The following is a 113,386-nucleotide window of genomic DNA, read 5'->3' as shown; positions in this document are numbered from 1 at the left end:
GATCTCGGCCTGGCAGTTCCTGCAGCCGGGCTTCTTCGTCGCCCTGGCGCTCGGCGCCTTCACGGTCGGGGTCTACAACCCGGTCTCGGCGATGATGAAGCAGCGCTCGACCGAGATCGAGGCGAAGATCTTCGCCAAGTCGACCAAGGCGTCCTCGGGCAAGGACCTGTGGATCCGCCAGAAGAGCCTCGACGGCGGCGCGATCATCCGCGCCGAGACCGCGATCGAGGGCACGACGACGCTGGCCGGCGTGCAGGTCTTCACCTTCGACGATGCCTGCCTGTTCGTCTCGCAGATCGTCGCCGCGCGGGCGAGCCTGCACGACGGCTACTGGGAGCTGACCGACACCCGGGTGCTGACGCCGGGCAGCCCGCCGGAGGCCTTCGGCACCTACCTCATCGCCTCGACCCTCGATCCGAGCCAGGTGCGCCAGCGCTTCACCCCCCCGGAATCCGTGCCTTTCTGGCAACTACCCGACACCATCGCACGCACCGAGCGGGCCGGGTTGGATGCGACCCGCTACCGTCTCCAGTATGATGTGCTGTGGGCCCGGCCGATCCTCTTCCTGGCCATGGTCCTGGTGGCGGCAACCGTTTCCTTACGGTTCTTCCGCTTTGGTGGTGTGGGAAAGCTGGTGCTCGGAGGGGTCGCCGCGGGGTTCGCCCTGTACGTCGCCCGCCAGGTGATGGAAGGCCTCGGAGCCTCCGGGATCGTCGCGGCGCCGGTGGCGGCGTGGTTCCCGGCCGTGGTAGGAAGCCTTCTCGGTACGCTCACGCTTCTGTACCAGGAAGACGGCTGACGCCCGCTCTCCGGAGCGGGCACGGGAGACGGACGTGAACGGAAACGTGGCGGCGGGCGTCAGCGGAGTTGGGACAGGCGTTGCGTAAGGTCGCCGACATCGCGAAGGTCCTCGGGCTGCTGGCGCTGCTCTGCGCCGGCACGTCCGTCGGCGGTGCCGTGCCCGCGGGCGCCCAGGGCCTGCCGGGCGGCAAGCCGGTCGCCGGCAAGCCCGTGGCCGGCAAGCCCGGCGACAAGCTCCTCGTCGAGGCCGACGAGCTGATCTACGACAACGACAAGAACACCGTCACGGCGCGCGGCAACGCCGAGCTGCATTACGGCCCGCGCACGCTGCAGGCCGACCGCGTCCGCTACGACCGGGCCTCGAGCCGCGTCTTCGCCGAGGGCAACGTCCGCCTGACCGACCAGGACGGCGCCGTCGTCACCGGCGAGAAGATGGAGCTCACCGACGACTTCAAGAGCGGTTTCATCGACAGCCTGCGCATCCAGCAGACCGTGGAGCGCAAGGGCGAGACCATCCGCACGCGCTTCTCGTCGCCGCGCGGCGAGCGGCTGGAAGGCGAGCAGACCAGCTTCGATTCCGGCACCTACACCGCCTGCGAGCCGTGCCGCGACCACCCGGAGAAGCCGCCGCTGTGGCAGGTGCGCGCCGCCAAGATCATCCACAACAACGAGACCCACACGATCTACTTCGAGGACTCGACCGTCGAGATCGCCGGGATCCCGGTCGCCTACCTGCCGTATTTCGAGTCCGCCGACCCGACGGTGAAGCGCCAGAGCGGCTTCCTGACCCCGCGCTTCATCAACACGACGGCGCTCGGCACCGGCCTGACGGTGCCGTACTTCTTCAACCTCGCGCCGGATTACGACCTGACGCTGTCGCCGTCCTTCCTGAGCCGCCAGGGCGTGCTCGGGCAGGGCGAGTTCCGCCAGCGCCTCGACAACGGCAGCTACAACCTGCGAGTCTCGGGCATCTTCCAGACGACCCCCTCGGCCTTCCTGCCGGGACCGATCGGCGCGGGCGACCGCGACTTCCGCGGCTCGATCGAATCGAAGGGCCGGTTCTACATCAACGACCGCTGGCGCACCGGCTGGGACCTCGTCGGCGTGACCGACAAGTGGTTCCTCGACAACTACCGCATCCGCAACCAGTCGATCACGACGGACTACTTCCGCGAGGCGGTATCGACCGCGTACCTCACCGGCCAGGGCGATCGCTCGTACTTCGAGATGCGCGGCTACTACTTCAAGGGCCTGTCGAGCTTCGATTGGCAGAAGGAGCAGCCGCTGGTCCTGCCGGTGATCGACTACGACAAGCGCATCAACGGCCCGGGCGAGCTCGGCGGCGAGGTCCGCTTCCAGGCCAACATCACCAGCCTGACCCGCGAGGCGACGGACTTCCAGGGCCTGCCGCGCACCGGCACCTACCTGTTCAGCCCGAGCGTCAACGGCATCAGCTACCCGCTCTACGAGACCTGCACGACCTTCAACCGCAACACCTGCCTGGTGCGGGGCCTGGCCGGCACGGACACCCGCGCCTCGGCCCAGCTCTCCTGGCGCCGGACCTTCATCGACGACCTCGGCCAGGCGATCACGCCGTTTGCGTACCTGCGCACCGACGCGTTCTTCGTGAACCCGAGCCTGTCGGGTTACCAGAATGCCCTGGTGCCGCAGATCGCCTCCGTCGACGACGGCTTCTCCGGCCGGGTGATGCCGGCGGTCGGCATCGACTACCGCTATCCGTTCGTCAGCGATTTCGGGCCGCTCGGCGTCCACACCCTGGAGCCGATCGCCCAGGTCATCGCACGCCCCTCCGAGACCCGGATCGGCCACCTGCCGAACGAGGACGCGCAGAGCCTCGTCTTCGACGACACCTCGCTGTTCCAGTGGGACAAGTTCTCCGGCTACGACCGGGTCGAGGGCGGTGTGCGCACCAACCTCGGCGCGCAGTACTCGGTCGTCACCGCCTCGGGCTGGTACGCGAACGCGATGTTCGGCGAGTCGATCCAGCTCGCCGGCGTCAACTCGTTCCGCCGCGGCGACATCGCCAATGTCGGCCTCGATTCCGGCCTGGAGAGCACCGCCTCCGACTTCGTGGGCCGCTTCCAGGTCTCGCCGAACCAGAACATCAGCCTGATCACCCGCGCTCGCTTCGACCACGCGGACTTCAAGGTGAACCGCTTCGAGACCGGCGTCACCGCGCGCTTCGCGCCGTTCCTGCCGCTGTCGCTGTCGGCGTTCTACTCGTACTACGAGGCGCAGCCGCTGCTCGGCTTCAGCCATCGCCGCGAGGGCATCACCGCGACGGCGACCTACAACATCACCCCGAACTGGTTCGTCACCGGCTCGGCGCTCGTCGACCTGACGCACTACCTCGACACGCGGACGCTCTATTCCGAGGCGCTGGCGAGCTACATCGCCAACCCGGTCGGCACCCTGCCGACCTACCAGAACCCGGGCCGGTTCTACCTGTCGGGCATGAGCGTCGGCGCCGGCTACCAGGACGAGTGCACCACGGTGTCGCTGAACTACATCGTCTCGCCGATCGCCACCGTGACCGGCGTCGCCGAGCGCAACCAGACCGTGCTGCTGCGCGTCGAGCTCAAGACCCTCGGCGAGGCCGACCTGCGCCAGAACGTCGGCACCGCCACCACCGCGGACGGCATCGCCTCGGCGCACTGAGCGCGGGAGCGGGTCGCGGCGGCGCGGGCGGCCTGCTAAGGCAGGCCTCCCCGCCGCGAAACCCCGCCGACCCCGATGCTCCCCCTCGCCCTGACGCTCGGAGACCCCGCCGGGATCGGACCGGAACTGGCGCTGGCGGCCTGGCTCGCCAGCACGCCGCGCGATCCGCTCCCCGCCTTCTTCCTCGTGGCCGACCCGGCCTTCGTCGAGCGGACCGCCAACCGGCTCGGCCTGCCCGTGCCGGTGGCCGAGATCGACCCCGAGACGGCGGCCGAGGTGTTTCCCCGCGCGCTCCCAGTGGTGGCGCTGCCGAGCGGCAGCGAGACCGAAGCCGAGCCGGGCGTCCCAGATTCGGTCACGGCCGGGGCGACGATCGAGTCGATCACCGCCGCCGTCGGATTCGTCCGCGCGGGCCGGGCCAGCGCGGTGGTGACCAACCCGATCGCCAAGTTCGTGCTGACGCGGGCGGGCTTCGCCCATCCCGGCCACACCGAGTTCCTGGCGGCGCTCGCGGTCGCGCCCGGCCGCACCCCGCCGCGCCCGGTGATGATGATCTGGAGCGAGACGCTGGCGGTCGTGCCGGTGACGATCCACGTGCCGTTGCGCGACGTGCCGGGCCTGCTGACGCAGGATCTCGTGGTCGAGACCGCCCGCATCGTCGCCCGGGATCTCGCCGAGCGCTTCGGGCACGAAGCGCCGCGTCTGGTGCTGGCCGGCCTCAACCCGCATGCGGGCGAATCCGGCACGATCGGCCACGAGGACCGCGACGTGCTGGCACCGGCGGTGGCGCGGTTGCGTGCCGAGGGCATCGACATCCGCGGGCCGCTGCCGGCCGACACCCTGTTCCACGCGCGGGCGCGGCAGACCTACGACGTGGCGCTCTGCCCGACCCACGACCAGGCGCTGATCCCGGTGAAGACCATCGCCTTCGACGACGGCGTCAACGTCACCCTCGGGCTGCCCTTCGTGCGCACCTCGCCGGACCACGGCACCGCCTTCGACATCGCCGGCAAGGGCCTCGCCCGCCCCGACAGCCTGATCGCCGCGATCCGTCTGGCCGACCGCCTCGCCCGCACCGCCGCGGCGCGGGCCGGCGGCGCGGGCCGCACCGCCGACGTGATCCCGCTCAACGCCTATGCCGGCCGCCCCCGCTCCGCCCCGGCCGCGCATTTCGATGCGGAGGACGAGCTGTGAGCATCGTTTTTCGAAACGCCGAACGCCCCTTCCCTCCCCCCTCTGCGGGGGAGGGTGGCCCGCGAAGCGGGTCGGGAGAGGGGAACGCCGTATCCGGACAACGCGCTCCCCTCTCCCGACCCTCGCTAACGCGAGGCCCACCCCCCCCCGCAGAGGGGGGAGGGAGACGCGGGCACCTGAGCCGTGTCGGCGCACACCTGGACTCACGCTCCTCATGACCGCCCCCGACGGCCTGCCCCCCTTGCGCGAGGTGGTGGCGCGGCATGGGCTGGAGCCGAAGAAGGCGCTCGGCCAGAACTTCCTGTACGACCTCAACCTCACCGGGCGGATCGCCCGCGCGGCCGGCCCGCTCGCGGGCGTGACCGTGCTGGAGGTCGGGCCGGGGCCCGGCGGGCTGACGCGGGCGCTGCTCGCCGAGGGCGCCGCGCGGGTGATCGCGGTCGAGCGCGATCCCCGCGCCCTGCCGGCCCTGGCCGAGATCGCGGCGCACCATCCCGGGCGGCTGACGGTCGTCGACGCCGACGCCCTGGCCTTCGACCCGCGGCCGCTGATCGGCGACGGGCCGGCGCGGATCGTGGCGAACCTGCCCTACAACGTCGGCACCGCCCTGCTCACCGGCTGGCTCGACGGCGAGGCCTGGCCGCCGTGGTGGGATTCCGCCACGCTGATGTTCCAGCGCGAGGTCGCCGAGCGCATCGTCGCCGACGAGTCGGAGCGGGCCGATTACGGCCGCCTCGGCGTGCTGTGCGGCTGGCGCACGCAGAGCGACATCCTGTTCGACGTGGCGCCCTCCGCCTTCGTGCCGCCGCCGAAGGTGACCTCGAGCGTCGTGCGCATCGTCCCACGCGCCGACCCGCTGCCCTGCCGGGCGGGCGCGCTAGAGGCGGTGACGCGCGCGGCCTTCGGGCAGCGCCGCAAGATGCTGCGCCAGAGCCTGAAGGGGCTGACGCCGGAGCCCATCGCCCTGCTCGCGGAGGCCGGCATCGCCGAGACCGCGCGGGCCGAGGAGGTGCCGGTGGCCGGCTTCGTCCGGCTCGCCAACCTGTGGGACGCGCATAGAAAGGCCGGCGCCCCGTGAGGGACGCCGGCCGGTTTCGTCGAAGCGTGGCGTCTTAGCGGGTCTGCTGGATCGCCGAGAGGATCCACGGGCGCCCGGGCGTGCGCACGAAGGTCCAGAACTCGGTCGCCTCGCCCGGCTCGGTGGAGACGACGCGGTTGCTGTTCCGGTCGATCGTCACGTCCTTCAGGGTGTAGCGCATCGCCACCGTGGCGAAGTCCTGCGCGCCCTCGCCCCACGATTCCGACAGGTCGCCCTGCTGCAGCTTCACGTCCGAGATGCGGTTGACGACGCCGCGGGCGGCATTGCCGCGCAGCTCCTCCTCGAAGTAGCCGGCCATCTCCGGCGTCGCGAGGTTGCGCAGGCCGACCATGTCCTCGTGCGAATAGGCGTCCTGGACCTCGTTGAGCAGGCGCTCGAACGACTGGAAGTCGTTCGGGCCGATCTGCACCGGGCGCTGCTGCGGCGGACGCTGGGGGCCGCCCATCATGCCGCCGGCGCCGGCCGAACCGCCGAGGCCGGGATTGCCGCCCCCGGCCGCGTTCGGATCCATGCCCGAACGGGCGTAGGGCGCGCCCGCGGCGGCCGGCTCTCCGTTGCGGCGGCGGAACCAGCGCACCGCGAAGGAGACGAGCAGCACGACCAGGCCGACCTGCAGCAGCAGACCGAGCATGGAGGCGATGCCGCCGAGCCCGCCGAAGAAGCCGCCGCCGAGCAGCGCGCCGAGGAGGCCGGCGCCGAGCAGGCCGGCCATGAAGCCGCCGCCGAAGCGGGGGCGCGCGGCAGGGGCCTGCATGCCGGGGTTGGTCATGCCCGGCGAGGGCTGCGTCTGGGTCCGCTGCATCGGCGCGGCGCTCGGGGCGGTCGTGGTGGCCGACGGCGCGTTGAACGTGCGCGAGCCGCGCGAGCCCATGCTGGCGCCGCCGCCCGGCCGGGCCTCGACGGCGGGCGCCGCGACCGTCAGCGCGGCCGCCAGCGCCAGGATGGTCGCCGCACGCTTGCGGCGCGTGGTGGAGGTGAGCATCGATACGCCTCTAATCATCTCGAAACGTCGTGGACGTCGTCAAACGTCCTGGCGCGAGCGCCGACGATTAAGATGGTGACGCGGGGCGCGGGGTTTTAGTCCGTCGGTCCGCGATGTTTTCCGCAGCATCGCGAACGAATCGTCAGTGCGGGCCGGATGCGGCCCGCTCGGGCGCGGCCGGAAACACCAGCCGCACCTGCGTGCCCTCCCCCGCCCGGCTGTCCAGGGCGATGGTGCCGTTCTGCCGCTTCATCAGCCCGTGGACGATGGCGAGCCCCGCCCCGCGCCCGGCCTCGCGGCTGGTGGCGAAGGGCGCGAGCGCCCGGGCCAGCATCTCCGGCGACATGCCGGCGCCGGTGTCGGCGATGCGGATGCCGACCGCGCCGTCCTCCGGACGCTGGACCGACCGGTCGCCGGGTGCGATGCGGAAGCTCTCGATCCGGATCGTGCCGCCGTCCGGCATCGCCTCGCAGGCGTTGGTGACGACGTGGCCGAGCGCCAGCTCGACCTGGAGCGGGTTGCTGATCGCCCGCGGCAGGCCGGGCGTGCCGGCGACCTCCAGGCGCACGCCGGCGGGCAGGCCGGGGCGCAGGCGCTCCGCCGTCGCGGCGACGAGCGCGTCGAGGTCGATCGGGCGCACGTCGGGGGCGATCTTGCGCGAGTAGGCCAGCAGCTGGCGCGTGAGGATCGCGGCACGCTCGGTGGCGTCGGTCGAGCGGCTCATCGCCCGCTGGATGAACGGCTCCTGGCTGTCGCCGAGCCGGCGCTTCAACCCGTCGATGTAGCCGATCAGGATCTGGAGGAAGTTGTTGAACTCGTGCGCGACGCTGTTGGTGAGCAGCCCCAGCGCCTCGCGCTGTCGCGACAGCACCAGGGCGCTCTCGGCGTCGCGCCGGCGCGTCACGTCGAAGACCTGCCCGAGGCGGTACGGGCTCCCGGCGATGGGACCGAGGGTCAGGCGCGCCCAGAAGGTGGAGCCGTCGCCGCGCGCCGCCAGGAACTCGGCGCCGTCGTCGAGGGTGCGGCGGTCGGCCGCCAGCAGCCGGACGTTCCGCCCGACCAGGGCCGCGGCCTCCAGCCCGGCGAGGTGCAGCAGGGCCGGGTTGGCGTGGACGATCGGCGCGTCGGGCCGGCGCGGGTCGAACAGGAAGGCGGGCGCCGCGGCATCGAGCAGCGCGGTCCAACCGGCCTCGAGCGCCGGTTCGTCGAAGGCGTCCGCGTCGGGCTCTGCCATGCTCTCGTCCGGCCTCGCGGAGCGACGGCCCCGACGCGCTCAGCGATAGCCGCATCGCGCCGGACGGCCAAGCCTGAAGCGCGGCCGCGGGACGCGGCGGCGGTCGGGCGCCCAAGTGCAGAAGCGGGTCCACCGTCTCTCGCAGGCCCATCCGGGGCTGCGTCGGGCCTCAGGCCCTTCAACACAATCGCGTCATTCCGCGGCGCCGAAAGCGCACGCAGAATCCAGAACCGCAGGCCGTGCTCGGGAAAGCGCCGCCGACGGGTCTGGATCCCCGGCTCCGCTGCGCGGCCCCGGGACGACGGAGCGGAGGACCGACCGCCCCCCGACAGCCTCTACTGCCGGATCCACATCACCCGGGCGATCCAGGCGATCTCGCCGACGTTGAGGTTGCGGTCTTCGTGCTCGGGGTTGAGCGAGGCGAGCTCGACCGTGCGCGCGGTGCGCCGGCGGAGTTCCTTGGCCAGCACCTCGCCGGAATGCAGCCGCACCACCACGCGGTCGCCCTTGCGCACGCCGGCCGACGGCGAGACGATCAACACGTCGCCGTCGCGGAACAGCGGCAGCATCGAATCGCCTTGAACCTCCAGGGCGAAGGCGCGCTCCTCGCCGAGATCGGGAAACTCGATCTCCTCCCAGCCGGGGCCGCCGGTCGGCATGCCCTCGTCGGTGAACTGGCGTCCGGCGCCGGCCTGGGTCAGGCCGATCAGCGGAACGGTCGCGCGCGGCGGCCCCTCGCGCGCCTCGATCAGCCGCAGGAAGTCGTCGAGGCTGGCGCCGGTCGCGGCCAGCACCTTCGACACCGATTCGGTGGAGGGCCAGCGCTTGCGGCCGTCGACGCCGACGCGCTTGGATCGGTTGAAACTGGTGGCATCGAGGCCGGAACGTCGGGCGAGGCCGGATGGCGAAAAGCCGTGGCGCTCGGCCAGACGGTCGATGGCATTCCAAATCTGCTCGTGGGACAGCATGCGTGACCAAGGCGAAAACGACCGCTGAGACGCACGGCCTAGTTGTAGGAAAGTAGAACTACGGATTGAAAAAGGCAATCGGCCGAATGGGTGATCCATGCCGTTCCGCTGGCCCGATCGCACCCCGAAACGGTTGCCAGGAGGCGGCCCGGCACCCTATCGACGGCGCATCGGAGACCGGGTGCCGCGATGACGCTGATCTACAAGATCTGTCCCGAGACGCTTTGGCGGGACGCGGAGGGCCTCGGCCGGTTCACCGGCGCCGGGATCGACCGGGCCGACGGTTTCATCCACTTTTCCACAGCCGCGCAGCTCGCGGAGACCGCGCGGCGGCACTTTTCCGGACAGAACGACCTCGTGCTCGTCGCCGTCGAGGCGGAGGCGCTCGGCCCCGCGCTGCGGTTCGAGCCCTCCCGCGGCGGCGATCTGTTCCCGCACCTCTACGGCGACCTGCCCCTCGACGCGGTACGCAGCGTGAGCGCGCTGCCGCTCGGCCCCGACGGCGTGCCCGCGCTGCCCGCGGAGATTCCGGCATGATCGGCGCCCTGTTCCCGCTGCTTCGCCCGGCCCTCCACGGCCTCGACGCGGAGCACGCACACAACCTCACCGTTCGCGCGCTGACCCTGCTGCCGGCCCGCACGCCGCCGGCCGACGATGCTCGGCTCGCGGTCGAGGTGTTCGGCCGAAGGTTTCCGAATCCGGTCGGGCTCGCGGCGGGTTTCGACAAGGGCGCGCAGGCGGCCGACGCCCTGCTCGGCCTGGGTTTCGGCTTCGTCGAGGTCGGCGGCGTGGTGCCGAAGCCCCAGCCCGGCAACCCGCGCCCGCGGGTGTTCCGGCTTCCCGGCGACCGGGCGGTGATCAACCGTTTCGGGCTCAACAGCGCCGGCCTCGACGTCGTCGCCGAGCGCCTGCGGGCGCGGGCCGGGCGGCCGGGGATCGTCGGCGTCAACATCGGCGCCAACAAGGACGCGACCGACCGGCTCGCCGACTACGTCGCCTGCACCGGGCGGCTGGCGCCGCTGGTCGACTTCGTCACCGTCAACGTGTCGTCGCCCAACACCCCGGGCCTGCGCGACCTCCAGGGCGAGGCCTTCCTCGACGACCTGCTCGCCCGCGTGGTCGCGACCCGCGACGCGGCCGCGGCCCGGAACGGCACGAAGGCCGCGATCCTCCTGAAGATCGCCCCCGACATCACGCTGGACGCGCTCGACGCGATCTGCGCGACCGCGATCCGCCGCGGGGTTCAGGCGCTCGTGGTCTCGAACACCACGATCGCGCGGCCGGCCTCGCTCACCGAGACGAAGCTCTCGGGGGAGGCCGGCGGCCTGTCCGGCCGCCCGCTCTTCGCGCCCTCGACGCGGATGCTGGCCGAGACCTACCGGCGCGTCGGCGACAGGCTGCCCCTGGTCGGCGTCGGCGGCATCGACTCGGCCGAGGCCGCCTGGACCAAGATCCGCGCCGGCGCGAGCCTGCTGCAGCTCTACTCGGCGCTGGTCTACGAAGGCCCCGGCCTCGTCTCCACGATCAAGCGCGGCCTGCTTGAGCGGATGCGGGCGGAGGGGCTGGCGAGCCTGGCCGACATCGTCGGGCGCGACGCGACGGCGTTGTCCAAGGCGGCTTAGACCGGCGCCCTTCCCTCCCCCGCAGAGGGGGGAGGGAAGGCGCGGCTTCGTTTGCAGTCACGGGAGCGCTTGCCGCCCGCTCATGCACGCCGCCGGGTCCCGACCAGCACCGCGCCGGCGACGACGGCGCCGATCAGACCCCACTTCACCGGCAGCAGCGCGGCCCCCTCGCTCGGGAGCGGCTCCGCGACGAAGCGGCCGGGTGCGATCTCCACCCCCGGCTTGCCGTGCGCCCGCGCGTCGGCGATCTGGCTCGCCGTGACGGCCCAGGCGGCATCCCGGGCCCGGTCGTGCGCCATCATCGCGATCGCGACCGCGCAACCGGCCGCCAGCGCCGCGACGATCCGAACCCGTGCCTGCATCGACCGACCCTTCGCCGTGTCCGGAAACGAGAACCGTTAAAAATGCGCGCGTGCCGGACGCATGAGGGGGGTGCGCCGGGGCACGATTGAGAAGCACCCACGCGGTCTCTTATCTCGCAAGTGCGTGATCGCCACGCGCGAAACCCGATTCAGGCCCCGTCATGACCGACCCCGTCGCCACGCCCAAGCGCTCCTCGGCCGCAGGCGGCTGGGGCGCGCTGAAGAGCTGCGGCAAGCATCTCCTCGGCAGCCGCTCCCCGCTCTCGGGTGCCCGCGCCCTGCTCAAGGCGAACCAGCCCGACGGGTTCGACTGCCCCGGCTGCGCCTGGGGCGACCCGGAGCACGGCTCGTCGTTCGAGTTCTGCGAGAACGGCGTGAAGGCGGTGTCGTGGGAGGCCACCGACAAGCGCACGCCGCCGAAGTTCTTCGCGCGCCACACCGTGACCGAGCTGCGCGGCTGGAGCGACTACGCCCTCGAAGGCGAGGGCCGCCTCACCCATCCGATGCGCTACGATTCCGCGAGCGACCGCTACGTCGCGGTGACGTGGGATGCGGCCTTCGCCGAGATCGGCGCGACGCTGCGCGGCCTCGACCACCCGGACCAGGCCGAGTTCTACACTTCCGGCCGCGCCTCGAACGAGGCCGCCTACCTGTACCAGCTGTTCGCCCGCGCCTACGGCACCAACAACTTCCCCGACTGCTCGAACATGTGCCACGAGGCCAGCGGCATCGGGCTCGGCCAGGCCATCGGCATCGGCAAGGGCACGGTGCTCCTGGAGGATTTCGAGAAGGCCGACGCGATCTTCGTCGTCGGGCAGAACCCCGGCACCAACCACCCGCGCATGCTGGCCGACCTGCGCAAGGCCGCCGAGCGCGGCGCCAAGGTCGTCGTGTTCAACCCCGTGCGCGAGCGCGGCCTGGAGCGCTTCGCCGACCCGCAGAACACCGTCGAGATGCTGCGCGGCGCGAGCCGGCCGATCGCCAGCCACTACCTGCAGCCGCGGCTCGGCGGCGACATGGCCGCCTTCCGCGGCATCGCCAAGGCGGTGTTTTCCGCCGACGACGCGGCGCTCGCCGCCGGCCGCCCCTCGGTGCTCGACCGCGCCTTCCTCAACAGCCACACCGAAGGCCTCGCCGCCTACCGCGCCGCGGTCGACGCGACCACTTGGGACGCGATCGAGGACCAGTCGGGCCTCGCCCGCGCCGTGCTCGAGGAGGTGGCGGCGATCTACGTCGCCTCGTCGAAGTCGATCGCCACCTGGGCGATGGGCGTGACCCAGCACCGCCACTCGGTGGCGACGGTGCGCGAGATCGCCAACCTGATGTTCCTGCGCGGCAACATCGGGCGGCCCGGCGCGGGCCTGTGCCCGGTGCGCGGCCACTCGAACGTGCAGGGCGACCGCACGGTCGGCATCAACGAGAAGCCCCCGGCCGCCCTGCTCGACGCGCTCGAGCGCGAGTTCGGCTTCGCAGCGCCGCGCCGGCACGGCCACAACGTGCTGGCTGCCATCGGCGCGATGCTCGACGGCAGCGCCAAGGCCTTCATCGGCCTCGGCGGCAACTTCGCCCGCGCCACGCCGGACACGGCCCTGGTGGCCAAGGCGCTGGCCTCGTGCGAGCTGACCGTCCACATCGCGACGAAGCTGAACCACTCGCACCTGGTGCCGGGCCGGGTCGCCTACGTGCTGCCCTGCCTCGGGCGCACCGAGATCGACCGGAACGCCGCCGGCAAGACCCAGATCGTGACGGTCGAGGATTCGATGAGCATGGTCCACGGCTCGGGCGGCATCAACAAGCCGGCCTCGAAGGAGCTGCGCTCGGAGATCGCGATCATCGCCGGCATGGCCGCGGCCACCGTCGGCTCGGGCCGGATCGACTGGGCGGAAATGGCCGAGGATTACGACCGCATCCGCGACCGGATCGAGCGCACGATCCCGGGATTTACCGGCTACAATGTCCGGGTGCGGCGTCCGCGCGGCTTCATGCTGCGCAATCTCGCCGCCGAGCGGGTGTTCGAGACCGCCACCGGCCACGCCAACTTCTCCGCCGACGCGCTCCCCGAGGCGACCGAGCATCAGGTGGCCTCGGCGGCCGAGAACACCTTCGTGCTGCAGACCTTCCGCAGCCACGACCAGTACAACACCACGATCTACGGCCTCGACGACCGCTACCGCGGCGTCTACGGCGAGCGCCGGGTGATCTTCTGCCACCCGGACGACCTCGCGACCCTGCGTGAAAGCTTCGGCGAGCGGGTCGACGTGGTCGGCCTGCATGCGGACGGTACGTCGCGCATCGCCGAGGATTTCCGGCTGGTGCCGTTCGACATGCCGCGCGGGAGCCTGGCCGGCTACTATCCCGACCTCAACGTGCTGGTGCCGCTCTCGACCTTCGGCGCCGAGAGCGACACGCCGACCTCGAAGTCGGTGCTGGTCACGGTGCGCGGTCGCGCGGAAGCGGCCGCGGCGGCTTGAGCGAGGCCGACGACGCCGCGTTCCTGGCGCTGGTCGACGCGATCGCCCGCCGGCGGCCGGATCTCGGATCGATCGAGGCCGTGCTGCTGGCGGCGGCGAAGGGCGGCCTGGCCGCCGACAGCCGCAGCCTCGCCAAGGCCCTCGACGTCGCCCACGCCCACGCGCTGCGCGCCGTCACCGCCCTGGAGGAAGCCGGGCTCCTCGCAGTGGGCCGGCGCGACGCCCGGTCGGGCCGGGCGCACTACGCGTTGACCGGGGACGGCACGGCCCTGGTCGCCGCCGCGGCGGCCGACCCGGCATGACGCCTGCCTGCGGGGCGGCGAACCCGTGGGGCAGCGTTCGAGGGAAGCGAGGGCTCGGGATGGACACGATCCACCGGTCGGCCGCGGCCGGCTATGCCGCCCAGGCCGACACCTACGTCAGCGGCCGCCCGGACTATCCGCCCGCCCTCGACGGCTGGCTGCGCGACGACCTGCGGCTCGGCCCCGGCCGCACCGTGCTCGACCTCGGCGCGGGCACCGGAAAGTTCACCCCGCGCCTCTCCGCCACCGGGGCGCGCGTCGTTGCCGTCGAGCCGGTGCCGGCGATGCTGGCACGGCTCGTCGCGCGAAATCCCGATGTCGCGGCGCATCCGGGGCATGCGGAGGCCATCCCCCTCGCGGACGGTTCGGTCGACGCGGTCGTCTGCGCGCAGTCCTTCCACTGGTTTTCCACCCCGGCGGCGCTCGCCGAGATCCGCCGCGTGCTCCGCCCCGGCGGCACGCTCGGGCTGGTCTGGAACGTGCGCGACGAATCCGTGCCCTGGGTCGCGGCGCTGACGCGGATCGTCGACGCCTACGAGGACGACACCCCGCGCTACCGCACGCAAAACTGGCGCGCGGTGTTCCCCGGCCCGGGCTTCGGCCCCCTGCACGAGCGGCGCCTGCCGCACCGGCACGTCGGACCACCGGAGGACGTGATCGTCGGCCGTGCGCTCTCGGTCAGCTTCATCGCCGCCCTGCCCCCGGGCGAGCAGGCGGCCGTCGCCGCCGAGATACGGGGGCTGATCGCCGCCACGCCGGACCTCGCCGGGCATGACAGCGTGGCCTACCCCTACGAGACGGTGGCGTTCCACTGCACGGCATCGGGCTGACCGGTCGCGATTTGATGCCGGAACAGCCCAGGACGTTGTCACGAGCCAGGAAGGGGAGACCTCATCGCGGGAGGAATATCGAACTCGCGAGCGATGTCCGTGATCCCTGGATCACGGGAATAGCTCCATTTGGGAGGTCGCGTTTTCTGCACGCGAACCGGAAGCAACCTCGCCCAGGAATGCTCCAGCTCTTTCCCCGAAGCGAACACGACGATTGCCACGATCGACGCCGTCATCCTCTCGGATGAGCCGGCAGCGGATCGATCTGCAGAGGCGCGGGGCGAACGAGGCCGCACGCCCGATCGCCGATCGCGAGGGTCTTCATCTGATCGGCCTTGAAGCGTTCGGCGAACGCGTCGGGAATCGCGCACCACGCCCGATGCGTTTCGATCCAGGCGATCGCAATGGCGCCATTCCGCTGCAGATCACCGAACAGTGCGCAGGTCGCCTCAGGCGTCTTCGTGATCGCCGACTTCGGACCGGCATTCACCGCCGCCACGAACGCCCTGCGTTCCTCGATCATCTCTTGAAGTTTGCCGCACTCGGCTGGCTGCGCGAGCGCTACGGTTCCATGCAAGGCGCTTCCAGCGAGAGCGGCCGCCAGTGGTCGAGAGATCGCGCTCAGCATGAGCTTGACCCTTCGCGTTGCCGCAGCGTCGGAGATGGCTACGGCGTGTGGTGCGCGTTGCGCGTTTCACGCGGATCGGCGCTTCCCGAAAGCGGCCATTCGTCGTCCGCCCGTCCCCTCACTGCCCCTTGGCCTTGATCGCCTCCGACCACGTCACCGCGCGCTTGGCCATGCCGACGTGCTGGCGCTCGTACATGCGGTTCTCGACCTTGATCGCCGCGCGCTTGGCGTTCTCGGGCCGGTCGAAGGCCTCGAGCACGAGGCGGGCGCGGCGGACCTCCTCCTCGGTCGGGGCGAAGGAGGTGTTGGCCGGCTCCAGCTGGTTGGGGTGGATCAGCGTCTTGCCGTCGAAGCCGAGGTCGCGCGCCTGACGGCACTCGGCGCGGCAGCCCTCAACGTCGCCGATGTCGTTCCACACGCCGTCGAGGATCGTCAGCCCGGACGCGCGGGCCGCGGCGAGGGTGAACATCATCCACGGCAGCATCGGCACGCGGCCGGGCACGAGCTGGGCCCAGGTGTCCTTGGCCAGGTCGTTGGTGCCGAGCACGAAGCAGGTGAGCCGGGTGCGCCGGTCGCGGCTGGCGCGGGCGATGTCCTGGATGTTCAGGATCGCGGCCGGCGTCTCGATCATCGCCCAGACCGCGATGTCGTCCGGCGCGTCGAGGGCCTCGAGGTGGTCGGCGATGCTCTCGAGCACGGCCGGCGAGGACACCTTCGGCATCAGGATCGCGTCCGGCCGCGCCTCGATCGCCGCGCGCAGGTCCTTCTCGCCCCACGGCGTCTGGGGGGCGTTGACGCGGATGATCAGCTCGCGGTCGCCGTACGCACGGCTCTTGACCGCGGCGCAGACCTGATCGCGGGCGAGATCCTTCTCCTCCATCGAGACCGCGTCCTCGAGGTCGAGGATCAGGCAGTCGGCCGGCAGGGTCTTCGCCTTGTCGAGCGCACGCTGGTTCGAGCCCGGCATGTAGAGGACGCTGCGGCGGAGGCGGAGATCGGACATTCGGCTGGGACCCCGGATAAAATCGCGCGACCCTACCGCAACGCACTCGCCTGACCAGGGGCCGCGGCGCCGAAACCCGGAGATTCCGGCGCAATCGAAACCGCCGACGCCGTGTCGTTCGTGCAACGGCCGGGCCCCGCTTTGGTCACGTTCCGCGGCCAAGGGCTGGGGAAACGCCACCGATCGAAGGGCAAGACCATGCTGCGACACGCACTTTTCGGGCTGATGCTGACGGCGGGCCTCGCCCTGCCGGGGCCGGCCTCGGCCGCCAGCAACACAGTGGTCGGCGTCGGTTCCGGCGCGGTCGCCGGCGCGCTCGTCGCCGGCCCGATCGGGGCGGTGGCGGGGGCGGTGATCGGGGGCGTCGTCGGCTCCTCGAGCGAGCGGGCGCGGCGCCCGCGGATGCGGCGCGCCCGCCTCGTCCGGCAGCGGCGCGCGGAGGCGCCGGCCCGGCGCAGCGTGCAGCGCCGGGTCGAGGCGGTGCCGCCGGCCGGGTCCGCGCCGACCACCTGGAAGGACCCGCGCTGAGGCGGGCCGCTCAGGCGCGGCCCGGGAGGAACGTCCGCCGGGCGAGCCCCGGATAGGCCAGCGCCTGCCCGATGCCGCGCGCCCCGAGGAAGGCGAGGAAGGCCAGCCACAGGCCGGCATTGCCGAGATTCAGGCCCTGCACGAGCACGAGGGCGGCGCAATAGGCGGCGAGCGCGGCCAGCATCAGGTTGCGCATCGCCCGCGTCCAGGTCGCGCCGATGTAGATGCCGTCGTAGGCGAAGGGCAGCGCCGCGACGAAGGGGGCGGCGGCGGCCAGCGGCAGGTAGCGCCGCGCGACCGCGCGCACCGGCTCGCTCGTGGTGACGAAGTCGATGAAGGCGTGGCCGCCGACGAGCGCCAGCAGGCTGACGCCGAGGCCGAAGCCGAGGCACCAGCCGAGCGACAGCGCCGACGCCTTGCGGAACCCGCCGGCGTCGCGCCCGCCGACCGCCTGCCCGCACAGGGCCTCGGCGGCGGTGGCGAAGCCGTCGAGGAAGAACCCGCCGATCAGAAACAGATTCCACAGCACCGCGTTGGCCGCCAGCACCGCGTCGCCCTGGCGTGCGCCGAGCGCCGAGAACAGGACGATGCCCGACACGAGCGCCAGCGTCCGCACGATCACGTCGCCGTTGACCGCGAGCGTGCGCCGCAGCGCGACGGGATCGCGGACCTCGGACCACGGCACCCGCCAGGGCTTCGAGCCGAGGCGGACCAGGATCGCGAGGCCGAGGGCGAGGCCGGCCGCCTCCGCGATCACGGTGGCGAGGGCGGCGCCGGACAGGCCGAGGTCGAGGCCGAGGACCAGCGCGAGCGTCAGGCCGATGTTCACCAGGTTGATCGCCACCTGCAGCAGCAGGCCGAGATCGGTGCGGCCGCGCCCGAGCACCGAGCCGAGCACGGCGTAGTTCGCCAGCGCGAACGGCGCCGAGAGGATGCGGATGTGGATGTAGGTCGCGAGCCCCGCGATCACCGCGGGGCTCGCGCCGGTGATCCGGAAGGCGGCGGCCGCGATCGGTCCTTGCAGGACGACCAGGGCGAGGCCGGCGACGAGGCCCGCCGCGAGGGCGCGCGCCAAGGTCCGGTCGACCTCGGCGCCGTCTCGGGCGCCGACCGCCTGCGCGGTGAGGCCGGCGGTCGCCATGCGCAGCGCGCCGAACGACCAGAACAGCGCGTCGAAGATCACGGCGCCGAGGGCGATCGCCCCGAGCAGCGCGGCGTCGCCGAGCCGCCCGATCACCGTGGCGCCGACGAAGCCGAGCATCGGCGTGGTGACGTTGGCGATCGTCATCGGCAGGGCGAGCGCGAGCACGCGCCGGCCGGTGATGGGCTCGATTGGGATCACGCGGCCTCCGGGTCGCGGTGGAGACTAGCCTACCGCGAGACCGCGAACAGCCGCGAGATGAGCCACAGCGGCACCACCACCACCGCGCCGGCCAGGATCCAGCCGCCGAAATCGTGGAAGGTGGCGAGGCCGAGATCGATTAGCGCGCAGGCCGCGTCGTAGATCTGCCAGAACAGCCGCGCCGGGGTCAGCCCGAGCATCGCCATGAAGGCGCCGACCAGGACCGAGAGGAACAGCAGCCGCAGGAACACGCCGGCCGGCGAGCCGCCGAGGAAGCGGCGCAGGGCCGAAGCGCGATAGCCCGGCGGCGGTCCCTGGTAGGGGTCTCCCGAATAGTTCTGGCCTGGGCGGCGCGGGTCGTGCTCGACGATCATCGACATTCCTTTGCGGGATGAAGGTCTTCCAACCGTCCGAAGCCGGCGGAACCGTGACGGATGCACCACACCGGGCGCGAAACCGGATCGTGGTTCGGGCGTTAGGCGGTTTCGCCGGCCGAACCGAGATGGCAATGCGGCGCTCGCGCGCCAAGATGGGTTCGGAATTCGCGGATGCCGTGACGCCTCGCCCCGCGCAGCCCCAAAAGACGAGACGAAACGCCCCATGATCGACCACGCCCTGTTCGACCCGGCGACGATCGATCCGGACACCAAGCGCCTCAACGCCGAGATCGTCGCGGCGCACGCGGCGCAGGCCGACCCGTGGTCGCTGCCCATCGCCGAGGTGCGCGCGCGGCGCCGCGCCGGCACGCCCGCCTCGCCCGCGATGCCGCGCAGCGCCCGCGCCGAGACCATGACGATCGACGGCCCCGGCGGCCCGCTGAACCTGCGGGTGATCCGCCCCCGGGCCGGCGTGAAGCTGCGCGGCGCCTACCTGCACATCCACCGCGGCGGCTGGGTCTGGGGCTCGGCCGACGAGCAGGACCCGTGGCTCGAGCGGGTCGCCGACACCTGCGGCTTCGTCTGCCTCTCGGTCGAGTACCGCCTCGCCCCCGAGCACCCCTACCCGGCGGCGCTCCTCGATTGCGAGGCGGCGGCGCTCTGGCTCGCCGGCCCGGGCAAGGCCGAGTTCGGCATCTCGGCGCTGACCATCGGCGGCGAATCGGTCGGGGCGCACCTCGCGGTGATGGTGCTTCTGCGCCTGCGCGACAAGCACCGGCTTCCGCGCGCCTTCCGCGGCGCGAACCTCAACGCCGGCTTCTTCGACCTCGGGCTGACCCCGTCGGTGCGCAACTGGGGCGACGAGCGCCTCGTGTGCAACACCACCGACCTCACCGCCTTCGCCGACGGCTACGTCCGCAACGGCATCGACCGGCGCCGGCCGGACGTGTCGCCGATCTACGCCGACCTCAAGGGCCTGCCGCCGGCCCTGTTCACCGTCGGGACCTGCGACCCGCTGCTCGACGACACGCTCTACATGTCCGCCCGCTGGGCGGCGGCGGGCAACGGCGGCCACACGGCGGTCTATCCCGGCGGCTGCCACGTCTTCATCCGCTATCCCGGCGCGATGACGGAGCGGGCGCTGGAGCTGATCGACCGCTTCCTGATGGCGCTCGCCTGAGCCGGCGCGCGGCGGCCGACCCAAGCGCCCTGCCGCCGGCCTTCGCCGCCTGGTTCGCCGCGCGCGGCTGGGCCCCGCGGCCGCACCAGCTCGACCTGCTGCGCATCGCGGGCGCCGGCCGCTCGGCGCTGCTCGTCGCCCCGACCGGCGCCGGCAAGACGCTCGCCGGCTTCCTGCCGAGCCTGGTCGCGCTGTCGCAGAGCCGGGCGAAGCCCTCCGGGCGCCGGCTCCACACGCTCTACATCTCGCCGCTGAAGGCGCTCGCCGTCGACATCGCCCGCAACCTCGACGCGCCGGTGGAGGGCATCGGCCTGTCGCTGCGGATCGAGACCCGCACCGGCGATACCCCGTCGCACAAGCGCACCCGCCAGATCGAGCGGCCGCCGGACATCCTGCTGACCACGCCCGAGCAGCTCGCCCTGCTCATCGCCCACCGCGAGGCGACCGAGTTCTTCTCCGGGCTGCGCTGCGTCGTCCTCGACGAGCTCCACGCCCTCGTCACCTCGAAGCGCGGCGACCTGCTGTCCCTGGCGCTCGCCCGCCTGCACCGCCTCAGCCCCGGCCTCACCGCGATCGGGCTGTCGGCGACGGTGCGCGAGCCGGACGAGCTGCGGAAGTACCTCGTGCCGCAGAACGCCGCCTTCCCTCCCCCCCCTGCGGGGGAGGGTAGCCCGCGAAGCGGGTCGGGAGAGGGGAGCGCCGCTTCCGGAAATGTCGCTCCTCTCTCCCGACCCTCGCTCACGCGAGGCCCACCTTCCCCCGCAGGGGGGGGAGGGGAAGGTCCACGCATGGCCGACCTCGTCGTCGTCGCCGGCGGCGCGGCGCCCGACCTGCACCTGCTCGACACCGGCAAGACCTTGCCGCTCGCCGGGCACACCGCGTGGCATTCCATGCCGGCGATCTACGACCTGATCCGGGCGCACCGCACGGTGCTGGTCTTCGTCAACACCCGGCTCCAGGCGGAGTACACCTTCCAGGAGCTGTGGCGGCTCAACGACGACGTGCTCCCGATCGCGCTCCACCACGGCTCCCTCGACGCCACCCAGCGCCGCCGGGTCGAGGCGGCGATGGCGGCGGGCTCGCTCCGGGCGATCGTCTGCACCGCGACGCTGGACCTCGGCATCGACTGGGGCGACGTCGACCTCGTGGTCAACGTCGGCGCGCCGAAGGGGGCGAGCCGGATCATGCAGCGGATCGGGCGCGCCAACCACCGCATGGACGAGCCGTCGAAGGCCTACCTCGTCCCCGGCAACCGCTTCGAGATCCTGGAATGCCAAGCGGCGCTCGACGCGGTCGAGGAGGCGGCGCAGGACACGCCCGACGCCCGCCTCGGCGCGCCGGACGTGCTCGCCCAGCACGTGCTCGGCATGGCCTGCGCCGACGCGTTCGACCCGGTGGCGCTCTACGACGAGGTGATCTCGGCCGCCCCCTACGCCACCCTGTCCTGGGAGGATTTCGAGGCGGTCGTCGACTACGTCGCCACCGGCGGCTACGCGCTGCGCGCCTACGAGCGCTTCGCCAAGATCCTGCGCGGGCCGGACGGGCTGTGGCGGGTGCGCGACGCGCGCGTCGCCCAGCAGTACCGGATGAACATCGGAACCATCGTCGAGGCGGCGAAGGTGAAGGTCCGGCTCGCGCGCGCGATGCGGGGCAAGCCCAACACCGTGCTACCGAAGACCGGCCGGGTGCTCGGCGAGATCGAGGAGGATTTCGCCGACACGCTGACGCCGGGCGACACCTTCCTGTTCGCCGGCGAGGTGCTGCGCTTCGAGGGCCTGGCCGAGGACGAGGCGATGGCCACGCGCGCCGGGCCCGGGACCGACCCGGCGATCCCGTCCTATGCCGGCTCGAAGTTCCCGCTCTCGACCTACCTCGCCGCCCGCGTCCGCGCGATCATCGCCGACCCGTTCGAGTGGGACCGGCTGCCGCGCCAGGTCGCCGACTACCTGCTCCTCCAGCGCAGCCGCTCGCTGCTGCCGGGCGAGCGCGACCTCCTGGTCGAGACCTTCCCGCGGGCCGGGCGCCACTACCTCACGGCGTTCCCGTTCGAGGGCCGGCTCGCGCACCAGACGCTCGGCATGCTGCTGACCCGGCGGCTGGAGCGCGCCGGCCTGCGCCCGCTGGGCTTCGCCGCTAACGATTACGGCATCGCGATCTTCATGACCCGCGACCTGTCCGAGCGGATCGCCCGGGATCCCGCCTTCCTCGAAGACCTGTTCGCCCAGGACATGCTCGGCGACGACCTCGACGCCTGGCTCGACGAATCCTCGATGATGAAGCGCACCTTCCGCCAATGCGCGGTCATCGCCGGGCTGATCGAGCGCCGCCATCCCGGCATGAAGAAGACCGGCCGGCAGGTCACGATCTCCACCGACCTGATCTACGACGTGCTGCGCAAGCACCAGCCCGACCACCTGCTGATGCGCGCCGCGCGCCAGGATGCGGCAACCGGACTCCTCGACGTGAGGCGGCTCGGCATGATGTTGGAGCGCATCCAGGGGCGAATCACCCACAAGGCCCTCGACCGGGTCTCGCCGCTCTCGGTCTCCGTGATGCTGGAGATCGGGCGCGAACGGGTCTACGGCGAGGGCGCCGACGAGATCCTGGCCGAGGCCGAGGCCCAGCTTCTCGAGGAGGCGCTGGGGTGACGCCGCCCTTCCCTACCGACGAGGACACCATCTTGGCGCTCGGCCTGAGACTCGAGAAGACTCAAAAATCCCCCGGCCTGCAGCTGTCCGGCGAGACCCTCACCCTCGACCGGTGCGGCGGCCTGTGGCTGGCCGATCACCGCACGCTGATCGTCTCCGACCTCCACCTCGAGAAGGGCTCGGCCTACGCCGCCCGCACCGGCCAGTTCCTGCCGCCCTACGACACCCGCGAGACGCTGGCCTGCCTGCACGAGGCGGTGGCGCGCTTCGACCCGGCCTGTATCGTGGCGCTCGGCGACAGCTTCCACGATTCCCGCGGCCCCGAGCGGATGGAGCCCGGCGACCGGGCGATGGTCGCCGCCCTGCAGCAGGGCCGCGACTGGGTCTGGATCGCCGGCAACCACGACGCCGCCGTGAGCGAGGGCGTCGGCGGTCGCTACGCCGAGGTGATGACGCTCGGCGGCCTCACCCTCCGCCACGAGCCGACCCCGGGCGCGGCGCCGGGCGAGATCGCCGGCCACCTCCACCCGTGCGGCAAGGTCGCGATGCGCGGACGTGCGGTGCGCCGCCGCTGCTTCGTCACCGACGGCACCCGCCTGGTGATGCCGGCCTTCGGCGCCTATGCCGGCGGCCTCAACGTCCGCGACGCGGCGTTCGAGCCGCTGTTCTCGGCGGGGTTCACGGCGCATCTCCTCGGCGACGGCCGGGTGTTCTCGATCGGGCGGTCGATGCTGGCGAAGGATTGAGATTTTCGCGATGCTGGATCGGCGATTCGAGGATCGTCAGCCATGTCGCGTGCGGTCTACATGCTCGCCAGCCGTCGCCACGGGACGCTCTATCTCGGCGTCACGAACGATCGCGCGCGGCGCGTCCACGAACACAAAGTGAAACGCAATCGCGGTTTCACAGCGACTTACGCCGTGGATCGCCTCGTCTGGTACGAGTTCTACGATCGGATCGTCGATGCCATCGATCGCGAGAAGGCGCTGAAGAAGTGGCGCCGCGATTGGAAGATCCGGCTGATCGAAGACCTCAATCCCGAATGGTCCGATCTCTACCCAACGCTCGCGGGGAGGACAGGCCTCTGAACATCTCCCCGTCATTCCGGGGCCGCGGAGCGGAGCCCGGAATCCAGATCCGCTATCGGTGAAATCTGGGGAACGACCTGTGATTCTGGATTCCGAGCTCGCCTTCGGCGCCCCGGAATGACGGGGCGGTTTCAGGACGAAGCACATCCGTGTCCCTCCCCCTCGTCCTCCGGCAACGTCAGCCCGAAATGCTGGACGAGGTCGGCGACCTGGGCGGGGCTGAGAAGGCGCGGGTTGAGGTTGCGCAGGAGCAGGTAGAGCTTGGCCGTCTCCTCGAGCTCCTCGGTGGCGAAGACCGCGGCCTCCAGGCTCGCGCCGGCGACGACCGGGCCGTGGTTGGCGAGCAGCACCGAACTGTACTTCCCCGCCAGGCCCCGGATCGCGTCGGCGACGCCTGGGTCGCCGGGGCGGTAGTACGGGACCAGCGCCGTGCCGCCGGTGCGCATCAGGTAGTACGGCGTCAGCGGCGGCAGCACCGCCTTCGGGTCGATCTCCGGCAGCATCGACACCGCGACCGCGTGCGTCGAGTGCAGGTGGACGATGGCGCGCGCCTCGGCGCGGCTCTCGTAGAGCGCGGTGTGGAGCGGGATCTCCTTCGTCGGCGTGTCGCCGGAGACCACCCGTCCCGTCGCGTCGAGACGCGAGATCCGGGCCGGGTCGAGGAAGCCGAGCGAGGCGTTGGTCGGGGTCACCAGCCAGCCGCCGTCATCGAGCCGAAGGGAGATGTTGCCCGAGGAGCCCGGCGTCAGCCCGCGCTCGAACAGCGAGCGCCCGTAGCGGCAGATGCTTTCGCGCAGCGTCGACTCGCTCATGTTCGGTTCCTCAAGCCCGATCTCCTATGCGGTCGCGCCCGCCACCAGCTCGAAGCCGAGGTCGATCGTCTCGGCCGGGCCGCCGGCCGCCAGGCGCTCGGCGGCGACCGCGCCGATCCGCAGCCGCGGCGTGCGGATGGTCGAGAGCGGCTGCGGCATCGCCGCGGTGATGTCGAGGCCATTGTAGCCGAACAGCGCGAGGCGGTGCGGGATCGACCAGCCGCGCGCCAGGCAGCAGAAGTAGCCGCCGAGCGCCATGTCGTCGTTGGAGAAGTACACGGCGTCGAGGTCCGGCGTGCGGTCGAGCAGCCGGTCGAGCGCCGCGCGCCCCGCCGTGGCGGAGGACGGTTCTGCGACCACCTCACGGTCGATCAGCCCGTGCCCCGCGCCTTGCAGGGCCGCCTCGAATCCCGCGAGCCGCTTCCCCGCCCGGAGGTCGCGAAGAATGTCGTGGCCGACATAGCCGATGCGGCGGTAGCCGCGCCCGAGCAGGTGCACGGCGCTCGCCTCGCCCACCGCCCGGTTGGAGAAGCCGACGACGAGGTCGAGGCCCGGCCCGTCGGTGTCGATCATCTCGACCACGCGGATCCCGGCGGCGCGCAGGAGCGCCACGGTGCCGGGATTGTGCTCCACCCCGGTGACGACGAGGCCGGCCGGGCGCCACGACAGCAGCGCGCCGACCAGCGCCTCCTCGCGGTCGGGATCGTAGTCGGAGACGCCGATCACGCTCTGGAAGCCGGTGCGGTCGAGCGCCCCCGTCAGCCCGCGCAGCAGGTCGGGGAAGACGATGTTGGCGAGCGACGGGATCACGATGCCGACGAGCTGCGAGCCGGCCGACGTCGCGTTGCCCGCGAGCGACCCGGCCAGCCGGTTCGGCACGTAGCCGAGCTCGGCCACGGCCGCGGCCACCCGGTCTGCGGTGCGCTTCGAGAACGAGCCCTGGTTGCGCAGCACCCGCGAGACCGTGCTCTCGCCGAAACCCGATTCCCGGGCGACGTCCGCCAGCGTCACGAGGCGCCGATGCAGGTTCATGGAGGCCCTTCGCGTGGCGATGCGCTCAGCGACATATCGAGCATCGCTGTCACCCGCAAGCTGATTGGCAGCGCTGCCAAACTGAGATAGGCAGGTTTCAAGCGCCGGAAAACGGTGCGGAACCAAGCAGAACGCCGGCACGCCAAGACGTCGGCGACGGAGGACGCCATGAGTTCACCAGCCGCCGTGCTGCCGGGCAGCGCCGTGCCGTCGAAGGACTTCGTCGAGCAGACCTATACCAAGGTGTTCTGGCGCCTCGTGCCGTTCCTGATGCTCTGCTACGTCGTCGCCTACCTCGACCGGGTCAACGTCGGCTTCGCCAAGCTGCAGATGTCCCAGGACCTCGGCTTCAGCGAGACGGTCTACGGCTTCGGCGCGGGCGTGTTCTTCGTCGGCTACTTCCTGTTCGAGGTGCCCTCGAACGTGATCCTCCACCGGGTCGGCGCGCGGATCTGGATCGCCCGGATCATGGTCACCTGGGGGATCATCTCGGGTGCGTTCCTGTTCGTGAACTCCGCCACGACCTTCTATGTCATGCGCTTCCTGCTCGGGCTGGCCGAGGCGGGCTTCTACCCGGGCGTGATCCTCTACACGACGGCCTGGTTCCCGGCGCATCGCCGGGCCAAGGTCATCGCCGTGTTCATGGCCGCGATCCCCGTCTCGGGCATCTTCGGCAACCCGCTCTCGGGCTGGATCATGGATGCCTTCAACGGCGCCCACGGGCTCGCCGGCTGGCAGTGGATGTTCGTGATCGAGGCGGTGCCGGCGGTGCTGGTCGGCATCGCGGTGTTCTTCTACCTCGACAACCGGGCCTCCGAGGCCAAGTGGCTGACCGACCCCGAGAAGGCGGTGATCGAGCGCGACATCGCGGCCGACAACGTCGGCAAGGAGACGAGCCCGCACTCGATCGCGACCGTGTTCCGCAACGGCCGCGTCTGGTTCATGAGCTTCATCTACTTCTGCTTCGTCACGGGCCAGTACGGCCTGACCTTCTGGATGCCGACGCTGGTGAAAGCCACCGGCGTGCAGGGCAACCTCAACATCGGCCTGATCAGCGCGATCCCGTTCCTGTTCGCGGTGTTCGTGATGATCCTGCTCGGGCGCAGCGCCGACCGGATGCGCGAGCGCCGCTGGCACCTGATCGTGCCCGCGCTCTGCGGCGCGGTCGGCTTCGTCGTCGCCGCCACCGCCGGCAGCACGGTGATCGCGATCATGGCGCTCTCGATCGCCGCGGGCGGGGTGCTCACCTGCGCGCCGCTGTTCTGGTCGATGCCGACCGCATTCCTGTCGGGGGCGGGCGCCGCCGCCGGCATCGCGCTGATCAACTCGGTGGGCAACCTCGCGGGCTTCGCCAGCCCCTACGTGATCGGCGCCCTGAAGGACTACAGCGGCAACACTGCCACCGGCATGTACGCGCTCGCCGCCATGCTGCTGCTCGGCTCGGTCGCGACCTTCGTGACGCCCAAGCGCCTCGTGAACCGCTGAAACCGGCGCACCTTCCGCAGACCCCCGACCGGACATCCCCGATGACAGCACCCTCCTCCGCCCGGCACGCCGCGGTGATCGGCCTCGGCTCGATGGGCTTCGGCATGGCGGCCTCGCTGCTGCGGGCCGGCTGCACGGTCGCGGCCTGCGACGTGAACCCCGAGGCGGTCGCCCGCTTCTCGGCGGCCGGCGGGCGCGGCACGGCGAGCCCGGCCGAAGCGGCGGAGGGCGCGAGCGTCGTGATCTGCGTCGTCGTCAACGCCGCCCAGACCGAGGCCGTGCTGTTCGGCGAGGCCGGCGCCGCGGCGGCGATGCCGGAGGGCGCGGTGTTCGTCTCCTCGGCGACCATGGACCCGGCCGTCGCCCGGCGGCTGGCGGCGCGGCTCGAGGCCACCGGCCGGCACTACCTCGACGCGCCGATGAGCGGGGGCGCGGCGCGCGCCGCCGACGGGGCTCTGACCTTCCTCGCCTCCGGCTCGGCCGCCGCCTTCGATGCGGCGCGCCCGGCGCTCGATGCGATGGCCGGCACGCTCTACGAGCTCGGCGACGAAGCCGGCCAGGGCGCGGCCTTCAAGATGATCAACCAGCTGCTCGCGGGCGTGCACATCGCCGCCGCGTCGGAAGCCATGAGCTTCGCCGCCAAGCAGGGCCTCGACCTCGCCCGCGTCTACGAGGTGATCACGAAGTCGGCCGGCAATTCCTGGATGTTCGAGAACCGGATGCCGCACGTCCTCGACGGCGATTACAGCCCCAGAAGCGCGGTCGACATCTTCGTCAAGGACCTCGGCATCGTGCAGGACATGGCGCGCGCCGAGAAGTACCCGGTGCCGGTGGCGGCCGCCGCCCTGCAGATGTTCCTGATGGCGTCGGGCTCGGGGATGGGCCGCGACGACGATGCCTCCGTCGCGCGGTTCTACGCCCAGGTCTCGGGCGCGACCCTGCCGGCCGCGAAGCGCTGAGGAGGTCCATCCATGCCGCGCTTTGCCGCCAACCTCACCCTGATGTTCACCGAGCTCCCCTTCCTCGACCGCTTCGCCGCGGCCGCGGACCAGGGCTTCGGCGCCGTCGAGTTCCTGTTCCCCTACGCGCATCCGGCCGACGCCATCGCCGACCGCCTGGCGCGCCACGGCCTGACCCAGGCGCTGTTCAACCTGCCGCCGGGCGACTTCGAGGCGGGCGAGCGCGGGCTCGCGGCCCTGCCCGAGCGCTTCGACGAGCTGAAGCAGGGCGTCGCGACCGCTCTGCGCTACGCCGAGGCCACCGGCGTCGGGCGCCTCCACCTGATGGCGGGGCTGGCCGACCCGAACGATCCGGCCGCGCGCGACGCCTACCGCCGCGCCGTCGCCTGGACCGCCGACGCTCTCGGCGCGGCGGGGCTCGACCTCGTGCTGGAGCCGATCAACGGCCGCAACATGCCGGGCTACTTCCTGAACGATTTCGGGGCGGCCGCGGCGCTGATCCGCGACCTCGCGCGGCCGAACCTGAAGCTGCAGTTCGACCTCTACCACTGCCAGATCCTGCACGGCGACGTGACGATGCGGCTGCGCGCGCTGATGCCGATCGTCGGCCACGTGCAGACCGCCTCGGTGCCGGGGCGACACGAGCCCGGCACCGGCGAGATCGACGACGCCTTCCTCTTCGCGGAGCTCGACCGGCTCGGCTACGACGGGTTCGTCGGCTGCGAGTACAACCCGGCCGCCGGCACCGTCGCGGGCCTCGGCTGGTTCGCGCCCTATCGCGAAGGCCGGCGGGGGGATGCGCGATGAGCCTGCCGCTCGCGCTCGGCTGCGTCGCCGACGACTATACCGGCGCCTCGGACCTTGCCAACACCCTGACCAGGGCCGGCCTGCGCACGGTGCAGACCATCGGCGTGCCGGCCCACGACCTCGCCTTGCCGGAAGTCGATGCGGTGGTGGTGGCGCTGAAGAGCCGGTCGATCGACCCGCGCGAGGCGGTGGTGCGCTCCCGCGAGGCCGACGCCTGGCTGCGCCGGCGCGGTGCCGGCCACGTGCTGTTCAAGGTCTGCTCGACCTTCGATTCGACCGAGGCCGGCAACATCGGCCCGGTGCTCGACGCGCTGCGGGCGGATGCGGCCGAGCCGATCGCGCTCGTCACCCCCGCCTTTCCCGAGACCGGGCGCAGCGTCTACCAGGGTCACCTCTTCGTCGGCGCGACGCTGCTCGCCGAGAGCCCGCTGAAGGACCACCCCCTCAACCCGATGCGCGATTCGAGCCTCGTGCGGGTGCTCGCCCGCCAGAGCGCCGGCCCGGTCGGGCTGATCGACATCGCCACCGTGACGCGCGGTCCGGACGCGGTCGCCGCGCGCCTCGACGCCCTGGCGAAGGAGGGCCACGGCGCGGCCATCGCCGACGCGATCTTCGATGCCGACCTCGAGATCCTCGGCCGCGCCGCCTTGCGGCACCGCGTCTCCTGCGGCGCCTCGGGCCTCGGCCTCGGGCTCGCCCGCGCGCTGGTCGCGGACGGGCGCGGCGCATCCGGCGCCGGTGCGGTGGCGGGCGAAGCGGTCGGCGGCCACGCCGCGTGCCTCGCGGGCAGCTGCTCGCAGGCGACGCTGGCGCAGATCGAGGCCGCGGCCGATCACATGCCGGTGCTGCGCCTCGACACCGAGCGGCTGCTGTCCGGCCCCGGCGAGGTCGAGGCGGCCATCGCCTGGACCGCCGAGCGCCTTGCCGCCGGCCCGGTCCTCGTCGCCAGCAGCGCCGCGCCCGATGCGGTGCGCGCGCTCCAGGCCAGGCACGGCGGCGCCGCGGTCGGCCAGGCGATCGAGGCGGCGCTGGCGCGGCTCGCCGCGGACCTCGTCGCCCGTGGCGTCCGCCGGCTCGTGGTCGCCGGCGGCGAGACCTCCGGCGCGGTGGTCGACCATCTCGGGCTGAAAGCCTTCCAGCTCGGCCCCGAGATCGCCGCCGGCGTCCCCGTCCTGCGCACGGCCGGCGGCGATCCGATGCTGCTCGCGCTGAAATCCGGCAACTTCGGCGGCCGCGACTTCTTCCTGCGCGCGCTCGCCCTGATGCGGTGAGCGATACGGGTGCTTCTCGCTTCCCTGACCGCCTTCGAAAGTCTCGTCGCGCCTTCCCTCCCCCCGACGGATCTCGGGCTTGCCCGAGATCCGCACCTTGTGTGCCCAAGTCGTGTGCCCAAGTCGGGCAGGCCCGACTCGGGTGCGGGGGAGGGAGCCGGTAGGACAACGCAGATCGATCGCGGCCGAACATGCCGACCAAGGAGCTTCCCATGCACGCCCTGATCCTCGGCGCCGCCGGCATGATCGGCCGCCAGCTCACCAAGGCCCTGGTCGCGTCCGGCACAGTCGGCGGCGCGCCGCTCGACGCGCTGACCCTGATCGACGTGGTCCAGCCCGACGCGCCCGCGGGCTTCGCCGGCAATGTCCGCACCGAGGCCGCCGACCTCACCGCGCCGGGCGCGGCCGACGCCGCCATCGCCGGGCGGCCCGGCCTCATCTTCCACCTCGCAGCCGTCGTCTCGGGCGAGGCGGAGGCGAACCTCGAGCTCGGCTACCGGGTCAACCTCGACGGCACCCGCCTGCTGCTCGACGCGATCCGCCGCGCGCACCTGGCCGACGGCTACCGGCCGAAGGTGGTGTTCACCTCCTCGCTCGCGGTGTTCGGGCCGCCGCTGCCGCCGGTGATCGGCGACGACTGGATCGTCACGCCGGCCTCCTCCTACGGCACCCAGAAGGCGATGGGCGAGTTGCTGCTCGCCGACTATTCCCGCCGCGGCTTCCTCGACGGCATCGCCTTGCGCCTGCCGACGATCTGCGTGCGCCCGGGCAAGCCGAACAAGGCGGCGTCGGGGTTCTTCTCCGGCATCATCCGCGAGCCGCTGGCCGGCCAGCCGGCGATCCTGCCGGTGCCCGAGACCGTGCGCCACTGGTTCGCGAGCCCCTCGGCCGCGATCGGCTTCCTGCTGCACGCGGCCGGGCTCGACCTCGCCCGCCTCGGGCTGCGGCGCGCGCTGACGCTGCCGGGGGTGTCGGCCACCGTGGCCGAGGAGATCGAGGCCCTGCGCAAGGTCGGCGGCGACAAGGCGGTCGCCCTGATCCGCCGCGAGCCCGATCCGGCCGTCGCCCGCATCATCGAGACCTGGCCCGAGGCCTTCGCCACCGAACGCGCGCTCGACCTCGGCTTCACCGCCGACGCCTCGTTCGACGCGATCGTCGCCGAGCACGTCGCCGAATTCCACGCCGGGACATAAACCTATGTGACATTTCGTCAGGCACGGTCGAACCGGGGATGCGACGCGTTAGAACGGGTCGAGCCTCCGGGAAACGCATCGCCTTGTACAAGCCCATCGAAGACTACGCCGTCATCGGCGACACCCACTCGACCGCGCTGATCGCCCGCGACGGCTCGGTCGACTGGCTGTGCTGGCCGCGTCACGATTCGCCGGCCCTGTTCCTCGCGCTGCTCGACGACGACAAGGGCGGCTCCTGCCGGATCGCGTTCGAGGGCCTGCGCTCGACCTCGCGGCGTTACCTGCCCGAGACCAACGTGCTGGAGACGACCTTCGTCACCGAGACCGGCAGCGCCCGGCTGGTCGACGTGATGCCGGTCAACCCGCCGACCCCCGAGCCCGAGGAAGGGCCCGACGGCGAGGGCGAGAGCCGCCTGATCCGCCTGCTCACCTGCATCGATGGCCACGTCGCCGGGCGCTTCCTGGTGCACCCGACCTTCGACTACGCCCGCTGCGACGGCATCCCGATCGCCGACGGCGCGACGGTGCTGTTCGAGGCCGGCAAGCAGCGGCTCCGCGTCAACGCCGCGCCCGAGCCGAGGCTCGACGGCGCGGTCGCGGTGAGCCGGTTCGCGATCGCGGCGGGCGAGACCGCCTACCTCGTCCTCACCCACGGCGAGGACGGGGAGCGGGCCGCGATCGACGATTTCGCCGGCGCCGAGCGCCGGGTCGCGGCGACCATCGACTACTGGCGGCGCTGGAGCGAGCGCTGCACCTATCACGGCCCCTATCGCGACGCGGTGCTGCGCTCGGCCTTGTGCTTGAAGCTGCTGACCTACTCGCCGTCGGGCGCCATCGTCGCGGCGGCCACCGCCGGCCTGCCCGAGGCGGTTCCGGGCAACCGCAACTACGATTACCGCTTCACCTGGATGCGGGACGCGACCTTCACCGTCACCGCCTTCGTGATGCTCGGCTACGTCCGCGAGGCCTCGGAGTTCCTGCGCTTCCTGCGCGAAGCGGACGGCAGCTTCGGCCGCGACACCAAGCTGCTCTACGGCATCGCCGAGGCGATGCCGCCGGAGGAGGAGCTCGACCACCTCTCCGGCTGGCGCGACGTCGGGCCGCCGCTGATCGGCAACGCCGCCGAGGGCCAGGACCAGCACGACATCTACGGCGAGCTGGTGCGTGCGCTCTGCGTCTTCCTCGAAGCGGTCGAGTACGACCCGCCGGAGAAGGTCCACGACCGCCTGCCCGAGGTGCTCGACAACCTCACCCGCCGCGCCATCGCCTGCCGCGACGAGGCCGACGACGGCATCTGGGAGCTGCGCACCGGCCCGCGCCACCAGCTCCACACCAAGGCGATGCTCTGGGTGGCGCTGAACGACGCCGCCCGGATCGGCCGCAACATCGAGGGCGTGCCGCCGGAGAAGATCGAGACTTGGGAGCGGATCGCCGCCGAGATCCGCGCCGACTACCTGGAGAAGGCCTGGAACGAGGAGCGGCAGGCCTTCACCGGCGCCTACGGCTCGCACCACCTCGACGCGGCGGTGCTGCGCGTGGCGTTGTTCGGCGCGATCGACCCGAGCGACCCGCGCCTGCGCAAGACGCTGGCCGCGATCGAGGCTGAGCTCGGCGTCGGCGACCTGATCTACCGCTACCGCATGGACGACGGTCTCGCGGGCGATGAGGGCACGTTTACCGCCTGCGCCTTCTGGCGCGTCGGCTGCCTGGCGCTCGACGGCCGCACCGGCGAGGCCAAGGCGGCGTTCGAGCGCCTGCTGGCGCGCGGCAACGACGTCGGGCTGTTCGCCGAGATGATCGACCCGGAGACCGGCGAGCAGCGCGGCAACACTCCGCAGGGCTTCTCGCACATGGCGCTGATCAACGCGGCCCTGCGCCTGCAGGACACGATCGGCCGCTTCGGCCTGCCCGAGGAGGGATGCGTCGCGACGAAGGCGGCGGCGGAGTAGACGCAGCGCGGGGCTTTCGGCTGACCGCGCTCTCTTCCCTCCCCCCTCTGCGGGGGAGGGTGGGCCTCGCGTCAGCGAGGGTCGGGAGAGGGGTGCGACGCTTCCTGATACGGCGCTCCCCTCTCCCGACCCGCTTCGCGGGCCACCTTCCCCCGCAGCGGGGGGAGGGAAGTAGCGCGCTCCTTCGTGGCCTCGTCACCGGCCGCTCGACCCGAACCCGCCGACGCCCCGCGCCGATGCCGGCTCATCCGCGTCGGTCACGACCAGCCGCGGCCGCGCGACCCGCGTGAACACCAGTTGCGCGATGCGCTCGCCCGGCGCGATCCGGATCGGGTCGCCCGCCGGGTTGCGGTTCCAGGCCGAGATCATCAGCGGGCCCTCGTAGTCGGCATCGATCACCCCGGTGCCGTTGCCGAGCACCAGCCCCGCGCGATGGCCCAGGCCGGACCGGGGGAAGATCAGCCCGCACCAGCCGGGATCGCGGATCAGCACCGTGAAGCCGGCGGGGATCAGCGCCGGCGGCCCCTGCGGCGCGAGGTCGAGCGCCGCGTCGAGGCAGGCATGAAGGTCGAGGCCGGCGGCCTGGGCCGAGCCCCATCGCGGAAACCCCCACCCCGCCAGCCGCGGATCGAGCCCGCGGATGCCGACCTCGGGCAGCGCGTCGCTCACGGCCGGCGCGCCGCGATGGCGTCGGCCAGGGCGACGATGCGGTGGGCCTCGTCGGCATGGGATCGGTCGATCGTGCGGCCCCGGAACGCGGCCGTGCCGCGCTCGCGGGCGGCCGGGCCGGCGAAGGCGGCGATCGCCGCACGCGCCTGCGCGACCGCATCCGGGCTCGGGCCGAACACCGCGTTGGCGGCGGCGATCTGCGCGGGATCGATCAGCACCTTGCCGTCGAAGCCGCCGTCGCGGGCCTGCTCGGCCTCGGCGCGGAAGCCGGCCTCGTCGGCGGTCGCCTCGAACACGCCGTCGATGACGTCGATCTCGTAGGCGCGGGCCGCGGCGACGACGCTCATCAGCAGCGGCATCAGCGCCGGGCGGCCGGGGACGCCGCGGCGGATCCGGGTCGCCGCGGCGAGGTCGCCGGTGCCGACCACGAGGCAGGACAGGCGGGTGTCGACGTCGCGCGCGGCGCTGGCGATCGCGCCGACCTGCAGCACCGCGAGCGGGCTCTCGATCATCGCCCAGATCCGCAGCGCCGGCGCCGCGCCGAGGCGCCTCAAGCGGGCGCCGACGGTCACCAGGGCGTCGGGGCCGCTCACCTTCGGCACCACGATCGCGTCGGGGCCGGCCGCGGCGATCGCCGCGAGGTCGGCCTCGCCGTGGGCCGAATCGAGCGCGTTGATGCGGACCACCACCTCGCGATGACCGTAGGCACGGCCCGTCACCGCGGCGGCCACCGTCTTGCGGGCGGCGTCCTTGGCCTCGGGCGGGACAGTCTCCTCCAGATCGAGCAGCACCGCGTCGACCGGCAGGGTGCGAGCCGCTTCCAGGGCCTGCGGGTTCGAGCCCGGCAGGGACAGCACGCTGCGACGCGGACGGATCTCGGTCATGGCGGCATCTTTCCGTCGGCGGGGCGACGTCCGTAAGACAGAAGCGCCGATAGCGTTCTCCGGACGGCGAGACAAGGAGCGGGAATGGCGCGCTGGATCGCGGGACTCGACGGCTGCCGCGGCGCCTGGGCCGGCGTGCTGCTCGACCTCGACGATCCCGGCCGCCACCGCGCGGCCCTGTTTTCCACCGTCGCCGAGTGCCTCGACGGCCCGGAAGCGCCGGTCTCGGTCGGCATCGACGTGCCGATCGGACTGCCGGACCGCGCGACGGGCGGAGGCCGGGCGGCCGACCGGGCCGCACGCGCCTATCTCGGCGCCGGCCGGTCGAGCGTGTTCCCGGTGCCGCCGCGCGCGGCGATCTTCGCCGACGACTACGAGACCGCCAAGGCGCTGTCGCGCGCGGGCAGCGCGCCGCCCTTCGCGCCCTCGATCCAGTGCTTCAACATCTTCCGCTACATCCGCGCGGTGGACGCCCTGCTGCGCGAGCGGCCGGCGCTGACGGCGCGCCTGCACGAGGTCCACCCCGAGATCGCCTTCCGCCGCCTCAACGGCGACCGGGCGCTGGCGGCGGGCAAGAAGGGGCCGCAGCGGCAGGCCGGGCTGGACCTGCGCCGGGCGCTCCTCGTCGCCGCCGGGCTGCCGGAGGCGCTGGTTCACGGCGCACGGCCGCGCGGCGTCGGCGCCGACGACCACCTCGACGCGATGGCCGGCCTCGTCGTCGCCCGCGACATCCTCCTCGGCCGCGCGAGCCCGCTGCCGGACCTGCCCGAGCGCGACGCCCACGGCCTGCCGGCGGTGATCTGGATGCCGGCGCCGCTTCAGGGGGGCGACCGGGCCGAATCCCGCGAGCCACGCAAAGTCTGCTAACGACCTGGGCCATGAGCGAACAGACCCGAGACCCGAACCCCGCCATCCGCCACGTCGCCCGCGCGCTGGTGTTCGATCCCGCCGACCGGCTGCTGCTGATCGAGTACGAATCGGTGCACGCGCATGCGCCGGACGGCACGCCGCTGCGGTTCTGGTTCATGCCGGGCGGCGGGCTGGAGCCCGGCGAGGACCACGTCACGGCCTGCCGCCGGGAATTGTCGGAGGAGATCGGCCGGGCCGACTGCGCGATCGGCCCGCAGGTCGCGGCCTGCGACGGCCCGTTCCACCTGTTCCGGCAGTCGCGCGATGCACGCGAGCGCTATTTCCTGGTGCGTCTGCCCGACGACCGGATCGACACCAGCCGCCTGATGGAGACCGAGGACAACCCGCTGCACGGCACGCGCTGGTGGACGGTGGCCGAGCTGCTCGCCACCGAGGCGCGGATCGAGCCCGCCGGCCTCGGGCAGCTCGCCGAGCGCCTCGTCGCCGGACACGTTCCAGACGCCCCGATCATCCTGACCTGGCAGCAAACTTGAGCGTGGAACAGGGGGCTCAGGCCACTCGTTCCGTGACGGAATTTCTCGATTGTCAGGAGGACCCATGTTTCCGACCGCGCTCACCGACGGCTACCGTTCCTTCCTTTCCGGCCGCTTTCCGACGGAGCGGAAGCGCTTCGCCGAGCTGGCGACCGCCCAGGAGCCCGAGACGCTGGTGATCAGCTGCTGCGACAGCCGGGTCGCGCCGGAAGCGATCTTCGACGTCGGCCCGGGCGAGCTGTTCGTGATCCGCAACGTGGCCGCCATCGTGCCGATCTACGAGACCGGCGGCGACTATCACGGCACCTCGGCGGCGATCGAGTTCGCGGTGCAGGGCCTCGAGGTCAAGAACATCGTCGTGCTCGGCCACGCCAGCTGCGGCGGCATCAAGGCCTACGCCAACAAGGCCAAGCCGCTCTCGAAGGGCAACTTCATCGGCAAGTGGGTCTCCCTCGTCGAGCCCGCCGAGGCGAAGGCCGGCGATTCGAGCGCGCCCGAATACCTCACCCGCCTCGAGCACGCGATGGTCAGCCAGAGCCTCGAGAACCTGATGACCTTCCCGTTCATCAAGGAACGGGTCGAGGCCGGCACCCTGAAGCTGCACGGCGCGCATTTCGGCGTGGCCACGGGCGACCTGCTGGTCCGCAATCCCGAGACCGGGGACTTCGCGCAGGCGGTCGATCGAAGCGGCGAGCCGCTGCGCCCCTCCGCAATGATGAGCTGCAGCTGACGCGTCCGGCGAGGCGGGTGCTTTGGTTCGAAAGCACCCGCCTCGCCTTTCAATCCGAGATCGATCGGAACGGGAAGGCCAGGGCCGACGAAAGACCGGACCAACGAAAAGGGCGGCAGGCTTGCGCCTGCCGCCCTGTCTCATGAGCCGCGCTCGGCGTCGGCGCCGAGCGGGATCGGACGATTACATCGCGTCGCGGGCGCCCGGCAGGCGCTGGGCCATGCCGTAATGGTGCTGCAGCACCGGCAGGGCCTGCTGCGCGTAGGTGCGAAGCGCCGGGTTCGGGCCGGACGAGGCGTAGGTCTCGGTCATGCCGATCGTCATCCGGTGCGCCTGGACCTGCTGGCTCACGTAGAGGCGGTCGAAGCGCGGGCCCGACGGGGTGGCGGAGAGCTCCGCCAGCATCGCCTGCTGCTCGGGGCTGGGCTGAACCACCGTGGTGCCGGCCGTCTGATCGACGTCGGCATTGCCGAGGCGGCTGCCCGCTGCGGCGCCGCGCTGTGCGCCCGAGCCGAGGCCTTCGAGGCCGCCGACCGGGCCGCCGTTCAGCGTCCCGCCGACCACGCCCGCGGCCGCGCCGGTCGCCGCGCCGACGGCGCCACCGGCCACCGCCAGCGGCGCGCCGATCAAGCCGTCCACCGGACCGCCGACCACGCCGCCCTGCGCGGCGACGTAGTTGCGGTCACCGCCGACGAGGGCGACGTTGGCCGAACGGTGGTCGCGGATCGCTTCCTGGGCGTAGGTCCGGATCTGCGGGTTGCGGGACTTCGACAGCGCGATCTGGCTCGACTGGATCTCGAAGGCGTTCGCCTGCAGCGACTGCAGACGGAAATCGCTCAGGCCCTGGGCCATGGCCGGGGTCGAGACGGCGAAGGCGAGCGCGGACAGGACGGCGTATTTCTTCAGCATTGAAAACCTCGATCGATGAATGGTGAGCGTGCAAGCCGGCGTAGTTGTATCGCCCATACCGGTTTCAACCGAAACGGACGGCGACAGCACTTCATCGAACCAACGATGACGATCGCGCATGGTTCCTCTGGTCTTGCCTGACCTTGCGCCGTCCGCCGCGCGGGCTGCGACGCTTGATCCACCCCGCGGCAGCCGCCATGCCTTTCGCCGTCCTTCCGTCCCGAGGCCCCGCCTTGACGCCCCGCTCCACCCAGATCTTGTCAGTTCAGATCCTGCGCGCGGTCGCGGCGCTGCTCGTCGTGATGCACCATGCGCAGGCCGAGGCGGCCGCGCTGGCGCAGCGGACGGGCGCGGCCTTCGCCCCGAGCGGGCTGCTGCCCTGGGCGGGCGGCGTCGACGTGTTCTTCGTGATCTCCGGCTTCATCATCGTCCACGCCGCGGCGCCGCACGCGGTCGGGCGCCATGCGGCGGAGAGCGGAGGTCGGCGCCGCTTCCTGGCGCATCGGATCGCGCGGGTGGTGCCGCTGTACTGGCTGGTCACCGCGCTCTACCTCGCGGTCGGGCTGGCGGCGCCGTCGGCCCTCAACGGCAGCGGCGGACCGCCGGACGCCGGCCAGGTCGTCGCCTCCTTCCTGTTCTGGCCCGCGGCGCGGCCGGACGGCGCGGTGCTGCCGCTCTACGGCCTCGGCTGGACGCTCAATTGCGAGATGGCGTTCTACGCGCTGTTCGCGCTCGGTCTCGGCTGGGGTCGCCGGGCCGGCGTCGCCTGGCTCGTGGCGGCCCTCGTCGGGATCGTGCTGGCGGGCGCCTGGCTGAAGCCGGAGGCCGTGCCGCTGGCGTTCTGGTCGAACCCGGTGATGCTGGAATTCGGGCTCGGCGCCCTGATCGCGCTCGCACGCGGCGAGGGCGTGCGGCTGGGCGGGCCGGCGCGCGCCGGCCTGGCGCTCGCCGGGTTCGGCCTACTCTTGCTCGTCGCGCGCACCGGCCCATTCCCGGACGGGTTCCTGCGCCCGCTCGCCCTCGGCATCCCGGCGGCCTTCCTGGTGGCGGCGGCGGCGCTCGGCCGCTCGCGGACGCAGGCGCGACCGCCCTCGCCCGTCGTGTCCGCCCTGGCCGCGCTCGGCGACGCCTCCTACGCGCTCTACCTCGTCCATCCCTTCGTCCTGCGCGGCCTGCGCGAGGCGCTCGCGCGCATTGACCTCGCATTGTGGCTCGGCCCCTGGGTCGCGCTCGGCGTGATGGTGGCCCTGAGCGTCGTGGCGGCCCTGCTCGTCCACCGCCATGTCGAGCGCCCGATGACGCGTCTCGCCCGCGCCCGCCTCGATCCCGATCGCCATTCCCTTCCGAGGCCGAAAACCGTGTGAGCGCCGGGCGGCTGCGAGTTTCCCGCCGCGGCGATCCGCATTAGCGTCGCGGCGGTGATGGCGAACCCGAGCGAGGCGACGCGATGAAGACCCTGCTGGTGCCGATCGCGCTCCACGACGCCCTGCCCTCGGTGCTGGAGACGACCCGCCTGGTGGCGCAGCGCTTCGGCAGCCTGATCGAGGGCGTGTCGCTGCGGCCGGCGCTCGCCGAGTACGTGCCCGTCGACATGGTCGGCGGCATGACCTGGCTGCGCGACGAGGAGGCCGACCGGGCCGAGGCCGAGGAGGCGGGCGGGCGCTTCGTCGCCTTCATGGACGGGGCCGGCATCCCGCGCCACGCCCGCGACGGCCTGTGCGTTCCCGAGAACGTCGCCGGCGCCGGCGCGCGCTATCGCTGGCGGCAGGACGTGCCGGCGGGCGACGCCTTCCTCGGGCAGTACGCGCGCCTGTTCTCGGCCACCGTCGTCGGCCGCCCCGGCGCCGCCGACGGCACGCCGCGCATGACCACCCTGGAGACGGCGCTGTTCGAGGGCGGCCGCCCGATTCTGGTGGCCCCGCCGACCCCGCCGACCCGGTTCGGCGACGCGATCCTGGTTGCCTGGAACGGCTCGACCGAGACCGCGCGCGCCGTCGCCTTCGCGATGCCGCTGCTGCGGGCCGCCTCCCGCGTGCTGGTGCTCAGCGTCGAGGGCGGCACGGTGCCGGGCCCGAGCGCCGAGGACCTCGCCCGCTCGCTCGCCTGCGAGGGCGTGGCCGCCGACCACAAGGCGCTTCCCGCCGGGCGCCGGACGCCGGGCGAGACCTTCCTCGCCGAGGCGAAGGAGTTCGGCTCCGACCTGCTGATCAAGGGCGCCTACACCCAGAGCCGACTGCGGCAGATGATCTTCGGCGGCCCGACGAGCCACCTGCTCACCCACGCCGACCTGCCGATGCTGATGGCGCACTGACGGCGTGTGCCGCGCGCGAAGCGGGAACCTCGACCGTTCGCCCGACGTTCGCGCCTCGCCGGCCATCCCGGTCGAGTGAGGGGCTGACGACAGTGATCCGAGCTTGTCTGATCGCGCTCGCGATGGGTGCGACCTCCGTTGCGGCGCAGGCCGTGGAATCCTTCGCGCGCTACCAGGGCACCGTCGAGGCCCGCGACGCCGACACGCTGACGATCCGGCGCGCGGCCGGCGGGTCCGTCACCGTCCTAATGAACGTGAAGACGCGCCTGTTCATCGCGACCGCAGGCCGCCTCCGCGACATCAAGCCGGAGAGCTACGTCAGCATCGTCTCGGTGCCCGGCGCCGACGGCAAGCCGAAGCCGATCAAGGTCGCGATCTACTCGCCGTCCGAGCGCGGCTTCGAGGCCGGCACCAAGCCCTGGGACGCGGCCCCCGACGCGCGGCTCACCGCGGGCTGGATCGGCGGCCTGTCGCTCGATCCGCCTCGGCAGGTCGAGCTGGTCTACGACGGCGGCAGCAAGTCCTTCACCATCCCGCCCGGGACGCCGACGGCGCAGATCGCCCCGGGCGAGAGGGCTCTGCTCGTGCCCGGCGCCGACGTCGTGGTGCTCGCGCGCACCGACGCCGACGGTCTCGTCAACGCCGACCTCGTCGCGGTCGGCCGCGCGGGAACCGAGCCGACGCTGTGACATCGCGCACAGCGCGACGCCGCCGGCCGGTTCGGGCCGGCGGCCCGTGAGCGCGGGCATGGCGCCGGGACGCGCGCCCGCGCTACATCGCCCGGCATGACCGATTTCCTCCTCGATTCCCGGCTCGCCGCCGACACCGTGCCGGTCGGCGACCTCGGCCTCTGCTCCGTCCTGCTGATGGACGATTCCCGCTTCCCGTGGCTGATCCTGGTGCCGCGCCGGGCTAATTTGAGCGAGCTCACCGATCTCGCCGCCGAGGATGCCGCCGCCCTGTGGCGGGAGGTCCACCTCGCCACCGGGGTGATGCTGGCGCTGGCCAAGCCCGACAAGGTCAACGTCGCGACGCTCGGCAACGTGGTGGCGCAGCTCCACGTCCACGTGGTCGGGCGCTTCCTGTCGGACCCGGCCTGGCCCGGCCCGGTCTGGGGCTTCGAGGCGAGAAAGCCGTATCCGCACCATGCCCGCGCGCAGCTCGCCGAGCGGGCCGGCGCCCTGTTCGCAACAGCCTGAGGTGGCGATGACCGACCCCTTCGCCACGCTGGGCTTCACGCAGAGCCGGCTCGTCCGCCATTCCTCGGAGCAGGCGGAGGACGCGGTGCCGCCCCCCGACGCGCCGGGCACCCGGCTGGTGCTCCTGGCCGGCGACGCGCTCGTGCTTCGGGGCGGGAGTGCGATCCTGGAGGCCGAGGACGGCGTCCGCGCGAACCCCCTGATCACCCAGGAGCGGATCTTCCTCGGGCATCTCGACGGGCGGCCGATCTTCGCGGCGGTGGCGGCGCCGGAGGCGGCCGAGGCCTATGCCGGCGACGGCTTCCGGACGCTCGACCTGCGCACCATCGCCACCGAGGGCGCCGTGCCGCAGGACGAGCTCGGCCTGCTCGCCACCGCGAAGTCGATGCTCGGCTGGCACGCGCGCAACCGCTTCTGCGCCAATTGCGGCACGCAGACCCTGGTCCGCGCCGGCGGCTTCCGGCGGGAATGCCCGACCTGCGCCGCCCATCACTTCCCTCGCACCGACCCGGTGGTGATTATGCTGATCCGCCGCGGCGAACGCTGCCTGCTCGGGCGCGGCCCGCACTTCAAGGAGGGGATGTACTCCTGCCTCGCCGGCTTCCTCGAGCCCGGCGAGACGATCGAGGCCGCGGTCGCGCGCGAATCCTACGAGGAGACGCGGGTGCGGGTCGGCGCGGTCGGCTATCACACCTCGCAGCCCTGGCCGTTCCCGTCCTCGCTGATGATCGGCTGCACGGCGGAAGCGCTGGACGAGACCATCGTCACCGACCCGACCGAGCTCGCCGACGCCCGCTGGTTCGACCGCGCCGAGGTGCTGGCAATGCTGGAGCGGCGCCACCCGGACAACCTCTTCGCCCCACCGGCGATGGCGATCGCGCACGTGCTGATGCGCGCCTTCGTCGAGGGGCGGGCCTGAGGGCCGAAACCCGTCGTCTCGCCGCGCCGGGCAGACCACCTGACACGCGGATCGGAACGGGCTCCGCGAACGCGCTTGCAGGTTTCCTGCTCGTCGATCAGCTCGCGATCTTCTCAAGGCGCCCGAGACCTTGGAGAAGATCCTCGAACCGGGCCGCCGGCAGCGCCTTGGCGTACAGGAATCCCTGACCCTGCTTGCAGCCCATCTCGAGCAGCCGCGCCTCCTGGTCCGACGTCTCGATTCCTTCTGCGATGATGTCCAATCCGATGTCGTTCCCGATCTGGATGATGGAGCGCACGATCGCCGCATCGTGCTGATCGGTCATCAGGTCCCGGACGAATCCGCGATCGATCTTGAGGCGGGTCAGAGGGAAACGCTTGAGCGAGCTCAAGGAGGCGTAGCCGGTGCCGAAATCGTCGAAGGATATGCCGACTCCGCGACGATGCAGGTCGCGAAACGGGCGGAGGACAGGCTCGTCGACCTTCAGGAAGATCGTTTCCGTGATTTCCAGCTCCAGCATCTCCGGGCTCAGCCGGTGCCGCTGGAGAGCGTCGGCGACATCCGACGTCAGCGTCCCTGACCGGACCTGGGCGGTAAACAGGTTGACGCCCATTTTCCGGATCGGGAGCCCTGCGTCGCGCCAAGCCGCCATCTGCCGGCAGGCTTCGTCGAGGATCCAGCGTCCGACCTCGAGTGCCAGGGGGTGCTCCTCGAGCTGGGACAGGAAGGCGCCCGGAAACAGCAGACCGCGTTCGGGGTGCTGCCATCGCAGGAGGGCCTCCGCACCGTTGATGCGCCTGGTATCCAGAGCCACCTGCGGTTGGTAGTGGAGCACGAACTTACCGGCCGCGACCGCCCTGCGCAACTCCGACTGCAGCGCCAGTCGCGAAAGCAGCGCGCTCCGCATGTCGGGCTGAAACAACCGGAAGCGACGCTTGCCGTCCTGTTTCGCGCGAAAGAGCGCCAAGTCCGCATTGCCGACGAGCTCGCCTGCCGACAGGCCCTGCGTCGGGCTGATGGCGCCTCCGATGCTGGCGCCCAGGTGGAAGGTATGACCTAAGACGCAGAACGGTGCCGCGAAGGCGTCGAGAAGCGCGGCGGCACTGGCTGCGACCTGCAGGGGATCGGTGGCGCCCGGCAGCATCACCGCGAACTCATCGCCGCCGAACCTGGCGACGATCGCATCCTGATCGAGCCAGGCCGGCAGACGGATGGCGAGGGTTTGGAGCACGGCATCACCGGTGCCGTGCCCCCAGCTGTCGTTCACCTCCTTGAATCCATCGAGGTCGAGCATGAGGACGCACGTGGCCTGACCGGCGGCGAGCCTCGCGTCGAGCGTCTCTTCGAAGGAAGCGCGGTTGGGCAATCCGGTGAGCGTGTCGTGATGCGCGAGCCTGACCAGATGCTCGTCGCGGGCGCGCCATTCCGAGATGTCGCGCATGATCGCCCCGAAGCCGAGGCCGAAGCGGTCTCTCCAGATCGACAACGTGAACTCGGCCGGAAACTCGCTGCCGTCGCGACGTCTGGCGGTGACCTCGATCGTTCGACCGGCCATCCGGGAGGGCTCGTTGCGGGCGATGCGCGCCAAACCCGCCGCGTGGCTGGCGCGAAACCGTTCGGGAACGACGAGATCGACGTTTTGGCCCAGCATCGCGCCGGGTCCGTATCCGAAGAGCGCCTCGGCCGCCTCGTTCACGAAGGTGATCCGACCGGTGCCGTCGTTGGCGATGAACGCATACGTGGCGGCCCGCGCGAGTCCCACGGCGCCGGCCAACGCGGTCTCCGACGAGACGGGGTCGTGAGAACCGAATGCTTGCTCGGTCGCGTCGATGTCGGTCATCACTTCAGCTCAATGGAATCCACGCATTGCGAAGAAGCAATATGTTACGTTAATCGGATCGAATTAAACTTGTGTTACAGTCAATCCAATCGATTAAAAACGACTGGATGCTGATTTTACTCCTAGAAGAACTGTGGTTTTGGGTGCGCAAACCGCGCCGAACACACTCGGAGCGCACGGCCCATGAACGCCCGTTTCCGAGCGCAGCAATCGGCTGCTGCGGCTGCAGCGGGCCGAGTCAGACCATGCCTCAAATCTCGATCGCCCGGCGCCCGCCCATCCCGGCGGGATCGAGGGCGACGCTCTTGATCACCGCGTGGACGGGGCGGCCGACCGCGAGGTCGAGGTCGCGCACGGCGGCCCCGGTCAGGCGGGCCGCGAGCACCGCCCCGCCGCACGCCACCTCGACCATCACCGCGTTGCCCGCCGGGATCAGCGCCGCGACCCGGCCGGAGAGGATGTTGCGCGCGCTGAGGCCCGACGGCACCGCGGTCGCGATCAGCACGTCGCGGGCCGGCACGCGCACCCGCACGACGCTGCCGATCGCGCGCGGCAGGAGCGGGACGAGCAGCCGCCCGGCCGCACCTTCGAGCCGGGTCAGGCCGGCCGCCGGGTCGTGCCCGGCGACCGTCATGTCGAGCAGCGCGCCGGCCTCGGCCTCGTGGACCGGGACGAGGTCGGCCCGGCGCAGGATCGCCTCCGCCGGGCCCGCGGCGGCGACGCGGCCGGCCTCCAGCACCACCACGGTGTTGGCGAGCCGCGCGACCTCGCCGACCGCGTGGCTGACGTAGACGATCGGGATCCCGGCCTCGTCGCGCAGGCGCTCGATATAGGGAAGGATCTCGCCCTTGCGCGCCTCGTCCAGCGCCGCCAGCGGCTCGTCCATCAGCAGCAGGCGGGGTCTCGCCAGCAGCGCCCGGCCAATGGCGACGCGCTGGCGCTCGCCGCCGGAGAGCCCCGCGGGCTGCCGGTCGAGCAGGTGGCCGATGCCGAGCATGTCGACCACGGCGTCGTGCTCGGCCCGTTCCGCCCGGCGGCCCGCGAAGAAGCGGCCGTAGCCGAGGTTGCTCCGCACGCTGAGGTGGGGAAACAGGCGGGCATCCTGGAACACCAGCCCGATCCGGCGCCGGTGCACCGGCAGGGCGATGCGCCGGTCGGTGTCGACCAGCGTCTCGCCGGCGACGACGATGCGGCCGCGATCGGGCCGGCTCAACCCGGCGATCAGGTCGATCAGCGTGGTCTTGCCCGAGCCCGAGCGCCCGAACAGGGCGGTGAGCCCGGCCCCGGCGGCGAAGGCGGCGTCGAGCGTGAAGGCGCCCCGGCGCAGGGCGACGGCGACGTCGAGCGTCATGCCGGGCGGCTCGATCGGCGCGGACCGGCGTTGTGCAGCGATACCCTCACGGAAGGCCGCGCATGATCACCGTCCACCACCTGGAGAACAGCCGCTCGCAGCGGGTGCTCTGGCTGCTCGAGGAGCTCGGCCTGGACTACACGGTGAAGCGCTACGCCCGGGACCGCGAGACGATGCTGGCGCCGCCGGCGTTGCGGGCGATCCACCCGCTCGGCAAGTCGCCGGTGATCACCGACGGCGACATCGTGGTGGCCGAGTCCGGTGCCATCGTCGAATACCTCACCGCCCGCTGCGGCGGCGCGCTGGTGCCTGCGCCGGGCACGGAAGCGCATCGCCGCTACATCTATTGGCTCCATTACGCCGAAGGCTCGGCGATGCCGCCGCTGCTGCTGAAGCTGGTGTTCTCCCGGCTGGCGCCGGGCAGTCCCGCCCTGCTGCGCCCCCTCGCGAGGGGGATCGCCAAGGCGGTGACGGCCAAGTTCGTCGACCCGGAGCTGCGCCGCCACGCCGCCTATTGGGAGGAGGAGCTGTCCGCCCGGCCGTGGTTCTGCGGCGCGGACTTCACCGCCGCCGACATCCAGATGAGCTTTCCCCTCGAAGCCTTCGCCGCGCGCGGCACCGGAGCCGGCGCCGAGCTGACCGGCTGGCTCGCTCGCATCCATGCCCGCCCGGCCTACAAGCGGGCGCTCGAGCGCGGCGGGCCGTACGCCTACGCGTGAGGTGCGGCTGTGGGGCTTTCCCCTCCCCCCTTTGAGGGGGAGGATGCTCCTGGGATGCGGCGGGGATTCCATCACCCCGCCCCCAGCTTCCGGCCGATGCGGCGGGCCAGCACCTCCGAGAGCAGCAGCGCGGTCATCGACAGGGCGACCGAGATCAGCGTCAGGCGCAAGGCGCCGGCCTCGCCGCCCGGCACCTGCGTCAAGGTGTAGATCGCCGAAGGCAGCGTCTGGGTCTCGCCGGGAATGTTCGAGACGAAGGTGATGGTGGCGCCGAACTCGCCCATCGCCTTGGCGAAGGCGAGCACCGCGCCGGCGAGGATGCCGGGCAGGCTCAACGGCAGCGTCACCGTGAGGAACACCGCGATCGGCCGGGCGCCCAGCGTCGCGGCCGCCTGCTCGAGCCGGGCGTCCACCGCCTCGATCGACAGGCGCATCGCCCGCACCATCAGCGGGAAGCCCATCACCGCGCAGGCGAGCGCCGCCCCGGTCCAACGGAAGGCGAACACGATGCCCGCCTCGGCGAGCCACGCGCCGACGAGGCCGCGTCGCCCGAGGGTCAGGAGCAGCAGGTAGCCGGTCACGACCGGCGGCAGGATCAGCGGCAGGTGCACGAGGCCGTCGAGGACGGCGCGACCCGGAAACGTGCGCTTGGCGAGCAGCCAGGCCACCAGCAGGCCGGGCCCGAGGCTCGCAAGCGTCGCGACGGCGGCCACCTTCAGGCTCAGTGCCACCGCGGTCCACTCGTCGGGCGTCAGGTCGAGCAAGGATGGCGCGTCCCGTCCGGGCGCCGCGGATCGTCGCGTCCCCTCACGCCGCAGGCTTGGACGCGGACGATGCCGCGCGCAAGCCGCTCAGGCGTCGAACTCGTCTCCGCGGGGCTTCGCGTCCTCGGCGCGGTGCAGTCGGCTCAGCAGCACGAGGAGCTGGCCCGGCAGGGGCGTGTCGAGGGCTTCGGCCCCGAGCAACGTGTCGCGGGCGCGGACCGGTTGGCGACGGCGGCGCGAGACGCCGTTAAGGACGACCGGCCGACGAACGGATGGTCTCGAATTGGTCACGCGGACGCACCCTCGATGGTCGAACGACTCGGACGACGCGGAGAAGTGACCGAAAACGCTGCACGGTAACCCCGGTTCCGGGGGTCCATATGATGAACGGGTAAACAATCTGCCGCATTGCCAGGCGATTTTGCCGCGGTTGCCGACCTTGGCCATCGCGGGACCGGACGGGCCACAACATTTCCGCCGCGGACTGCGCCACACGTCGCGGAACGCGGCCGAGGGTGGTAAGGCCGGCCATGCTCGAAGGCCTGCACCCGAACCGCCCGACCCACGTCCTGCAGCTGATGACCGACGAGCGGTCGGCGCGCACGATGACCGACCTGCTCGGCGAGATGTTCGACCCGACCGAGACGGCGGTCGCCGCCTTCGAGGCGGAGGACGGGGTGACGTGGCGGCTGGAAGCCTACTTCGCCGACGCGCCGGACGAGGATTTCATCCGCGACCTGATCCGCCCCGTGGTCGGCGCGCAGGCGGACGCGGCGGAGTTCCGCACCATCGACCAGAAGGACTGGGTCCGCGCCTCGCTCGAAGGCCTCGTGCCCGTGCGGGCCGGCCGCTTCCGCATCCACGGCTCGCACGACCGCGCCACCGTGCGGCCGAACGAGCTCGCCATCGAGATCGAGGCGGCGCTCGCCTTCGGCACCGGCCATCACGGCACCACGCTCGGCTGCCTCAAGGCGCTGGTCGACGTGCTGAAGCGCGGGCGCCCCGGCCGGGTGCTCGACGTCGGCACCGGCACCGGCATCCTCGCCTTCGCCGCCGCCAAGGCTCTGCGCCGGCCGGTGATCGCCGGCGACCTCGACGGCGAGGCGGTCAGGACCGCCCGCGCCAACGCCCATGCCAACGGCCTCGGGCCGTACCTCAAGCTCTACGAGGCGCCCGGCGTGCGCAACGCCCTGGCCGCGCGGCCGCGCCACTTCGACGTGGTCTTCGCCAACATCCTCGCGCGCCCGCTGCGGCGGCTCGCGCCGACGCTGTCGGCCGTGGTGGCCGAGGGCGGCGTGCTGGTGCTCTCGGGCCTGATCGAGCGCGACGTCGCCGGCGTGCTCTCGGCCTACCGCCACCGCGGTTTCCATCTCGCTTCGAAGGGCACGATCGAGGGCTGGGTCGCCCTGGTGCTCCGCCGCGGCGGGGCGGCGCCGCGGCCGCTCGCCCGTGGCGCGCGCGGCGGTTTTCCGCATCGCTGAACCGAACGCGGGCGCCCGCATTTTCCCGGCATGACCGACACGCCCGCGAAACCGCCCGCCGATCCGATCACCGAAGGCGCCCGCGCCCGCAGCCACGGCCGCCCGAAGGATGCATGTCCCTACCCGGTCGGGTCCGATGCGCGCAGAGCCTGGCTCGAAGGCTACGACGGCACACCCGGCGATCGCGCTCCCGACCCGCCGATGGATGGCGGCTGAGATCGCATCGATACCCGCTGAGGTCGGTTGCCCGCCGACCCGCGCCGGCGATACCTTGGCCGGATGAGCCGCACCCGCTTCCAGACCTTCGACGATTCGAGCCACCGCAAGGCGGCAGAGCGCGTCGCCGCCCTTCGTGCCGCCCTTCGGGAAGCCGGCGTCGACGGCTTCGTCGTGCCGCGGGCCGACGAGCACCAGTCCGAATACGTCCCGGCCAATGCCGAGCGTCTCGCCTGGCTGACCGGGTTCACCGGCTCGGCCGGCACCGCCGTGATCCTGGCGGATGCCGCGGCGCTGTTCGTCGACGGACGCTACACCCTGCAGGCGCCGGAACAGGTCGATCCCGGCGTGGTCGCGATCGTGCCGCTCGCCGAGAGCACCGCCGAGGCCTGGATCGCCCGGACGCTGCGGCGCGGCGCGGTGCTCGGCTACGATCCCTGGCTGCACACGCCCGATGGCGTCGCCCGCCTGGAACGCGCGGCCGCCAAGGCCGGCGCGGAGGTGAAGGCGCTCTCCGAGAACCCGGTGGACGCGGTCTGGGCCGGGCGACCGAAGCCTCCGGCCGGACGCGTCGCCGCCCATCCGCTGGATTTCGCCGGAGAGGCCGCGAGCGAGAAGATCGCGCGCATCCGCGCCGAGCTCGAGACCGGCCAGTGCGATGCGCTGGTGATCTCCGATCCGCACAACCTCGCCTGGGCGTTCAACCTGCGCGGGGCCGACGTCGGCCACACGCCGCTCGCGCTCGGCTACGCCGTCCTGCCGCGCGAGGGCCGGCCGCGGCTCTTCCTCGCCTCCGGCGACGTGACGGCGGAGGCGCGCGACGCGCTCGGACCGATCGCCGACATCGACGGGCGCGACGCGTTCGAGCCGGCGCTCGGCGAGCTCGCGGGCAAGCGCGTGCGCCTCGATGCGGCGACGGGCGCGGTCGCGCTGAAGGAGCGCGTCGCGGCGGTGGGCGGCACCGCCGACGTCGGCCCGGACCCGATCACCGCGATGAAGGCGGTGAAGAACCAGGCCGAGATCGCCGGCGCCCGCGCCGCGCACCGGCGCGACGGGGCGAGCGTGGTGCGCTTCCTCGCCTGGCTCGACGGGCAGGACGCGCCGAGCGAGATCGCCGCGGTGGAGGCGCTGGAGGATTTTCGCGCGGCCGGCGGGGATCTGCGCGACGTCTCGTTCCCCACGATCTCCGGCTCCGGGCCGAACGGGGCGATCGTGCATTATCGGGTGACGCGCGCCACCGACCGGAGGGTGGCGCCGGGCGAGCTGTTCCTGATCGATTCGGGTGCCCAGTACCTGGACGGCACCACCGACATCACCCGCACGGTGGCGGTGGGCGCGCCGAGCGCGGAGATGCGCGATCGTTACACCCGCGTGCTGCGCGGCCACGTCGCCATCGGCCGCGCGGTCTTCCCCAAGGGCACCACCGGCGCGCAGATCGACACCCTGGCGCGCCTGCCGCTCTGGGAGGCCGGCCTCGACTTCGACCACGGCACCGGCCACGGCGTCGGCGCCTTCCTGTCGGTGCACGAAGGCCCGCAGCGCATCGCCAAGACCGGGACGGTGGCGCTCGAGCCGGGCATGATCCTCTCCAACGAGCCGGGCTATTACCGGGCGGGCGCCTACGGCATCCGCATCGAGAACCTCGTCCTCGTCGAGCCCCGCACGGTGCCCGGCGGCGAGCGCCCGGTGCTCGGCTTCGAGACCCTGACGCTCGTCCCCTACGATCGCCGCCTGATCGTGCCGGAGATGCTGAGCCCGGACGCGCGCGCCTGGGTCGACGCCTATCACGCCCGCGTCCGCGACGTGTTGTCCGCAGACCTCGACCCGGAGACGCGGGCCTGGCTGGAGCGGGCGACGGCGGCGTTGAGCAGCGGGTCCTAAAGAGTTCGAACGATCGAACCGCGCATCCGCGGGAACATCCAGCCTGACGCGGGTCCCCTCTCCCGCGTGGGGGAGCCGCTTCGCGCTTCGAATGCGCGATCCGGCGGCGCCTCCGTTCCAACCTGTCGCACGCCGACGATTTTACCCTCCGCCGGTTCGGGCCTATGAGGATGGCGGCGTGAAACCGTCGTCGTCGGTCGCGCGATAAGGACCGCATGATCCGCGCAGCCGCCCTCCTCCTGTCCCTGCTCGCGTGGCCGGTCGCGGCCCAGGGCTTCAAGCCGCCGGCCGACCTCGTGCGGGCGAGCCTCGCGGCGGAGCCCGCGGCGGTGGCGGGGGCCACGCCGTTCACCGTCGCCATCCGCATGGCGATGAAGCCGGGCTGGCACGTCTACTGGCGCAATCCCGGCGATTCCGGCCTGCCGCCGGAGGTGACCTGGACGCTGCCGGCGGGCTTCTCGGCCTCGGCGATCCAGTGGCCGGCGCCGCACCGCATCCCGATCGCGACGCTGATGAACTTCGGCTACGAGGGGGAGGCGATCCTGCTCGTGCGGGTCACGCCGCCGCCGAGCCTCGACCCGGCCGCGCCGGTGACGCTGGCGGGCAAGCTCACCTATCTCGTGTGCGAGACGGAGTGCATTCCCGGCTCGGCCGATCTCGCCCTGACGCTGCCGGTCGCGCGCGAGGCCACGGCCGATCCCGGCAACGTCGACCTGTTCGCCCGCGCCCGCGCCGCCCTGCCCAAGCGCGCGCCGTGGCCGGTGCGGCTGTCGAGCCAGGGCGACCGGCTCGCCCTCGACCTCGAGGCTCCGGGCCTCGCCGCGGACACGGTCCGCGCGGTGGCGTTCTTCCCCTATTCCGAGACGGCGATCGACAACGCCGCGCCGCAGCCCTTCACCGTTGACGCTTCGGGCCTCCACCTGACGCTGACCCGCGCGACGCCCGCCGACCCCGCGCCCGAATCGCTGCCCGGCGTGCTGGCGATCGACGAGGACACCGGCGGGGGCCTCGTTCGGCAGGCCTTCGCGCTCGGCGAGGAGGCGCCGCTCGCCGGCGGCAGCGCGATGCCGATCGCGGCGCCGGCGGTGGCGCGCACCGACCCGGCCGAGGCGCTGACCCTGTGGACCGCGGCCGGCCTCGCGCTGCTCGGCGGCCTGATCCTCAACCTGATGCCCTGCGTCTTCCCGGTGCTGTCGATCAAGGTGCTGAGCCTGGTGAGGCATTCCGGCGAGGCGCCGGCGCGGGTCCGGCTGCACGGGCTCGCCTACACCGCGGGGGTGCTGGCGGCCTTCCTGGCGCTGGCCGCGCTGCTGATCGCCCTGAAGGCGGGCGGCGCCGGGATCGGCTGGGGCTTCCAGCTGCAATCGCCGACCGTGGTGGCGGCGCTGGCCTACCTGCTCTTCGCCATGGGCCTGAGCCTGTCGGGCATGCTTCACCTCGGCGGGCGGCTGTCCGGGCTCGGCGACGGGCTGACCCGGCGGGCCGGGCTCCAGGGCTCGTTCTTCACCGGCGTGCTCGCGACGGTCGTGGCGACGCCGTGCACCGCCCCGTTCATGGGCTCGGCCGTGGGCTTCGCGCTGACGCAGTCGACCGCTGCCGGCCTCGTCGTGTTCGCGAGCCTCGGCCTCGGCCTCGCCCTGCCCTTCCTGGCGCTCACCCTGTGGCCGCCGGCGCTGCGCGCGCTGCCCCGACCCGGCGCGTGGATGGACGTGCTGAAGCAGGCCCTCGCCTTCCCGATCTACGCCACGGTCGCCTGGCTGGTCTGGGTGCTGGCGCAGCAGGTCGGGCCGCAGGGCCTGCTCGCGGCGCTGATCGGGCTGGTGCTGATGGGCTTCGCCGCCTGGGCGTGGGAGCTCGGCCGCGACGCGCGGCTGGTCCGGGCGCAGCTCGCCCGCGGCCTCGCGGTGCTCGCCGTCGCCGGCGTGGCGGGGCTCGCCCTCACCCTCGATCACGACCGCGTCGCACCGGGGGCTCAGGCCCGGGCCGAGGGGATCGAGCCGTTCACGCAGGCCCGCCTCGACGCGCTGCTGGCGAGCGGCCGGCCGGTCTTCGTCGACATGACGGCGGCGTGGTGCATCACCTGCCAGGTCAACGAGCGCACCTCGCTCGGGACGGCGGCGGTCGGCGCGGCGATGCGCGCGCGCGACGTCACGTATCTCAAGGGCGACTGGACCAACCAGAACCCGGAGATCACCCGCCTGCTCGAGCGCCACGGCCGGAGCGGCGTGCCACTCTACCTGCTCTACGCGGGTGCCGGAGAGCCGACGGTGCTGCCGCAGATCCTCACCGAGGGGACGATGCTGAGCGCGCTGGACGCCGTGAAGGCGACGGGCCGCAGCGCGAAGCTCGACGGCGGGGGGACGAAGGTCCCCTGAAGCTTGGTAAAAATATAATTTTCGTAGGACTGAAATCACTTCAGTGTGCGCGACGGCTCCCTCTCCCATGGGGAAAGGGTTGGGGTGAGGGGCGTGACCGACCCGGATGACTCACGCCCCTCATCCTGTCCTTCTCCCCATGAAAGAAGGGACCCACGGCAGGTCGCGGATCGTTGCGATCGCTTGAGCCGTCCACCGAAAGCCGAACTCAATCCTCGCCCGAGAACGTCTCGTCGAAGGCGTACCCCGAGCCGCGGACGGTGCGGATCGGGTCGGTCTCGCCGGCGCGGTTCAGGGCCTTGCGCAGGCGGCCGACATGCACGTCGACGGTGCGCTCGTCGATGTAGACGTCGTGGCCCCATACGCCGTCGAGGAGCTGCTCGCGGGAATAGACCCGGCCGGGGCTCTGCATCAGGAACTCGAGCAGCTTGAACTCGGTCGGCCCGAGGTGGATCTCGCCGCCGGCCCGGCGCAGGCGATGGCTGTCGCGGTCGAGCTCGATGTCGCCGGCTTCCAGCAGGTTCGCGACGTGGCTGGGCTTGGCGCGCCGCAGCAGCGCGCGGACGCGCGCCAGCAGTTCCGGCACGGAGAACGGCTTGACGATGTAGTCGTCGGCCCCCGTCCCGAGGCCGCGGATGCGGTCGCCCTCCTCGCCGCGGGCGGTAAGCATGATGACCGGCAGGGACACCGTCTCGCGCCGCGCCCGCACCCGGCGGCACAGCTCGATTCCCGAGAGCCCCGGCAGCATCCAGTCCAGCAGGATCAGGTCGGGCACCTGCTCCTGCAGGCGCAGCTCGGCCTCGTCGCCGCGGGCGGCGGAATCGACCTCGAAGCCCTCGGCTTCGAGGTTGTAGCGCAGGAGGGTGGTCAGCGCCTCCTCGTCCTCGACGATCAGGATCCGCGTACGCATGCAGGGCACTCCCGGGCGGACCGCCCGACTTTCTCATCCATCGCCACGGACCTCCCTCCCCCTGAAGCGGGTCGGGAGAGGGGAGCGCCGTATCCGGAGCGGTCGCTCCCCTCTCCCGACCCCCGCTCACGCGAGGCCCACCCTCCCCGCGCAGAGGAGGAGGGGAGGAGACGGCAGCCCTCAGGCGCCCGGTGCCACCGTCGCGTAGTTCGAGGCGTCGTTCTTCGGGCGGTCGCCCGCGAGGTTCTCGCCGGTGGACAGGTAGTGGATCGTCTCGGCGATGTTGGTGGTGTGGTCGCCGATGCGCTCGACGTTCTTGGCGCAGAACAGAAGATGCGTGCAGAACGAGATGTTGCGCGGGTCTTCCATCATGTAGGTCAGCAGCTCGCGGAACAGCGAGTTGTACAGCGCGTCGATCTCGCCGTCCCGCTCCCACACGTTGTGGGCCGCGTTGACGTCGCGGCTGGCATAGGCGTCGAGCACGTCCTTGAGCTGCTCCTGGACGAGGTCGCTCATGTGCTGCACGCCGAGCACGATCTTCTGGGCCTGGGCCTGGTCGCTGATCGCGACGACGCGCTTGGCGATGTTCTTGGCGAGGTCGCCGATGCGCTCGAGGTCGCCCGAGACGCGGATCGCCGAGATCGTCTCGCGCAGGTCGATCGCCATCGGCTGGCGCCGGGCGATGAGCAGCACCGCGCGCTCCTCGATCTCGCGCTGCAGCGTGTCGAGGCGCTTGTCGGCGACGATCACCGCCTGGGCGAGCTGGGTGTCGCGGCGGACGAGCGCGTCGGTCGCCTCGGTCATCATCTTCTCGGCGACGCCGCCCATCTCGGAGATCGAGCGGCGCAGGTCTTCGAGGTCGGTGTCGTAGGACGTGACGATGTGGCCGGGCATGGGCGTGGGTCCTCGAACGATCCGGGTGCGGCTCAGCCGAAGCGGCCGGTGATGTAGTCCTGGGTCTGGCGCACCGTCGGGTTCATGAAGATGCGGTTGGTCGGGCCGACCTCGATGACCTCGCCGAGATACATGAAGGCGGTGAACTGCGAGATGCGGGCCGCCTGCTGCATGTTGTGCGTCACGATGACGATCGTGAACTCGCTGCGCAGCTGCTCGATCAGCTCCTCGATGCGGCCGGTCGAGATCGGGTCGAGGGCCGAGGTCGGCTCGTCGAACAGGATCACCTCCGGGCTCTGGGCCACCGTGCGGGCGATGCACAGGCGCTGCTGCTGGCCGCCGGAGAGGCCCATGCCGGACTGCTTGAGCTTGTCCTTCACCTCGTCCCACAGCGCGGACTTGCGCAGGGCCGATTCGACGCGGCCGTCGAGCTCGGACTTCGGCAGCTTCTCGTAGAGCCGCAGGCCGAAGGCGACGTTGTCGTAGATCGACATCGGGAACGGCGTCGGCTTCTGGAACACCATGCCGATGCGCGAGCGCAGCTCGTTCAGGTCCACGCCGGAATCAAGGATGTTCTGGCCGTCGAGCAGCACCTGCCCCTCGGCGCGCTGCTCCGGGTACAGGCTGTAGATCCGGTTGAAGGTGCGCAGCAGGGTCGACTTCCCGCAGCCCGAGGGGCCGATCAGCGCGGTCACCTGCCGGTCGTGGAAGTCGAGGTTGATGTTCTTCAGGCTGTGGAACTGGCCGTAGTAGAAGTTCAGGGCCTGGGCGCTGATGCGGATCGGCGCGTGCTCGTCGGCCGGGTTGCGGCCGTCGAACCGGGTGGCGTTGATCGCGGGAGCGGCGTTCATCGTCGTGTTCCTCGTGGATGCCGGCGGCGGATCAGCGGGCGCGCTGCGGCTTGATGACGAAGCGGGCGACGACCGAGAGCAGCAGGATCGTCATGGTGATCAGGAGCGCGCCGGCCCAGGCGAGCTGCTGCCAGTTCGGGTAGGGCGAGAGGGCGAACTGGTAGATCATCACCGGCAAGTTCGCGACGCCGCCCATCAAGTCCGGGCTGAACCACGAGTTGTTGTTGAGCGCCGTGAACAGGAGCGGCGCGGTCTCGCCGGCGATGCGCGCCAGCGCGAGGATGATGCCGGTGACGATGCCGGCCGAGGCCGCCCGCCAGGTTACGCTGCGGATCACCGTCGACATCGGGGCGCCGAGCGCCACGCCGGCCTCGCGCAGCGTGCCGGGGACGAGGCGCAGCATGTCCTCGGTGGTGCGCACGATCACAGGGGTCGCGATGATCGCCAGCGCGACGCCGCCGGCCCAGCCGGAATAGGTCCCCATCGGCCGCACCATCAGGGTGTAGACGAACAGGCCGATCAGGATCGAGGGAGCCGAAAGCAGGATGTCGTTGAGGAAGCGGATCACCTCGGCGAGCTTCGAGCCGCGGCCGTACTCGGCGAGGTAGGTGCCGGCCATCAGCCCGATCGGCGTGGCGATGAGGATGCCGATGCCGGTGAGCACGAGGCTGCCGAGGATGGCGTTGGCGATGCCACCGCCTTCCGAGCCGGGGCCGGGGGTCGGCTGGGTGAACAGCAGCGGCGAGAATCCGCGCGCCCCCTCGACGATGAGCATCAGCAGGATCGAGCCGAGGACGAAGGCGCCGAGCACGGTGGCCGCCAGGCAGGCGATCCGCAGCGCGCGGTCGGCGACCCGGCGGCTGCCGCGGATGCGGGCCGGCTTCAAGGCCGGCGCCGGACGGATCGTGTTGGGAGCGTCCATGGCGGGTCCCTCAGGCGACCTTGACGCGGCGCGTCAGGAAGCGGGCGATGATCAGGACGACGAAGGTGATCGCGAACAGGATGCAGCCGAGCGCCATCAGCGAGTTCAGCTGCAGGCCGTCGGCCTCGTTGAACTCGTTGGCGATGCGCGAGGCGATGGTCGAGCCGGGATCGAACACCGAGGCCGAGAGGCGGTTGGCGTTGCCGACCACGAAGGTCACCGCCATGGTCTCGCCGAGGGCGCGCCCGAGGCCGAGCATGATCGCGCCGATGATCGAGACCGAGGCCTGCGGCAGCAGCACGTGGCGGACCACCTCCCAGGTGGTGCAGCCGATGCCGTAGGCGCTCTCGCGCAGGATCGTCGGGATCTGGTCGAGCATGTCGCGGGCGATTGAGGCCACGAACGGCACGATCATGATCGCCAGGATGATGCCGGCGGTGAGCACGCCGACGCCCGAGGGCACGCGGGCGTAGAGCAGCGTGCCGACGATCGGCATGCCCTCGACCAGGTTCGACACCGGCATCTGCACGAATCGGGCGAAGAGCGGCGCGAAGATGAACAGGCCCCACATGCCGTAGATGATGCTGGGCACGGCGGCGAGCAGCTCGATCGTCATGCCGACGGGCTTGCGCGCCCAGCCGGGGCAGAGCTGCGTCAGGTAGATCGCGATGCCGAGCGAGATCGGCACGCCGATCACCAGGGCGAGCACCGCGGAGGCGAGCGTTCCGGTGACGGCGACCAGGGCGCCGTACTGCTCGGTGCCGATGTTCCAGGCGCTCGAGGTGAGGAAGCCGAAGCCGAACTCGCGGAAGGCGGGCCAGCCGCCGTAGAGGATTGAGCCGAGGATGCCGGCGAGCACCAGCAGCACCAGCAGGGCCGAACCGTAGGCGGCGGCGCGGAACAGGGCGTCGAGGCCCTTGCTCGGCCCCTTGCGCAGGCGCGCGCCCGAGGCGGCGCGCGTCACGGCGATCTGTTCAGTCAAGGCGGTCATCCGCGGTTCTTTTCACCGGCTGGCGTGGTAGCGCGCCGAACGGCCGGGCGCGAGGGCGGGGCCGGACGCGCGGGCGAGATCCGGCGAGGACGCTGCGCCCGCTCGGGGAACGGGCAGCCCTCGCGCTTCGCGCGGGCCGTCCGCTCGTCGCGATCGGCCGCGGGGCCGCGTGCGGCCCCGCGGGTTCGGCCTCACATGCCGAGGACGGGCTTTCCGTCCTTGCCCTTTACCTGCTTCCACTCCTCGTGGATCAGGCCGACGACGGCGTCCGGCAGCGGCACGTAGTCGAGGTCGGAGGCGAGCTTGTCGCCGTTCTTGTAGGCCCAGTCGAAGAACTTCAGCACGTCGGCGGACTTGGCCGGATCGGCGGCCTCCTTGTGGACGAGGATGAAGGTCGCCGCCGTGATCGGCCAGGCGTCGTCGCCGGCCTGGTCGGTGAGCGTGATGCCGAAGCCGGGCGCGCTCTTCCAGTCGGCGCTGGCGGCGGCCGCCTGGAACGCCTTGTCGTCCGGCTGCGGGAACTTGCCGGCCTTGTTGCGGATCAGCGCATAGCTGAGCTTGTTCTGCTTGGCGTAGGCCGACTCGACGTAGCCGATGGCGTTCGGGACCTGCTTGACGGTGGCGGTAACGCCCTCGTTGCCCTTTCCGCCCTGGCCGGCGGGCCAGCTCACGGTGGTGGCGGCCCCGAACTCCTTCTTCCAGCCCTCGGAGACCTGGCTGAGATAGGTGGTGAAGATGTTCGTCGTGCCCGAGGCGTCCGAGCGGTAGACCGGGGTGATGTTCGCGTCGGGGAGCTTCAGCCCCTCGTTGAGCGCGGCGATCTTCGGGTCCGACCACTTGGTGATCTTGTTGGCGTAGATGTCGGCGATCACGTCGCCGGTGAGCTTGAGCTTGCCCGGCTCGACGCCGGGGATGTTCACGACGGCGACGACGCCGCCCATCACGGTCGGGAACTGGACGAGGCCGTCCTTCTCCAGGGCGGGGCCCTTCAGCGGCGCGTCGGTGGCGCCGAAATCGACCGTCTTGGCCTGGATCTGCTTGATGCCGCCGCCAGAGCCGATCGACTGGTAGTTCAGGCCGGTGCCGCTGTCCTTGCGGTAGGCTTCCGCCCACTTGGAATAGACCGGGAACGGGAAGGTCGCACCGGCGCCGGTGATGTCGGCGGCGAGCGCCGGAAAGGCGAGCTGCGCCGTCGCGAGGCCTAGGGCGAGCGCGTAGGTGAAGGGTTTCACATCGATCTCCGTCATCCGTCGAGCGTGCCGGGCAGCGCGATCCGCGCGTTCGCATTGGCGCGGGCCACCCGGCGACCCGGCGGCCGCGGCCGCATCGCTCGACACCGCCGCCGTTAGGGCACGCAGATGACAGCCGCATGACACGGCGCAACCAGGGCTTGAGGCGAGCGCGAACGCGGCCGGCGAATGCTGTGGCGATGGCACGCTTTACGGTGTTGGCGCGTTCCCATTGCGATCCTGGCCCTGTCGCGAGCATCCCGCCGCGGCTCGCCGGATCGGAAGGTCGATCCCGTGTCCCACGATTCGCCTGCGGCGCCGACGCGTGCGCCGCTCCCCGACGACCACGCCTACCAGGCGCTCCACGCCGAGCGCGAGGCCCTGGAGCGCGACCTGGCGCTGGCGAAGGCACGGCAGAACTTCAGCACGGAGCCGGGCGAGGCCGAGCGGGCCCGCGCCGACGAGGCGTCGATGCTGATGAGCCTCGACCGGGTGCTGACGCGCATCCGCGCGGCCGAATACCAGCGTCGCCCGGGCGCCCGCCGCTGGTAGCCTGTCTAGGCTGGGTCTCGCGTCTCGCGGCGATCGGGCGAACCTCGCCACTTCGCCCCACGATCGACGGGTCGTCCCCCGCGGCGAGCCGCGTGCGGGCCGCCTCCCAGCCTCAGGCGCTGCGGCGGCGGTCGCGCTCCTTCTGGCGCATGCGCAGCAGGAGGTCGACCTGGGAATCGGGGATCGGCTGCTTGTCGACGCTGCCTTCGTAGACGGTGCGCAGGGTCTGGCCGAGATGATGGGTGTCGACGCTGGCGCCGTTGCGATGCGACGCGAGGACTTCGAACTTGGCTGCGGCCTGATGCATGGTCCCCCCCGGAACATGGAAGCGCCGGCGTCCGCGAATCGGTTTCGCCACCGGATCCCAACAGTGTCGGTCCGGATGGTTAAGGAGGGATTAACCTTAACCGACCGTTCTGCGCGCTCATCGGGATCCGATCCTAGACCGCCGCGCCTTCGAGCAGGCGGGCGGCGGCGGCGCGGGCCTCGTCGGTGACGGTGGCGCCAGCGAGCATGCGGGCGATCTCCTCGCGGCGGGCCGCGACGGGGAGCGAGGCGACGCGGGTGGCGACGCGGCCAGCCCCCTTCACCGCGTCCTTGGCGATCAGGAAATGCGTGCCGGCGCGCGCCGCGACCTGGGGCGCGTGCGTCACCGCCACCACCTGCACGTCCTGCGACAGCCGCGCCAGCCGCGCGCCGATCGCGTCGGCGACCGCGCCGCCGACGCCGGTGTCGATCTCGTCGAAGATCAACGTCGGCGCCGAGCCCTTGTCGGCGAGCACCACCTTGAGGGCAAGCATGAAGCGGGACAGCTCGCCGCCGGACGCCACCTTCATCATCGGGCCGGCCTTGGTGCCGGGATTGGTCTGCGCCCAGAACGCGACCCGGTCGATGCCGGCGGCGTCGCGCGATTCGGGATCGGTGACGATCTCGGTGATGAACCGGGCGCGCTCGAGCTTCAGCGGGGGCAGCTCGGCCTGCACGGCGGCGTCGAGCGCCTTGGCCGCGCGCCGACGCCCCGCGCTGAGCTTCTCGGAGGCCTTGGCGTAGGCCGATTCGGCCGTATGCAGCGTCGCCTCCAGGCCGGCGAGCGCCTCCTCGCCGGCATCGATCGCGGCGACGTCCGCCTCGTAGCGCTCGCGCAGGGCGGCGAGGTCGTCGGCGGCGACGTCGTACTTGCGCGAGGCCGCGCGCAGGGCGAACAGCCGCTCCTCGACCCGCTCCAGCTCGCGCGGGTCGAACTCGGCCTCGGCCACCGCCGCGTCGAGGACGGCGCGGGCCTCGTCGAGGGCGACGAGGGCGGCGTCGAGCGCCGCGACGCAGGGCTCGACCAAAGCCGGCAGCTGCGCCGCCCGGCGCTCGAGCTTGCGGATCGCCGAGGAGAGCTGCGGCACGCTCGAATGCGAGCCGCCGACGGCGGAGAGCGCGTCGTTCAGCTCGCGCGCGACCTTCTCGCTCTGCTGCATCACGGTGCGGCGCTCGGCCAGGGTCGCCTCCTCGCCGGGCTTCGGATCGAGGGCCGCCAGCTCCTCGACCGCGTGGCGCAGGAAGTCGGCCTCCCGGCGCGCGGTCTCCACGCGGGCGCGATGCTCGGCCAGCGTCGTGCGGGCGACCCGGACGGTCTTGGCCGCCTTCGCGACCGCGTCGAGCGGGCCGCTCAGGCCGCCGAAGGCGTCGAGGATGGCGCGGTGCGTGGTGACGTCGGCGAGCGCGCGGTCGTCGTGCTGGCCGTGGATCTCGACCAGGGCCGCGCCGATCGCGCGCAGCACCTGCACGCCGACGGGCTGGTCGTTGACGAAGGCGCGGGTGCGCCCGTCGGCCATCTGCGTGCGCCGCAGGATCAGGTCGCCCTCGGTGTCGATCTCCGATTCCGCGGCGATCCGCCGGGCGGGATGGTCGAGGCCCACGTCGAACACCGCGGTGATGCCGCCCTGCGCCTCGCCGTGGCGCACGAGGGAGCCGTCGCCGCGCCCGCCCAGCGCCAGGCTGAACGCGTCGAGCAGGATCGACTTGCCCGCGCCGGTCTCCCCGGTGAGCACGCTGAGCCCGCCGGAGAAGTTCAGGTCGAGCCGGTCGATCAGGACGATGTCGCGGATCGCGAGCTGCACCAGCATGCCGCGCCTTCGAGCCTCCGGGGCGCCGGCCGTCGTCCGGCCGGGCAACCCAAACTTAAGGGAAATACGAAGCCGTCATGTAGGCCGATGCCGGGCCGACCGCACCCCCGAAATGCGAAACGGGCGGAGCCGAAGCCCCGCCCGCGCGTCGCGTCCCGTCGTGATGCGCGCGGCTTACTGGGCGGCGGCGGTGCGGCCCATCACCGAGGAGTAGATCTTGCTGAGGAACGAGCTCTTCTCCTCGCGCGGCTCGAGGCCGCCGTTCTGCAGGAGGGCGTGCGCGTCCTTGTACCAGAGACTGTCGGGGAAGTTGTGCCCGAGCACGGCGGCCGAGTTCTGTGCCTCGGCGGTGATGCCGAGCGCCATGTAGGCCTCGGTCAGCCGCTCCAGCGCCTCCTCGGCGTGACGCGTCGTCTGATACTTGCTCACCACGTCGCGGAAGCGATTGATCGCGGCAGGGAAGTTGCGGCGCTCGAGGTAGTAGCGCCCGACCTCCATCTCCTTGCCGGCGAGCTGGTCGCGGGTGATCTGGATCTTGGCCTTCGCGTCGGTCGAGTATTCCGAGGTCGGATACTTCTGGACGAGCTCCTGCAGGGCGACGAGCGCCTTCTCGGACCGGTCCTGGTCGCGGGTGACGTCGGGGATCTGCTTGTACTGCGACATCGCCATCAGGTACTGGGCGTAGGCCGCGTCCTTGCTCGCCGGGTGCCGCTGCAGGTAGCGCTTCGAGGCGGTGATCGCATCGTCGTACTTCTGGCCCTCGTAGTTCGCGTAGGCCGTCATCAGCAGCGCGCGGCGCGACCAGTCGGAATAGGCGTACTGCTTGTCGAGCGAGTCGAACTTCTTGACGGCGCCCTCGTAGTCGCTGTCTTCCATCTTCGCCAAGCCTTCGCTGTAGAGCTTGTCGGCCGGCGTATCCTGCACGACCTCGGGCTTGTACTTGTCGGCGAACAGGTTGGTCGGGTCGAGCGCGTCGCAGCCGCCGAGACCGAGGCCGAAGGCGGTGATGAGCACGGCCGCCGCCGCTCCGCGGGTCCGAAGGGTGACAGGCATTGGCGGTTCTTCCCCCGAACGGGCGCGTCCTGCGTCGCAGCGCGCCGTTGAGCCATCATGACGTCGTGTCGGCGCCGGCACTCTACCGGGTCCGAGGCGCCACCGCATCCCGGACTGCCGCGCTCTTCACGGACGATTCACCGTGGCGCCAGATTCGGGCATGAAAGCGGCGGTTCCACGCCCGCGTAGATCGGCGGGCGGCTGTGTCTTGCAGGCCACATCGCCCGCGGGCGGCAGGCGGTTTGCCGGAGAGATCTCAGAGGTCGCCGGCGAAGGCGGCGATGCCGAGGCCGGCGCCGAACTCGGCGAGCGCGGTCTCGCGGCGGGTGCCCTGGGCCTCGACGATCGCGTAGTTCGCACGGTCGGCGAACAGGGCTTCGAGGATGCCGACGTTCATGCGGTGCCCGCCGCAATAGGAGCGGTAGGCGCCCTGGAGCGGCAGCCCGGCGAGCGCGAGGTCGCCGACCGCGTCGAGAAACTTGTGCCGGACGAACTCGTCGGCGAAGCGCAGGCCTTCCGGGTTGACCACGTCGGTCTCGCCGACGGCGACGGTGTTCTCGAGGGACGCGCCGAGGGCGAAGCCCGCCTTCCAGTAGCGCTCCACGTCCTTCATCATGCCGAAGGTGCGGGCGGGGGCGATCTCGCGGCGGTAGGCGGCGGCGGTGAGGTCCATCGCCTTGCGCGAGCGGCCGATCACCGGGCTTTCGAAATCGATCTCGACGTCGAGGCGGAAGCCCCGGTCGATCGGGCGCAGCTCGGCGAAGGCGGTGCCCGCCTCGATGCGGACGTGGCGCAGCACCTTGATCCAGCGGCGGGCGGTGCCGGTCTGCGCGATGCCGACCGCGTCGATCGCCTTGACGAAGGGGAGCGCGCTTCCGTCGAGGATCGGCATTTCCGGTCCGTCGATCTCGACCAGCGCGTTGTCGACGCCCAGGCCGTAGAAGGCGGACATCAGGTGCTCGATCGTGGCGACCGCACCGGATTCGACGTCGCCGATCACGGTGCAGAGCTCGGTCGCGGAAACGCAGGCGTGGTGGGCCTTGATCAGACGGTCGTTGCCGGAGGCCATTCCGGTGCGGAGGAAAGCGATGCCGTGGTTCGCGGAAGCCGGGCGCAGCGTGATCGCAACCGGGTTTCCGGAATGGACGCCGATGCCGCTCAGCACGGTCGCGCCCTTGAGGGTTGTTTGTTGGTTCGTCCGCATTCCTTAGCCCTCGGCCGCGATCCGGCCACGCCACCCCGCATTTCGCGTGGTGACGACGCCTTCCGATCCGTCCGCTGCTTGAAGCCCCTGCGTGCGGCGTCGGTCCGAAAACCGCGCCGCTATTCGTTGTTCCGAGATTTTTATAGCTGCGGCGCACAGCACGGCCAAATCACGCTTTCTTACGCTGTGTTACAGACACGCTTGCGCCGCGATCTCGGGAATATCGTTCCAGTGCAACATGTTAACGAATGGTTAACAAGCCCTCTACAACCGCGGCGCGCTGTGTCTTCGAGGCACCATGACCGGGGCCGAGGCCGCGCGACGGGACCGGAAACGGCGCCCGGAACGACGAAAGAACCCGCCGGCCCTCGCAGAGCGGCGGATCCATGCTGCGGTGCGACAGGCGCCCGGGCGGCATCCCGGCCAGGCGGTGAATCGCGCGGATAAGTCCCGCGGGCCTTCGCCCGCGGGGTCTCGGTGAGCGTCGGATCAGTTGGCCTGCCGGCGGAGGAAGGCGGGGATCTCGAGCTGGTCGTCGTCCATCATCCGCGGCTGGGGCGCCATGCGGCCCTGCGCGTCGAGGTTGCCCTGCGCCGGGCGGTAGGTCGGGGCGACCGGAGCCTGGACCCGCGGGGCCGGCGGCATCGGGGCCTGGACCTGCGGCTGGGCGCGGGGCGCCGGCGCCGGCTCGGCTTCCTCGCGGCGGCCGCCGAAGCCGACGGTCGCGAGGCGGCGGAGCAGGCTGGTGCGCTTGGTGTCGCCCTGGTTGTCGACCGGCTCGCCGCGGCTGGCGGCAATCTGGGTCTGGGCGATCGGCGGCAGCTCGTGGATCTGCGGCATCCGCGGGGCGCGGGCGAGCGGGGCGGCGACGGGAGCTGCCGGGCGCGGCGGCATGAACGGGCCGGCATGGTGCTGGGCGACCGGCTCGGGGGCCGGCGCCGGGGCCGGCACGAACGGGGCGGCGGCGCGGGGCTGGGACTGGGTCAGCATGATGTCGTCGCGCATCACCGGAGCCGCCTCGATGCGGGGCTCGGCGTGCTGCACCGGCTCGGGGGCCGGGCGCGCGGGCTGGACGGGGGCCGGCTGAGCCTGCGTCACGGCCGGCTCGGCCGCGGCGCGAAAGCTCGGGGCGTTCTGGGCGGCGCGCGAGCGGGCCTCGGAGCGCAGGCGCTCGGCGACCTCGGCGATGCGCTGCTCGGTCTCGGCGATCTCCTTGTTGTTCGGCGAGTTGGCCGAGATCAGCGCCGGCTCGATCCCGGTGGCGACGACCGAGACGCGGATGATGCCGTCGAGGCTCTCGTCGAAGGTCGCGCCGAGGATGATGTTGGCTTCCTGGTCGACCTCCTCGCGGATGCGGGTGGCGGCCTCGTCGAGCTCGTACAGGGTCAGGTCGGCGCCGCCGGTGATCGAGATCAGCAGGCCGCGGGCGCCCTTCATCGAGACGTCGTCGAGGAGCGGGTTGGCGATCGCGGCCTCGGCCGCGCGGCTGGCGCGCTTCTCGCCGGACGCCTCGCCGGTGCCCATCATCGCCTTGCCCATGCCGCGCATGATCGCGCGCACGTCGGCGAAGTCGAGGTTGATCAGGCCTTCCTTGACCATCAGGTCGGTGATGCAGGCGACGCCCGAGTAGAGCACCTGGTCGGCCATCGCGAAGGCGTCGGCGAAGGTGGTCTTCTCGTTGGCGACCCGGAACAGGTTCTGGTTCGGGATCACGATCAGCGTGTCGACGGCCGCCTGCAGCTCCTGGATGCCGGCTTCCGCCGTGCGCATGCGGCGCAGGCCCTCGAACTGGAACGGCTTCGTCACGACGCCGACGGTGAGGATGCCCATGTCGCGGGCGGCGCGGGCGATGACGGGGGCCGCGCCGGTGCCGGTGCCGCCGCCCATGCCGGCGGTGATGAAGCACATGTGCGCGCCCGAGAGCTGGTCGCGGATCTCGTCGATCACCTCGTCGGCGGCGGCCGAGCCGACCTCGGGGTGGGAGCCGGCGCCGAGGCCCTGCGTCACGCCCAGCCCCATCTGGATCACGCGCTCGGCCTTCGACGAGGTCAGCGCCTGGGCGTCGGTGTTGGCCACGACGAACTCGCAGCCGAGCAGGCCCGACTCGATCATGTTGTTGACGGCGTTGCCGCCGGCGCCGCCGACACCGAACACGGTGATGCGGGGCTTGAGTTCGCGGATGTCAGGCGCCTGGAGAGAGATGGCCATGGTGTCGAGCCCTTCGTGACCTTTAACGCGTTGTCCGGAGCGCCTCCGTGGAGGAAGCGCCGATTCGTCGAGGCCGGGCGCGAGAGGGCGCCCGGGAAAACGCCTAGAAACCCTGCTTCAGCCACTCGTAGACGCGGCCGATGTAACCGTCGGTGCCGGTGCCGGCGAAGGCGCGCTGCCCCCGCGGCTCGAAGTGCTCGGCATGCGCCACCTGCGGGTAGACCAGCAGGCCGACCGCGGCCGAGAAGGCCGGACCCTTGGCCGCCTCGGGCAGGCCGCGGATGCCGAGCGGGCGCCCGATCCGGACCTGGCCCTGCATCACCCGGCGGGTGACCTCGGGCAGGCCGACGAGCTGGCTCGCGCCGCCCGTGAGCACGACCCGGCGCCCCGCCTGGGCGGCGAAGCCGGCCGCGCGCAGGCGGTCGCGGACGAGCTCGACCACCTCCTCGACCCGCGGCTTGATGATCCGCACCAGCTGCGAGCGCGGAACGTGGTTCGGGGTCTCGCCCTCGTCCTCGCCGACGCCGTGGACGGCGATCATGTCGCGCTCGTCCGACGGGGTGGCGATGGCCGAGCCGTAGAGCGTCTTCAGCCGCTCGGCCGCCGCGACCCGGGTCGAGAGCCCGCGGGCGATGTCCATGGTGACGTGGTGGCCGCCGACCGCGATCGCGTCGGTGTGGACGAGGTGCCCCCCGGAGAACACGCCGAAGCTCGTGGTGCCGCCGCCCATGTCGACGACGCAGACGCCCATCTCGGCCTCGTCGTCGACCAGCGCCGAGAGGCCGGCGGCGTAGGGGGTGGCGATCACCGCCTCGACGCCGAGATGGCAGTGCTCGATCGCGAGCATGACGTTGCGGGCGGCCGCGGCTTCCGCCGTGACGACGTGGAGGTCGACCCCGAGCGCCTCGCCGATCATCCCCGAGGGGTCGATCACCGCGCCCTGGCCGTCGAGGGCGTAGCCGGTCGGCAGCGCGTGCAGCACGGCGCGGCCGGGGCTGACGCCGTGGGCGCTCGCGGTCTCCAGCACGCGCTCCACGTCGGCGCCGGTGACGGTGCCGGTGCGGACGTTGACCCGCGCCTGGAAATGCTGCGAGGCGAGGCGCCCGCCGCTCATGTTGACGATGACCGACTGGACCTCGACCTTGGCCATCCGCTCGGCGGCGTGCACCGCCTGGCGGATCGCGCCCTCGGCGGCCTCGAGGTCGACGATCGCGCCGCCCTTCAGCCCGTGCGAGCGCTGGTGGCCGATGCCGATGATGCGGGCGAGGTGCGTCCGGCCCTTCAGCGTGGTGAGGGCTTCGGCCGGCTGCAGCTCGGCGATGAGGCAGACGACCTTGCTGGTGCCGATGTCGAGCACCGACAGCGTGGTGCTGCGGCGCGCCGAGAGCGGCTTCAGGCGGGGCGTCAGGCCGTGTTGGGAATGCATCAGCGCTTACCGACGAAGGACGGGGAACGGGCGGGGCGGCGGGTGGACCGGACTGCGCTCACGTCGCGGTCCCCTTCTTCGTCTTCTTCTGCGCCTCGGCCCGGGCGGCCGCGGCCTCCTCGGTGAGGCGGACCACGACCCGGTCGGGCATCCGCAGGTCGACCGCGATGATGTCCTTCTCCAACAGGCGGTTGGCGCGCTCGAGCTCGACCAGCCGGGCCAGCGCGGCTCCGGGCTCGACCTCCGGCAGGCGGATGTCGACGCCGTCGAGCTTCAGGGTCCAGCGCCGGCCGGAGACGTAGGTGCCGGCGCGGATGCGGTCGGCGAGCGGGCCGGCCGCGGCGACCAGGGCGAGGTACTCGCCGAGCTTGGTGTTGGCGTCGTCGCCGACGACCAGCGGCAGGCTCGCGTAGCGGTCGTCGCGCATCGTATCGATGATGGTGCCGTCGGCGGCGATGACGCTGATCTCGCCGTTCATCTGCCACAGGGCGGCGGGCTCGCGCTCGACCTGGTTGATGACGATCTCGCGGGGATAGATCTTGCGCACCGAGACGGAGGCGATCAGCGGCACCCGGAGCAGGCGGGCGCGCACCTCGGCGACGTCGAGGAAGGGCACGGACGAGCGCCAGTCGATGCCGGCGGCGGCGAGCACCTCGCGCTCGTACATCCGCGAGATGCCCGAGATGGTGACGCGCTCGACGCCGAAGCCGGCGACGCGGGCGAGGATGTCGAGGGGGCGGCCGTTCTCGATGACGAAGGCGTCGTAGCGGCCGCTGGCGACGAAGCCGGCGAGCGCCAGCGCCCCGAAGGCCGTGCTGAGGCCGAGGGCGCCGATGCCGCGCGGCAGGCGCTCGGCCATCGACGGCCCGGGCCGGCCGCGGCGCATCGAGTCGGACCGGCGCAGGAAGCGCGGAAGCCGGGCGAGGACGCCGCCGACGAGGCGCGCGGCTGGACCGGTCGCGCCGGGAAATTCAGCGGGGCTCAGCGGCCCAGAGACGCGTCCTCCACCATCCATCGCACGAACTCACCGAAACGATACCCAGCATGGGCGGCCATGTCCGGCACAAGGCTGGTCTGGGTCATGCCGGGTTGCGTGTTGACCTCCAGGACGACGAGGGCACCGGTTCCACCCGGTGTGTCGTCGTAGCGAAGGTCGGCACGGCTGACGCCCCGGCAGCCCAGTGCTTGATGCGCCGTTAACGACAACTCTTGGACACGCTGGTAAACATTTGGTTTAAGTTCGGCCGGCAGGACGTGGATCGAGCCTCCCGGCGCGTACTTCGCGTCGTAGTCGTACCACCCCCCCGAGGCGGCCTTGATCTCGATCACGCCGAGGGCCCGGTCGCCCATCACCGCGCAGGTGAGCTCGCGGCCCGCAACGTATTTCTCCACAAGGACTTCCTCCCCGAACGCCCATTCGTCCGAGGCCAGGATCTGGGGCGGATGCGAGCGCCCGTCGCGGACGATGATCACGCCCATCGAGGAGCCTTCGGAGACCGGCTTGACGACGTAGGGCGGGGCGATCGGGTGTGACTTCGCGGCATCATGCCGGTTAACGACCAGCCCTTCCGGGACGCTGACGCCGGCCGCCCGCATCACCACCTTGGCCCGCTCCTTGTGCATGGCGAGCGCGGAAGCGAGCACGCCCGAATGCGTGTAGGGAATGCGCAGAATCTCGAGCAGGCCCTGGATCGTGCCGTCCTCGCCCGCCGGCCCGTGCAGCGCGTTGAAGGCCGCATCGGGCCGAAGCTCGGTCAGCACCGATGCGATGTCGGCCCCGACGTCGACGCGGGTGACGCGATAGCCCTCTCCCTCCAGCGCGTCGGCGCAGGCGGTGCCCGAATTCAGCGAGACCTCGCGCTCGGAGGAGGTGCCGCCCATCAGGACGGCGACGTGCTTGGACATGGAGGGCTCCGGGGCGCGTGTCGAAGGGGGACGAACGGGCGGCGGCCGGCGCCCGTGTTCAGATAGCCTCTGCCCAGCCCACGCTGTTTGCGAACGCGGACTAGGGTTCAGAGGTCACGATAGGCCTTCCCGTCTTCGGGACCTGCCCACTCGGAAAAGGTGCCGAACGGATCGCCGGTCAGCGTAGGCGTCGATCTGTCGACGGAGATTCCGATCCGCTTGATCTCCCAGTGCAGCTCGACCCCGCTGGTCTCGCGCACCCGCCGGCGCACCTCCTCGCCAAGCCCCTCGATGTCGGCGGCCGTGGCGCCGTCGCGATTGATCAGGAAGTTGCAGTGCATCTCGGAGACCTGCGCGCCGCCCCGCGTCAGGCCGCGGCAGCCGGCGGCATCGACGAGCTGCCACGCCTTGCCGCCCGGCGGGTTCTTGAAGGTCGAGCCGCCGGTGCGCTCGCGGATCGGCTGCGCGGCTTCCCGTGCCGCGGTCACCCGCGCCATCTCCGCCTCGATCGCCGCGCGCTCGCCGGGGCGGCCGCGGAACAGGGCGCTCGTGAAGATCACGTCGTCGGGCGCCGCCGCATGGCGGTAGGTGAAGCCCATCTCGGCATGGCCGAAGCGGCGGAGCGCACCGCGCCGGTCGACCCCGCGCGCCTCGAGGAGCACGTCGGTGGTCTCGCCGCCATGGGCGCCGGCGTTCATGCGCAGGGCGCCGCCGACCGAGCCCGGGATGCCGCGGAAGAAGGCGAGCCCGTCGAGCGACGCTTCGGCCGCCGCCTTCGCCAGGCGCATGTCGGGCACGGCGGTGCCGGCCTGCAGGCGGTCGCCGTCGACCTCCACCGCTCCGAACGCCTTGCCGCCGAGCCGGATCGTCACGCCGGGAATGCCGCCGTCGCGCACGATCAGGTTCGAGCCGAGCCCGATCACCGTCACCGGGATCTCGGGATCGAGACCGGCCAGGAGGTGGGCGAGATCCTCCTCGTCGGCCGGCGTGAACAGCACCTGCGCCGGGCCGCCGACGCGGAACCAGGTCAGGTCGGACAACGCCGCGTTCACCAGCAGCCGCCCCCGCAGGGCCGGCGCGGCGGCGCGGATCGCCGGCGTGATGTCGGGGAAGGCGGTCATCGGTTCGCTCCCCCTCTCCCCGCACGCGGGGAGAGGGCTTCGTCGACCCCGTCGTATACGAAGCGAGGCGGCAGCCGAGGGTGAGGGGGCGGGGTCAGGACGGGTGCGTCCGGCGACGTCCCCTCACCATCGCCCTTCGGGCTAGCCACGCCGACGACGAGGTCGTCGCGGCCCTCTCCCCGCGTGCGGGGAGAGGGGGGGAGCGCGCTGAAGATCGTATCGAGAACGACTGACGGGCTGCTCATGATCTCCGCGTTCCAAAACCGCAGGACGCGGTAGCCCAGATCGGCCAGCCATGCATCGCGAGCGCGGTCGTAGGCATTGTCGGCGTGCTGGCTGCGATCGATCTCGATGATCAGCTTCGCCTCACGGCAGCAGAAATCGGCCACGTAGCGGCCGATGCTTTCCTGCCGAACGAACTTGAACCTGGCCAGCCGCCGATCGCGCAAGCGATACCACGGCGTCCGTTCGGCCTCGGTCTGCCGCTGCCGAAGGCGCCGCCGAAATGCCGTGCGCTCGCTGTCGGCCGGGCTCATTCGAGCTCACCCCTTGAACGCCGCCAGCTCCGCCGGCAGCGCGTAGGCCCATTGCGTGATGTTGCCGGCGCCGAGGCAGACGACGTAGTCGCCCTCGGTCGCGTGCGCGGCCACGATCCCGGCGAGGTCTTCCGGGCGCTCGAGCGCCTGCGCGTCGCGGTGGCCGCGGGAGCGCAGGCCGGCGACGAGGCCGTCGCGGTCGATGCCCTCGATCGGCGCCTCGCCCGCCGCGTAGACGGGGGCGACGATGACCGTGTCGGCATCGTTGAAGCAGGTGCAGAAATCGTCGAACAGCGAGGCGAGGCGCGAGTAGCGGTGCGGCTGCACGATCGCGATCACCTTCGCGTCGGTGGAGGCGCGGGCGGCCTTGAGCACCGCCTTGATCTCCACCGGATGGTGCCCGTAATCGTCGAAGATCTGGGCGCCGTTCCATTCGCCGGTGCGGGTGAAGCGGCGCTTGACGCCGCCGAACCCGGCCAGCGCCTTGCGGATCGCGTCCGCCGGCACGCCGAGCTCGTGCGCGACGGCCAGCGCCGCGGTGGCATTGAGCGCGTTGTGCTTGCCCGGCATCGGCAGGACGAGGTCCTCCATCTCCATGCGGAAGCCGGGACGCCGGTCGCGGATCATCACGCGGAAGCGGCTCTGACCGCCGCGCAGGTCCACGTCGATGAGGCGCACGTCGGCCTGCGGGTTCTCGCCGTAGGTGATGATGCGGCGGTCCTCGATGTGGCCGACGAGGTCCTGGACGACGGGATGGTCGATGCACATCACCGCGAAGCCGTAGAACGGGATGTTGTCGATGAAGCGCCGGAAGGCGTCCTTGACCGCGTCGAACGAGCCGAAATGGTCGAGATGCTCCGGGTCGATGTTGGTGACGATCGCGACGTCGGCCGGCAGCTTCAGGAAGGTGCCGTCGGATTCGTCGGCCTCCACCACCATCCACTCACCCTCGCCCATGCGGGCGTTGGTGCCGTAGGCGTTGATGATGCCGCCGTTGATCACCGTCGGGTCCATGTTGCCGGCGTCGAGCAGCGTCGCGACGAGGGAGGTCGTCGTGGTCTTGCCGTGGGTGCCGGCGATGGCGACGCAGGACTTGAAGCGCATCAGCTCGGCCAGCATCTCGGCCCGGCGCACCACCGGCAGTCGGGCCTCGCGCGCGGCCATCAACTCGGGGTTGTCGCGCTGGATCGCGGTCGAGACGACCACGAGGCCGGCATTCTCGACGTTGGCGGCGGCATGGCCGACGAAGGTCCTCATGCCCTTGTCGGCCAGCCGCCGCACGTTGGCGTTGTCCGAGGCGTCGGAGCCCTGCACCGTGTAGCCGAGGTTGTGCATCACCTCGGCGATGCCGGACATGCCGATGCCGCCGATGCCGATGAAGTGGATGGGACCGAGCTTGTCGGGCAGCTTCATGGGAGGAACCGTTCGATGACGGGACTGCGCGGAGGCATGCGTCCCGGAAGAATCAGGTGCGGGCGGCCGTGTCGACGACCACCGCGGCGAGCCGCTCGGCGGCGTCGTGGATGCCGGCGCTTTTCGCGGCTTGCGCCGCCGCGGTCAATTTCTCGGGATTCGCGAAGGCGTCGACCAGCTCCGCGGTGAGCCGGTCCGGCGTGAACGCGGTCTGCGCGACGGCCAGGGCCGCGCCGATCTTGGCCAGCGTCGCGGCGTTGGCGGCCTGGTCCTGGTCGAGCGCCCCGGGCAGCGGCACCAGGATCGACGGCCGGCCGATGGCGGCGAGCTCCGAGACCGTCGAGGCGCCCGAGCGGGCGACCACGAGGTGGCTCGCCGCCATCCGCCCCGGCAGGTCCTTGAAGAACGGCGCCGCCTCGATGCCGGCGAGCCCCATGGCGAGGTAGTCGTTCTGCACCGCCGTCAGGTCCTCGGGGCGGACCTGCTGCACGAGGTGGAGGCGGGCCCGCAGGTCGGCCGGAAGCTGCGCCAGGGCTTTCGGCACGACCTCGCCCATCACCCGCGCGCCCTGGCTTCCGCCGAAGACGAGGAGGTGCAGGGCGTCCGCCGGCCCGAGCCGCGGATAGGCGACCTTCGCGGCCTCGATCACCGCCGGGCGCAACGGGTTGCCGGTGTGGACGCGGGGGGCACGCGCCTTGTCGGGGACGCCGCGGACCTCCTTGAAGCCGGTGGCGATGGTGCGGGCGCCGCGCGCCAGGAAGGCGTTGGCCCGCCCCATCACCGCGTTCTGCTCGTGGATGATCGTCGGCACGCGCAGGATCTGGCCGGCGAGCATCGGTGGCACGGTCGGGTAGCCGCCGAAGCCGACGATCGCCGCCGGGTTGATGCGCTTGACCGCCTTGGCCGCCTCCGCGAAGCCGCGGCCCAGCGTCAGCACCGCGCCGGCCCGGCGCAGCATCGAGCGGCCGGACGGGGTCGCCGAGGTGATGGTGACGATCTCGGAGGCCGGGAAGCCGCCGCTGATCGAGTCGACCCGCGCGTCAGTGGCGAGCACCACGCGGATGCCCCGCGCCCGCAGCGCGTGGGCGAGGCTCTCGGCCGGGAACAGGTGGCCGCCGGTGCCGCCGGCGCAGAGCAGGATGGTCGGCGTGAATACCGTCACCGCATGACTCCGGCGACGGTGGCCGGCGCGGTGCCGGGCGGCTTCTGGCTCAGCATCGTGGTGCGCGGGCGCTTGCGGGTGAGCGCCACGAGGAAGCCCATGCCGAGCGCGAGCGAGATCAGCGACGAGCCGCCGTAGGAGACGAACGGCAGCGTCATGCCCTTGGCCGGCATGAGCTGGGTGTTCACCGCCATGTTGATGCAGGCCTGGAGGCCGAAGAGCGTGATCAGACCGGTGATGGCGAGCCTCGAGAAGGTGTCGTCGGTGCGGCGCGCGAGCTTGAGCCCGCGCAGCACGATGTAGGCGAACAAAGCGACGAGGCAGAGGCAGACCAGCACGCCGAACTCCTCGCCGGTCACCGAGAAGATGAAGTCGGTATGGGCGTCGGGCAGGTGGCGCTTGGCGATCCCCTCCCCCGGGCCGGTGCCGAACCAGCCGCCGGAGCGGAACGATTCCTGCGACCAGAAGGTCTGGAAGCTGTCGCCCGAATCCTTGTCGAGGAAGCGGTTGAAGCGCTCGCGGACGTGGTGGAAGAAGGTGTAGGCGGCGAACACCCCGGTCAGGCCGAGCACGCCGAGCACCGCCACCCAGATCAGGTGCAGGCCGGCGACGAAGAACAGCGCGCACCACACCAGCGTGATCAGCATCGTCTGGCCGAAATCGGGCTGCAGCAGCAGCGGGACGATGGTGATCGGCAGGAGCAGGATCGCAAGGAAGCCGCCCGGCATGTCGCGGCGCTGCGCGCCCTCCGAGAACGCCCAGGCGGCGACCACGACGAAGGCGGGCTTGACGAACTCCGAGGGCTGCAGGCCGAACGAGCCGAACTGGATCCAGCGGTGGGCGCCCTTGATCTCCGGCCCGAACTTGCCGGCGAGGAGGCACAGCGCGACGCCCGCGAGCCAGGTGCCGAGCGCCAGCCGGCGGATGCCGCGCAAGCTCAGGAACGAGACCGCGCAGATCAGCAGGATCGTCGGCGCGAGGTACATCGCCTGGCGATTGAGAAAGTAGAAGGTCGGCAGGCCGATGCGCTCGGCCACCGGCGGCCCGCCGCCCATGAGGAAGACGAGGCCGGCGACCATCAGGGCGGCCAGCGCCGCGAGCAGGCCGCGGTCGACCGTCCACCACCAGTCGGTCAGGGGCGTGCGTTCCGCGCGGGAGATCATGGGCGTGCGACGGCCTTGCGAGCGGTCGCGCAGGGGCACGCGACGGTCGAGAGCGATCCTGTCCGCGAATGGTAAACGCATCCTTGCGAAACCGCGCCGGAGCCGCCGCCCGTCCCGCCAACCCCCGGCGCCTCCTCGCCGATCGGTCGCGCCACGGTCGACCGAATACGAAATCTTAACAGTAAAAACGCAATCTTGGATTGTGTTCACTTCGGCATCGCGTTGCGAAGATGCCGCGCCGGGACGATCCGCCCATGTTCGCTGCACGCAAGACTGTCGAAGCCGCCGCCAAGCTTGCCGCCCTCGACCGCGTGCAGGGGGTGATCGAGTTCGACCTCTCGGGCCGCATCCTCCACGCCAACGCGAATTTTCTCGCAGCTGTGGGCTACAGCCTGCCCGAGCTGGTCGGGCAGCCGCATGCGATGCTGGTCGATCCGCAGTACCGGGACTCGGCGGAGTACAAGGCGTTCTGGGATCGTCTCCGCAGCGGCGCGTTCAGCGCGGGCCAGTTCCGGCGGATGGCGAAGGGCGGCCGCGACATCTGGATCGAGGCCTCCTACAACCCGATGATCGGGCGTGACGGCAAGCCCTACAAGGTGGTGAAGTTCGCCACCGACATCACGCGGCAGAAGGCCGAGGATGCCGACCGGGCCGGCCAGATCGCGGCGATCGACAAGGCGCAAGGGGTGATCGCCTTCGATCTCGACGGCACCATCCTCGAGGCCAACGCGAACTTCCTCGCCGTGGTGGGCTACGACCTCTCCGAGGTCCGCGGCCGCCCGCACAGCATGTTCGTCGAGCCGGCCTACGGGCAGAGCGCGGACTACGCGGCGTTCTGGGCGGCGCTGAAGCGCGGCGAGTACCAAGCGGCGCAGTACAAGCGCATCGCGAAGGGCGGCCGCGAGGTCTGGATCCAGGCGACCTACAACCCGATCTTCGACGCCTCGAACCGCCCCTACAAGGTCGTGAAGCTCGCCACCGACATCACCGATCAGGTCATGCTGCTGGCCAACCTCCGCAGGCTGATCGAGCGCAACTTCTCCGAGATCGACCAGGCGATCACCCGCTCGGCGGACGGGTCGGGCGCGGCATTCGCGGCCGCGGAGACGACGTCGGGCAACGTGGCGACGATGGCGGCGGCGGCGGAGGAACTGGCCGCCTCCGTCGCCGAGATCTCCCAGAGCATGGGATATTCGCGCGGCGCGACCGACGCCGCCTTCGAGCGGGTCCAGGCGGCCGGCGGGTTCACCCAGCGCCTCTCGGAGGCTGCCGGGTCGATGAGCGGCATCGTCGGGCTGATCCAGTCGATCGCCGCGCAGATCAACTTGCTCGCGCTCAACGCCACCATCGAGGCGGCGCGTGCCGGAGAAGCCGGACGCGGCTTCGCGGTCGTCGCGAGCGAGGTCAAGAACCTCGCCAACCAAGCCGCCCGTGCGACGGAGCAGATCGGCGCCGAGATCAACGGCCTGCAGGGCCTGTCGAGCGAGGTGGTCGGCGCCCTCGATGCGATCAGCGGCTCGGTCGACATCATGCGCGAGAACGTCGTCGCGACGGCGAGCGCGGTCGAGGAGCAGAGCATCGTCACGCGCGACCTGTCGCAGAGCATGCAGGCCGCGGCCCAGGCCGTCGCGGCGATCACGGCCAACATCAGCACGATCTCGGGCTCGGTGACGGAGGTCTCCGTCGCGGTGGCGACGACGCGCGAAGCGGCTCGCGTGCTCGCCCGGTAGGGCGACGTCCGGCGCGGGGCTCGCCCGCCGGCGCCGGCGTCCGGCCGTTCAGGGCAGCGCGCGCACCAGCTCGCGAAACACGTCGCCGCGCTGCTCGAAGCTGCGGAACTGGTCGTAGGACGCGCAGGCCGGCGAGAGCAGCACCACCGGCTCGGGCGCGCCCGAGGCCGCCGCGCCCTCTGCCGCCGCCCGGACGGCGACGTCCAGGGTCTGGCAGCGGGTGTAGGGCACGGCGCCTTCCAGCGTCGCGGCGAAGGCGTCGGAGGCGGCGCCGATCAGGTAGGCGTGCGCGATGCGCTCGAAATACGGGACCAGCGGGAAGATGCCGCCGTCCTTCGCCTTGCCGCCGAGGATCCAGTGGATGTCGCGGAAGGCGGTGAGCGCCTTCTCGGTGGAATCGGCGTTGGTCGCCTTGGAATCGTTGACGAACAGCACGCCGCCGCGGACCCGGACCTCCTCCATCCGGTGCGGCAGGCCGGGAAAGCTCGCGAGCCCGGCCTGGATGTCGTCGGGCGGGAGCCCGAGCGCGCGGGCGACCGCGACCGCCACGGCCGCGTTCTGCCAGTTGTGCGCGCCGCGCAGCGACCGGATCGCGGACACGTCGGCGATCGGCGCACCATCACGGTCCGCGATCACCCCGTCGCGGACGGTGACGGCGTCGGCGGTGAGCGCCGCGTCGCGGGGCACGTGGATGCGGGTCAGCCGGTCGCCGCCCCGTTCCGCGAACCGGTCCGCGATGGCGCGGCTCGGCCCGTCGTCGATGCCGACGACCGCGCGGTCCGAGCCCTGGATCAGCCGCTCCTTGATCGCGGCGTATTGCGCGAAGGTGCCGTGGCGGTCGAGGTGGTCGGGGGTGATGTTGAGGAGCACGCCGACGCTCGGATCGAGCGAGGGCGTCAGGTCGATCTGGAACGAGGACAGCTCGACGACGTGGATGCGATCGGGCGCCGGGGGCGCCAGCGACAGGATCGCGGTGCCGATGTTGCCGCCCATCTGCACGTCGCGCCCGGCCGCGCGCAGGATGTGCGCGATCAGCGCCGTGGTGGTCGACTTGCCGTTGGTGCCGGTGATCGCGACGAACGGCGCGCCCGGCGCGATCGCACGCCGCTCCCAGCAGAACAGCTCGATGTCGCCGACGATCTCGATGCCGGCCGCCTTGGCGAGCGCGACCGTCCAGTGCGGCACCGGATGGGTCAGCGGTACGCCGGGCGAGAGGATCAGCGCCGCGAAGCCCGACCAGTCGGCCGCGCGCAGGTCCGCGGTCTCGATCCCCTGGGCGGCGGCCTTGGCGACGCCCTCGGCGTTGTCGTCCCAGGCGATCACGCGGGCGCCGCCTTCCTTCAGGGCGAGCGCGGTGGCGAGGCCGGAGGCGCCGAGCCCGAACAGGGCGACAGCGCGGCCGGCGTAGGTTGTGGCTGGGGTCATCGGAAACTCGGAACAGGTCGGCAATCGGGGTTGTCCCGCCCCTCCCCCCTCATCCTGGGGTGCCCGCGTCGGCGAGCCTCGAAGGCGACCTCCAGAACAAATGGCGGTCGCTGGAGGACTCCTTCGAGGCGCCCGCTTCGCGGGCGCATCTCAGGATGAGGGCGGGGGTGGGACAAGCGTCGGTTGCGCAAAGTCTACCACAGCTCACCGCAGCTTGAGCGTCGCCAGGCCGGCGAGCGCCAGGATGACGGCGATGATCCAGAACCGGATCACGACCTGCGGCTCCTTCCAGCCCTTCTGCTCGAAGTGGTGATGGATCGGCGCCATGCGGAAGACGCGCTTGCCCGTGAGCTTGAACGACGCGACCTGGATGATCACCGACATGATCTCGAGGACGAACAGGCCGCCGACGATCGCCAGGACGATCTCGTGCTTGGTGGCCACCGCGACGACGCCGAGGAGGCCGCCCAGAGCGAGCGAGCCGGTGTCGCCCATGAAGATCTGCGCCGGCGGCGCGTTGAACCACAGGAAGCCGAGCCCCGCCCCGATCACCGCGCCGGCCACCACCGCGAGCTCGCCGGTGTCGCGCACGTAGTTCACCTGGAGGTAGCTCGCGGTGAAGGAGTTGCCGACGAGGTAGGCGATGACGCCGAAGGTGCCGCAGGCGATCATCACGGGGACGATGGCGAGCCCGTCGAGGCCGTCGGTCATGTTCACCGCGTTGCCCGCGCCGACGATGACGAAGCCGCCGAACAGCACGTAGAACCAGCCGAGATTCAGCAGCGCGTCCTTGAACACCGGGAAGGCGAGCTGGTTCTGCAGCGTGGACGGCGAGAAGTACGAGATCGCGTAGCAGGCCGTGATCGCGATCAGGGCCTCGAGCCCGAGGCGGAGCTTGCCCGAGAAGCCCTTGTGCGACTGCTTCGTCACCTTGAGGTAGTCGTCGTAGAAGCCGATCGCGCCGAAGCCCAGCGTCACCGTGAGGGTGATCCAGACGTAGTGGTTGCGCGGGTTGGCCCAGAGCAGGATCGCGACGATGGCGCCGGCCAGGATCATCAGGCCGCCCATGGTCGGGGTGCCGCGCTTGGTCAGCAGGTGGGTCTGCGGCCCGTCCTCGCGGATCGGCTGGCCCTTGCCCTGGCGCAGGCGCAGCAGCGAGATGATCAGCGGCCCGAACCAGAACACGAACAGGCCCGCCGTGAACAGCGCGCCTCCCGTCCGGAAGGTGATGTAGCGGAAGACGTTGAGGGCCGAGAGCGTGCCGCTCAGGTCCGACAGGAGATACAGCATCCGGGGGCTCGGCGGCTTGGCTCACACGAAGAAAGGGCGCCGGCGGGACGCGAACGGTCCCGGGGCCTCGGCGGACGATCAGGTGCCGGTCACGGCCCGGCGGACAGGGCCGACGCGTCGTGGCGCGCCGGGGGGTTCGCGTAGCGGGCTTTGAGCGCCTCGACAATCCGACCCATGCGAATACTGTTCGAGCCCTTGACCATCACGGCGTCGCCCGGCCGCAGGATCGCGGCCAGCGGCTCGACGAGGTCGGCCGAGGCGGCGGCCGCGATGCCCCGGCGCGCGACCGGCAGCGCCTCGAACAGGTGGCCCATCAGGGCGCCGGCGGTGAAGACGAGGTCGACGCCGTGGTCGGCGACGGCGCCGGCGAGATCGCGGTGGTGTGCGTCCGCGGCCGCCCCGAGCTCCAGCATGTCGCCGAGAACGGCGATGCGGCGCCCGCGCGGACCGGTCTCGATCGCCGCCAGCGTCGACAGCGCGGCGCGCACGGAGGCCGGGTTGGCGTTGTAGCTCTCGTCGACGAGGAAGGCCTCGCCGTCGCGAAGCTGGAGCGCGGTGCGCTCGCCGCGCCCGACCGGCGGCCGCAGGGCCGCGAGCGACAGGGCGGCGCGCGCGAGGTCGGCGCCGAGGCTGTGGATCACCGCCATCACGCCGAGCGAGTTCATCGCGGTGTGCCGGCCGGGGGTGCCGAGCTGGTAGGTCACCGGCTGGCCCATCACCACGGCGTCGACCACCGAGAGGTCGGGGCGCAGCACGATCCGGCGCGCCCGCACGTCGGCTTCCTCGTGCTCGCCGAAGGTGACGATGCGCCCGGCCGACGAGGCGAGGGCATGGGCGTGGAGGCGGGCGAAGCTCGGGTTGTCGCGGTTGAGCACCGCGACGCCGCCGGGCGCGAGGCCCGAGAAGATCTCGCCCTTGGCGTCGGCGATCGCCGACAGCGAGGCGAAGTGCTCGATGTGGACCGGCTCGACGGTGGTGACGAGGGCCACCTCCGGGCGGACCTGCGCGACGAGCGGCACGATCTCCCGCGGGTGGTTCATGCCGATCTCGAACACGCCGAAGCGGCTCTCGGCCGGCATCCGCGCCAGCGTCAGCGGCACGCCCCAGTGGTTGTTGTAGGAGGCGACGGAGGCGTGGGTCTGCCCTTGCGCCGACAGCACGTGGCGCAGGGCCTCCTTGGTGCCGGTCTTGCCGACCGAGCCGGTCACGGCCACGACCTGGGCCGCGGTGCGGGCGCGGGCCGCGCGGCCGAGGCGCGTCATCGCGTCGAGGACCGGATCGGGGCCCTCCCCCGGCACGGCCAGGACGGGTCCGTCGAACGAGGCGGCGCGGTCGGCGGCGACCACCGCCGCGCCCGCGCCCTTGTCGAGCGCCGCGCGGACGAAGTCGTGCCCGTCGCGAGCCTCGCCCCGGATCGCGAAGAACAGGTCGCCCGGCTGCAGCGTGCGGGTGTCGATCGAAGCGCCGGTGACGGCGCCGCGCTCGCCCTGGAGCGTTCCCCCGGTGGCGGCCGCGAGTTCGGCCGCCGTCCAGAGCGGTTTGGCGTTCGGGCTCATGCGGCCTCCGGTCGAGCGCGACGGTGCAACGCATCTTCCCTCCCCCCTTCGCGGGGGAGGGTGGGCCTCGCGTCAGCGAGGGTCGGGAGAGGGGAGCGCGTTGTCCGGAGATGTCGCTCCCCTCTCCCGACCCGCTTCGCGGGCCACCCTCCCCCGCAGAGGGGGGAGGGAGACGTGCGGCAGTCGTCGTGTTTCACGGGAACGGCGCTCATCGCAGATCCCCATCGATCGCCGCCCGCAGCACTGCGTGGTCCGAGAACGGCAGCACCCGGTCGCCCACGATCTGGCCGGTTTCGTGACCCTTGCCGGCCACCACCAGCACGTCGCCGGGCCCGAGCCCGCGCACGGCCGTGCGGATCGCCTCGGCGCGGTCGCCGATCTCGCCGGCGCCCGGCGCCTCGGCGAGGATGGCGGCGCGGATCGCGGCCGGGTCCTCGGAGCGGGGATTGTCGTCGGTGACGATCACCGTATCGGCCAGCCGCGCGGCGATGGCGCCCATGATCGGGCGCTTGCCGCGGTCGCGGTCGCCGCCGCAGCCGAAGACCACGACCAGGCGCCCGGTGGCGAAGGGGCGCAACGCGACGAGGACGCCCTCCAGGGCTTCCGGCTTGTGGGCGTAGTCGACGAGGCAGAGCGCGCCGTTGACCTCGCCGATGCGCTCCATGCGGCCGGGCACGCCGGTGAGGTGCTCCAGGCTCGCGAACACGCCGTCGGGGTCGGCGGCGCCGGCGGGCGTGGCGAGCGCAAGGCCGGCGGCGACGAGCGCGTTCTCGACCTGGAACCCGCCGACCAGCGGCAGCTGGATCCGGCGTCGGCCGTGGCGGCCGTCGAGGTCGAGCACCTGCGCGAAGCCCTCGGTGCGGGCATCAAGGAGGCGGATGTCGGAGCCGGCGCGGCCGGTGGTGCGGATGGCGTGGCCGGCTTCGGTCGCGGCGGCGATCACCCGGTCGGCATAGGCGCCGTCGGCGTTGACGATGGCGGGCGCGCCCGCCGGCAGCAGGGTCGCGAACAGGCGGAGCTTGGCGGCGAGGTAGTCCTCGACCGTCGCATGGTAGTCGAGGTGGTCGCGCCCGAGATTGGTGAAGCCGGCGGCGGCCAGCCGCACGCCGTCGAGGCGGCGCTGCTCGATGCCGTGCGAGGAGGCCTCCATCGCGAGGTCGGTGATGCCGTCGTCGGCGAGCCGCGCCAGGGTCTGGTGCAGGGTCACCGGATCGGGCGTGGTCAGCGAGCCGTAGGCGGCGCCGCGGTTGGTGACGATGCCAACGGTGCCGAGGCTCGCCGATTCCCGCCCGATCCGCGACAGGATCTGGCGGAGGAAGTCGGCGACCGAGCTCTTGCCGGCGGTGCCGGTCACCGTGACGATGGTCTCGGGCTGGCGGCCCGACAGGCGCGCGGCGGCGAGCGCGAGCGCCCGGCGGGCATCCGCCACGGCGATCCAGGCGCAATCCCGCGGCAGGTCGGCGGGACGGTCGCCCTCCCCGACCACGGCGACGGCGCCGGCCGCCGCGGCCTTGGCCGCGAACAGCCGCCCGTCGGCCCGGGTCCCCGGCACCGCGACGAAGACGCCGCCCGGCACCACGTTGCGGCTGTCGGCGGTCAGCCCGGCCACCGGGCGGCCGGCTTCGCCCGTTCCCGCATCCGGGAACAGGGTGCCCAGGGTCGGCGCGCTCACGGGCCGCCGACCATGCTGGCGTGGTAGGCGTTGAGCTTGACCATCAGCGGGAAGGGCTTGGCCGGCGGCTCGAATTGCGGCGGCAGGCCGAGGATCGGCGCGACGCGCTCGATCACCTTGCCGGTGACGACGCCGGAGTTCCAGGCGGCGGTGGCGTAGCCGCCGCTCTCCGGCAGGCCCTGCGGCTCGTCCATGATGGTCACGAACAGGTATTTCGGCTTGTCCATCGGGGCGGCCGCCATGAAGGTCGTGAACAGGCGGTTCTTGTTGTAGCGCCCGCCGATCACCTTCTCGGCGGTGCCGGTCTTGCCGCCGACGAAGTAGTACGGGATCGCCGCCTTCTTGGCCGAGCCTTCGGTCGCGTTGAGCCGCATGATGAAGCGCATCGCCTCGCTGGTCTGCGGGCTCAGCACCTGCGTCGCCTTCGCCATCGCCTCCTTGACGTCGGTCTTGAGGAAGGTCGGCGTCATCAGGAAGCCGCCGTTGGCGATCGCCGCCACCGCCGCCGTCGCCTGGATCGGCGCCACCGCGAGGCCGTGGCCGAAGGCGATGGTGATGGTGTTGATCTCGGTCCAGCGCGGCGGGATGATCGGCATGGCCGACTCGGGCAGCTCGGTCCGCATCCGGTCGAGCAGGCCCATCTTCTTGAGGAACGCCTTGTGGCCGGGCACGCCGACGCCGAGCGCCATCTTGGCCGAGCCGATGTTGGACGAGTGGGTGAACACCTCCGGCATGGTGATGACGCGGTTGGTGCCGTGATACTCGTGGATCTTCTGGCGGCCCCAGCTCAGCACGCCGCCGCGGGTGTCGAAGGTCGAGTTGACGTTGTACTTGCCCGATTCGAGCGCCATCGCGAGGGTCATCGCCTTGAAGGTCGAGCCCATTTCGTAGACGCCGACGTTCATGCGGTTGATCTTGTCGTCGGACAGGGCGTCGACCGGGTTGTTCGGGTCGAAGTCCGGCATCGAGACCAGCGCGATCACCTCGCCGGTCTGGACGTCGAGGATCATCGAGGCGCCGGCCTTGGCCTTGAAGTGCTCGATGCCCTTGGCCAGCTCGTCGCGCACCGCGAACTGCGCGCGCAGGTCGACCGAGAGCTGGATCGGCTTGAGGTCGGTCTGCTTGGCGACGAAGCCGAACTCGTTCAGGGCCTTGTTGCCCTGGTTGTCGATGTACTTCTCCATCCCGGCGATGCCGATGTTGTCGAGGTTCGTCGCGCCGATGATGTGGGCGGCGGCGACCCCGTTCGGGTAGACGCGCTTGTGGTCGGGCAGGAAGCCGATGCCGGGGATGCCGAGCCGGTGGACCTCGGCCTGCTGCTTCGGCGTCAGCTCGCGCTTCACCCAAACGAAGCCGACGCCCTTCTTGCCCGGCTTCTGGGTGAGCTTGGCGCGCAGCTCCGTGGCGTTCAGCTCGGGCAGGACGGCGGTGAGCAGCTCGACCGCCTCGTCCTTGTCGTAGATGTTGCCGGGCTCGGCGAAGACCGAGACGGTGCGAATGTCGGTTGCGAGGATCTCGCCGTTGCGGTCGATGATGTCGGGCCGGATCGCGGTTGTGGCGGCGGCCGCCACCCGGTGCTCCTGGCTCGGCGGCGCGCCGAAGATCGCGATCGACAGGAGCCGCACGCTGATCGCGCCGAACACCGCCAGGAACGCGAGGCCGACCAGCGCGACGCGGGTGTAGGAGCGCTCGATCGCGAGGCGGAACATCGCCCGGAACAGGCGCATCCCGGGATGGACCCGCGGCTCGGTCTCGAGCACCGGCTCCTCGACGGCGTGGGAACGCGGCGCGGATTCAAGCTCGGGCTCGGCGTGATCGTGCCCGGCCGCGTCGTCGGGCAGCGCGTGCGGATCGGCGGCCTGCGGATCGCGGGCGGCGTCTTCGGGTGCGGCGTCGTGAGCGTCTTGGGACACGGGGACTACCTCGAGGCCGCGTTCGGCGTGCGGGTCGTGACGACGGTGCGGGTGATCGATCCGGTGGTGCGGGGCTCGGAGGCCGGCCCCTTCTCCTTCGGCGTCGCGGTGGCCGCGAGCAGGCGGCCGATCTCGTCGCCGCGCTCGGGCCGGGCCGGCAGGTCGGCGAGGCGCCCGAGATGGCTGGTGCCGATCGGCTCCAGGGCGAGGTGCTTCTCCACCGCCGCCTGCAGCCGGTCCGGCCGGGTCAGGAGCTGCCACTCGGCGCGCAGCACGGCGATGGCCTGCCGCTCGGCATGCAGGCCGCTCTTCAGCTTCGAGACCTGACCGCCCTGGTAGAGCGTGTCGTACTTGATCGAGTAGGCGTAGATCGCCGAGGCGACGAGGCCGGCGACGGCGAGCAGGTTGAGTAGGCGGATCACCGGCGTGCGCCTCCGCGCGGGGCTTCGGGAAGCGCGGCGAGCGCCTGGATCGCGGCGAGCGGCGCCGGCACGGGTGCATCCGTGCGCTCGGCGGCCCGCAGCTTGGCCGAGCGCGCGCGCGGGTTGCGCGCGGTCTCGGAATCGGAGGGCAGCACCGGTCCCTTGGTCACCGGCTTGAAGCTCCTGGCGGCGGCGGGCTCGCCGCCGGGCAGCGCGCTCGGCATGTGGCGCGAGGCCTGGACCGCGCGGCCGCTGCGGGCGGAGAAGAACTGCTTGACGATGCGGTCCTCGAGCGAGTGGAAGGTTACCACCGCGAGCCGCCCGCCCGGCCCGAGCATCCGCTCGGCCGCGTGCAGCGCCTGGACCAGCTCCCCGAGCTCGTCGTTGACCGCGATGCGCAGGCCCTGGAACGTGCGCGTCGCCGGATGGATGCCGCTGCCGGGCTCGGTGCGGACGACGCCGGCGACGAGGTCGGCGAGCTGCGCCGTGGTCTCGATCCGGCCGCGCCGGCGCGCCTCGATGATGGTGCGGGCCACCGCGCGCGAGCGCCGCTCCTCGCCGTAATGGTAGATGATGTCGGCGAGCTCCGCCTCCTCGGCCTCGTTGACGAGGTCGGCGGCGCTGAGGCCGGTGGCGGCCATCCGCATGTCGAGCGGGCCGTCGTTGCGGAACGAGAAGCCGCGCTCGGGCTGGTCGATCTGCATCGACGACACGCCGATATCGAGCACGATCCGATCGGCCTGCGCCTCGCCGAGCTCAGCGAGGTGGGCGTCGAGGGCGCCGAACCGTCCGGGAACCAGGGTGAGCCGCCCGTTCGCGGCGGCGACGAGCCCGGCGCCGCCGGCGATCGCCGACGGGTCGCGGTCGATGCCGATCACGCGCAGGTCGGGATCGGCGGCGAGCATCGCGCGGGTGTAGCCGCCGGCGCCGAAGGTGCCGTCGACCGCAAGCCCGGCCCCGCACAGGTCGAGGGCGGCCAGCACCTCGTCGAGCAGCACCGGAACGTGCGGTCCGCCGGCCGGCTCCAGGGGCTTGCGCGTCATCGGGGCACCCCGCCTGCGGAGGTTCGCCGGGCCGCGCGCGGCCGAGGCAGCCCGCCGTGGACGGGGGGAACGGTTCGGCTCATGGCTGCCTGCACCCGGCCGCTGCGTCGCGGCGCGGTCGGTTTGGGCGGTCCCGGTGATGCGGCGGCCAAAGGCCCGCACACGGGCGATCCCCGCTTGGGCGCGGGGCGCGTCCGTCGATCCGGAAGTCACCGTTGACGAGATGTTGGCGGGTACCATGGGCCTCTGACGATCGTCAACGCAAGCGAAGACCCGCATCGCGGACGTCCGATCTGACCTCGACAAGGTTAACCGACGGTCAATTTTTCGTCGCGTCGGCCGAGGTTCGAGCTGCGATTGACGACTGTAGTGACGACGTGAAAGCGTCAGCCGGCGAAAGCTTCGCACAGCTTCGCCCAGCGCGGGCATATATTCCCCACGATCCCGCAGCCGCCCGAGGATCGGCACGATCCGTCAACGGCTTAGCCGGGGTTCCCGACGACGCGCCGGGCCGGGAACGAGCGGATCAGCCGGCCTGTAAGCCGGGTTCTGTAGGGCCCGGATGCCGCGAGGCACCCGGACGTGGCGGCCATTCCTCTGGGACGATCGTTGCCGACCGCCTCGAGCAACCAACCCGGGCGACTGGCCTGGAGAGCGGGCCTGCCTCTGCCTCTCGCGAGGTGAGGCGCGCCGCCCCTATTCGGTCTTGCTCCCGGTGGGGTTTGCCGTGCCGTCCGCGTTGCCGCGTCCGCGGTGCGCTCTTACCGCACCCTTTCACCCTGACCCCGCGACCTCGCGGCCCGGGGCGGTCTGCTCTCTGTGGCACTGTCCCTGGGGTCGCCCCCGCCGGACGTTATCCGGCACCGTCTCTCCATGGAGCCCGGACTTTCCTCCCCGGGCTGACGCCCGGAGCGGCCGCCCGGCCGACTGATCCGGCGCGGATGTGGGCCGGATCGGCCGCCCGGGTCAAGCGGGCTACCAGGTGCCGGTGTTCTCCATCGAGGCCCACGGCTCCTGCGGCTCCTTCGCGCCGCCCTTCTGCAGGATCTCGATCGAGATGCCGTCCGGCGACTTCACGAAGGCCATGTGGCCGTCGCGCGGCGGCCGGTTGATGGTGACGCCCTTGTCCTTCAGCCGGGCGCAGAAGGCGTAGATGTCGTCGACCTGATAGGCCAGGTGCCCGAAGTTGCGCCCGCCGGAATAGGTCTCCGGGTCCCAGTTGTAGGTCAGCTCCACCAGGGGCGACTTGGTGGTCTCGGCGCGGGCCGCGTCGCCGGGGGCGGCGAGGAAGACCAGCGTGAAGCGGCCCTTCTCGTTGTCGATACGGCGCACCTCCTGCAATCCGAAGGTGTCGACGTAGAACGCGAGCGCCGTGTCGAGGTCGGCGACGCGCACCATCGTGTGCAGATATTCCATAGGCGGCATCCTGTTGGGCCGGAGCGGCGTCCCGCCTCCCCGGCCGGATCTGCGGGACGCCCGGCGCAGCCGACGAAGGTCGCGGCGCCGGGCGGGTCGCCGCGGTAGCTAGCGCCCGATCGGGCGGCCGGTAGGCCGTACCCGTCGGCGCGGTCGCGAATCGCGACACGCGCCTGGATCGCGTCGGCCGACGCGGCGGCATCCCCGTCGGGCCGCAGGGCTTCGAGGGAAGAGCCCCGTCGATCTCCGCCCCGTCGGCGACGTTCTTCGTCCTCGGGGCGGCTTCGCACAGGATCCCGTCAGGGCTTGGCGGCGCGATCGTCCGGCGGGCGGACCGTGCGGGCGCCGGAATCTTATCGCGTCGGCCCCGCGGCGGCTCTCGATCCCGGCGCCGTCGCGAAGCGGTGGGCGGCCATCCCGACCAGCATCGCCGCGACGAAGACGGCGACGGGCAGCCTCCCGGTCGAGAGGGCCGCGACCGCCGGCCCGGGGCAGAAGCCGGAGAGCCCCCAGCCGATCCCGAACACGGCCGACCCGCCGACGAGGGCCGCGTCGATCCGGCGGTTCGTCGGGATCTGGAAGGCGTCGGCGAGGACCGGCCGCGGCAGCCGGCGGGACAGGCAATAGCCGAGCGCCGAGACGGCGACCGCGCCGCCGAGCACGAACATCAGGCTCGGGTCCCAGGCTCCCGTGACGTCGAGGAAGCCGCGGACCCGCACCGGGTCGAGCATGCCGGACACGGACAGGCCGACCCCGAAGATCACGCCCGCCGCGAGCCCCGCCAGCAGGCGCCGGAGGCCAATCACCACGCCCCCCCGAAGGCGCGCGCCGCCGCCACCGTCGCCATCCCGGCCGACAGGAAGGTGAGCACCGCCACGAGCGAGCGCGGCGACAGACGGGCGAGGCCGGCGACGCCGTGGCCGCTGGTGCAGCCCGAGCCGAGCCGCGTGCCGAACCCGACGAGCAGGCCCGCGACGACGAGCACCGGCAGCGAGGCGACGATCCGCATCTCCGGCCACGCGCCGGAGAGCCAGGCGAAGGCCGGCGGCCCGATCAGCAAGCCGGCGACGAAGGCGGCATCCACCCGCCGGCGCTCGCCCCGGTCGGTGCCGAGGCCGGCGACGAGGCCGCTGATGCCGGCGATGCGGCCGTTCAGCAGCAGCAGCAGCGCCACCGAGAGGCCGATCAGCGCTCCGCCGGCGAGTGTGGACAGATCGATGCTGGTCATGCGGGCGGTCCTCCTTCGCGTGCGGCGGCCGGCGTATCGCGCGGGGTCGCCGGAAACAAGGCTTGCAATCCCCCGCAGGATCACCAATTATTCAATCAAGTCAACAACTTAACGGAAGAATCATGCTGCTGGACAGAGCTTCCGCGACGCAAAGCATCTCCGAATTCGACCCCTGGGAGGACAACGACGTCCTCGCGCCGCCGACCCCGGTTCGTTCGCCGCGGGCGGGGGCGCATCGCACCGGCGCGGCCGCCGCGATCGCCGAGGGCGATCAGGTCGTGTTCGCTCGGCTCGACGTCGCCGAAGCGCTCGGCATCTGGCGCCACGCCCTCGGTCGCGTGGTCGAGACGCACGACGAGGCGCAGGCGGCCCGGGTCACCCTCGACGTCAAGTTCGACGGCCACGAGACCCTGCATCGCTACCTGCCGGATCTCTTCGAGAAGCGGACGGCGTGAGGATGCCGATCCGCTCGCGGGTCGCCGCATGAGCCTCGGAGCCATCCTCGAGGCGCGCTCCTCCCTGCCGCAGGCGCCGCTGCGGACGACGAGCCGCAGCACGAGCGTCGACGCGGTCTGGGCGGAGGTCCGCGCCGAGGCCGAGGCGGCGCTGGTGGAGGAGCCGCTCTATGCCGGCATCATCCAGGCGACCGTCCTCGACCAGCGCAGCATCGCGCAGGCCTTCGCCTACCGGCTCGCGCACCGTCTCGGCGACGGCGACCTGTCGCGGCTGGCGATGCGCGACCTCTGCCTCGCCGCCTTCGAGGCCGACCCGCATGCCGGCGCCCACGCGGTGCGCGACCTCGTCGCCATCCGCGAGCGCGACCCGACCTGCCGGCGCTATCTCGACCCGTTCCTGTTCTACAAGGGCCTGGCGGCGCTGGAGGGCTACCGGGTGGCGCACTGGCTCTGGCACCAGGGCCGGGCGACGCTGGCGCTGCACGTGCAGAGCCGGATCTCGGAAGTGTTCGGCGCCGACATCCACCCGGCGGCGCGCATCGGCTCCGGCGTGTTCATCGATCACGCCACCGGGGTGGTGATCGGCGAGACCACGGTGATCGCCGACGACGTCTCGATCCTGCAATCCGTGACGCTCGGCGGCAACGGCAAGGAGAGCGGCGACCGCCATCCCAAGATCGAGCGCGGGGTGCTGCTGAGCGTCGGCGCCAAGGTGCTCGGCAACATCCGCGTCGGCGAGGGCGCCCGCGTCGCGGCGGCCGCGGTCGTGCTGCACGACGTGCCGGCCCACACCACGGTCGCCGGGGTGCCGGCGCGCGTGGTGTCGAAGCTGCCGCGCAGCGAGGAGCCGGCCCAGAGCATGGACCAGTTCTTCGGGGACGGGATCTGACACGGGCCGATGCGAAGGCGGCCGGCTCGCGGCCACGATCGGAGGCGCCGGCGGCTGCGCCGTCTCGCTCGTCTCGCTCGTCTCGGCGACGGGAACGGTCGCTCGTCCCGCGCGGGCGTCGGAACGGTTGAGCGGACGGTGGGACGAGCTAAGCCTTCATCGCGCCGGACGAGGCTTTTGGAGAAGTGCATTCTCCAGAAACATGACTGCACGGCACCGTAATTCATCATACCAGCATTCGATAGCCGGCATTTCTGCAATACATCGCAACTTGAGAAAATCGTTCTATTGACCGCGCATCGCGGCCGAGGCTAGACCACGAACGTTCCAAGACGCGACGCAGGTCGTCGTGGGTGGACGTCAAGCATTCGATGCTTCATCCGAACGCGCCATCCCTTCATGCGGGATGGCTGCGGCCGATACATCATGCCGGCACAGCAACGTGCCCGGGCTCGAACGACAATCAAGCGGGGACGACGAACGATGAGCGGACAAGGGCAGAGCGTGGGCGCATCGGCAGCACGCAATCTATCGACCGCGACCGTCACGTCGGTCCAGAACCTCGCCAACACCCCGCGCTGGCTCCTGCGGCTGCTGCCCTTCGTCGACGTCGACGGCGGCGTCTACCGCGTGAACCGTCGCGCCGTGGTGCTGGCCAAGCCCGGCCGCATCGACCTCGCCTCGGACGGCAAGGGCCGCGCGATCAGCCCCGCCTCGCTGCGCGCGGTGCCGCCGTTCAGCCGCCTCGGCGATGCCGAGCTGGCCGCGCTGGCGGACCGGTTCACCGAGAGCCGGCACAATGCCGGCGAGACGATCTCGGAGGGCGGCGCGGGCGACCGCAGCCTGACGATCGTCGCCGACGGCACCGTCGAGCTCTCGCTGTCCGGCCCCTACAAGAACCGGCTGCGCTCGGGTCTCGCCACCCGCGGCGACTTCTTCGGCGACGAGACCCTGGTCGGCGGCAGCCAGCCCGCGCCCGCCGTCAAGGCGCTCTCGGCGGTGACCCTGCTCACCCTCGACCGCGCGGCCCTCGACGACGACGCGGTCAAGAACCGCATCGCGCAGTACGTCGAGGAGCGCGACCGCCTGAAGGGGCACACCAACAGCCACGGCGAGCAGGGCATCGAGCTGCTGGCCGTCCACACCGGCGCCCCGCGCCTGCCGACGACCTTCGTCGACTACGAGATTGATCCGCGCGAGTATCACCTCTCGACGATCCAGACGATCCTCAACACCCACACCCGCGTCACCGATCTCTACTCGAACGAGATCGATCAGCTCCGCGAGCAGATCCGCCTGACGGTGGATGCCGTGAAGGAGCGCGAGGAGTGGGAGCTGCTCAACAACTCCGAGTTCGGCCTGCTCAACGAGGTCGGCGGCCGCCAGCGCATCCCGACGCGCTCCGGCCCGCCGACGCCCGACGATCTCGACGAGCTTCTGACCCTGGTCTGGAAGAAGCCCGCCTTCTTCGTGGCGCATCCCCGCGCCATCGCCGCCTTCGGCCGCGAGGCCACCCGCCGCGGCGTGCCGCCGGTCGTGGTGCACCTGTTCGGCGCGCCCTTCCTGACCTGGCGCGGCGTGCCGCTGGTGCCGAGCGACAAGCTGCCGATCGACACCGACCCGGCGACCGGCGCCCAGACCACCTCGATCCTGCTCTTGCGCGTCGGCGAGGGCGAGCAGGGTGTCGTCGGCCTGCAGAAGTCGGGCGTCACCGGCGAGATCGAGCCGGGCCTGTCGGTGCGCTACATGGGCACCAACGACCACTCGATCGCCTCGCACCTCGTCACCCGCTACTTCTCGGCCGCGGTGCTGGTCGAGGACGCGATCGCCCGCCTCGATAACGTGCTGCTCGGCAACTACCATGACTACGCCTGAGGCCGGCGTCTTGGGCATCTCCGCCATCGGCATCCCCACGGGCGCGACGGGCGATGCCGCCGGCTCCCTCGCCCATGCCGATCTCGTCGGGCGCCTCGCCCGCGAGATCTACGGTCAGGGCAACGCGACCTCCGCCCCGCTCGCCCCCGCCGTGCCGGCGTCGCCGCAGCGTCCCCAAGGCCTGGAGACCCTTCCCCAGGGCCCCGGGCAGCCGTCGCTCCCGGGTGCCGCGATCGGCACCCCCTCGGTGCCGTCGGGCACCTCGTCGGGCGTCCAGCCCGACGCCGCCTTCGGCGCGCGCAACGTCGGCGGCCCGAGCGTCGGGCTTCCCGGCCTGACCGGGCCGTCGGCCGCCAACCCGTTCGGCGGGACGCCCGCGCCGACGAGCGCCGGCCTCCTCGACGTCACGACGATCCCCTCGGTCCACCCGCTCGCCGACCCGCGCGCGGCGCAGCGCGGCGTTCCGTCCGCGCGGCACGGCCTGCCGGAATTCTTCGTGCCGAGCGTGGCCGACGTCGCCGCCTTCCTCCCCGGCGGCGGCGACCTGCACCGGACCGTCGCGAAGGATCATCCGCGGGCCAACGCCTTCGCCCACGCGATCGCGCCGTCCCTCGTGCCGGCGGACCCGTCGAAGCGCGGCGTCGACGTCGCCCAGGAGAACTTCCGGCGCACCGGCCGGCTCTCGGGCGATCCCGTGCGCACGGTCGAGCCCGGCCCCGACGAGCCGTTCTCGTCGGGCGACTACGACTTCCTGACCGGGGGCTCGCGCGCGTCGAGGCCGCACGCCACGCCCCGCGTCGAGCCCGCGCGCCACGACGGGCCGGCCCCGCGCGCGACCTCGACCCGGTCGAGCCCGGCGGGCGCGCCCTTCGACGTCGAGCACATCCGCAAGGACTTCCCGGCCTTGCACCAGAGCGTGAACGGGCACCCCCTGGTCTGGCTCGACAACGCGGCGACCACGCACAAGCCGCAATCGGTCATCGACGCGACCTCCGAGTTCTACGCCCGCCACAACTCGAACATCCACCGGGCCGCGCACACGCTGGCCGCGCGCTCCACCGACCTGTTCGAGGGCGGCCGCGAGAAGGTGCGCCGCTTCCTCAACGCGCCCTCGAAGGACGACATCGTCTTCCTGCGCGGCACGACGGAGGCGATCAACCTCGTCGCGAACTCGTACGGCCGGGCCAACATCGGCCCGGGCGACGAGATCATCGTCTCGACGATCGAGCACCACGCCAACATCGTGCCCTGGCAGCTGCTCAGCCAGGCCACCGGCGCGACCCTGCGGGTGATCCCGGTCAACGATCGCGGCGAGATCATTTTCGAGCAGTACGCCGCCCTGCTGTCGGGCCGGATTAAGATCGTCTCGGTGACCCATGTCGCCAACGCGCTCGGCACGGTGAACCCGGTCCGCGAGATCATCGCCCTCGCCCACGCCTACGGCGTGCCGGTGCTGGTCGATGCGGCCCAGTCGACCCCGCACATCCCGATCGACGTGCAGTCGCTCGACGCCGACTTCGTGGTGTTCTCGGGCCACAAGGTCTTCGGGCCGACCGGCATCAGCGCGCTCTACGGCAAGACGCACCTCCTCGCGGCGATGCCGCCGTGGCAGGGCGGCGGCCACATGATCGAGGACGTCACCTTCACGAAGACCGTCTACAAGGGCGCGCCGGAAAAGTTCGAGGCGGGCACGCCGGACATCGCCGGCGCCGTAGGCCTCGGCGCGGCGCTCGACTATCTCGAGAGCGTCGGCCTGCCGGCGATCGCGGCCTACGAGCACGACCTGCTGGACTATGCGCAGGCCGGCCTCGCCGACATCAGGGGCCTGCGCCTGATCGGCACCGCCCGCGAGAAGGCGAGCGTGATGTCCTTCGTGATCGAGGGACAGACGAATGAGGCGGTGGCCCACCACCTCGACCGCCACGGCGTCGCCGTGCGCTCCGGGCACCATTGCGCCCTGCCGGCCCTGCGCCGCTTCGGCGTCGACCAGTCGATCCGCGCCTCGCTCGCCTTCTACAACACCCGTGCGGACGTGGACGTGTTCCTCAAGGCCCTGCACCGCCTGCCGCGGTAGCGGCGTTCGGCAGGATCGCCGGCACGAACGAAGGCCCGATGCCGTCGCCGCGGCATCGGGCCTTCCCGTTTGTCGATCGGCCGGCGGGCATCGCCGTTGCACCGCGGCGGCGGCGGGACCAGAACGGTCCCGACTTCCGGCCAGCCGAGCGAGGCCCCGCATGCGAACCGATACGCCCGTCCAGATCCGGCTTCAGGACTACCGACCGAGCGACTTCCTGATCGACCGCGTCGACCTCGACGTGCGGCTGGCGCCGCACGACACGCGGATCACGGCGAGGCTCGCGCTGCGCCCGAACCCGGCCGGCCGCACCGGCGTCCCCCTGGTGCTCGACGGCGACGACCTCGTCCTGGAGGGGCTGGAGCTGGACGGCGTGCCGCTCGCCGCCGACGCCTACGCGGCGAGCCCGGCCGGGCTGACGCTGCACACGCCGCCGCAAGGGCCGTTCGAGCTGACGATCGCGACGCGGGTGGACCCGACCGCCAACACCAAGCTGATGGGGCTCTACCGCTCGAACGGCGTCTACTGCACCCAGTGCGAGGCCGACGGCTTCCGCCGGATCACCTACTTCCTCGACCGGCCCGACGTGATGGCGGTCTACACCACCCGGATCGAGGCCGAGCGCGCGGAGGCCCCGGTGCTGCTCGGCAACGGCAACCCGGTGGAGGCCGGCGACGTGCCCGGCACCGGACGGCACTTTTCCGTGTGGCACGACCCGCACCCGAAGCCCGCCTACCTGTTCGCCCTCGTCGGGGGCGCCCTCGACCGGGTCGCGCAGGACTTCACCACGATGGAGGGCCGGGCCGTCGCGGTCGCGGTCTACGTCGAGCCCGGCAAGGCGCCGCGCGCCGCCTACGCCCTCGACGCGGTGATCCGCTCGATGGCCTGGGACGAGGCGACCTTCGGGCGCGCCTACGACCTCGACGTGTTCAACGTCGTCGCCGTGTCGGACTTCAACATGGGCGCGATGGAGAACAAGGGCCTCAACCTGTTCAACGACAAGTACGTCCTGGCCTCGCCCGAGACCGCGACCGACGGCGACTACGCCGCGATCGAGCGCATCATCGCGCACGAGTACTTCCACAACTGGTCGGGCAACCGCGTCACCTGCCGCGATTGGTTCCAGCTCTGCCTGAAGGAGGGCCTGACGGTCTTCCGCGACCAGGAATTCTGCGCGGACATGCGCTCGCGCGCCGTCCACCGCATCGGCGAGGTCCGCAATCTGCGCGCGCGGCAGTTCCCCGAGGATGCCGGCCCGCTCCGGCACCCGGTCCGGCCGGGGGCCTATGCCGAGATCAACAACTTCTACACGGCGACCGTCTACGACAAGGGCGCCGAGATCGTGCGGATGCTGCGCACGCTGATCGGGGCCGACGCCTTCCGGGCCGGCATGGACCGGTACTTCGCCGACAACGACGGCACGGCGGCCACCGTCGAGGACTTCCTGGCGGCCTTCGCCGCGGTGACGGGACGCGACCTCACGGCCTTCGCGCGCTGGTACGAGCGCCCCGGCACGCCGACGCTCGCCGTGACCCGCGCCTACGACGCGGCGTCCCGGCGCTGCACGCTCGGTCTCCGCCAAAGCCTGGAGGCGGCCGGCCCGCCGCTGGTGATCCCGGTGGCGCTCGGCCTCGTCGGCACGGCCGGCCCGCTCGCCGGGGCGACGTCGGCCGCGGTCGCCGGCGGCGTCTTCGTCCTCGACGCCGAGACCGCGACGGTGGCGTTCGAGAACGTCGCCGAGCCGCCCGTCCCCTCGCTGCTGCGCGGCTTCTCGGCCCCGGTGCGGCTCGACCTCGACCTGACCGACGCCGAGCGCCTCACCCTGCTCCGCCACGACACCGACCCGTTCAACCGCTGGCAGGCGGCGCAGGGCATCGCGATGCGCCTGATCCTCGGACCGGCGGCGCCGGGGGCGGCCGAGGCCTTCGCCGACGCGCTCGGGGCCTTCCTCGACGGCGAGGCCCTGGCCGACCCGGCCTTCGCCGCCCTGGTCCTGGCGCTTCCCGGCGAGGGCGAGGCCGCCAGCGAGATCGCCGCCGACATCGACCCGGATGCCATCCACGCCGCCCGCACCGCCCTCCGGGCGGTCCTCGGAACGCGGCTGCGCCCGCGCCTCGACGGGCTGATGTCGGCGCTGCGGCCGTCGCACGAGACCGCCTACAGCCCGGATGCGGCCTCGGCCGGCCGCCGGTCTCTCGCCAACGCCTGCCTCGACCTGATCGCGGCGGCCGATCCCGCGGCGGGGACCGAGGGCGCCCTCGCCCAGCTGCGCGAGGCCCGCAACATGACCGACCGCCTCGCCGCCCTCGGCGTGATCGCGGCGATCCCGGGGGACGCCCGCGAGGCGGCGCTCGCCGCCTTCGGTAGCACCTATGCCGACGAGCCGCTCGTCCTCGACAAGTGGTTCGCGATCCAGGCGATGATCCCCGAGGACGGCACGCGGGCGCGGATCGCCGGGCTCGCCGAGCACCCGGCCTTCGCCATGACCAACCCGAATCGGGTGCGGGCGCTGATCGCCAGCTTCGCGCTCGGAAACCCGACCCAGTTCGCACGGGCCGACGGAACCGGGTTCGCCCTGGTGGCCGAGCGCATCGAAGCGCTCGACCGGATCAATCCGCAGCTCGCCGCGCGCCTCCTCACCGCCTTTTCCCCGTGGCGCCGATGGGAAATTTCGCGGCGGGAAAAGGCCGCCGAAATCCTCAACCGGATCAAGGCGATCCCCGCGCTTTCGCGGGACGTGGCCGACATCGCCGCCCGCACCCTCGAAGCCGGTTAACCATCGCTTAACATTGACGATTCTCCGCCGAATCCGAGCCGGTAGATGCGGCCGGGAGTCAAGCTCGGCCGGAAAAAAGCCGTGGACAAATCACCCGGGAAAGTGATGAACTGAATTCAGATTCGAGGCCGGCGCAGCACGGCCCGGACGCTTTCATGTCACGAGGTCGACCATGCCGGAGGCGGATTCCGCTTCCTTCTCCGCGCGTGCGGATACGATTCTCGGCATCCACTGGCCGACGCGGGCTCCGGCCGCGCGTTTCGTCCAGGCCGAGGCGTGGCTGCGCTACGCGGTGCCGGCCCTGCTGGCGACCTTCCTCGCCTGCCTGGCGGGGCTGACCGCGCTCCACCTCCAGAACCAGCGCGACGAGCTGCTCGCCGCCGCGAGCGCCGACCTCGAGACCTTCACCCGCCTCTCGGCGGGGGCGCTGGCCGGCCGCGTCGGCAGCGACGAGGCGGCCCAGGCGAGCCTCGCCGACCTGTTCCCCGCCGGCGCGCTCCCGGCCGGGCGCCGGGTGCTGATCGTGGCGCGCGGCGAGCGCATCGTCGCGGCCCGCCCGCCGCTGCCCGCGGGCGCCGAGACGCTCCAGACCGTGCTCGGCGAGGCGGAGGCGCTCTCGACGCTGGGCGAGCGCGCCGGCGTGATGCGCCTGGCGCTGGCCGGCGGCGACACGGTGTTCGCGGCGATGCGGCGCCTGCCCGACGGCCAGGACCGGATCGCGGTGATGCAGTCGGTCGAGGCGCTGACCGCGACCTGGACGGGCCGCGCCCGGCATCAGGCCATCCTCGTCGCGGCGGCTGCCCTCGTCATCGTCGGGGTCGGCCTCGCCTACGGGCTCCAGAGCCGCCGGGCGAAGGCGATCGACAAGGTCTGCGAGCAGATCCGCCAGCGCCTCGACACCGCCCTCGGCCGCGGCGCCTGCGGCCTGTGGGACTGGGACATCCCGCGCGGGCAGATCTACTGGTCGGATTCGATGTACGCGCTGCTCGGCTACCGCCGCGAGCGCGAGTTCCTGTCCTTCGGGGACGTCAACGCCCTGGTCCACCCGGACGACGGCGACCTCTACAGCCTCGCCCGCGGGCTCGCCGCGAGCCAGACCGCGGTGGACCACGCGTTCCGCATGCGCGGCGCGAACGGCGCCTACATCTGGCTGCGCACCCGTGCCGAGGTGGTGCCGGACGTGACCGACGGCGGCCGCCACCTCGTCGGCATCGCCGTCGACGTCACCGAGCAGCAGCACCTCGCCGAGGCCAGCGCCACCAACGACATGCGCCTGCGCGACGCCGTCGAGGCGATCTCCGAGGCGTTCGTGATCTGGGACACGAGCAACCGCCTCGTCCTGTGCAATTCCAAGTTCCGCCACCTGCACGCGCTGAGCCCCGAGGACGCGCAGGTCGGCCGCCGCTATGACGAGGTGATGGGCCGCGGCGTGCTTCCGCAGATCCGGCGCGAGATGCCCGAGACCGACACCGCGAGCGCGACCGCCCGCACCTTCGAGGCGGAGCTCACCGACGGCCGCTGGCTGCAGATCAGCGAGCGGCGGACCAAGGACGGCGGCTACGTCTCGGTCGGCACCGACATCACCAACCTGAAGCGGCACCAGGAGCAGCTCGTCGCCTCGGAACGCGAGCTGATCGAGACGGTCAAGGATCTCAAGCGGTCGCGCCGCACGCTGGAATTGCAGACGCAGCAGCTCGCCGACCTCGCCGAGCGCTACCTCGACCAGAAGGCGGCGGCGGAATCGGCCAACCAGGCGAAATCCGAGTTCCTGGCCAACATGAGCCACGAGCTGCGCACGCCGCTCAACGCGATCATCGGCTTCGCGGAGCTGATGGCGAGCGAGCTCTACGGCCCCCTCGGCTCGGCGCGCTACGGCGAGTATTGCGCCGACATCCGCGCCAGCGGCGACTACCTGCTCTCGATGATCGACGACATCCTCCACATGTCGCGGATCGAGTCGCACCGCGTCCGGCTCGCGCGCCGCGAGATCGCCGTCGCGGCGGCGGTCTCCAACGCGCTCAAGCTCGTGTCCGAGCCGGCCCGGCAGAAGAACCTCCACGTCGCCGTCGACCTGTATCCCGGCCTCGCGCTGCTCGCCGACGAGCGCGCCCTGCAGCAGATCCTGGTCAACCTGCTGCAGAACGCCGTGAAGTTCACGCCCGCCAACGGCCGGATCGCGGTGCGCGCCCGCCCAGCCGGCGACCACGCCCACCTGTTCATCGAGGATACCGGGATCGGCATCCCCAAGGCGGCGCTCGCCAGGCTTGGCGCGCCGTTCTCGCAGGTCGAGACCAACCTCACCCGCAGCCACAAGGGCTCCGGCCTCGGCCTCGCCATCGCCCGCTCCATGGCCGAGCTGCACGGCGGCTCCCTGCGCATCCGCTCGGAGGAGACCGTCGGCACCATCGTCCTGGTGCGCCTGCCCCGCCCGACCAGCGAGCACCTCGCGACGGTGGCCGCGGAGGATGCCGGGCAGCAGACCGTCGCGGCGCTCCGCGAGGCGTCTGGGGCGAGCGCGCGGCAGCCGCAGCCGGCCGGCGCCTGACAGGGAGCCGGGGCGAAGCCCGGCTCCGATCCCGAATCGATGCGACGTCGAGGCTACCCGCCCGAAAGGTCGAAGCGCGCCACGTCGTGCAGGAGCGCCACGAACGCCCGCGCGCCGTGGTCGAGGGCGGCCTCGCCCGCCTCGGCGGTGCCGAGCCGGGCATCGCCGATCGCGCCCGACGGATGGAGGTCGCCGGCCTTCCAGGCGAAGGCGGCGGGACGCCCGGCGCGCAGATGCGTGAAGGCGCCCGCCATCGCACGGGTGCGCGAGGGAAAGTCGGCGATCGCCTCGCGCCGAACTAGGTCGGGCCGAAGCGCCAGCATCAGCGCCGTCTCGATCCCGCCGGCATGGATGCCGTGGACGATCTCGTCGTCGGGAAAGCATCCCTTCGGATAGCCGAACCGCGCCCAAGCGGTCGTCACCGCGACCATGCCGAAGCGGGCGCGCAGATCGCCGGCCACGAGGTCGATCAGCGCGCTGTTGCCGCCGTGCGAGGTGACGATCACCAGCCGGTTGCAGCCGGCCCGGTGCACGCCGGCACCGATCTCGGTCCAGGCGGCGAGCGCGGTCGCGGTGGTGAGCGAGAGGGTACCGGGAAAGGCGTCGTGCTCGTCGGACTTGCCGACCGACTGCACCGGCAGCACCAGCACGTCGAGATCGGCGGGCACCAGGGCGCGGGCGCGCGCGAGGTAGCCCTCCATGATCGCCACGTCGGTGCAGAGCGGCAGGTGCGGGCCGTGCTGCTCGATCGCGGCCACCGGCAGCACCGCGACCGTGCGACCCATGCCGCGCCCGGAGACCTCGCGCGTGGTCAGGTCGGACCAGAGCCGTGCCGCCATGCTGTCCCCCGATGCCCCGACGTCAGGCGCAACGCTCTAGCGGAGCCGGCCCCTTCCCGTCGAGGTTCAGGCGAACAGGGCGTCGATGTCGTCCTGTGCCGTCGCCGGGCCGTTCGGCTGCGGGCCGTTGAGGAGCAGGCGCTGGGCGCGCTCGTTGCGCTCGGCCTCGGCCGGGTCCTGTCCGGCGGCGTCCCGCGCCCGCACCGCGCTGGCGAAGCGCGCGAGCCGCAGCTCGAACTGCTGCAGGGCGGCGACCACCTTGCCGATGCGCTGGCCGGTGATGTCCTGGAAGGCGCAGGCCTCGAAGATCGTGCCGATGCCGCTCTCGACCGCGGCGCGGTATTCCGGCCCGTCCGGGAGCGCCAGCATCGACTCGGCCGCCTCCATGATGGTGTTGGTGGCGCCGGCGGTCGCGGCGAGGACGTTGCCGAGCTCCTCGTGCGCCATCGGGATGCGGTCGTGCGTCAGCTCGTTGGCGCGCAGGGCCGCGATCTCGTCGCGCACGTGGGCGATGTAGTCCGCGATCTCGATCAACTCGGACACCATAGTCGCCGGGTTGATCGTCGCGCCGAGCGGTCTTTGCAAACCCATCGTCAGCATTCCTCCGCGTGTCGGCCCCGAAAGGTCGGTCAGGCGCCGCAGACCGCCTCGATCTTGCTCTTCAGGGTCGCGGCGTTGAACGGCTTGACGATGTAGTTGTTCACGCCGGCCTTCTTGGCGGCGATGACGTTCTCGGTCTTCGACTCGGCGGTGACCATGATGAACGGCGTTGTGCGCAGGCCCTCGTCGGCGCGGACGTGGCGAAGCAGCTCGTAGCCGGTCATCGGCTCCATGTTCCAGTCGGAGATCACGAGGCCGTACTTGCGGCCCTTGAGGCGCGCCAGCGCGGCCGTGCCGTCGGAGGCGTCGTCGACCTCCTCGAAGCCGAGCTGCTTGAGCAGGTTGCGGATGATGCGAACCATCGTCTGGTAGTCGTCGACGACCAGGATCGGCATGCTGAGATCGAGGGCCATGGTCAAACTGCTCCGGTGTCTCCGAATCGCCGGCTCGGCCGTCGGCGTCGGTCACGCAATGTCGGGAGGCGCTGTCGCTGGTCGCACCTCATGCCCGGGACCTTACGCCGGGCGGCATTGCGAAGCGGTTAATCGCGCTGCGATCGGCGCACCCACTCGGATAGGCGGCGCGGCCGCCTTTACCGACGCGCTCGGCTGCGTGATGACGATGCCCCCAGCTGCGACGTCGCCCGGACGCCGCGGCAGAGCGGGCAGCCCGCCGGCACCGGCCCGGCCGCGGAGAAGGATCGCCGCCCCATGCGCAAGGTCGTCATCAGCGAGTTCATGGACGAGGCCGCAATCGCGGCGGAGCTCGCGGGGTTCGAGACGCTCTACGATCCGACCCTGGTCGACCGGCCGGACGCCCTGCGCGCGGCGCTCGCGGGCGCGTCCGGGCTGATCGTCCGCAACCGCACGCAGGTGCGCGCGGGCCTGCTCGCGGCGGCATCCGACCTCAGGGTGGTGGGCCGCCTCGGCGTCGGGCTCGACAACATCGATCTGGCCGCCTGCGCCGCCCGCGGGATCGCGGTCCATCCCGCGACCGGCGCCAACGACGGCGCGGTGGCCGAGTACGTGATCGGCACCGCGTTGCTGCTGCTGCGCGGCGCCTACGGCGCGAGCGCGCAGGTCGCCGCGGGCGCGTGGCCGCGCAACGCGCTGATGGGACGCGAGATCGCCGGCAAGCGCCTCGGCCTCGTCGGCTTCGGCGCGATCGCCCGCGAGACCGCCCGCCGTGCGGCGGCCCTCGACATGACCGTCGCCGCCTTCGACCCGCACCTTGCGCCCGACGACGCCGCGTGGCGCCTGGCGCACGGCGCGGTGGCGAGCCTGACCCTTGACGCGCTGGTCGCAACGAGCGACGTGCTCTCGCTGCACGTGCCGCTGACCGAGGCGACGCGCGACATGATCGGGCCGGCGGCGATCGCCCGGATGCGGCCGGGCGCGATCCTGATCAACGCCGCCCGCGGGGGCGTCGTGGACGAGGCCGCCGTCGCCGCGGCGCTTCGGTCCGGGCACCTCGGCGGGGCGGCGCTCGACGTGTTCGCCCATGAGCCCGTGGACGCCGCGGGCGGCGCGGCGCTGATCGACGTGCCGAACCTCATCCTGACCCCTCACATCGCCGGCGTGACGCGGGAATCGAACGTGCGCGTCTCGGCGGTCACCGCCCGCGCCGTGCGCCGCAGCCTCGAGGGCTGAGCCCCACAGCGCAGCGATCGAAAAGGGCTCGGCGCGCGACGAAATTCGATGCAACGGTCGGATCGGCCGATGAGAACCCTTGCGGAACACTTGACGAACGTTTAACGTGTTCGTGTTTTGTTTCTGCGGCTCCACCTTCGTGTGGCCGCGCATTCCTGCGAGCCGCGCCGATGCTGACCCGTAAACAGCTGGATCTCCTGCGATTCATCGACGAGCGGATGCGCGAGGACGGGGTTCCGCCGTCGTTCGACGAGATGAAGGACGCCCTCGATCTCAAGTCGAAATCCGGCATCCACCGGCTGATCACCGCCCTGGAGGAGCGCGGCTTCCTGCGCCGGCTTCCGAATCGGGCTCGGGCGATCGAGGTGCTGCGCATGCCCGACGGCGCCGGCCGCTCCAGCGCGCCCGCCCCGGTGCCGGCAGCTCCCGCCGCGCCGCGCCGGTTCACCCCGAGCGTGGTCGAGGGCGGGCGCTCGAAGGCCGTGCCGCCGCGTCCTTCCACGACGCAGATGGTCGACGACAGCGGTCGCGCGGTGTCGATCCCGGTGATGGGCCGGATCGCGGCCGGCACGCCGATCTCGGCGATCCAGAACCAGAGCCACGCGATCACCATGTCGCCGGACTTCCTGGCCGGCGGCGAGCACTACGCCCTGGAGGTCCGCGGCGACTCGATGGTCGAGGCGGGCATCCTCGACGGCGACCTCGTGGTCATCCGCAAGCAGGACACCGCCAACACCGGCGACATCATCGTGGCGCTGATCGACGACGAGGAGGCGACGCTGAAGCGGCTGCGCCGTCGCGGCTCCTCGATCGCGCTCGAAGCCGCGAACCCGGCCTACGAGACCCGCGTGCTCGGGCCGGATCGGGTGCAGATCCAGGGCCGCCTGGTCAGCCTCGTGCGCCGTTACTGAAGGGTCTCGCCCGGCATCTCCGGGTTCGGGCCGTCCGCGGCCGGATCGTCGGGTGCCGGGTCGGCGTCCTCCGCCCGGGGGGGCGGTACGGCCATGCCCTGGAACGGGACGTCCTTCGGCTTGGGCTCGGCCGCGGGCGACGATCCGCCCGCTGCCGCGTCGTCCGTTCCCTGGGGCGGGGGACGGACCATCGCGGGGCGCCACGGCAGCGTCCGTCCCGGCTCATGCGTGTCGGCCAGAATGAAGCCATTCGGCTCGACGCGGATCGCCACGGCGCCGTGGCTGGCGAGGTAGGCGCGATCGATGACGAGGGCGGCGGCGCAGCCGGGCGGTGCGGCGAGCGCCGTGATCAGCACCGAGGCCTTGGCGCAATCCTGCGCGAAGCCGCGGCGATCCTTCATAAGCGCCACCGCGCGCCCGTCGGCCAACCGAAGCGTGCATCCGATCCGGTCGCAAACGGAACCGCCCGTCGCCTGCGCGCCCGGCCTGCCGTCGCCGTCGGCCTTCAGCCACTGCTCCAGCACGAAGTTCGACGGCCGCCCCAGGGCGACGAGGCTGCCGTCGGCGCGGCGCACCGCCGCTCCGCTGCCCTGGCGGTCGACGTAGATGTCGTAGCGGGCTGGCATCGTCGCCAGGCCGAGCCCGAGCAGCGCCGGCGGCAGGGCGAGCCAGCGCAGGCGCGAGACCGGGAGCGTCGCGAGCAGCAGCCCCGCGGCGAGGCACCCGAGCGCGGCGGTGCCGAAGGCCGGGACCACGACGTTGGCGCGCCCGAGCCCCTGGATCCAGCCGGAGATGGTCAGCATGCCGCGCACCGCCAGTCCCATCAGCCACCAGACCGGCTGGTCGAGGGCGAACGGGTAGGCGACGATGCCCAGCACCGCCGCCGGCATCACCGCGAGCGAGACCAGCGGCAGGGTGAGCGCGTTGCCGATCAGCCCGAAGGGTTGGACGGTCTGGAAGTGGTAGGTGGCGAAGGGCGCGGTCGCGACCTGCGCCACGAGCGTCGTGCCGAGGGTGCCGACCACCGTCGTCAGCGACAGCGCGATCAGCCGGCCGATCCGCCCCGCCCCGTCGCGGCGGAACATCCCTCCATCGATCAGGCGGGCGCAGGCGATGAGGCCGGCCACCGCCCCGAACGACATCTGGAAGCTCGGGCCGAGCAAGCCTTCCGGCTCGTGCGAGAGCGCGATGAGCGCGGCGAGAGCGAGGTTGCGCATGCTGAGCGCCGGGCGATCGACCAGGATCGCCCCGAGCATGATCAGGGTCATCACGAGGGAACGCTCGGCCGCGATGTCCCAGCCGGAGAAGACGCAGTAGGCGGTGACGCCGACCATCGCCAGCGCCGCGGCGATCTTCTTGATCGGCCAGGCCAGCGCCAGGAACGGCACCAGGGCGAGGCCGGCGCGGACGAGCCAGAACACGACCCCGGCGGCCAGCACCATGTGGAGCCCCGAGATCGAGACCACGTGGTAGATCCCCGCCGCCCGCAGCGTGTCGTTGGTGGCCGGCGCGATCAGCCCGCGCTTGCCGGTCACCAGGGCGGCGGCGACGGCGCCCGCCTGGCCGCCGTTGGCGTCGGTGATCCTGCGGGTCAGCGCGTTGCGGGCGTCGTCCACGGCGGCCGCGAGCCGGAGCGACCACGGCACCGGCTCGGGCGGCGGCTTCACCGCGATCTTGCCGAGGAGCGAGCCGACCGCGCCGATCCCGCGGAAGTAGGCGTCGCGGGCGAAATCGTAGCCGCCGGGGCGCGCCGCCTCGGGGGGCGGCAGCAGGCGGGCGGTGGCGGCGATGAAGTCGCCCGGCCGCAGGGGGGGCGCCTTCTTGAACGAGACGCGCACCCGGACCGGCCGCTCGGCCGCCGCCATCGTGCCGAGGCTCGCGACCCGCACCACCAGGCGGGCGCCCTCCTCACGCTCCTCCAGCGATTCGATCAGGCCTTCGAGCGGCGCGATGATGGTGCGGGTCAGCACCGGCGCCGCCACCTGCGCGACCCGCAGGGCGCTCGCCGCGAAGCCGAGGAGCGCCGCCATCAGCCCGAGGGCGACGGCCAGCGCCGCGGGCCGGGCACCGAGGAACGGCAGGGTCGCGGCGCAGGCGCCGGCCGCGACGAGGGGCGCCCAGAGCGAGGGCATGCCGTCGGTGGCGGTGAAGAACGCGAGGATGCCGGCCCCGAAGGCGACCGCGAGCCAGGGAAACAGCCGCCGCTGCTCGGCCTCGATCGCGAGCCCGCCGACGACCCAGCCGCGCACGGCCGGCCCGAGCACGGCGGGCGACAGGGAGCGGCCTGATGCCGACGTGGCGACGGCCCGTCCCGTCGATCGTGCGATGTCCCGCGCCATGATCGGCACACCGGTCGGCGCGAAACGGCTGCGCCGACCCGATTCTTAACGCATCCGCGAGGGCGTGCTAGAGCCGTCCGGGCCGGGTCCGGGCGCAGGTCCCCAGCTTCCGTGCGTCGTCGGGGACGACGAACCGCCTTTCCCTCCGTCGCAGAGCGATCTAGACGCGCGCAACCGGATCGGCCGATCCGTGCCGCGGCCGCGTTCAGGGTGCTCCTTCAGCCCCGTCACCAGAAGATCCATCGTCCGATGTCGTCACCCGTCGTCACGCGCTTCGCGCCCTCGCCCACGGGCTACCTCCATATCGGGGGCGCCCGCACGGCGCTGTTCAACTGGCTCTACGCCCGCCGGATGGGCGGCCGGATGCTGCTGCGCATCGAGGACACCGACCGCGAGCGCTCGACGCAAGGGGCAATCGACGCGATCCTCGACGGGATGAGCTGGCTCGGGCTCGATTGGGACGGCGACGTGGTGTTCCAGTACGCCCGCGCCGAGCGCCACCGCGAGGTCGCCGAGAGCCTGCTCGCCTCGGGCAACGCCTATCGCTGCTACGCCACGCCGGAGGAGCTGACGCAGATGCGCGAGCAGGCCCGGGCGGCGGGCAAGCCGCTGCGCTACGACGGGCGCTGGCGCGACCGCGACCCGTCCGAGGCACCGGCCGGGGTGAAGCCGGTGATCCGGCTGCGCGCCCCGAGCGAGGGCGAAACGATCGTCGACGACGCGGTGCAGGGCCGCGTCACCTGGGCCAACCGCGACCTCGACGACCTCGTGCTGCTGCGCTCGGACGGCAACCCGACCTACATGCTCGCCGTCGTCGTCGACGACCACGACATGGGCGTCACCCAGGTGATCCGCGGCGACGACCACCTCACCAACGCCGCGCGCCAGAGCCAGATCTTCTCGGCGCTCGGATGGGAGGTGCCGAGGATGGCGCACATCCCGCTGATCCACGGGGCGGACGGGGCCAAGCTGTCCAAGCGCCACGGCGCGCTCGGCGTCGACGCCTACCGCGACCTCGGCTACCTGCCGGCCGCGCTCCGCAACTACCTCGTCCGCCTCGGCTGGAGCCACGGCGACCAGGAGGTGTTCTCGACCGAGGAGATGGTGGCGGCCTTCGACCTGAAGGCGATCGGCCGCTCGCCGGCGCGGTTCGACTTCGCCAAGCTCGAGAACCTCAACGGCCTCTACATCCGCGGCGCGGCGGACGCCGACCTCGTCGACGCGATCGAGCGCATCCTGCCGAACGTCGGCCCGGAGCGCGGCCTCTCGGCACCGCTCGCGCCGGCCCTTCGCGAAAAGCTCGTCGCGGCGATGCCGGGGCTGAAGGAGCGGGCCAAGACCCTGATCGAGCTGCTCGACAGCGCCTACTATCTCACCGCCGCGCGGCCGCTGGTGCCGGACGAGAAGGCTTCCGCCCTCCTCACCGACGAGGCGCGCGGGCGGCTCGCCGCGATCCTGCCGGCGCTGGAAGCCCTGCCCGACTGGAACGCCGCCGCGACGGAAGCGGCCGTGCGGCACTTCGCGGAGACCGCCGGCCTGAAGCTCGGGCAGGTCGCCCAGCCGCTGCGCGCGGCGCTGACCGGGCGCACGACCTCGCCGCCGCTGTTCGACGTGATGGCGGTGCTGGGACGCGCGGAGAGCCTCGCCCGTCTCGGCGACGGCATCACGAAGGGTTGAGACCGCCGCCGCAGCGCACGCGCGGCCCGGTTTTCGCTTGGCGTCTCGACGTGGTTGTCATCCGCCCCGTTGCTGGCGCTCGGCCGATCCGCTAACCCGATGGGCTTGTGAGCACCTGCAGCAAAATGCCGGTGACTTCGGGTCCCGGGCGGCGCGGAGCGCAGCCTGGGCCGGCTTCGATTCGTTGCCAGGAAAGGGTCCACGTTCCATGAGCGCAGCCAGCACCATCACCGTGGACGGCAAGCAGATCTCTCTGCCCGTCAAGAGCGGCACGATCGGCCCCGACGTCGTCGACATCGGCAAGCTCTACGCCCAGACCGGCGCCTTCACCTTCGATCCGGGCTTCACCTCGACCGCCTCGTGCGAATCGAAGATCACCTACATCGACGGCGACGAGGGCGTTCTGCTCTATCGCGGCTACCCGATCGAGCAGCTCGCCGAGCAGGGCGACTTCCTCGAGACCTGCTACCTGATGCTGTTCGGCGAGCTGCCGACGCCGGGCCAGAAGGCCGACTTCGACTACCGCGTCACGCGCCACACCATGGTGCACGACCAGATGAACCGGTTCTTCACCGGCTTCCGCCGCGACGCCCACCCGATGGCGGTGATGGTGGCCTCCGTCGGCGCGCTCTCGGCCTTCTACCACGACTCGACCGACATCACGGACGAGAGCCAGCGCATGATCGCGTCGATGCGCATGATCGCCAAGATGCCGACGCTGGCGGCGATGGCCTACAAGTACTCGATCGGCCAGCCGTTCGTGTACCCGAAGAACGACCTCGACTACACCTCGAACTTCCTGCGGATGTGCTATGCCGTCCCGTGCGAGGAGTATCAGATCAACCCGATCTTCGCCAAGGCGCTGGACAAGATCTTCATCCTGCACGCCGACCACGAGCAGAACGCCTCGACCTCGACGGTGCGGCTCGCCGGCTCCTCCGGCGCGAACCCGTTCGCCTGCATCGCGGCCGGCGTCGCCTGCCTGTGGGGCCCGGCGCATGGCGGCGCCAACGAGGCGGCGCTGAAGATGCTGATGGAGATCGGCACGCCGGACCGCGTCGACCAGTACGTCGCCAAGGCCAAGGACAAGAACGATCCCTTCCGCCTGATGGGCTTCGGCCACCGGGTCTACAAGAACTACGATCCGCGCGCGCGGATCATGCAGAAGACCACCCACGAGGTGCTGAAGGAGCTCGGCAAGCACGACGACCCGCTGCTCGAGGTCGCGATGAAGCTCGAGGAGATCGCGCTCAAGGACGAGTACTTCATCGAGAAGAAGCTCTACCCGAACATCGATTTCTACTCGGGCATCACCCTCAAGGCGATGGGCTTCCCGACCGACATGTTCACGGTGTTGTTCGCGGTGGCACGCACCGTCGGCTGGATCGCGCAGTGGGCCGAGATGATCGAGGACCCCTCGCAGAAGATCGGTCGCCCGCGCCAGCTCTACGTCGGCCCGACCAAGCGCGACTACGTCGGCATCAACGACCGCGGCTGAGGCGGCTTCCGAGCGCCGTCGGCCGATGATGGATCTGCCGGCGGCGCGCTGGGCCTCTCGGTCGCCAAAAACCCGCGCCCGTCATTCCGGGGCTGCGAGGCAGAGCCCGGGATCCTGAACCGCAGGCCGCCCTTCGGCAGGCATCGCCGGCGGCTCTGGATTCCGGCCTCGCCTGCGGCGCCCCGGAATGACGGCAGCCCGACGATCCGAAGCCTCAGGTTCTGATCGCAGCTAGCACCACCCGCGCCGCGCTGCGGCTCGGGGCCTCGTCGCCCGGCAGCCGCATCAGGCCGTCGATGCGCTGCAGGGCCGCGAGCTGGCGGTCCCGCGCGGCGCCGCCGGTGACCAGGGGGGCGAGCGCCGTGGCGAGGCGGTCCTCGGTGCACTCGGCCTGCACGAATTCCGGCATCGCGTTCTCGCCGAGGATCAGGTTCGGCAGCACGATCGTCGGCACCTGGATCAGGCGCCGGGCCACCGCCTCCTCGACACGCGAGACCTTGTAGGCCACCACCATCGGCACGCCGGCGAGCGCCAGCTCCAGCGTCACGGTGCCGGAGGCGGCGAGCGCGGCCCGCGCCTGGCGGAAGGCGGCGTACTTCTCGGCCTCGCCCGCGACGATGCGCACGGGGGCGCTCCAGGCCTTGGCCATGCGCTCGATCAAGGCGCGATGACGGGTGACCGCCGGCAGCACCGCCTCGATCGGCCCGACGTCCCGCGCCATGCGCGCCAGGGTGCGGCCGAAGACCGGCATCAGCCGCTCGATCTCGGATCGGCGCGAGCCCGGCAGCACCACCACGCGCCACGGCACGGCCTCCCGCGACGCCGCGTCGGCGGCGTCCGGCCGCAGCTCGAAGAACCGCTCGATCAGCGGATGCCCGACATAGGTGCAGGGCGGCCCGTTGAGCCGCAGGTGCGCCTCCGGCTCGAACGGCAGCAGCGCGAGCACGTGGTCGACGAAGCCCCGCATCGAGGCCGCCCGCCACGGCCGCCACGCCCACACGCTCGGCGAGACGTAGTCGACGATCGGGATCTCGGGCGCACGCTTGCGCACCCGCGAGGCGACCGCGTGGGTGAAGCCGGGGCTGTCGATGATCACGAGCACGTCCGGGCGGTTGGCGACCACGTCGTCCACCGTCTGGCGGATGCGGCGCAGGAGCGTGCGCAGCCGCGCCAGCACCGGCAGGTAGCCCATCACCGCCACGTCATCGAGGGGGAAGAGCGAGGTCAGGCCGCGCGCCGTCATCGCCTCGCCGCCGACGCCGCCGAAGGTCACCGGGCGGCCCGCGGCCTCGCGCAGCGACGCCATCAGCTTGGCGCCGAGCTGGTCGCCGGAATCCTCGCCCGCGACGAGCCAGATCTTCATGCGCCGACCCCTATGCCGATCAGGAAGAGGCCGAGCCGGTCGGCCTCGGCGATCGTCTCCGCCCGGTCGATCAGCAGCGTCCGCCCAGCCTCGACCGCGAGCCCGACGCAGCCGGCGGCCGACGCGTTGCGGACCGTCCGCGGGCCGATCGCCGGCAGGTCGATGCGGAGATCCTGGTCGTCCTTGGCGCACTTCACCAGCACGGTCGCGGGCAGCGCCCGCTCGCGACCCCAGAGCCTGAGGTCCCACGGCTTGCGGCCGACGGTGCGGGCGCGGGCGAGCATGCGGTCGGTGCCCTCGGGGCCCTCGACGGCGAGCACGCGGTCGGCCGCGACCACCACCGCCTGGCCGACATCGAAGGCCGAGAGGGCGGCCAGCAGCGCGCGGCCGGTGGCGATCGAGGCTGCGCCGGCCGCGTCCGGCGCGTGGCGGCCGATCGGGCCGGCGGGGCTGAGCAGGTCCGGGGCGACCTCGTGGACGCCGCACACGGTGTGGCCGTTCTCCTCCAGCAGCGCGAGGGCACCGCGGAGCAGCCGGTCGTCGCCGCCATCGGCGAGATTGCGCAGGGCGACCCGGTTGCGGAACGCGGCAGCAGCGTTGAGGATCGCGGCCGGGCTCGGCCGGGCGACGCCGCCGGCCGGCACGATGGTCGCCGGCCCCCAGCCCGCGAGGATGCGCAGGGTCTCGCCGATGTCGAGGAGGTCGACGGTGGCGTCGGCCCGCGCGCGCAAGGGGCGGTCGGTGAACCCGCGCAGCGCCAGCACTTTGAAGGCGCGGCCGGCACGGTCGAGGGAGTGGGCGACCTGCTCGGGCAGGCGCCCGGCGCCCGCGACCAGCACCAGCCTCGCGTCCGGCCGTGCGGGCCGAGGAGCCGACATCGGCGGCCTCAGGCGCCGCCGCCGGAAGCCGCCGTCTCGCGCGGCGTGCAGATCGAGCGCTTGCCGCCGGCGCGGATGAAATCGAGGATCTCGCGCACCGCCGGGTGGCTCTCGAATTCCGAGGCCACGTCCTCGACCCGCTCCATCAGCGTCCCCTCGGGGGCGAAGAGCAGGCGGTAGGCGCGGCGCAGCGCATGGATGTCCTCGCGCGCGAAGCCCCGGCGCTGCAGGCCGACGATGTTGAGGCCGGCGAGGTAGGCGCGGTTGCCGAGCACCATGCCGTAGGGGATGCAGTCGTTCTCCAGCCCCGACAGGCCGCCGACGAAGGCGTGCGCGCCGACGCGGGCGAACTGGATCACCGCCGCGCCGCCGCCGAGAATGGCGTAGTCGCCGACGCTGCAATGGCCGGCCAGCATGACGTTGTTGGAGAAGATCACCCCGCTGCCGACGTGGCAATCATGCCCGACATGGGCGTTGGCGAGGAAGGCGCACTTGTCGCCGACCACCGTCTCCAGGCCGCCGCCCGCGGTGCCGGGGTTCATGGTGACGCCCTCGCGGATCAGGCAGTCGGCGCCGATCCGCAGCGTCGAGGGCTCGCCCTTGTATTTCAGGTCCTGCGGCGGGTGGCCGATCGAGGCGAAGGGATAGATCCGGGTGCGGGCACCGATGCGGGTGTCGCCCGCGACGACCGCGTGGCTGACAAGCTCGCAATCGACGCCGAGCACCACCTGCGGGCCGACATGGCAGAACGGGCCGATGCGGCAGCCGTCGCCGATCTCGGCGCCGTCCTCGACGATCGCGCTCGGATGGATCGCGGGCGCGCTCACGCCGTCACCAGCATGGCCCCGATCTCGGCCTCCGCCACGAGGGCGCCGTCGACGCGCGCCTCTCCGCGGAACCACCACATCGTCTTGCGGTGGTTGGTCTTCGTCATGTGGAAGCGGACCTGGTCGCCCGGCACCACCGGCTTGCGGAACTTGCACTTGTCGATCGTCATGAAGAACACCTGCTTGGTCTGCACGTTGCTCTGCATGATGTGCCGGCAGCAGATCGCGCCCGCCGTCTGGGCCATGCCCTCGATCAGCAGCACGCCGGGAAACACCGGCATGTTCGGGAAATGCCCGGTGAATTGCGGCTCGTTGACGGTGACGTTCTTGATCCCGATGCAGCTCTCGTCGCCGTCGATCTCGATGATCCGGTCGATCATCAGGAACGGGTAGCGGTGCGGCAGCAGCTCCAGCACCTTCTGGATGTCGGCCGAGCCGAGTTCACGCGCCGTCTCACTCATCGATCTCTTCGATCCTAGCCTCGACGCCGCGCATCCGCGCACGCCCGTCGTCACCGATCCCCGTCCTTTCGACCCAAACGGCGCCCCGACGCAAGCGCGGCGGGCGCACGGGCCGGATCGATCGGCCCTTTCGATCAGCCCTTGTCCGCCGGCTCGTCCCGGCCCGAGCGCTCGGCCAGGCGGGCGAGCGTCGTCAGCTCGCGGAACCAGGCGCGGACCGGCTTGGCCGGCGTGCCGCCCCAGCGGCTGCCGGGCGGCACGTCGCGGTTGACGTTGGAGGAGCCGGCGATCTGCGAGCCGCGGCCGATGCGCAGATGGCCGACGACGCCGACCTGCCCGCCGAGCACGACGTAGTCCTCGAGCGTCGTCGAGCCGGAGATGCCGACGCCCGAGACGATCACGCAGTGGCGGCCGATCACCACGTTGTGGGCGATCTGCACGAGGTTGTCGATCTTGGTGCCCTCGCCGATCACCGTGTCGCGCGAGGCGCCGCGGTCCACCGTGGTGTTGGCGCCGATCTCGACGTCGTCCTGCACGATGACGCGGCCGACCTGCGGCACCTTGAGGTGGGTCGCCCCCATGTGGAAGCCGAACCCGTCCTGGCCGATCCGGGCACCGGGATGGACGATGACGCGGTTGCCGACGAGCGCATGGCTCAGGGTGGCGCCGGCGCCGATCGCGCAGTCCCGCCCGATCCGCACGTTGGGTCCGATGCCGGCGCCGGGGCCGATCACCGTGCCCGCGCCGATCTCGGCGCCGGGGCCGACGACGGCGCCGGGATCGACCGTGACGCCGTCCTCGAGGCGCGCATCGGGGTGGACGTGGGCGCCGGGCGCGATGCCGCGGGCGCCGAACTGCGAGCCCGGGCGAAGCGCATCCGGGTGCAGCCGGCCGAGCAGCACCGCGTAGACGCGGTAGGGATCGCGCAGGACGAGGCTCGCGGTGCCGGCGGGCACGCGCGCGGAAAAGCGCGGGGCGACGAGGCAGATGCCGGCCCGGGTCGCGGCGAGCGCGTCGCCGTAGCGGGCGTTGTCCATGTAGGCGAGGTCGCGCGGCCCCGCGGTCTCGAGCGGCGCGGCGCCGTCGATCCGGTGCGCCGGATCGAAGCCCTCGGGCACGGGCAGGCCGGCCGCCTCGGCGACGAGGCCGAGGGTGAGACCGGGCTGCGGGATGAAGAAGACGGGATCAGGCATGCACGACAACGCACCGCCCCGGGAAACCCGAGGCGGCGCGCGACCTTTTTTCTCGGATCAGAACCGCGAGCCGCCGGAGAAGCGGAACGCCTGCGTCTGGTCCGCGCCGATGTGGCCGTACTTGCCGAGCGTCGGGACGAACACCTTCAGACCCTCGTCCTTGCTCAGGGCGTAGGCGTAGTCGAAGCGGATCGGGCCGAGCGGCGAGTTCCACAGGATCGAGGCGCCGACCGACGAGCGGATGACGGCCTTGTCGCGGACGTTCACGCATTCCGGCTCGACGCCGATGTTGAAGGCGTTGAAGTTGCACGCGCCGCCGGGCGCGGTGCCGTTGATGAAGTTGTCGCCGTTCACGTCGAACGTGGTGCGGCCGTGATAGCCGAACAGCGTGCCGGCGTCGGCGAAGACCGCGCCCTTCAGGCCGAGATCGCGCGGCACGTAGGGGAGCGGGAACTGGATCTCGAGGGTGCCGCCGACGTAGGTCGAGCCGCCGATGGCGTTGGAGCGGGCGTCGGTGGTGCCGACGTCGCGCGGGCCGATGCCGTTGGGAGCGAAGCCGCGGACCAGCGACGGCCCGAGGAAGAACTGGTCGGTGATGCGCAGCGGGTTGCTGTCCAGCGCCTCGATGTGACCGCCCTGGAGGCGGACGAAGCCGACGACGTCCTCGTAGAGTTCCTTGTAGTACCGGGCG

At 71.9% G+C, this 113,386-nt stretch carries 101 protein-coding genes and 1 other RNA gene (1 of these 102 cut by a window edge); 45 read left to right on the top strand and 57 right to left on the bottom strand.

Going from position 1 to position 113,386, the window contains the following annotated elements; translation table 11 throughout:
• The 4 genes from lptG to rsmA form a co-directional block, all read left to right on the top strand.
• On the top strand, positions 1 to 799 hold the 3' portion of the coding sequence (gene lptG, locus MKK64_RS07915; protein WP_243933275.1) for an LPS export ABC transporter permease LptG. Its footprint begins 290 nt before the window's first position; the window shows 799 of its 1,089 coding nt (coding positions 291–1,089); the start codon falls outside the window, past its left edge; it ends in the stop codon at positions 797 to 799.
• 80 nt (positions 800 to 879) lie between these two features.
• Positions 880 to 3,480 (top strand): LPS-assembly protein LptD, encoded by a 2,601-nt coding sequence (locus MKK64_RS07910; protein ID WP_147860262.1) that lies wholly within the window; start codon positions 880 to 882, stop codon positions 3,478 to 3,480.
• Between the two features lie 75 nt (positions 3,481 to 3,555).
• Positions 3,556 to 4,674, top strand: coding sequence for a 4-hydroxythreonine-4-phosphate dehydrogenase PdxA (pdxA, locus tag MKK64_RS07905; protein ID WP_243933274.1), 1,119 nt, complete (start codon positions 3,556 to 3,558; stop codon positions 4,672 to 4,674).
• Between the two features lie 214 nt (positions 4,675 to 4,888).
• Complete coding sequence (rsmA, locus tag MKK64_RS07900; RefSeq protein ID WP_243933272.1) at positions 4,889 to 5,752, top strand: 16S rRNA (adenine(1518)-N(6)/adenine(1519)-N(6))-dimethyltransferase RsmA; 864 nt, start codon at positions 4,889 to 4,891, stop codon at positions 5,750 to 5,752.
• A 34-nt stretch (positions 5,753 to 5,786) separates the two neighbouring features.
• Here the strand turns inward: rsmA and MKK64_RS07895 are convergent, their stop codons facing one another.
• The 3 genes from MKK64_RS07895 to MKK64_RS07885 form a co-directional block, all read right to left on the bottom strand.
• Positions 5,787 to 6,755, bottom strand: coding sequence for a TIM44-like domain-containing protein (locus MKK64_RS07895; protein ID WP_243933270.1), 969 nt, complete (start codon positions 6,753 to 6,755; stop codon positions 5,787 to 5,789).
• 142 nt (positions 6,756 to 6,897) lie between these two features.
• Complete coding sequence (locus tag MKK64_RS07890) at positions 6,898 to 7,989, bottom strand: ATP-binding protein (protein ID WP_147843453.1); 1,092 nt, start codon at positions 7,987 to 7,989, stop codon at positions 6,898 to 6,900.
• A 335-nt stretch (positions 7,990 to 8,324) separates the two neighbouring features.
• Positions 8,325 to 8,957 carry a helix-turn-helix transcriptional regulator gene (locus MKK64_RS07885; RefSeq protein ID WP_147727904.1) on the bottom strand — a complete coding sequence of 211 codons (633 nt, stop codon included), beginning with the start codon at positions 8,955 to 8,957 and terminating at the stop codon, positions 8,325 to 8,327.
• A gap of 189 nt (positions 8,958 to 9,146) precedes the next feature.
• Between MKK64_RS07885 and MKK64_RS07880 the strand changes: the two genes are divergently transcribed.
• Positions 9,147 to 9,494 carry a DUF952 domain-containing protein gene (locus MKK64_RS07880; RefSeq protein WP_147843452.1) on the top strand — a complete coding sequence of 116 codons (348 nt, stop codon included), beginning with the start codon at positions 9,147 to 9,149 and terminating at the stop codon, positions 9,492 to 9,494.
• Positions 9,491 to 10,579, top strand: a complete 1,089-nt coding sequence (locus MKK64_RS07875) for a quinone-dependent dihydroorotate dehydrogenase (RefSeq protein WP_243933261.1) — start codon at positions 9,491 to 9,493, stop codon at positions 10,577 to 10,579. Before MKK64_RS07880 ends, MKK64_RS07875 begins: the two co-directional genes overlap by 4 nt.
• A gap of 80 nt (positions 10,580 to 10,659) precedes the next feature.
• On the opposite strand, the gene MKK64_RS07870 is transcribed toward MKK64_RS07875, so the two are convergent.
• Positions 10,660 to 10,941: a hypothetical protein gene (locus tag MKK64_RS07870; protein WP_147843450.1), complete on the bottom strand. Its 282-nt coding sequence runs from the start codon at positions 10,939 to 10,941 to the stop codon at positions 10,660 to 10,662.
• A gap of 161 nt (positions 10,942 to 11,102) precedes the next feature.
• On the opposite strand from MKK64_RS07870, the gene MKK64_RS07865 reads away from it, so the two are divergent.
• From MKK64_RS07865 to MKK64_RS07855, 3 genes are read left to right on the top strand one after another with little or no spacing between them, the layout of a single operon-like run.
• Positions 11,103 to 13,412, top strand: coding sequence for an FdhF/YdeP family oxidoreductase (locus tag MKK64_RS07865; RefSeq protein WP_243933259.1), 2,310 nt, complete (start codon positions 11,103 to 11,105; stop codon positions 13,410 to 13,412).
• Positions 13,409 to 13,714, top strand: coding sequence for a hypothetical protein (locus MKK64_RS07860; protein WP_243933251.1), 306 nt, complete (start codon positions 13,409 to 13,411; stop codon positions 13,712 to 13,714). The genes MKK64_RS07865 and MKK64_RS07860 overlap by 4 nt, the downstream gene beginning before the upstream one ends.
• A 59-nt stretch (positions 13,715 to 13,773) precedes the next feature.
• Positions 13,774 to 14,544 carry a class I SAM-dependent methyltransferase gene (locus MKK64_RS07855; RefSeq protein WP_243933250.1) on the top strand — a complete coding sequence of 257 codons (771 nt, stop codon included), beginning with the start codon at positions 13,774 to 13,776 and terminating at the stop codon, positions 14,542 to 14,544.
• A 232-nt stretch (positions 14,545 to 14,776) separates the two neighbouring features.
• On the opposite strand, the gene MKK64_RS07850 is transcribed toward MKK64_RS07855, so the two are convergent.
• Together MKK64_RS07850 and MKK64_RS07845 are read right to left on the bottom strand one after the other, a co-directional pair.
• The gene (locus MKK64_RS07850; RefSeq protein ID WP_243933249.1) at positions 14,777 to 15,172 is read right to left on the bottom strand and encodes a hypothetical protein; all 396 of its coding nucleotides are present in this window, start codon (positions 15,170 to 15,172) and stop codon (positions 14,777 to 14,779) included.
• A gap of 118 nt (positions 15,173 to 15,290) precedes the next feature.
• Positions 15,291 to 16,175, bottom strand: coding sequence for an HpcH/HpaI aldolase/citrate lyase family protein (locus MKK64_RS07845; protein ID WP_147729473.1), 885 nt, complete (start codon positions 16,173 to 16,175; stop codon positions 15,291 to 15,293).
• 198 nt (positions 16,176 to 16,373) lie between these two features.
• On the opposite strand from MKK64_RS07845, the gene MKK64_RS07840 reads away from it, so the two are divergent.
• The gene (locus tag MKK64_RS07840) at positions 16,374 to 16,703 is read left to right on the top strand and encodes a hypothetical protein (protein WP_243933247.1); all 330 of its coding nucleotides are present in this window, start codon (positions 16,374 to 16,376) and stop codon (positions 16,701 to 16,703) included.
• 10 nt (positions 16,704 to 16,713) lie between these two features.
• On the opposite strand, the gene MKK64_RS07835 is transcribed toward MKK64_RS07840, so the two are convergent.
• Positions 16,714 to 17,991, bottom strand: coding sequence for an MATE family efflux transporter (locus MKK64_RS07835; protein WP_243933428.1), 1,278 nt, complete (start codon positions 17,989 to 17,991; stop codon positions 16,714 to 16,716).
• Between the two features lie 83 nt (positions 17,992 to 18,074).
• On the bottom strand, positions 18,075 to 18,419 hold the full coding sequence (locus MKK64_RS07830; protein WP_243933245.1) for a DUF6460 domain-containing protein: 345 nt from the start codon (positions 18,417 to 18,419) through the stop codon (positions 18,075 to 18,077).
• Between the two features lie 226 nt (positions 18,420 to 18,645).
• Here MKK64_RS07830 and MKK64_RS07825 point away from each other — a divergent pair, with 226 nt between their 5' ends.
• Genes MKK64_RS07825 through MKK64_RS07810 form a run of 4 tightly spaced genes read left to right on the top strand, consistent with a single transcriptional unit; the run spans position 18,646 to position 23,338 of the window.
• Complete coding sequence (locus MKK64_RS07825) at positions 18,646 to 19,602, top strand: alpha/beta hydrolase (protein ID WP_243933243.1); 957 nt, start codon at positions 18,646 to 18,648, stop codon at positions 19,600 to 19,602.
• Positions 19,599 to 22,250, top strand: coding sequence for a ligase-associated DNA damage response DEXH box helicase (locus MKK64_RS07820; RefSeq protein ID WP_243933426.1), 2,652 nt, complete (start codon positions 19,599 to 19,601; stop codon positions 22,248 to 22,250). The genes MKK64_RS07825 and MKK64_RS07820 overlap by 4 nt, the downstream gene beginning before the upstream one ends.
• 32 nt (positions 22,251 to 22,282) lie before the next feature.
• The gene (pdeM, locus tag MKK64_RS07815; protein WP_147859558.1) at positions 22,283 to 22,996 is read left to right on the top strand and encodes a ligase-associated DNA damage response endonuclease PdeM; all 714 of its coding nucleotides are present in this window, start codon (positions 22,283 to 22,285) and stop codon (positions 22,994 to 22,996) included.
• Positions 22,997 to 23,038: 42 nt separating this feature from the next.
• Positions 23,039 to 23,338 carry a GIY-YIG nuclease family protein gene (locus tag MKK64_RS07810; RefSeq protein ID WP_243933241.1) on the top strand — a complete coding sequence of 100 codons (300 nt, stop codon included), beginning with the start codon at positions 23,039 to 23,041 and terminating at the stop codon, positions 23,336 to 23,338.
• Positions 23,339 to 23,469: 131 nt separating this feature from the next.
• On the opposite strand, the gene MKK64_RS07805 is transcribed toward MKK64_RS07810, so the two are convergent.
• Both MKK64_RS07805 and MKK64_RS07800 read right to left on the bottom strand, forming a co-directional pair.
• Positions 23,470 to 24,150 (bottom strand): aldolase, encoded by a 681-nt coding sequence (locus MKK64_RS07805; protein WP_243933239.1) that lies wholly within the window; start codon positions 24,148 to 24,150, stop codon positions 23,470 to 23,472.
• Positions 24,151 to 24,174: 24 nt separating this feature from the next.
• Positions 24,175 to 25,182 carry a LacI family DNA-binding transcriptional regulator gene (locus MKK64_RS07800; protein ID WP_243933231.1) on the bottom strand — a complete coding sequence of 336 codons (1,008 nt, stop codon included), beginning with the start codon at positions 25,180 to 25,182 and terminating at the stop codon, positions 24,175 to 24,177.
• A 168-nt stretch (positions 25,183 to 25,350) separates the two neighbouring features.
• Here MKK64_RS07800 and MKK64_RS07795 point away from each other — a divergent pair, with 168 nt between their 5' ends.
• The 6 genes from MKK64_RS07795 (at position 25,351) to MKK64_RS07770 (ending at position 32,846) form a co-directional block, all read left to right on the top strand.
• Positions 25,351 to 26,667: an MFS transporter gene (locus tag MKK64_RS07795; protein WP_243933229.1), complete on the top strand. Its 1,317-nt coding sequence runs from the start codon at positions 25,351 to 25,353 to the stop codon at positions 26,665 to 26,667.
• A 41-nt stretch (positions 26,668 to 26,708) separates the two neighbouring features.
• Entirely contained in the window at positions 26,709 to 27,626 is a 918-nt protein-coding gene (gene ltnD, locus MKK64_RS07790; protein ID WP_243933222.1) for an L-threonate dehydrogenase, read from the top strand.
• A gap of 12 nt (positions 27,627 to 27,638) precedes the next feature.
• Positions 27,639 to 28,433: a 2-oxo-tetronate isomerase gene (gene otnI / locus MKK64_RS07785; protein WP_243933220.1), complete on the top strand. Its 795-nt coding sequence runs from the start codon at positions 27,639 to 27,641 to the stop codon at positions 28,431 to 28,433.
• Positions 28,434 to 28,435: 2 nt separating this feature from the next.
• Complete coding sequence (gene otnK, locus MKK64_RS07780) at positions 28,436 to 29,704, top strand: 3-oxo-tetronate kinase (protein ID WP_243933424.1); 1,269 nt, start codon at positions 28,436 to 28,438, stop codon at positions 29,702 to 29,704.
• A 212-nt stretch (positions 29,705 to 29,916) separates the two neighbouring features.
• Positions 29,917 to 30,897, top strand: coding sequence for a D-erythronate dehydrogenase (gene denD / locus MKK64_RS07775; protein WP_243933218.1), 981 nt, complete (start codon positions 29,917 to 29,919; stop codon positions 30,895 to 30,897).
• A gap of 83 nt (positions 30,898 to 30,980) precedes the next feature.
• Positions 30,981 to 32,846 carry a glycoside hydrolase family 15 protein gene (locus tag MKK64_RS07770; RefSeq protein ID WP_243933216.1) on the top strand — a complete coding sequence of 622 codons (1,866 nt, stop codon included), beginning with the start codon at positions 30,981 to 30,983 and terminating at the stop codon, positions 32,844 to 32,846.
• Between the two features lie 195 nt (positions 32,847 to 33,041).
• Here MKK64_RS07770 and dut read toward each other — a convergent pair whose 3' ends face one another.
• A complete protein-coding gene (gene dut / locus MKK64_RS07765; RefSeq protein WP_243933209.1) occupies positions 33,042 to 33,515 on the bottom strand; it encodes a dUTP diphosphatase in 474 nt (157 codons plus the stop codon).
• Complete coding sequence (locus tag MKK64_RS07760) at positions 33,512 to 34,399, bottom strand: HpcH/HpaI aldolase/citrate lyase family protein (protein ID WP_243933207.1); 888 nt, start codon at positions 34,397 to 34,399, stop codon at positions 33,512 to 33,514. Before MKK64_RS07760 ends, dut begins: the two co-directional genes overlap by 4 nt.
• Before the next feature lie 84 nt (positions 34,400 to 34,483).
• On the opposite strand from MKK64_RS07760, the gene MKK64_RS07755 reads away from it, so the two are divergent.
• The 3 genes from MKK64_RS07755 to MKK64_RS07745 all read left to right on the top strand — a co-directional run bounded on the left by MKK64_RS07755 (position 34,484) and on the right by MKK64_RS07745 (position 36,532).
• Positions 34,484 to 35,266 (top strand): DUF429 domain-containing protein, encoded by a 783-nt coding sequence (locus tag MKK64_RS07755; RefSeq protein WP_243933205.1) that lies wholly within the window; start codon positions 34,484 to 34,486, stop codon positions 35,264 to 35,266.
• Between the two features lie 11 nt (positions 35,267 to 35,277).
• Positions 35,278 to 35,802, top strand: a complete 525-nt coding sequence (locus MKK64_RS07750) for an NUDIX hydrolase (RefSeq protein ID WP_243933203.1) — start codon at positions 35,278 to 35,280, stop codon at positions 35,800 to 35,802.
• 64 nt (positions 35,803 to 35,866) lie between these two features.
• Positions 35,867 to 36,532 (top strand): carbonic anhydrase, encoded by a 666-nt coding sequence (locus tag MKK64_RS07745; RefSeq protein WP_147843815.1) that lies wholly within the window; start codon positions 35,867 to 35,869, stop codon positions 36,530 to 36,532.
• 183 nt (positions 36,533 to 36,715) lie between these two features.
• Here the strand turns inward: MKK64_RS07745 and MKK64_RS07740 are convergent, their stop codons facing one another.
• A complete protein-coding gene (locus MKK64_RS07740; RefSeq protein ID WP_243933201.1) occupies positions 36,716 to 37,441 on the bottom strand; it encodes a DUF4142 domain-containing protein in 726 nt (241 codons plus the stop codon).
• 233 nt (positions 37,442 to 37,674) lie between these two features.
• Here MKK64_RS07740 and MKK64_RS07735 point away from each other — a divergent pair, with 233 nt between their 5' ends.
• From MKK64_RS07735 to nudC, 5 genes are all read left to right on the top strand, one after another.
• Positions 37,675 to 38,805 carry an acyltransferase family protein gene (locus MKK64_RS07735; RefSeq protein WP_279593082.1) on the top strand — a complete coding sequence of 377 codons (1,131 nt, stop codon included), beginning with the start codon at positions 37,675 to 37,677 and terminating at the stop codon, positions 38,803 to 38,805.
• Positions 38,806 to 38,888: 83 nt separating this feature from the next.
• On the top strand, positions 38,889 to 39,752 hold the full coding sequence (locus MKK64_RS07730) for a universal stress protein (protein ID WP_243933199.1): 864 nt from the start codon (positions 38,889 to 38,891) through the stop codon (positions 39,750 to 39,752).
• Between the two features lie 122 nt (positions 39,753 to 39,874).
• The gene (locus tag MKK64_RS07725) at positions 39,875 to 40,441 is read left to right on the top strand and encodes a hypothetical protein (RefSeq protein WP_243933197.1); all 567 of its coding nucleotides are present in this window, start codon (positions 39,875 to 39,877) and stop codon (positions 40,439 to 40,441) included.
• 96 nt (positions 40,442 to 40,537) lie between these two features.
• On the top strand, positions 40,538 to 40,951 hold the full coding sequence (locus MKK64_RS07720) for an HIT domain-containing protein (RefSeq protein ID WP_243933195.1): 414 nt from the start codon (positions 40,538 to 40,540) through the stop codon (positions 40,949 to 40,951).
• A gap of 7 nt (positions 40,952 to 40,958) precedes the next feature.
• Positions 40,959 to 41,870: an NAD(+) diphosphatase gene (nudC, locus tag MKK64_RS07715; RefSeq protein WP_147728438.1), complete on the top strand. Its 912-nt coding sequence runs from the start codon at positions 40,959 to 40,961 to the stop codon at positions 41,868 to 41,870.
• 97 nt (positions 41,871 to 41,967) lie between these two features.
• Here the strand turns inward: nudC and MKK64_RS07710 are convergent, their stop codons facing one another.
• Positions 41,968 to 43,710, bottom strand: coding sequence for a putative bifunctional diguanylate cyclase/phosphodiesterase (locus MKK64_RS07710; protein WP_243933193.1), 1,743 nt, complete (start codon positions 43,708 to 43,710; stop codon positions 41,968 to 41,970).
• A gap of 250 nt (positions 43,711 to 43,960) precedes the next feature.
• On the bottom strand, positions 43,961 to 45,061 hold the full coding sequence (modC, locus tag MKK64_RS07705) for a molybdenum ABC transporter ATP-binding protein (RefSeq protein WP_243933191.1): 1,101 nt from the start codon (positions 45,059 to 45,061) through the stop codon (positions 43,961 to 43,963).
• A gap of 62 nt (positions 45,062 to 45,123) precedes the next feature.
• Between modC and MKK64_RS07700 the strand changes: the two genes are divergently transcribed.
• On the top strand, positions 45,124 to 45,780 hold the full coding sequence (locus tag MKK64_RS07700; protein ID WP_243933189.1) for a glutathione S-transferase family protein: 657 nt from the start codon (positions 45,124 to 45,126) through the stop codon (positions 45,778 to 45,780).
• 71 nt (positions 45,781 to 45,851) lie between these two features.
• Here MKK64_RS07700 and modB read toward each other — a convergent pair whose 3' ends face one another.
• Both modB and MKK64_RS07690 read right to left on the bottom strand, forming a co-directional pair.
• On the bottom strand, positions 45,852 to 46,544 hold the full coding sequence (modB, locus tag MKK64_RS07695) for a molybdate ABC transporter permease subunit (protein ID WP_147729156.1): 693 nt from the start codon (positions 46,542 to 46,544) through the stop codon (positions 45,852 to 45,854).
• 87 nt (positions 46,545 to 46,631) lie between these two features.
• Complete coding sequence (locus MKK64_RS07690) at positions 46,632 to 46,835, bottom strand: hypothetical protein (RefSeq protein ID WP_147729157.1); 204 nt, start codon at positions 46,833 to 46,835, stop codon at positions 46,632 to 46,634.
• Between the two features lie 239 nt (positions 46,836 to 47,074).
• Between MKK64_RS07690 and MKK64_RS07685 the strand changes: the two genes are divergently transcribed.
• From MKK64_RS07685 to MKK64_RS07670, 4 genes are all read left to right on the top strand, one after another.
• On the top strand, positions 47,075 to 48,025 hold the full coding sequence (locus tag MKK64_RS07685) for a 50S ribosomal protein L11 methyltransferase (protein WP_243933187.1): 951 nt from the start codon (positions 47,075 to 47,077) through the stop codon (positions 48,023 to 48,025).
• Positions 48,026 to 48,055: 30 nt separating this feature from the next.
• Entirely contained in the window at positions 48,056 to 48,241 is a 186-nt protein-coding gene (locus MKK64_RS07680; RefSeq protein WP_147729957.1) for an Rmf/CrpP family protein, read from the top strand.
• A 63-nt stretch (positions 48,242 to 48,304) separates the two neighbouring features.
• A complete protein-coding gene (locus MKK64_RS07675; protein WP_243933185.1) occupies positions 48,305 to 50,122 on the top strand; it encodes an aminopeptidase P family protein in 1,818 nt (605 codons plus the stop codon).
• 215 nt (positions 50,123 to 50,337) lie between these two features.
• On the top strand, positions 50,338 to 52,497 hold the full coding sequence (locus MKK64_RS07670; RefSeq protein ID WP_243933183.1) for a protein-disulfide reductase DsbD family protein: 2,160 nt from the start codon (positions 50,338 to 50,340) through the stop codon (positions 52,495 to 52,497).
• Positions 52,498 to 52,705: 208 nt separating this feature from the next.
• Here the strand turns inward: MKK64_RS07670 and phoB are convergent, their stop codons facing one another.
• From phoB to pstS, 6 genes are all read right to left on the bottom strand, one after another.
• A complete protein-coding gene (gene phoB, locus MKK64_RS07665) occupies positions 52,706 to 53,407 on the bottom strand; it encodes a phosphate regulon transcriptional regulator PhoB (protein ID WP_147728560.1) in 702 nt (233 codons plus the stop codon).
• A gap of 180 nt (positions 53,408 to 53,587) precedes the next feature.
• A complete protein-coding gene (gene phoU, locus MKK64_RS07660; RefSeq protein WP_147728561.1) occupies positions 53,588 to 54,301 on the bottom strand; it encodes a phosphate signaling complex protein PhoU in 714 nt (237 codons plus the stop codon).
• 32 nt (positions 54,302 to 54,333) lie between these two features.
• Positions 54,334 to 55,152: a phosphate ABC transporter ATP-binding protein PstB gene (gene pstB / locus MKK64_RS07655; protein WP_147728562.1), complete on the bottom strand. Its 819-nt coding sequence runs from the start codon at positions 55,150 to 55,152 to the stop codon at positions 54,334 to 54,336.
• A gap of 31 nt (positions 55,153 to 55,183) precedes the next feature.
• The gene (pstA, locus tag MKK64_RS07650; protein ID WP_243933181.1) at positions 55,184 to 56,074 is read right to left on the bottom strand and encodes a phosphate ABC transporter permease PstA; all 891 of its coding nucleotides are present in this window, start codon (positions 56,072 to 56,074) and stop codon (positions 55,184 to 55,186) included.
• Positions 56,075 to 56,084: 10 nt separating this feature from the next.
• Entirely contained in the window at positions 56,085 to 57,065 is a 981-nt protein-coding gene (pstC, locus tag MKK64_RS07645) for a phosphate ABC transporter permease subunit PstC (RefSeq protein WP_243933175.1), read from the bottom strand.
• Between the two features lie 191 nt (positions 57,066 to 57,256).
• Positions 57,257 to 58,297 carry a phosphate ABC transporter substrate-binding protein PstS gene (gene pstS, locus MKK64_RS07640; protein WP_147728115.1) on the bottom strand — a complete coding sequence of 347 codons (1,041 nt, stop codon included), beginning with the start codon at positions 58,295 to 58,297 and terminating at the stop codon, positions 57,257 to 57,259.
• A gap of 291 nt (positions 58,298 to 58,588) precedes the next feature.
• Here pstS and MKK64_RS07635 point away from each other — a divergent pair, with 291 nt between their 5' ends.
• Positions 58,589 to 58,846: a hypothetical protein gene (locus MKK64_RS07635; protein ID WP_147728114.1), complete on the top strand. Its 258-nt coding sequence runs from the start codon at positions 58,589 to 58,591 to the stop codon at positions 58,844 to 58,846.
• Between the two features lie 112 nt (positions 58,847 to 58,958).
• Here the strand turns inward: MKK64_RS07635 and MKK64_RS07630 are convergent, their stop codons facing one another.
• The 13 genes from MKK64_RS07630 to MKK64_RS07570 all read right to left on the bottom strand — a co-directional run bounded on the left by MKK64_RS07630 (position 58,959) and on the right by MKK64_RS07570 (position 74,151).
• Positions 58,959 to 59,153, bottom strand: coding sequence for a hypothetical protein (locus MKK64_RS07630; protein ID WP_147728113.1), 195 nt, complete (start codon positions 59,151 to 59,153; stop codon positions 58,959 to 58,961).
• Positions 59,154 to 59,286: 133 nt separating this feature from the next.
• Positions 59,287 to 60,960 (bottom strand): DNA repair protein RecN, encoded by a 1,674-nt coding sequence (gene recN, locus MKK64_RS07625; RefSeq protein WP_243933168.1) that lies wholly within the window; start codon positions 60,958 to 60,960, stop codon positions 59,287 to 59,289.
• A 174-nt stretch (positions 60,961 to 61,134) separates the two neighbouring features.
• Positions 61,135 to 62,013 carry an outer membrane protein assembly factor BamD gene (locus tag MKK64_RS07620; protein ID WP_243933166.1) on the bottom strand — a complete coding sequence of 293 codons (879 nt, stop codon included), beginning with the start codon at positions 62,011 to 62,013 and terminating at the stop codon, positions 61,135 to 61,137.
• A gap of 256 nt (positions 62,014 to 62,269) precedes the next feature.
• A complete protein-coding gene (lpxC, locus tag MKK64_RS07615; protein ID WP_147728110.1) occupies positions 62,270 to 63,217 on the bottom strand; it encodes a UDP-3-O-acyl-N-acetylglucosamine deacetylase in 948 nt (315 codons plus the stop codon).
• Positions 63,218 to 63,706: 489 nt separating this feature from the next.
• Positions 63,707 to 65,425, bottom strand: coding sequence for a cell division protein FtsZ (gene ftsZ / locus MKK64_RS07610; RefSeq protein WP_243933164.1), 1,719 nt, complete (start codon positions 65,423 to 65,425; stop codon positions 63,707 to 63,709).
• A 103-nt stretch (positions 65,426 to 65,528) separates the two neighbouring features.
• Complete coding sequence (gene ftsA / locus MKK64_RS07605) at positions 65,529 to 66,851, bottom strand: cell division protein FtsA (RefSeq protein WP_147729212.1); 1,323 nt, start codon at positions 66,849 to 66,851, stop codon at positions 65,529 to 65,531.
• A 58-nt stretch (positions 66,852 to 66,909) separates the two neighbouring features.
• Complete coding sequence (locus MKK64_RS07600; protein WP_243933162.1) at positions 66,910 to 67,866, bottom strand: cell division protein FtsQ/DivIB; 957 nt, start codon at positions 67,864 to 67,866, stop codon at positions 66,910 to 66,912.
• Positions 67,833 to 68,756, bottom strand: a complete 924-nt coding sequence (locus MKK64_RS07595; RefSeq protein WP_243933160.1) for a D-alanine--D-alanine ligase — start codon at positions 68,754 to 68,756, stop codon at positions 67,833 to 67,835. The genes MKK64_RS07600 and MKK64_RS07595 overlap by 34 nt, the downstream gene beginning before the upstream one ends.
• A gap of 107 nt (positions 68,757 to 68,863) precedes the next feature.
• Positions 68,864 to 69,877: a UDP-N-acetylmuramate dehydrogenase gene (gene murB, locus MKK64_RS07590; RefSeq protein ID WP_243933158.1), complete on the bottom strand. Its 1,014-nt coding sequence runs from the start codon at positions 69,875 to 69,877 to the stop codon at positions 68,864 to 68,866.
• A complete protein-coding gene (locus MKK64_RS07585; RefSeq protein WP_243933156.1) occupies positions 69,874 to 70,413 on the bottom strand; it encodes an endonuclease domain-containing protein in 540 nt (179 codons plus the stop codon). Before MKK64_RS07585 ends, murB begins: the two co-directional genes overlap by 4 nt.
• A gap of 6 nt (positions 70,414 to 70,419) precedes the next feature.
• Positions 70,420 to 71,826: a UDP-N-acetylmuramate--L-alanine ligase gene (gene murC / locus MKK64_RS07580; RefSeq protein ID WP_147727666.1), complete on the bottom strand. Its 1,407-nt coding sequence runs from the start codon at positions 71,824 to 71,826 to the stop codon at positions 70,420 to 70,422.
• A gap of 52 nt (positions 71,827 to 71,878) precedes the next feature.
• Entirely contained in the window at positions 71,879 to 72,988 is a 1,110-nt protein-coding gene (gene murG / locus MKK64_RS07575) for an undecaprenyldiphospho-muramoylpentapeptide beta-N-acetylglucosaminyltransferase (RefSeq protein ID WP_147843726.1), read from the bottom strand.
• The gene (locus tag MKK64_RS07570; protein WP_147727664.1) at positions 72,985 to 74,151 is read right to left on the bottom strand and encodes an FtsW/RodA/SpoVE family cell cycle protein; all 1,167 of its coding nucleotides are present in this window, start codon (positions 74,149 to 74,151) and stop codon (positions 72,985 to 72,987) included. The genes murG and MKK64_RS07570 overlap by 4 nt, the downstream gene beginning before the upstream one ends.
• A 254-nt stretch (positions 74,152 to 74,405) precedes the next feature.
• On the opposite strand from MKK64_RS07570, the gene MKK64_RS07565 reads away from it, so the two are divergent.
• Positions 74,406 to 75,881 (top strand): PAS domain S-box protein, encoded by a 1,476-nt coding sequence (locus MKK64_RS07565; protein ID WP_243933154.1) that lies wholly within the window; start codon positions 74,406 to 74,408, stop codon positions 75,879 to 75,881.
• Positions 75,882 to 75,929: 48 nt separating this feature from the next.
• On the opposite strand, the gene murD is transcribed toward MKK64_RS07565, so the two are convergent.
• The 11 genes from murD to MKK64_RS07510 all read right to left on the bottom strand — a co-directional run bounded on the left by murD (position 75,930) and on the right by MKK64_RS07510 (position 87,846).
• Positions 75,930 to 77,306, bottom strand: a complete 1,377-nt coding sequence (murD, locus tag MKK64_RS07560; RefSeq protein WP_243933152.1) for a UDP-N-acetylmuramoyl-L-alanine--D-glutamate ligase — start codon at positions 77,304 to 77,306, stop codon at positions 75,930 to 75,932.
• 204 nt (positions 77,307 to 77,510) lie between these two features.
• Entirely contained in the window at positions 77,511 to 78,596 is a 1,086-nt protein-coding gene (gene mraY / locus MKK64_RS07555) for a phospho-N-acetylmuramoyl-pentapeptide-transferase (protein WP_147729392.1), read from the bottom strand.
• A gap of 89 nt (positions 78,597 to 78,685) precedes the next feature.
• Positions 78,686 to 80,152 carry a UDP-N-acetylmuramoylalanyl-D-glutamyl-2,6-diaminopimelate--D-alanyl-D-alanine ligase gene (locus tag MKK64_RS07550; protein ID WP_243933150.1) on the bottom strand — a complete coding sequence of 489 codons (1,467 nt, stop codon included), beginning with the start codon at positions 80,150 to 80,152 and terminating at the stop codon, positions 78,686 to 78,688.
• Positions 80,153 to 80,360: 208 nt separating this feature from the next.
• The gene (locus tag MKK64_RS07545; protein ID WP_243933148.1) at positions 80,361 to 81,824 is read right to left on the bottom strand and encodes a UDP-N-acetylmuramoyl-L-alanyl-D-glutamate--2,6-diaminopimelate ligase; all 1,464 of its coding nucleotides are present in this window, start codon (positions 81,822 to 81,824) and stop codon (positions 80,361 to 80,363) included.
• Complete coding sequence (locus MKK64_RS07540) at positions 81,821 to 83,737, bottom strand: peptidoglycan D,D-transpeptidase FtsI family protein (protein WP_409566064.1); 1,917 nt, start codon at positions 83,735 to 83,737, stop codon at positions 81,821 to 81,823. Before MKK64_RS07540 ends, MKK64_RS07545 begins: the two co-directional genes overlap by 4 nt.
• Positions 83,738 to 83,742: 5 nt before the next feature.
• A complete protein-coding gene (locus MKK64_RS07535) occupies positions 83,743 to 84,159 on the bottom strand; it encodes a hypothetical protein (RefSeq protein WP_147727345.1) in 417 nt (138 codons plus the stop codon).
• Positions 84,156 to 85,202 carry a 16S rRNA (cytosine(1402)-N(4))-methyltransferase RsmH gene (gene rsmH, locus MKK64_RS07530; RefSeq protein WP_243933146.1) on the bottom strand — a complete coding sequence of 349 codons (1,047 nt, stop codon included), beginning with the start codon at positions 85,200 to 85,202 and terminating at the stop codon, positions 84,156 to 84,158. Before rsmH ends, MKK64_RS07535 begins: the two co-directional genes overlap by 4 nt.
• Before the next feature lie 522 nt (positions 85,203 to 85,724).
• Positions 85,725 to 86,133, bottom strand: an RNA gene (gene rnpB, locus MKK64_RS07525) — RNase P RNA component class A.
• A gap of 44 nt (positions 86,134 to 86,177) precedes the next feature.
• Entirely contained in the window at positions 86,178 to 86,618 is a 441-nt protein-coding gene (locus MKK64_RS07520) for a VOC family protein (RefSeq protein ID WP_243933144.1), read from the bottom strand.
• Between the two features lie 353 nt (positions 86,619 to 86,971).
• A complete protein-coding gene (locus MKK64_RS07515; protein WP_409567919.1) occupies positions 86,972 to 87,424 on the bottom strand; it encodes a DUF6691 family protein in 453 nt (150 codons plus the stop codon).
• The gene (locus tag MKK64_RS07510; protein ID WP_243933142.1) at positions 87,421 to 87,846 is read right to left on the bottom strand and encodes a YeeE/YedE family protein; all 426 of its coding nucleotides are present in this window, start codon (positions 87,844 to 87,846) and stop codon (positions 87,421 to 87,423) included. Before MKK64_RS07510 ends, MKK64_RS07515 begins: the two co-directional genes overlap by 4 nt.
• A 257-nt stretch (positions 87,847 to 88,103) precedes the next feature.
• On the opposite strand from MKK64_RS07510, the gene MKK64_RS07505 reads away from it, so the two are divergent.
• From MKK64_RS07505 to MKK64_RS07475, 6 genes are all read left to right on the top strand, one after another.
• Complete coding sequence (locus tag MKK64_RS07505) at positions 88,104 to 88,301, top strand: hypothetical protein (protein ID WP_147727347.1); 198 nt, start codon at positions 88,104 to 88,106, stop codon at positions 88,299 to 88,301.
• Positions 88,302 to 88,329: 28 nt separating this feature from the next.
• Positions 88,330 to 89,190: a serine O-acetyltransferase gene (gene cysE / locus MKK64_RS07500; protein WP_187274774.1), complete on the top strand. Its 861-nt coding sequence runs from the start codon at positions 88,330 to 88,332 to the stop codon at positions 89,188 to 89,190.
• Between the two features lie 483 nt (positions 89,191 to 89,673).
• On the top strand, positions 89,674 to 91,065 hold the full coding sequence (locus MKK64_RS28060) for a family 2B encapsulin nanocompartment shell protein (protein ID WP_279593080.1): 1,392 nt from the start codon (positions 89,674 to 89,676) through the stop codon (positions 91,063 to 91,065).
• Positions 91,052 to 93,139: a cysteine desulfurase gene (locus MKK64_RS07485; protein ID WP_243933140.1), complete on the top strand. Its 2,088-nt coding sequence runs from the start codon at positions 91,052 to 91,054 to the stop codon at positions 93,137 to 93,139. Before MKK64_RS28060 ends, MKK64_RS07485 begins: the two co-directional genes overlap by 14 nt.
• A 160-nt stretch (positions 93,140 to 93,299) precedes the next feature.
• A complete protein-coding gene (gene pepN, locus MKK64_RS07480; protein WP_243933138.1) occupies positions 93,300 to 95,915 on the top strand; it encodes an aminopeptidase N in 2,616 nt (871 codons plus the stop codon).
• Positions 95,916 to 96,087: 172 nt separating this feature from the next.
• Positions 96,088 to 98,460, top strand: a complete 2,373-nt coding sequence (locus MKK64_RS07475) for a PAS domain-containing sensor histidine kinase (protein ID WP_243933136.1) — start codon at positions 96,088 to 96,090, stop codon at positions 98,458 to 98,460.
• 53 nt (positions 98,461 to 98,513) lie between these two features.
• On the opposite strand, the gene MKK64_RS07470 is transcribed toward MKK64_RS07475, so the two are convergent.
• The 3 genes from MKK64_RS07470 to MKK64_RS07460 form a co-directional block, all read right to left on the bottom strand.
• Positions 98,514 to 99,299: a creatininase family protein gene (locus tag MKK64_RS07470; RefSeq protein WP_243933133.1), complete on the bottom strand. Its 786-nt coding sequence runs from the start codon at positions 99,297 to 99,299 to the stop codon at positions 98,514 to 98,516.
• A gap of 66 nt (positions 99,300 to 99,365) precedes the next feature.
• Positions 99,366 to 99,890, bottom strand: a complete 525-nt coding sequence (locus MKK64_RS07465) for a protein phosphatase CheZ (RefSeq protein ID WP_243933132.1) — start codon at positions 99,888 to 99,890, stop codon at positions 99,366 to 99,368.
• Positions 99,891 to 99,928: 38 nt separating this feature from the next.
• Entirely contained in the window at positions 99,929 to 100,312 is a 384-nt protein-coding gene (locus MKK64_RS07460; protein WP_147729619.1) for a response regulator, read from the bottom strand.
• A 297-nt stretch (positions 100,313 to 100,609) separates the two neighbouring features.
• Here MKK64_RS07460 and MKK64_RS07455 point away from each other — a divergent pair, with 297 nt between their 5' ends.
• Both MKK64_RS07455 and lexA read left to right on the top strand, forming a co-directional pair.
• Positions 100,610 to 101,548 (top strand): NAD(P)-dependent oxidoreductase, encoded by a 939-nt coding sequence (locus MKK64_RS07455; RefSeq protein WP_243933130.1) that lies wholly within the window; start codon positions 100,610 to 100,612, stop codon positions 101,546 to 101,548.
• Positions 101,549 to 101,718: 170 nt separating this feature from the next.
• Positions 101,719 to 102,459: a transcriptional repressor LexA gene (gene lexA / locus MKK64_RS07450; protein WP_243933128.1), complete on the top strand. Its 741-nt coding sequence runs from the start codon at positions 101,719 to 101,721 to the stop codon at positions 102,457 to 102,459.
• Here lexA and MKK64_RS07445 read toward each other — a convergent pair.
• The gene (locus MKK64_RS07445; RefSeq protein WP_243933122.1) at positions 102,453 to 104,798 is read right to left on the bottom strand and encodes a ComEC/Rec2 family competence protein; all 2,346 of its coding nucleotides are present in this window, start codon (positions 104,796 to 104,798) and stop codon (positions 102,453 to 102,455) included. The two genes, lexA and MKK64_RS07445, sit on opposite strands and share 7 nt — an antisense overlap.
• Before the next feature lie 249 nt (positions 104,799 to 105,047).
• On the opposite strand from MKK64_RS07445, the gene gltX reads away from it, so the two are divergent.
• Both gltX and gltA read left to right on the top strand, forming a co-directional pair.
• Entirely contained in the window at positions 105,048 to 106,475 is a 1,428-nt protein-coding gene (gene gltX, locus MKK64_RS07440) for a glutamate--tRNA ligase (RefSeq protein WP_243933120.1), read from the top strand.
• A gap of 208 nt (positions 106,476 to 106,683) precedes the next feature.
• The gene (gene gltA / locus MKK64_RS07435; RefSeq protein WP_147844312.1) at positions 106,684 to 107,973 is read left to right on the top strand and encodes a citrate synthase; all 1,290 of its coding nucleotides are present in this window, start codon (positions 106,684 to 106,686) and stop codon (positions 107,971 to 107,973) included.
• Between the two features lie 214 nt (positions 107,974 to 108,187).
• On the opposite strand, the gene lpxB is transcribed toward gltA, so the two are convergent.
• The 6 genes from lpxB to MKK64_RS07405 form a co-directional block, all read right to left on the bottom strand.
• Complete coding sequence (lpxB, locus tag MKK64_RS07430) at positions 108,188 to 109,336, bottom strand: lipid-A-disaccharide synthase (protein ID WP_243933117.1); 1,149 nt, start codon at positions 109,334 to 109,336, stop codon at positions 108,188 to 108,190.
• Entirely contained in the window at positions 109,333 to 110,214 is an 882-nt protein-coding gene (locus MKK64_RS07425; RefSeq protein ID WP_243933110.1) for an LpxI family protein, read from the bottom strand. The genes lpxB and MKK64_RS07425 overlap by 4 nt, the downstream gene beginning before the upstream one ends.
• 8 nt (positions 110,215 to 110,222) lie before the next feature.
• Complete coding sequence (gene lpxA, locus MKK64_RS07420) at positions 110,223 to 111,041, bottom strand: acyl-ACP--UDP-N-acetylglucosamine O-acyltransferase (RefSeq protein WP_147728018.1); 819 nt, start codon at positions 111,039 to 111,041, stop codon at positions 110,223 to 110,225.
• Positions 111,038 to 111,502, bottom strand: a complete 465-nt coding sequence (fabZ, locus tag MKK64_RS07415; RefSeq protein WP_147728017.1) for a 3-hydroxyacyl-ACP dehydratase FabZ — start codon at positions 111,500 to 111,502, stop codon at positions 111,038 to 111,040. The genes lpxA and fabZ overlap by 4 nt, the downstream gene beginning before the upstream one ends.
• Positions 111,503 to 111,636: 134 nt before the next feature.
• Positions 111,637 to 112,695 (bottom strand): UDP-3-O-(3-hydroxymyristoyl)glucosamine N-acyltransferase, encoded by a 1,059-nt coding sequence (gene lpxD, locus MKK64_RS07410; protein ID WP_147728016.1) that lies wholly within the window; start codon positions 112,693 to 112,695, stop codon positions 111,637 to 111,639.
• Positions 112,696 to 112,752: 57 nt separating this feature from the next.
• A partial coding sequence (locus MKK64_RS07405) for a BamA/TamA family outer membrane protein (RefSeq protein ID WP_243933104.1) occupies positions 112,753 to 113,386 on the bottom strand: 634 nt, incomplete at its 5' end.

Source organism: Methylobacterium sp. E-025, assembly GCF_022829705.1.
Taxonomy (GTDB): domain Bacteria; phylum Pseudomonadota; class Alphaproteobacteria; order Rhizobiales; family Beijerinckiaceae; genus Methylobacterium.
The sequence above is the reverse complement of the archived record's forward strand: the minus strand, read 5'-3'. Positions and strand labels throughout refer to the sequence as shown.

Bases quoted from the DNA above. Each gene is read 5' to 3' on its own strand.
- pdxA (WP_243933274.1), top strand. From the start codon at position 3,556: ATGCTCCCCCTCGCCCTGACGCTCGGAGACCCCGCCGGGATCGGACCG.
- rsmA (WP_243933272.1), top strand. From the start codon at position 4,889: ATGACCGCCCCCGACGGCCTGCCCCCCTTGCGCGAGGTGGTGGCGCGG.
- MKK64_RS07895 (WP_243933270.1), bottom strand. From the start codon at position 6,755: ATGCTCACCTCCACCACGCGCCGCAAGCGTGCGGCGACCATCCTGGCG.
- MKK64_RS07890 (WP_147843453.1), bottom strand. From the start codon at position 7,989: ATGGCAGAGCCCGACGCGGACGCCTTCGACGAACCGGCGCTCGAGGCC.
- MKK64_RS07885 (WP_147727904.1), bottom strand. From the start codon at position 8,957: ATGCTGTCCCACGAGCAGATTTGGAATGCCATCGACCGTCTGGCCGAG.
- MKK64_RS07880 (WP_147843452.1), top strand. From the start codon at position 9,147: ATGACGCTGATCTACAAGATCTGTCCCGAGACGCTTTGGCGGGACGCG.
- MKK64_RS07875 (WP_243933261.1), top strand. From the start codon at position 9,491: ATGATCGGCGCCCTGTTCCCGCTGCTTCGCCCGGCCCTCCACGGCCTC.
- MKK64_RS07870 (WP_147843450.1), bottom strand. From the start codon at position 10,941: ATGCAGGCACGGGTTCGGATCGTCGCGGCGCTGGCGGCCGGTTGCGCG.
- MKK64_RS07865 (WP_243933259.1), top strand. From the start codon at position 11,103: ATGACCGACCCCGTCGCCACGCCCAAGCGCTCCTCGGCCGCAGGCGGC.
- MKK64_RS07855 (WP_243933250.1), top strand. From the start codon at position 13,774: ATGGACACGATCCACCGGTCGGCCGCGGCCGGCTATGCCGCCCAGGCC.
- MKK64_RS07850 (WP_243933249.1), bottom strand. From the start codon at position 15,172: ATGCTGAGCGCGATCTCTCGACCACTGGCGGCCGCTCTCGCTGGAAGC.
- MKK64_RS07845 (WP_147729473.1), bottom strand. From the start codon at position 16,175: ATGTCCGATCTCCGCCTCCGCCGCAGCGTCCTCTACATGCCGGGCTCG.
- MKK64_RS07840 (WP_243933247.1), top strand. From the start codon at position 16,374: ATGCTGCGACACGCACTTTTCGGGCTGATGCTGACGGCGGGCCTCGCC.
- MKK64_RS07835 (WP_243933428.1), bottom strand. From the start codon at position 17,991: ATGACGATCGCCAACGTCACCACGCCGATGCTCGGCTTCGTCGGCGCC.
- MKK64_RS07830 (WP_243933245.1), bottom strand. From the start codon at position 18,419: ATGATCGTCGAGCACGACCCGCGCCGCCCAGGCCAGAACTATTCGGGA.
- MKK64_RS07825 (WP_243933243.1), top strand. From the start codon at position 18,646: ATGATCGACCACGCCCTGTTCGACCCGGCGACGATCGATCCGGACACC.
- MKK64_RS07810 (WP_243933241.1), top strand. From the start codon at position 23,039: ATGTCGCGTGCGGTCTACATGCTCGCCAGCCGTCGCCACGGGACGCTC.
- MKK64_RS07805 (WP_243933239.1), bottom strand. From the start codon at position 24,150: ATGAGCGAGTCGACGCTGCGCGAAAGCATCTGCCGCTACGGGCGCTCG.
- MKK64_RS07800 (WP_243933231.1), bottom strand. From the start codon at position 25,182: ATGAACCTGCATCGGCGCCTCGTGACGCTGGCGGACGTCGCCCGGGAA.
- MKK64_RS07795 (WP_243933229.1), top strand. From the start codon at position 25,351: ATGAGTTCACCAGCCGCCGTGCTGCCGGGCAGCGCCGTGCCGTCGAAG.
- ltnD (WP_243933222.1), top strand. From the start codon at position 26,709: ATGACAGCACCCTCCTCCGCCCGGCACGCCGCGGTGATCGGCCTCGGC.
- otnI (WP_243933220.1), top strand. From the start codon at position 27,639: ATGCCGCGCTTTGCCGCCAACCTCACCCTGATGTTCACCGAGCTCCCC.
- denD (WP_243933218.1), top strand. From the start codon at position 29,917: ATGCACGCCCTGATCCTCGGCGCCGCCGGCATGATCGGCCGCCAGCTC.
- MKK64_RS07760 (WP_243933207.1), bottom strand. From the start codon at position 34,399: ATGACCGAGATCCGTCCGCGTCGCAGCGTGCTGTCCCTGCCGGGCTCG.
- MKK64_RS07755 (WP_243933205.1), top strand. From the start codon at position 34,484: ATGGCGCGCTGGATCGCGGGACTCGACGGCTGCCGCGGCGCCTGGGCC.
- MKK64_RS07750 (WP_243933203.1), top strand. From the start codon at position 35,278: ATGAGCGAACAGACCCGAGACCCGAACCCCGCCATCCGCCACGTCGCC.
- MKK64_RS07745 (WP_147843815.1), top strand. From the start codon at position 35,867: ATGTTTCCGACCGCGCTCACCGACGGCTACCGTTCCTTCCTTTCCGGC.
- MKK64_RS07740 (WP_243933201.1), bottom strand. From the start codon at position 37,441: ATGCTGAAGAAATACGCCGTCCTGTCCGCGCTCGCCTTCGCCGTCTCG.
- MKK64_RS07730 (WP_243933199.1), top strand. From the start codon at position 38,889: ATGAAGACCCTGCTGGTGCCGATCGCGCTCCACGACGCCCTGCCCTCG.
- MKK64_RS07725 (WP_243933197.1), top strand. From the start codon at position 39,875: ATGGGTGCGACCTCCGTTGCGGCGCAGGCCGTGGAATCCTTCGCGCGC.
- MKK64_RS07720 (WP_243933195.1), top strand. From the start codon at position 40,538: ATGACCGATTTCCTCCTCGATTCCCGGCTCGCCGCCGACACCGTGCCG.
- nudC (WP_147728438.1), top strand. From the start codon at position 40,959: ATGACCGACCCCTTCGCCACGCTGGGCTTCACGCAGAGCCGGCTCGTC.
- MKK64_RS07710 (WP_243933193.1), bottom strand. From the start codon at position 43,710: ATGACCGACATCGACGCGACCGAGCAAGCATTCGGTTCTCACGACCCC.
- modC (WP_243933191.1), bottom strand. From the start codon at position 45,061: ATGACGCTCGACGTCGCCGTCGCCCTGCGCCGGGGCGCCTTCACGCTC.
- MKK64_RS07700 (WP_243933189.1), top strand. From the start codon at position 45,124: ATGATCACCGTCCACCACCTGGAGAACAGCCGCTCGCAGCGGGTGCTC.
- MKK64_RS07685 (WP_243933187.1), top strand. From the start codon at position 47,075: ATGCTCGAAGGCCTGCACCCGAACCGCCCGACCCACGTCCTGCAGCTG.
- MKK64_RS07680 (WP_147729957.1), top strand. From the start codon at position 48,056: ATGACCGACACGCCCGCGAAACCGCCCGCCGATCCGATCACCGAAGGC.
- MKK64_RS07675 (WP_243933185.1), top strand. From the start codon at position 48,305: ATGAGCCGCACCCGCTTCCAGACCTTCGACGATTCGAGCCACCGCAAG.
- MKK64_RS07670 (WP_243933183.1), top strand. From the start codon at position 50,338: ATGATCCGCGCAGCCGCCCTCCTCCTGTCCCTGCTCGCGTGGCCGGTC.
- phoB (WP_147728560.1), bottom strand. From the start codon at position 53,407: ATGCGTACGCGGATCCTGATCGTCGAGGACGAGGAGGCGCTGACCACC.
- phoU (WP_147728561.1), bottom strand. From the start codon at position 54,301: ATGCCCGGCCACATCGTCACGTCCTACGACACCGACCTCGAAGACCTG.
- pstB (WP_147728562.1), bottom strand. From the start codon at position 55,152: ATGAACGCCGCTCCCGCGATCAACGCCACCCGGTTCGACGGCCGCAAC.
- pstA (WP_243933181.1), bottom strand. From the start codon at position 56,074: ATGGACGCTCCCAACACGATCCGTCCGGCGCCGGCCTTGAAGCCGGCC.
- pstC (WP_243933175.1), bottom strand. From the start codon at position 57,065: ATGACCGCCTTGACTGAACAGATCGCCGTGACGCGCGCCGCCTCGGGC.
- MKK64_RS07630 (WP_147728113.1), bottom strand. From the start codon at position 59,153: ATGCATCAGGCCGCAGCCAAGTTCGAAGTCCTCGCGTCGCATCGCAAC.
- recN (WP_243933168.1), bottom strand. From the start codon at position 60,960: ATGCTGGTGCAGCTCGCGATCCGCGACATCGTCCTGATCGACCGGCTC.
- MKK64_RS07620 (WP_243933166.1), bottom strand. From the start codon at position 62,013: ATGCCTGTCACCCTTCGGACCCGCGGAGCGGCGGCGGCCGTGCTCATC.
- lpxC (WP_147728110.1), bottom strand. From the start codon at position 63,217: ATGCGGACGAACCAACAAACAACCCTCAAGGGCGCGACCGTGCTGAGC.
- ftsZ (WP_243933164.1), bottom strand. From the start codon at position 65,425: ATGGCCATCTCTCTCCAGGCGCCTGACATCCGCGAACTCAAGCCCCGC.
- ftsA (WP_147729212.1), bottom strand. From the start codon at position 66,851: ATGCATTCCCAACACGGCCTGACGCCCCGCCTGAAGCCGCTCTCGGCG.
- MKK64_RS07600 (WP_243933162.1), bottom strand. From the start codon at position 67,866: ATGGATGGTGGAGGACGCGTCTCTGGGCCGCTGAGCCCCGCTGAATTT.
- MKK64_RS07595 (WP_243933160.1), bottom strand. From the start codon at position 68,756: ATGTCCAAGCACGTCGCCGTCCTGATGGGCGGCACCTCCTCCGAGCGC.
- murB (WP_243933158.1), bottom strand. From the start codon at position 69,877: ATGACCGCCTTCCCCGACATCACGCCGGCGATCCGCGCCGCCGCGCCG.
- MKK64_RS07585 (WP_243933156.1), bottom strand. From the start codon at position 70,413: ATGAGCCCGGCCGACAGCGAGCGCACGGCATTTCGGCGGCGCCTTCGG.
- murC (WP_147727666.1), bottom strand. From the start codon at position 71,826: ATGAAGCTGCCCGACAAGCTCGGTCCCATCCACTTCATCGGCATCGGC.
- MKK64_RS07570 (WP_147727664.1), bottom strand. From the start codon at position 74,151: ATGATCTCCCGCGCGGAACGCACGCCCCTGACCGACTGGTGGTGGACG.
- MKK64_RS07565 (WP_243933154.1), top strand. From the start codon at position 74,406: ATGTTCGCTGCACGCAAGACTGTCGAAGCCGCCGCCAAGCTTGCCGCC.
- murD (WP_243933152.1), bottom strand. From the start codon at position 77,306: ATGACCCCAGCCACAACCTACGCCGGCCGCGCTGTCGCCCTGTTCGGG.
- mraY (WP_147729392.1), bottom strand. From the start codon at position 78,596: ATGCTGTATCTCCTGTCGGACCTGAGCGGCACGCTCTCGGCCCTCAAC.
- MKK64_RS07550 (WP_243933150.1), bottom strand. From the start codon at position 80,152: ATGAGCCCGAACGCCAAACCGCTCTGGACGGCGGCCGAACTCGCGGCC.
- rsmH (WP_243933146.1), bottom strand. From the start codon at position 85,202: ATGACGCGCAAGCCCCTGGAGCCGGCCGGCGGACCGCACGTTCCGGTG.
- MKK64_RS07520 (WP_243933144.1), bottom strand. From the start codon at position 86,618: ATGGAATATCTGCACACGATGGTGCGCGTCGCCGACCTCGACACGGCG.
- MKK64_RS07510 (WP_243933142.1), bottom strand. From the start codon at position 87,846: ATGACCAGCATCGATCTGTCCACACTCGCCGGCGGAGCGCTGATCGGC.
- cysE (WP_187274774.1), top strand. From the start codon at position 88,330: ATGAGCCTCGGAGCCATCCTCGAGGCGCGCTCCTCCCTGCCGCAGGCG.
- MKK64_RS28060 (WP_279593080.1), top strand. From the start codon at position 89,674: ATGAGCGGACAAGGGCAGAGCGTGGGCGCATCGGCAGCACGCAATCTA.
- MKK64_RS07485 (WP_243933140.1), top strand. From the start codon at position 91,052: ATGACTACGCCTGAGGCCGGCGTCTTGGGCATCTCCGCCATCGGCATC.
- pepN (WP_243933138.1), top strand. From the start codon at position 93,300: ATGCGAACCGATACGCCCGTCCAGATCCGGCTTCAGGACTACCGACCG.
- MKK64_RS07475 (WP_243933136.1), top strand. From the start codon at position 96,088: ATGCCGGAGGCGGATTCCGCTTCCTTCTCCGCGCGTGCGGATACGATT.
- MKK64_RS07470 (WP_243933133.1), bottom strand. From the start codon at position 99,299: ATGGCGGCACGGCTCTGGTCCGACCTGACCACGCGCGAGGTCTCCGGG.
- MKK64_RS07465 (WP_243933132.1), bottom strand. From the start codon at position 99,890: ATGGGTTTGCAAAGACCGCTCGGCGCGACGATCAACCCGGCGACTATG.
- MKK64_RS07460 (WP_147729619.1), bottom strand. From the start codon at position 100,312: ATGGCCCTCGATCTCAGCATGCCGATCCTGGTCGTCGACGACTACCAG.
- MKK64_RS07455 (WP_243933130.1), top strand. From the start codon at position 100,610: ATGCGCAAGGTCGTCATCAGCGAGTTCATGGACGAGGCCGCAATCGCG.
- lexA (WP_243933128.1), top strand. From the start codon at position 101,719: ATGCTGACCCGTAAACAGCTGGATCTCCTGCGATTCATCGACGAGCGG.
- MKK64_RS07445 (WP_243933122.1), bottom strand. From the start codon at position 104,798: ATGGCGCGGGACATCGCACGATCGACGGGACGGGCCGTCGCCACGTCG.
- gltX (WP_243933120.1), top strand. From the start codon at position 105,048: ATGTCGTCACCCGTCGTCACGCGCTTCGCGCCCTCGCCCACGGGCTAC.
- gltA (WP_147844312.1), top strand. From the start codon at position 106,684: ATGAGCGCAGCCAGCACCATCACCGTGGACGGCAAGCAGATCTCTCTG.
- lpxB (WP_243933117.1), bottom strand. From the start codon at position 109,336: ATGAAGATCTGGCTCGTCGCGGGCGAGGATTCCGGCGACCAGCTCGGC.
- MKK64_RS07425 (WP_243933110.1), bottom strand. From the start codon at position 110,214: ATGTCGGCTCCTCGGCCCGCACGGCCGGACGCGAGGCTGGTGCTGGTC.
- fabZ (WP_147728017.1), bottom strand. From the start codon at position 111,502: ATGAGTGAGACGGCGCGTGAACTCGGCTCGGCCGACATCCAGAAGGTG.
- lpxD (WP_147728016.1), bottom strand. From the start codon at position 112,695: ATGCCTGATCCCGTCTTCTTCATCCCGCAGCCCGGTCTCACCCTCGGC.